93 protein-coding genes, 4 pseudogenes and 2 riboswitches are annotated in these 115,343 nt (G+C 59.7%); of the genes and pseudogenes, 63 read left to right on the top strand and 34 right to left on the bottom strand.

Annotation, left to right across the window (positions count from 1 at the left end; translation table 11 throughout):
• Positions 1-34: 34 nt before the first annotated feature.
• Positions 35-946, bottom strand: a complete 912-nt coding sequence (locus tag FVF58_RS30870) for a LysR family transcriptional regulator (RefSeq protein WP_149673558.1) — start codon at positions 944-946, stop codon at positions 35-37.
• A 135-nt stretch (positions 947-1,081) separates the two neighbouring features.
• On the opposite strand from FVF58_RS30870, the gene FVF58_RS30865 reads away from it, so the two are divergent.
• The 6 genes and pseudogenes from FVF58_RS30865 to FVF58_RS53145 form a co-directional block, all read left to right on the top strand.
• The gene (locus FVF58_RS30865; protein ID WP_149673557.1) at positions 1,082-2,023 is read left to right on the top strand and encodes a hydroxymethylglutaryl-CoA lyase; all 942 of its coding nucleotides are present in this window, start codon (positions 1,082-1,084) and stop codon (positions 2,021-2,023) included.
• Between the two features lie 10 nt (positions 2,024-2,033).
• On the top strand, positions 2,034-3,185 hold the full coding sequence (locus tag FVF58_RS30860) for a CaiB/BaiF CoA transferase family protein (protein ID WP_149673556.1): 1,152 nt from the start codon (positions 2,034-2,036) through the stop codon (positions 3,183-3,185).
• A 41-nt stretch (positions 3,186-3,226) separates the two neighbouring features.
• Positions 3,227-4,303 carry a 4-hydroxyphenylpyruvate dioxygenase gene (hppD, locus tag FVF58_RS30855; protein ID WP_149673555.1) on the top strand — a complete coding sequence of 359 codons (1,077 nt, stop codon included), beginning with the start codon at positions 3,227-3,229 and terminating at the stop codon, positions 4,301-4,303.
• An 84-nt stretch (positions 4,304-4,387) separates the two neighbouring features.
• On the top strand, positions 4,388-5,827 hold the full coding sequence (locus FVF58_RS30850; RefSeq protein ID WP_149673554.1) for an MFS transporter: 1,440 nt from the start codon (positions 4,388-4,390) through the stop codon (positions 5,825-5,827).
• A gap of 69 nt (positions 5,828-5,896) precedes the next feature.
• Positions 5,897-7,870, top strand: coding sequence for an aconitase family protein (locus tag FVF58_RS30845; protein ID WP_149673553.1), 1,974 nt, complete (start codon positions 5,897-5,899; stop codon positions 7,868-7,870).
• 953 nt (positions 7,871-8,823) lie between these two features.
• Positions 8,824-9,058, top strand: a pseudogene (locus FVF58_RS53145) (porin); the annotation flags it as partial.
• 301 nt (positions 9,059-9,359) lie between these two features.
• Here the strand turns inward: FVF58_RS53145 and FVF58_RS30830 are convergent.
• On the bottom strand, positions 9,360-10,652 hold the full coding sequence (locus tag FVF58_RS30830) for an MFS transporter (protein ID WP_149673552.1): 1,293 nt from the start codon (positions 10,650-10,652) through the stop codon (positions 9,360-9,362).
• A gap of 123 nt (positions 10,653-10,775) precedes the next feature.
• Positions 10,776-11,783 (bottom strand): GntR family transcriptional regulator, encoded by a 1,008-nt coding sequence (locus FVF58_RS30825; RefSeq protein WP_246217242.1) that lies wholly within the window; start codon positions 11,781-11,783, stop codon positions 10,776-10,778.
• A gap of 144 nt (positions 11,784-11,927) precedes the next feature.
• Between FVF58_RS30825 and acnA the strand changes: the two genes are divergently transcribed.
• The 5 genes from acnA (at position 11,928) to FVF58_RS30800 (ending at position 18,619) form a co-directional block, all read left to right on the top strand.
• Entirely contained in the window at positions 11,928-14,528 is a 2,601-nt protein-coding gene (gene acnA / locus FVF58_RS30820; protein WP_149673551.1) for an aconitate hydratase AcnA, read from the top strand.
• A gap of 13 nt (positions 14,529-14,541) precedes the next feature.
• On the top strand, positions 14,542-15,618 hold the full coding sequence (locus FVF58_RS30815) for a lactonase family protein (protein ID WP_149673550.1): 1,077 nt from the start codon (positions 14,542-14,544) through the stop codon (positions 15,616-15,618).
• 3 nt (positions 15,619-15,621) lie between these two features.
• Positions 15,622-16,797, top strand: coding sequence for a 2-methylaconitate cis-trans isomerase PrpF (gene prpF, locus FVF58_RS30810; protein WP_149673549.1), 1,176 nt, complete (start codon positions 15,622-15,624; stop codon positions 16,795-16,797).
• A 92-nt stretch (positions 16,798-16,889) separates the two neighbouring features.
• Positions 16,890-17,867 carry an ABC transporter substrate-binding protein gene (locus FVF58_RS30805; RefSeq protein ID WP_246217245.1) on the top strand — a complete coding sequence of 326 codons (978 nt, stop codon included), beginning with the start codon at positions 16,890-16,892 and terminating at the stop codon, positions 17,865-17,867.
• Positions 17,868-17,881: 14 nt separating this feature from the next.
• Complete coding sequence (locus tag FVF58_RS30800) at positions 17,882-18,619, top strand: transporter substrate-binding domain-containing protein (protein ID WP_149673547.1); 738 nt, start codon at positions 17,882-17,884, stop codon at positions 18,617-18,619.
• A gap of 702 nt (positions 18,620-19,321) precedes the next feature.
• Here the strand turns inward: FVF58_RS30800 and FVF58_RS30790 are convergent.
• From FVF58_RS30790 to FVF58_RS30775, 4 genes are all read right to left on the bottom strand, one after another.
• Positions 19,322-20,521, bottom strand: a complete 1,200-nt coding sequence (locus tag FVF58_RS30790; protein ID WP_246217241.1) for an alpha/beta fold hydrolase — start codon at positions 20,519-20,521, stop codon at positions 19,322-19,324.
• Entirely contained in the window at positions 20,518-21,636 is a 1,119-nt protein-coding gene (locus tag FVF58_RS30785; RefSeq protein ID WP_149673546.1) for an FAD-dependent monooxygenase, read from the bottom strand. Before FVF58_RS30785 ends, FVF58_RS30790 begins: the two co-directional genes overlap by 4 nt.
• Positions 21,637-21,825: 189 nt before the next feature.
• Positions 21,826-22,431, bottom strand: a complete 606-nt coding sequence (locus tag FVF58_RS30780) for an isochorismatase family protein (RefSeq protein WP_149673545.1) — start codon at positions 22,429-22,431, stop codon at positions 21,826-21,828.
• A 54-nt stretch (positions 22,432-22,485) separates the two neighbouring features.
• Complete coding sequence (locus FVF58_RS30775) at positions 22,486-23,313, bottom strand: pirin family protein (RefSeq protein WP_149673544.1); 828 nt, start codon at positions 23,311-23,313, stop codon at positions 22,486-22,488.
• Positions 23,314-23,417: 104 nt separating this feature from the next.
• Here FVF58_RS30775 and FVF58_RS30770 point away from each other — a divergent pair, with 104 nt between their 5' ends.
• Positions 23,418-24,296, top strand: a complete 879-nt coding sequence (locus tag FVF58_RS30770) for a LysR family transcriptional regulator (protein ID WP_149673543.1) — start codon at positions 23,418-23,420, stop codon at positions 24,294-24,296.
• 218 nt (positions 24,297-24,514) lie between these two features.
• The gene (locus tag FVF58_RS30765) at positions 24,515-25,231 is read left to right on the top strand and encodes an SDR family NAD(P)-dependent oxidoreductase (protein WP_149673542.1); all 717 of its coding nucleotides are present in this window, start codon (positions 24,515-24,517) and stop codon (positions 25,229-25,231) included.
• A gap of 171 nt (positions 25,232-25,402) precedes the next feature.
• Here the strand turns inward: FVF58_RS30765 and FVF58_RS30760 are convergent, their stop codons facing one another.
• The 3 genes from FVF58_RS30760 to FVF58_RS30750 form a co-directional block, all read right to left on the bottom strand.
• Positions 25,403-25,873 carry an SRPBCC family protein gene (locus FVF58_RS30760; RefSeq protein ID WP_149673541.1) on the bottom strand — a complete coding sequence of 157 codons (471 nt, stop codon included), beginning with the start codon at positions 25,871-25,873 and terminating at the stop codon, positions 25,403-25,405.
• Between the two features lie 110 nt (positions 25,874-25,983).
• Positions 25,984-26,349, bottom strand: a complete 366-nt coding sequence (locus FVF58_RS30755) for a BON domain-containing protein (protein ID WP_149673540.1) — start codon at positions 26,347-26,349, stop codon at positions 25,984-25,986.
• An 86-nt stretch (positions 26,350-26,435) separates the two neighbouring features.
• On the bottom strand, positions 26,436-27,515 hold the full coding sequence (locus tag FVF58_RS30750) for a porin (protein WP_149673539.1): 1,080 nt from the start codon (positions 27,513-27,515) through the stop codon (positions 26,436-26,438).
• Between the two features lie 1,391 nt (positions 27,516-28,906).
• Here FVF58_RS30750 and FVF58_RS30745 point away from each other — a divergent pair.
• The 3 genes from FVF58_RS30745 (at position 28,907) to FVF58_RS30735 (ending at position 31,537) form a co-directional block, all read left to right on the top strand.
• Complete coding sequence (locus FVF58_RS30745; RefSeq protein ID WP_149673538.1) at positions 28,907-29,293, top strand: nuclear transport factor 2 family protein; 387 nt, start codon at positions 28,907-28,909, stop codon at positions 29,291-29,293.
• A gap of 16 nt (positions 29,294-29,309) precedes the next feature.
• The gene (locus FVF58_RS30740) at positions 29,310-30,077 is read left to right on the top strand and encodes an SDR family NAD(P)-dependent oxidoreductase (protein WP_149673537.1); all 768 of its coding nucleotides are present in this window, start codon (positions 29,310-29,312) and stop codon (positions 30,075-30,077) included.
• Positions 30,078-30,556: 479 nt separating this feature from the next.
• Positions 30,557-31,537 (top strand): LysR family transcriptional regulator, encoded by a 981-nt coding sequence (locus FVF58_RS30735; protein WP_149673536.1) that lies wholly within the window; start codon positions 30,557-30,559, stop codon positions 31,535-31,537.
• 126 nt (positions 31,538-31,663) lie between these two features.
• Here FVF58_RS30735 and FVF58_RS30730 read toward each other — a convergent pair whose 3' ends face one another.
• From FVF58_RS30730 to FVF58_RS51645, 3 genes are all read right to left on the bottom strand, one after another.
• Complete coding sequence (locus FVF58_RS30730; RefSeq protein WP_149673535.1) at positions 31,664-31,978, bottom strand: NIPSNAP family protein; 315 nt, start codon at positions 31,976-31,978, stop codon at positions 31,664-31,666.
• Positions 31,979-32,035: 57 nt separating this feature from the next.
• Positions 32,036-32,803, bottom strand: coding sequence for an SDR family NAD(P)-dependent oxidoreductase (locus tag FVF58_RS30725; RefSeq protein ID WP_149673534.1), 768 nt, complete (start codon positions 32,801-32,803; stop codon positions 32,036-32,038).
• An 821-nt stretch (positions 32,804-33,624) separates the two neighbouring features.
• Positions 33,625-33,810: a hypothetical protein gene (locus FVF58_RS51645; RefSeq protein WP_188130969.1), complete on the bottom strand. Its 186-nt coding sequence runs from the start codon at positions 33,808-33,810 to the stop codon at positions 33,625-33,627.
• Positions 33,811-33,923: 113 nt separating this feature from the next.
• On the opposite strand from FVF58_RS51645, the gene FVF58_RS30715 reads away from it, so the two are divergent.
• From FVF58_RS30715 to FVF58_RS30695, 5 genes and pseudogenes are all read left to right on the top strand, one after another.
• Positions 33,924-34,388: an SRPBCC family protein gene (locus FVF58_RS30715; protein ID WP_149673533.1), complete on the top strand. Its 465-nt coding sequence runs from the start codon at positions 33,924-33,926 to the stop codon at positions 34,386-34,388.
• Between the two features lie 367 nt (positions 34,389-34,755).
• A complete protein-coding gene (locus FVF58_RS30710; RefSeq protein ID WP_149673581.1) occupies positions 34,756-35,250 on the top strand; it encodes a MarR family winged helix-turn-helix transcriptional regulator in 495 nt (164 codons plus the stop codon).
• Positions 35,231-36,747: pseudogene (locus FVF58_RS30705) on the top strand (efflux transporter outer membrane subunit). The gene FVF58_RS30710 and the pseudogene FVF58_RS30705 overlap by 20 nt, the downstream one beginning before the upstream one ends.
• A 44-nt stretch (positions 36,748-36,791) precedes the next feature.
• A complete protein-coding gene (locus FVF58_RS30700) occupies positions 36,792-38,045 on the top strand; it encodes an HlyD/EmrA/EmrK family protein (RefSeq protein ID WP_149673532.1) in 1,254 nt (417 codons plus the stop codon).
• 94 nt (positions 38,046-38,139) lie between these two features.
• Complete coding sequence (locus FVF58_RS30695) at positions 38,140-39,702, top strand: DHA2 family efflux MFS transporter permease subunit (protein WP_149673580.1); 1,563 nt, start codon at positions 38,140-38,142, stop codon at positions 39,700-39,702.
• 1,060 nt (positions 39,703-40,762) lie between these two features.
• On the opposite strand, the gene FVF58_RS30685 is transcribed toward FVF58_RS30695, so the two are convergent.
• From FVF58_RS30685 to FVF58_RS30675, 3 genes are all read right to left on the bottom strand, one after another.
• Positions 40,763-42,304 (bottom strand): methyl-accepting chemotaxis protein, encoded by a 1,542-nt coding sequence (locus FVF58_RS30685; RefSeq protein ID WP_149673531.1) that lies wholly within the window; start codon positions 42,302-42,304, stop codon positions 40,763-40,765.
• Positions 42,305-42,412: 108 nt separating this feature from the next.
• Positions 42,413-42,784, bottom strand: coding sequence for a YciI family protein (locus tag FVF58_RS30680; RefSeq protein WP_149673530.1), 372 nt, complete (start codon positions 42,782-42,784; stop codon positions 42,413-42,415).
• Between the two features lie 8 nt (positions 42,785-42,792).
• The gene (locus FVF58_RS30675; protein ID WP_188130968.1) at positions 42,793-43,716 is read right to left on the bottom strand and encodes a VOC family protein; all 924 of its coding nucleotides are present in this window, start codon (positions 43,714-43,716) and stop codon (positions 42,793-42,795) included.
• Positions 43,717-43,898: 182 nt separating this feature from the next.
• On the opposite strand from FVF58_RS30675, the gene FVF58_RS30670 reads away from it, so the two are divergent.
• Both FVF58_RS30670 and FVF58_RS30665 read left to right on the top strand, forming a co-directional pair.
• A complete protein-coding gene (locus tag FVF58_RS30670) occupies positions 43,899-44,522 on the top strand; it encodes a TetR/AcrR family transcriptional regulator (RefSeq protein ID WP_149673528.1) in 624 nt (207 codons plus the stop codon).
• Between the two features lie 195 nt (positions 44,523-44,717).
• On the top strand, positions 44,718-45,743 hold the full coding sequence (locus FVF58_RS30665; protein ID WP_149673527.1) for a SphA family protein: 1,026 nt from the start codon (positions 44,718-44,720) through the stop codon (positions 45,741-45,743).
• 335 nt (positions 45,744-46,078) lie between these two features.
• Here FVF58_RS30665 and FVF58_RS54860 read toward each other — a convergent pair whose 3' ends face one another.
• Positions 46,079-46,246, bottom strand: coding sequence for a class II glutamine amidotransferase (locus FVF58_RS54860; RefSeq protein ID WP_149673579.1), 168 nt, complete (start codon positions 46,244-46,246; stop codon positions 46,079-46,081).
• A 17-nt stretch (positions 46,247-46,263) separates the two neighbouring features.
• Here FVF58_RS54860 and FVF58_RS30655 point away from each other — a divergent pair, with 17 nt between their 5' ends.
• Both FVF58_RS30655 and FVF58_RS30650 read left to right on the top strand, forming a co-directional pair.
• Positions 46,264-46,650 (top strand): ABC transporter substrate-binding protein, encoded by a 387-nt coding sequence (locus FVF58_RS30655; protein WP_149673526.1) that lies wholly within the window; start codon positions 46,264-46,266, stop codon positions 46,648-46,650.
• An 87-nt stretch (positions 46,651-46,737) separates the two neighbouring features.
• On the top strand, positions 46,738-46,974 hold the full coding sequence (locus FVF58_RS30650; RefSeq protein ID WP_149673525.1) for a hypothetical protein: 237 nt from the start codon (positions 46,738-46,740) through the stop codon (positions 46,972-46,974).
• Positions 46,975-47,263: 289 nt separating this feature from the next.
• Here the strand turns inward: FVF58_RS30650 and FVF58_RS30645 are convergent, their stop codons facing one another.
• Together FVF58_RS30645 and FVF58_RS54475 are read right to left on the bottom strand one after the other, a co-directional pair.
• Positions 47,264-48,217 (bottom strand): fumarylacetoacetate hydrolase family protein, encoded by a 954-nt coding sequence (locus FVF58_RS30645; RefSeq protein WP_149673524.1) that lies wholly within the window; start codon positions 48,215-48,217, stop codon positions 47,264-47,266.
• 38 nt (positions 48,218-48,255) lie between these two features.
• Positions 48,256-49,146, bottom strand: a pseudogene (locus FVF58_RS54475) (NAD(P)-dependent oxidoreductase); the annotation flags it as partial.
• A 96-nt stretch (positions 49,147-49,242) separates the two neighbouring features.
• On the opposite strand from FVF58_RS54475, the gene FVF58_RS30635 reads away from it, so the two are divergent.
• The 24 genes and pseudogenes from FVF58_RS30635 to FVF58_RS30520 all read left to right on the top strand — a co-directional run bounded on the left by FVF58_RS30635 (position 49,243) and on the right by FVF58_RS30520 (position 73,240).
• Positions 49,243-50,136: a LysR family transcriptional regulator gene (locus FVF58_RS30635; protein WP_149673522.1), complete on the top strand. Its 894-nt coding sequence runs from the start codon at positions 49,243-49,245 to the stop codon at positions 50,134-50,136.
• Between the two features lie 56 nt (positions 50,137-50,192).
• Complete coding sequence (locus FVF58_RS30630; RefSeq protein ID WP_149673521.1) at positions 50,193-51,140, top strand: LysR family transcriptional regulator; 948 nt, start codon at positions 50,193-50,195, stop codon at positions 51,138-51,140.
• 144 nt (positions 51,141-51,284) lie between these two features.
• The gene (locus FVF58_RS30625) at positions 51,285-52,148 is read left to right on the top strand and encodes a VOC family protein (RefSeq protein ID WP_149673520.1); all 864 of its coding nucleotides are present in this window, start codon (positions 51,285-51,287) and stop codon (positions 52,146-52,148) included.
• 13 nt (positions 52,149-52,161) lie between these two features.
• Entirely contained in the window at positions 52,162-52,845 is a 684-nt protein-coding gene (locus FVF58_RS30620; protein ID WP_149673519.1) for a class II aldolase/adducin family protein, read from the top strand.
• 18 nt (positions 52,846-52,863) lie between these two features.
• Positions 52,864-54,333, top strand: coding sequence for a 2-hydroxymuconic semialdehyde dehydrogenase (locus FVF58_RS30615; protein WP_425468982.1), 1,470 nt, complete (start codon positions 52,864-52,866; stop codon positions 54,331-54,333).
• A gap of 7 nt (positions 54,334-54,340) precedes the next feature.
• Positions 54,341-55,126: a fumarylacetoacetate hydrolase family protein gene (locus tag FVF58_RS30610; protein ID WP_149673518.1), complete on the top strand. Its 786-nt coding sequence runs from the start codon at positions 54,341-54,343 to the stop codon at positions 55,124-55,126.
• A gap of 16 nt (positions 55,127-55,142) precedes the next feature.
• On the top strand, positions 55,143-55,931 hold the full coding sequence (gene dmpH, locus FVF58_RS30605; RefSeq protein WP_149673517.1) for a 2-oxo-3-hexenedioate decarboxylase: 789 nt from the start codon (positions 55,143-55,145) through the stop codon (positions 55,929-55,931).
• A 25-nt stretch (positions 55,932-55,956) separates the two neighbouring features.
• Positions 55,957-56,148 (top strand): 2-hydroxymuconate tautomerase, encoded by a 192-nt coding sequence (locus FVF58_RS30600; protein ID WP_149673516.1) that lies wholly within the window; start codon positions 55,957-55,959, stop codon positions 56,146-56,148.
• Positions 56,149-56,165: 17 nt separating this feature from the next.
• Positions 56,166-57,104 (top strand): acetaldehyde dehydrogenase (acetylating), encoded by a 939-nt coding sequence (locus FVF58_RS30595; protein ID WP_149673515.1) that lies wholly within the window; start codon positions 56,166-56,168, stop codon positions 57,102-57,104.
• A gap of 11 nt (positions 57,105-57,115) precedes the next feature.
• Positions 57,116-58,162, top strand: coding sequence for a 4-hydroxy-2-oxovalerate aldolase (dmpG, locus tag FVF58_RS30590; protein ID WP_149673514.1), 1,047 nt, complete (start codon positions 57,116-57,118; stop codon positions 58,160-58,162).
• Between the two features lie 71 nt (positions 58,163-58,233).
• Positions 58,234-58,856: pseudogene (locus tag FVF58_RS30585) on the top strand (MFS transporter); the annotation flags it as partial.
• Between the two features lie 114 nt (positions 58,857-58,970).
• Complete coding sequence (locus FVF58_RS30580; protein ID WP_425468984.1) at positions 58,971-59,603, top strand: MFS transporter; 633 nt, start codon at positions 58,971-58,973, stop codon at positions 59,601-59,603.
• Positions 59,604-59,642: 39 nt separating this feature from the next.
• Complete coding sequence (locus FVF58_RS30575; RefSeq protein ID WP_149673511.1) at positions 59,643-60,773, top strand: Re/Si-specific NAD(P)(+) transhydrogenase subunit alpha; 1,131 nt, start codon at positions 59,643-59,645, stop codon at positions 60,771-60,773.
• A gap of 9 nt (positions 60,774-60,782) precedes the next feature.
• Positions 60,783-61,106, top strand: a complete 324-nt coding sequence (locus FVF58_RS30570) for an NAD(P) transhydrogenase subunit alpha part 2 (RefSeq protein WP_149673510.1) — start codon at positions 60,783-60,785, stop codon at positions 61,104-61,106.
• The gene (locus FVF58_RS30565; protein WP_149673509.1) at positions 61,103-62,536 is read left to right on the top strand and encodes an NAD(P)(+) transhydrogenase (Re/Si-specific) subunit beta; all 1,434 of its coding nucleotides are present in this window, start codon (positions 61,103-61,105) and stop codon (positions 62,534-62,536) included. Before FVF58_RS30570 ends, FVF58_RS30565 begins: the two co-directional genes overlap by 4 nt.
• A 164-nt stretch (positions 62,537-62,700) precedes the next feature.
• Positions 62,701-63,720, top strand: a complete 1,020-nt coding sequence (locus FVF58_RS30560; protein ID WP_149673508.1) for a dihydrodipicolinate synthase family protein — start codon at positions 62,701-62,703, stop codon at positions 63,718-63,720.
• Positions 63,721-63,748: 28 nt separating this feature from the next.
• A complete protein-coding gene (locus FVF58_RS30555; RefSeq protein WP_188130967.1) occupies positions 63,749-65,182 on the top strand; it encodes an MFS transporter in 1,434 nt (477 codons plus the stop codon).
• A 196-nt stretch (positions 65,183-65,378) separates the two neighbouring features.
• A complete protein-coding gene (locus tag FVF58_RS30550) occupies positions 65,379-67,394 on the top strand; it encodes an FUSC family protein (RefSeq protein ID WP_149673506.1) in 2,016 nt (671 codons plus the stop codon).
• A complete protein-coding gene (locus FVF58_RS30545; protein ID WP_149673505.1) occupies positions 67,391-67,615 on the top strand; it encodes a DUF1656 domain-containing protein in 225 nt (74 codons plus the stop codon). The genes FVF58_RS30550 and FVF58_RS30545 overlap by 4 nt, the downstream gene beginning before the upstream one ends.
• Before the next feature lie 38 nt (positions 67,616-67,653).
• Positions 67,654-68,580, top strand: a complete 927-nt coding sequence (locus tag FVF58_RS30540) for an efflux RND transporter periplasmic adaptor subunit (RefSeq protein WP_149673504.1) — start codon at positions 67,654-67,656, stop codon at positions 68,578-68,580.
• The gene (locus tag FVF58_RS30535; RefSeq protein ID WP_149673503.1) at positions 68,577-70,061 is read left to right on the top strand and encodes an efflux transporter outer membrane subunit; all 1,485 of its coding nucleotides are present in this window, start codon (positions 68,577-68,579) and stop codon (positions 70,059-70,061) included. The genes FVF58_RS30540 and FVF58_RS30535 overlap by 4 nt, the downstream gene beginning before the upstream one ends.
• Positions 70,062-71,312: 1,251 nt before the next feature.
• Entirely contained in the window at positions 71,313-71,774 is a 462-nt protein-coding gene (locus FVF58_RS30530) for a hypothetical protein (RefSeq protein ID WP_149673502.1), read from the top strand.
• 10 nt (positions 71,775-71,784) lie between these two features.
• A complete protein-coding gene (locus FVF58_RS30525; protein WP_149673501.1) occupies positions 71,785-72,477 on the top strand; it encodes a nucleotide-binding protein in 693 nt (230 codons plus the stop codon).
• Positions 72,470-73,240: a hypothetical protein gene (locus FVF58_RS30520; RefSeq protein WP_149673500.1), complete on the top strand. Its 771-nt coding sequence runs from the start codon at positions 72,470-72,472 to the stop codon at positions 73,238-73,240. The genes FVF58_RS30525 and FVF58_RS30520 overlap by 8 nt, the downstream gene beginning before the upstream one ends.
• Here FVF58_RS30520 and FVF58_RS30515 read toward each other — a convergent pair.
• From FVF58_RS30515 to FVF58_RS30490, 6 genes are all read right to left on the bottom strand, one after another.
• The gene (locus FVF58_RS30515; RefSeq protein WP_149673499.1) at positions 73,235-75,412 is read right to left on the bottom strand and encodes a ParB/RepB/Spo0J family partition protein; all 2,178 of its coding nucleotides are present in this window, start codon (positions 75,410-75,412) and stop codon (positions 73,235-73,237) included. The genes FVF58_RS30520 and FVF58_RS30515 overlap by 6 nt on opposite strands.
• 124 nt (positions 75,413-75,536) lie before the next feature.
• Positions 75,537-76,370, bottom strand: coding sequence for a DUF932 domain-containing protein (locus tag FVF58_RS30510; protein WP_149673498.1), 834 nt, complete (start codon positions 76,368-76,370; stop codon positions 75,537-75,539).
• A gap of 521 nt (positions 76,371-76,891) precedes the next feature.
• Entirely contained in the window at positions 76,892-77,236 is a 345-nt protein-coding gene (locus FVF58_RS30505; protein WP_149673497.1) for a hypothetical protein, read from the bottom strand.
• 184 nt (positions 77,237-77,420) lie between these two features.
• Entirely contained in the window at positions 77,421-79,205 is a 1,785-nt protein-coding gene (locus tag FVF58_RS30500; RefSeq protein ID WP_246217240.1) for a reverse transcriptase domain-containing protein, read from the bottom strand.
• Positions 79,206-79,696: 491 nt separating this feature from the next.
• Complete coding sequence (locus FVF58_RS30495; RefSeq protein WP_149673495.1) at positions 79,697-81,223, bottom strand: hypothetical protein; 1,527 nt, start codon at positions 81,221-81,223, stop codon at positions 79,697-79,699.
• Positions 81,224-81,374: 151 nt separating this feature from the next.
• Positions 81,375-82,271 carry a hypothetical protein gene (locus tag FVF58_RS30490; protein ID WP_149673494.1) on the bottom strand — a complete coding sequence of 299 codons (897 nt, stop codon included), beginning with the start codon at positions 82,269-82,271 and terminating at the stop codon, positions 81,375-81,377.
• Between the two features lie 536 nt (positions 82,272-82,807).
• Between FVF58_RS30490 and FVF58_RS30485 the strand changes: the two genes are divergently transcribed.
• From FVF58_RS30485 to FVF58_RS30470, 4 genes are read left to right on the top strand one after another with little or no spacing between them, the layout of a single operon-like run.
• Complete coding sequence (locus tag FVF58_RS30485) at positions 82,808-84,535, top strand: SIR2 family protein (protein WP_149673493.1); 1,728 nt, start codon at positions 82,808-82,810, stop codon at positions 84,533-84,535.
• 2 nt (positions 84,536-84,537) lie between these two features.
• On the top strand, positions 84,538-85,983 hold the full coding sequence (locus FVF58_RS30480; protein ID WP_149673492.1) for an argonaute/piwi family protein: 1,446 nt from the start codon (positions 84,538-84,540) through the stop codon (positions 85,981-85,983).
• 3 nt (positions 85,984-85,986) lie between these two features.
• Positions 85,987-86,760, top strand: coding sequence for an abortive infection family protein (locus FVF58_RS30475; RefSeq protein ID WP_149673491.1), 774 nt, complete (start codon positions 85,987-85,989; stop codon positions 86,758-86,760).
• Positions 86,757-87,278, top strand: coding sequence for a hypothetical protein (locus tag FVF58_RS30470; protein ID WP_149673490.1), 522 nt, complete (start codon positions 86,757-86,759; stop codon positions 87,276-87,278). Before FVF58_RS30475 ends, FVF58_RS30470 begins: the two co-directional genes overlap by 4 nt.
• A 184-nt stretch (positions 87,279-87,462) precedes the next feature.
• Here FVF58_RS30470 and FVF58_RS30465 read toward each other — a convergent pair whose 3' ends face one another.
• Entirely contained in the window at positions 87,463-91,545 is a 4,083-nt protein-coding gene (locus FVF58_RS30465; RefSeq protein ID WP_149673489.1) for a restriction endonuclease, read from the bottom strand.
• Positions 91,546-92,838: 1,293 nt separating this feature from the next.
• Here FVF58_RS30465 and FVF58_RS30460 point away from each other — a divergent pair.
• The gene (locus FVF58_RS30460) at positions 92,839-93,084 is read left to right on the top strand and encodes a helix-turn-helix transcriptional regulator (protein ID WP_149673488.1); all 246 of its coding nucleotides are present in this window, start codon (positions 92,839-92,841) and stop codon (positions 93,082-93,084) included.
• On the opposite strand, the gene FVF58_RS30455 is transcribed toward FVF58_RS30460, so the two are convergent.
• Positions 93,041-94,342 carry a tyrosine-type recombinase/integrase gene (locus tag FVF58_RS30455; protein WP_149673487.1) on the bottom strand — a complete coding sequence of 434 codons (1,302 nt, stop codon included), beginning with the start codon at positions 94,340-94,342 and terminating at the stop codon, positions 93,041-93,043. The genes FVF58_RS30460 and FVF58_RS30455 overlap by 44 nt on opposite strands.
• 720 nt (positions 94,343-95,062) lie before the next feature.
• Here FVF58_RS30455 and FVF58_RS30450 point away from each other — a divergent pair.
• The 4 genes from FVF58_RS30450 to FVF58_RS30435 all read left to right on the top strand — a co-directional run bounded on the left by FVF58_RS30450 (position 95,063) and on the right by FVF58_RS30435 (position 100,448).
• A complete protein-coding gene (locus FVF58_RS30450) occupies positions 95,063-95,800 on the top strand; it encodes a response regulator transcription factor (RefSeq protein ID WP_149673486.1) in 738 nt (245 codons plus the stop codon).
• A gap of 68 nt (positions 95,801-95,868) precedes the next feature.
• The gene (locus FVF58_RS30445) at positions 95,869-97,251 is read left to right on the top strand and encodes a FecR family protein (protein ID WP_149673577.1); all 1,383 of its coding nucleotides are present in this window, start codon (positions 95,869-95,871) and stop codon (positions 97,249-97,251) included.
• Positions 97,252-97,305: 54 nt separating this feature from the next.
• Positions 97,306-99,813 carry a CHASE2 domain-containing protein gene (locus FVF58_RS30440; RefSeq protein WP_149673485.1) on the top strand — a complete coding sequence of 836 codons (2,508 nt, stop codon included), beginning with the start codon at positions 97,306-97,308 and terminating at the stop codon, positions 99,811-99,813.
• Positions 99,814-99,845: 32 nt separating this feature from the next.
• A complete protein-coding gene (locus FVF58_RS30435; RefSeq protein WP_149673484.1) occupies positions 99,846-100,448 on the top strand; it encodes a DUF4136 domain-containing protein in 603 nt (200 codons plus the stop codon).
• A gap of 11 nt (positions 100,449-100,459) precedes the next feature.
• On the opposite strand, the gene bluB is transcribed toward FVF58_RS30435, so the two are convergent.
• The 5 genes from bluB to cobA are packed head-to-tail and all read right to left on the bottom strand — an operon-like array spanning position 100,460 to position 104,346.
• Positions 100,460-101,119, bottom strand: a complete 660-nt coding sequence (bluB, locus tag FVF58_RS30430; protein WP_149673483.1) for a 5,6-dimethylbenzimidazole synthase — start codon at positions 101,117-101,119, stop codon at positions 100,460-100,462.
• The gene (locus FVF58_RS30425) at positions 101,103-102,428 is read right to left on the bottom strand and encodes a cobyrinic acid a,c-diamide synthase CobB (RefSeq protein WP_149673482.1); all 1,326 of its coding nucleotides are present in this window, start codon (positions 102,426-102,428) and stop codon (positions 101,103-101,105) included. The genes bluB and FVF58_RS30425 overlap by 17 nt, the downstream gene beginning before the upstream one ends.
• Before the next feature lie 3 nt (positions 102,429-102,431).
• Positions 102,432-103,034 (bottom strand): cob(I)yrinic acid a,c-diamide adenosyltransferase, encoded by a 603-nt coding sequence (gene cobO / locus FVF58_RS30420; protein ID WP_149673481.1) that lies wholly within the window; start codon positions 103,032-103,034, stop codon positions 102,432-102,434.
• Entirely contained in the window at positions 103,031-103,540 is a 510-nt protein-coding gene (locus FVF58_RS30415) for a cobalamin biosynthesis protein (protein WP_149673480.1), read from the bottom strand. Before FVF58_RS30415 ends, cobO begins: the two co-directional genes overlap by 4 nt.
• On the bottom strand, positions 103,537-104,346 hold the full coding sequence (gene cobA, locus FVF58_RS30410; RefSeq protein WP_149673576.1) for a uroporphyrinogen-III C-methyltransferase: 810 nt from the start codon (positions 104,344-104,346) through the stop codon (positions 103,537-103,539). Before cobA ends, FVF58_RS30415 begins: the two co-directional genes overlap by 4 nt.
• A gap of 224 nt (positions 104,347-104,570) precedes the next feature.
• Positions 104,571-104,809, bottom strand: a riboswitch (cobalamin riboswitch).
• 67 nt (positions 104,810-104,876) lie between these two features.
• Positions 104,877-105,156: riboswitch (cobalamin riboswitch) on the top strand.
• A gap of 231 nt (positions 105,157-105,387) precedes the next feature.
• Between cobA and cobW the strand changes: the two genes are divergently transcribed.
• The 5 genes from cobW (at position 105,388) to FVF58_RS30385 (ending at position 113,822) form a co-directional block, all read left to right on the top strand.
• Complete coding sequence (gene cobW, locus FVF58_RS30405; RefSeq protein WP_149673479.1) at positions 105,388-106,479, top strand: cobalamin biosynthesis protein CobW; 1,092 nt, start codon at positions 105,388-105,390, stop codon at positions 106,477-106,479.
• Between the two features lie 6 nt (positions 106,480-106,485).
• Positions 106,486-110,328, top strand: a complete 3,843-nt coding sequence (gene cobN / locus FVF58_RS30400; RefSeq protein ID WP_149673478.1) for a cobaltochelatase subunit CobN — start codon at positions 106,486-106,488, stop codon at positions 110,326-110,328.
• 298 nt (positions 110,329-110,626) lie between these two features.
• Complete coding sequence (gene iscB / locus FVF58_RS30395; RefSeq protein ID WP_149673477.1) at positions 110,627-112,033, top strand: RNA-guided endonuclease IscB; 1,407 nt, start codon at positions 110,627-110,629, stop codon at positions 112,031-112,033.
• Positions 112,030-113,139, top strand: a complete 1,110-nt coding sequence (locus FVF58_RS30390; protein WP_149673476.1) for a magnesium chelatase ATPase subunit I — start codon at positions 112,030-112,032, stop codon at positions 113,137-113,139. The genes iscB and FVF58_RS30390 overlap by 4 nt, the downstream gene beginning before the upstream one ends.
• A gap of 143 nt (positions 113,140-113,282) precedes the next feature.
• Positions 113,283-113,822 (top strand): vWA domain-containing protein, encoded by a 540-nt coding sequence (locus FVF58_RS30385; RefSeq protein ID WP_149673475.1) that lies wholly within the window; start codon positions 113,283-113,285, stop codon positions 113,820-113,822.
• Between the two features lie 40 nt (positions 113,823-113,862).
• Here FVF58_RS30385 and FVF58_RS30380 read toward each other — a convergent pair whose 3' ends face one another.
• On the bottom strand, positions 113,863-114,807 hold the full coding sequence (locus FVF58_RS30380) for a flagellar brake protein (protein WP_149673474.1): 945 nt from the start codon (positions 114,805-114,807) through the stop codon (positions 113,863-113,865).
• A 346-nt stretch (positions 114,808-115,153) separates the two neighbouring features.
• The coding region (locus tag FVF58_RS52305) for a hypothetical protein (protein WP_223191178.1) at positions 115,154-115,343 on the bottom strand (190 nt) is incomplete at its 5' end.

The following is a 115,343-nucleotide window of genomic DNA, read 5'->3' as shown; positions in this document are numbered from 1 at the left end:
ATCCTGAAGCGGAATCCGTGCGGCTCTCACGACTTCACGTCGAGGGACGTTTGACCCGACTTGCGAGATAGTCAACCATGCGCTGCGCGGCTGGCTGCAACGCATCGAAACTCTTGAAGCACACGACGAACCGGCGCTGTGCCCAGGCATCGGTGAGAGGAACGATCTTGATTCCGAGCACCGGCCGATACGTCTCAGCCACCTCCACCGGCACGACGCTGATCCCGAGCCCTGCCGCGACCACACGAAACGCCGCATCAAAGCTCGATACGATCACACGGTAGGAAACGGTTTTGCCTGCGCTCGCAGCCGCGCGCCGCAGCATTGTATGGACGGCCGTCGACGGCAGCAAGCCGACATGCTCGTGCTCTAACGTCTGATCAAAGCGCAGCGACGCCTCCCCCGCGAGCGGATGATCGCGATGGACTGCGAGCGCGAGCCGGTCCTGGCGGTACGGCCGGTGCTCAAGTCCTTGCAGGTCGACGTTATCCCAGCACACACCGACGCTCGCCGCACCTTCGCGTAACTGCCGTACGAGATCGAACGACAGCCGTTCCTCCACCTCGACCCTGATGTTCTGATTCGCAGGCTCGCGCATGAATGAAGCAATGTCGTCGAGCAGTGCTTCCGCGATCGCCGATGCCGACGCGCATACGCTCACGCGCCCCTTGAGCCCGCCGCCGAACGCGGCGACGTCGCTTGCGATGCGTTCCATCGTGAAGAGCACGTTGCGCGCGTGCTCGAGCAGAGCGATGCCCGCTGCCGTGGGCTGGACGCCGCGCCGGGAGCGTGATAGCAGGGGCACTCCGAGCTCGCTCTCTAGTTGCGCGATGCGCTTGCTGATCGCGGACGGCTCGATGTGCGCTTCCTCCGCCGCCCGAGCGATGTTGCGGTGATCGCACACAGCGACGAACAACCGCAGCGTTTTCAAGTCGATGTCGCGCATGTCCGTCTCCGGGTCTATGACATTCCAAACGGGAACCTTCACGCTTCCAAAATACCGCTTTAAGGTTTGGCTGGAACGTCTAAAGTTAGCACAACGCCGGCAACCTGACGACCGGTAGACATGGAGACAAGACACATGCCTTCGTTCCCTGCGAACGTCGCCATCCGCGAAGTCGGATTGCGCGACGGCCTGCAAAGTATTCCGAGCATTCTTCCGACCGAACGCAAGATCGAATGGATCAGCGATGCGTACGCCGCCGGCCAGCGCGAGATCGAAGTCGGTTCGTTCGTTCCGGCGCGCCTTCTGCCGCAACTGGCCGACACCGCCGAACTCGTCGCCTACGCGAAGACGCTGCCGGGCCTCGTCGTATCAGTGCTCGTGCCGAATCTCAAAGGCGCCGAGCGCGCCATCGAAACCAACGCCGACCTCCTGCTTGTGCCGCTCTCCGCGAGCCACGAACACAGCCTCGCGAACCTGCGCAAGACGCCTGACGAAGTCGTCGCCGAAGTGGCACGCATTCGTGCCGCACGCGACGCCGCCGGTTCGAAGACGCTGATCGAAGGCGGCATCGGCACGGCGTTCGGCTGCACGATCCAGGGCCGAGTCGAACAGAGCGAGGTTCTGCGCTGCATGCAGGCGCTGCTCGATGCGGGCGCGGATCGCGTCAGCATCGCCGATACGGTCGGGTATGCCGGTCCCAGCGCTGTGCGCGAGCTGTTTGAAAAGGCGCGCAAGATCGCGGGCGAGCGCTTCTGGTGCGGCCACTTCCACGACACGCGCGGCCTTGCGCTCGCCAACGTCTACGCGGCGCTCGAAACCGGCGTCGCGCGCTACGACGCGACGCTCGCCGGCGTCGGCGGCTGTCCGCATGCGCCGGGCGCGAGCGGCAACGCGTCGAGCGAAGACCTGGCGTTCATGCTCGCCGACATGGGCATCGAAACTGGGATCGACATTCCCGCCTTGCTGGCGCTGCGCGCGAAGGTCGCGGGCTGGCTCGAAGGCGAATCGCTGCACGGCGCGCTGTGGCTCGCGGGTCTCCCAAAAACCTTCGCTGCTCCGGCCGCGCTCAACGCTTGAGGTCATCATCATGAGCACCCCCGCAAGACTTCCCCTCGACGGCGTGCGCGTCATCGAATTCACGCACATGGTCATGGGGCCGACGTGCGGCATGATCCTCGCCGACCTCGGTGCCGAAGTGATCAAGATCGAGCCGCCCGGCGGCGACAACACGCGCAAGCTGCCGGGCCTCGGCATCGGCTTCTTTCGCTCGTTCAATCGCAACAAGAAGAGCGTCGTGCTCGACATCAATACGCCCGAGGGCAAGGAAGCCGCGATCGAACTGATCGGCACCTGCGATGCCATGCTCGAAAACTTCCGCCCGGGCCTGATGACGAAGCTCGGCCTCGACTACGACACGCTCTCGAAGCGCTATCCCGGCCTGATCTATGTGTCGCACAAGGGCTTCCTGCCGGGGCCTTACGAAAAGCGCCTCGCACTCGATGAAGTTGTGCAGATGATGGGCGGCCTCTCGTATATGACGGGTCCGGTTGGCCGGCCGCTGCGCGCGGGAACGTCGGTCAACGACATCATGGGCGGCATGTTCGGTGCGATCGGCGTGCTCGCCGCGCTGCGCGAACGCGAGCACACCGGACGCGGCCAGGAAGTGCAAAGCGCGCTCTTCGAGAACTGCGTGTTCCTCTCCGCGCAGCACATGCAGCAATACGCGATGACACGCGAAGCGCCGCCGCCGATGCCCTCGCGCGTCTCGGCGTGGAGCGTCTACGACGTCTTCACGCTCGCCGATGGCGAGCAGCTTTTCATCGGCGCAGTCAGCGACAAGCAGTTCATCACGCTGTGCAATGTGCTGAATCGCCCGGATCTGCCGGCCGAGCCGCGCTTCGAGACGAACGCGTTGCGCGTCGCGATCCGCCCCGCGCTGCTCGAAGTGCTCGGCGCGATCCTGAAGGAGCATCGCATCGAAGAGCTTTCGCCGAAGCTCGAAGCTGCGGGCATTCCGTACGCGCCGATCGTGCGTCCCGAGCAACTGCTCGACGACCCGCATCTGAGGGCGAGCGGCGGCCTCGTGCCGATGGAAACCGACGACGGCAGCATGACCGAAGTCGTGCTCCTGCCGCTGACGATGGGCGGCCGCCGCCCCGGCGTGCGCCAGGCGCTGGCGCGGGTCGGCGAGCATACGCAAGAAGTGCTGGGGCGACTGAAGCGCCGGGTGGTCGCATGAGTCTGTCCGCTGAAAGCGCATCAGATCACGGAGCAATTCAAATGGCAGATCTCTTCGACAACCCGATGGGCCTGATGGGATTCGAATTCGTCGAATTCGCGTCGCCGACGCCCGATACGCTGGAGCCGGTGTTCGAGAAGCTCGGCTTCACGCTCGTCGCGCATCATCGATCGAAGGACGTCGTGCTGTACCGGCAGGGCGGCATCAACTTCATCGTGAATCGCGAGCCGAAGAGTCCAGCCGCGTACTTTGCGGCGGAGCACGGACCGTCGGCGTGCGGACTCGCGTTTCGCGTGAAGGATGCACACGCGGCATATGCACGCGCCATCGAACTGGGCGCGCAGCCGCTCGACATGCCCACCGGCCCAATGGAACTGCGCCTGCCCGCGATCAAGGGCATCGGTGGCGCACCGCTCTATCTGATCGACCGCTTTGAAGACGGCGAGTCGATTTACGACATCGACTTCAGGTTCGTCGAAGGTGTCGACCGGCGTCCGGAGGGCTATGGACTGAAGCTCGTCGATCACCTGACGCACAACGTCTACCGTGGACGCATGGCGTTCTGGGCCGGCTACTACGAGAAGCTCTTCAACTTCCGAAAAATCCGCTACTTCGACATCTCGGGCGAATACACGGGCCTGACTTCGAAAGCGATGACCGCGCCCGACGGCAAGGTTCGCATTCCGCTCAATGAGGAGTCGTCGAAGGGCGCGGGGCAGATCGAAGAGTTCCTGATGAAGTTCAACGGTGAGGGCATCCAGCACGTGGCTTTGCTCAGCGACGACCTGCCCGCCACCATCGACAAGCTTGCGATGGCGGGCGTCCCGCTGATGACTGCGCCGAGCGAGACGTACTACGAGATGTTCGAGGAGCGCCTGCCGGGCCATGGACAGCCGGTTTCCGAGTTGCGCACGCGCGGCATTCTGCTCGACGGTAATACGAGCGGGGGCAATCCTCGGCTGTTGTTGCAGATCTTCTCCCAGACGCTGCTCGGCCCCGTGTTCTTCGAATTCATTCAGCGCAAGGGCGACGACGGTTTCGGCGAAGGCAACTTCAAGGCGCTCTTCCAGTCGATCGAGCGCGATCAGATTCGACGGGGTGTCGTCGGGCAGCAATAGGTTTCGTAGGCGGATCATCACTTTCATGCCGGCAGACGTTCAAACATAAGAAACGCGGCCCGTTCAAAGAACAGGAGACAAGACATGCAGCAAACCGTCACCGCGGGCAGTCCCCCGCTCGTCACGCCGAACGTTCGCGTCGGCGTCAACCCGGGCGCGGAAATCTCCGCGCGCATGGACCGCTTGCCGATCACGCGGCATCTCTGGATGCTCGTGTTCCTCATCTCGCTCGGCGGCTTCTTCGAAGTCTACGACCTGATCTTCACCGGCTACATCGCGCCGGGCATGGCAAAGAGCGGCCTCCTTCAGACCACCACGCATTCGTTCTTCGGCTTGAACGGCATTGCGGGCTTCATCGCGGCGACGTTCGCCGGCCTCTTCGTCGGCACGTTCGGCTTCGGCTGGATGCCGGACCGCTACGGGCGCCGCACGGTCTTTACGTTCTCGCTGCTGTGGTACTCGGTCGGCTCGGCGATCATGGCCTTCCAGACGACGCCCGAAGGCGTGATCCTGTGGCGCTTCATCACGGGCATCGGCGTGGGCATCGAGATCATCACGATCGACAGCTACGTCACCGAACTCGTGCCGCAACACATGCGCGGCCGTGCGATGGCGTTCAACCAGGTGGTGATGTTCGCCGCCGCCCCGGTCGCCGCGATCCTCTCGTACTGGCTCGTGCCGACGACGCTGTTCGGCATCGACGGATGGCGCATCGTGGTGCTCGCCGGATCGGTCGGCGCGGTGTTCGTGTGGTTCATCCGCCGCGCGGTGCCGGAAAGCCCGCGCTGGCTCGCGACGCATGGCCACGTGGAGAAGGGCGAGCGGGTCGTGGCGAAGATCGAGGAAATCGTCACGCGTCAGACCGGCAAGCCGCTGCCGCCGCCGCTCCCGGTGATCGAGCAGCCGCCGCATCGCCGCGCATCGTTTGCGGAGCTGCTGCAGCCGCCGTACCGCTCGCGCCTCATCATGCTGATCATCTTCAACTTCTGCCAGGCGATCGGCTATTACGGCTTCGCCAACTGGGTACCGACGCTCCTGATTGGCCAAGGCATCACCGTGACGAAGAGCCTGCTGTATTCGTTCATCATCGCTTTCGCGATGCCGGCCGGCCCGATGCTCGCGATGCTCTACGCCGACAAGATCCAACGCAAATGGCTGATTGTCGGCGGAGCGCTTGCGGTGGTCGTTTGCGGGTTGGCATTCGGGCAAATGAAGGCCGTCGTGCCGCTCATCATGCTAGGTGTGTTGATCAGTCTGGCTGGGCAGACAATCTCCGTTGCCTTCCACGCTTACCAGGCGGAACTCTTTCCAACGGCGGTGCGCTGCCGTGCAAGCGGTATCGTCTATTCAGTCAGCCGCATCGGCGCGATGTTGTCTGGGTTCTTCATTGCATTCCTGTTAAGGGACTTCGGCGTCGCCGGTGTGTTCACTGGCATCACCGGGTGCATGCTGGTAGTTGCTGTGGCGATCGGGGTGTTTGGACCCAAGACCAACGGTGTGCGACTCGAGGAGCTGAACCGGTGAGTTCTGTAACGCCTACATTTCCGCTTTCGTGCCCGCGCTTCAGATGCAGTTTTCATACCGGAGACAACCGTGTATCAGTCACTTTCCCAGCCGTCTGATCCGTCGAGAACGGTGCGCTTTGACGGTCGAATCTTGTTCCTGTCGCAGAACGCGAGCGTAATCGAGCGCCAACTGCTCGGCGAGGACGTCACACTTGAAGAAGCGGTGCCGCTCCGCACGGATATCTCCACGGACGAAATCACGCCCGCCTACATCTGCTATTACTACGACGAGAAACTCGGCGAGTATCCCTACCTCGGCCTCGATTGCGCCGGGACTCGTCCGGTCAAGCAAGGTAGCGTGAAGGCGGCCCGGTTTGCCGTTACCGTGGCGGGTCGCCGATACGGGAAGGGATCGTCGCGGGAAGCCAGCCCGTTCGCTGAGTGGTGTGCGGGTATTCGTCTGGTGATCGCCGAGAGCTTCGAGCGCATCTACCGGCAGAACTGCCACAACCTAGGTATCTTCACATCGACCGACTTCGGCTTGATCGCGCGCATACGTCGAGGCGAGAATATTCCAGTGGAGGAATTCACGCGCGGCGAAGATGAGCTCACCGCCGAGTTGATTCGCAGGGGAGGACTCTTCCGGTTGACCGAGGCGAGGCGTGCTGGCTGGCAGCCCTCTGTACCACCTGCTAGGTCGCGCCCCATGACCTACGCGGAAAAAATTGTCGCCAGAGCGAGCGGCTGCGGGAGCGTCACACCCGGTCAAAGTGTGTTCGCTAAAACCGATTGGCGTTACGCGCACGAATACGTGTCCCCGATGTCGATAAGTTTTCTGCGCCGGGAGTGCGGTGACAGAATTGAACTGCATGACCCCGACAGCATCGTCTGTTTTTCGGATCATCTGACGTTCATCCACCGCAGCATGCCAGCCGAACGTCGCGCGCTCGGACTGCTTGACGTGGCCCAAGCCATGGGGAAGGTACAGCAGCGGTTCTGTGAGGAATACGGGCTGCGCCATCATGGGCTGTTGACCGACCGGGAAGGCTCCGAAGGGATCAGCCACTCGATCATGGCCGAGCGCTACGTAAAGCCGGCCCAACTCGTTGTTGGCACGGACTCTCATACCCCTCACTGCGGGGCGCTGGGCGCACTCGCGTTCGGGATCGGTGCGACGGAGATGGCTAACGCATGGCTCACCGGCGACGTGCGAGTGAAAGTGCCCCCGACCTGCCGGGTGAATCTCATAGGTCGTCTCCCGGCAGGCGTAGAGGCGAAGGACATTGTGTTGCATCTACTGCGTCTCCCGTATGTGCGCGAGGGCAGAGCAATCGGACAGGTATTTGAATATGGCGGTGAAGCCCTGGCGTTGTTATCGACTGACGAACGGGCGACGCTGACGAACATGGTTGCGGAAATCGGTGGCTTCAGCGGCATCATCGCTCCGGATGAGGAAACGCAGCGCTTCCTGCGCGAGCGCAGGGGTATCGAATTCGAGGTCGAGCCATGGATGCGCAGCGACGACGATGCCGAGGTGGCACACACAATCGACGTGGATTGCGCGCAGCTTGAGCCCATGCTCGCGCGCCCGGGCGATCCTGGTCAAGGCGTGGGCTTGTCCGAACTTCTCGATTCAGTACCAGTCGATATCGCTTACGGCGGCTCTTGCACGGGCGGCAAACGTGAAGATCTGCGGCGCTGCTACGAGGTCTTGGAATGGGCTCTGAGGAACGGCCTAAAAGTCGCCGAGACGACTCGCTTCTTCCTGCAGTTCGGCAGTCAGGACGTACGTGACTACTGCGTGCGCGAAGGGATGCTGGAGGTTTTCGAGCGCGCAGGGGTCGAACTCATCGAACCGGGGTGCGGTGCATGTGTCAACGCTGGGCCTGGTGTTTCGGAGCGTCCCGATCAGGTGACGGTCAGTGCCATCAATCGTAACTTTCCTGGGCGTTCTGGCCCCGGCAAGGTATGGCTCGCGAGCCCTTCTACCGTCGCGGCAAGTGCTGTCGCTGGCCGAATCGTGAGCTTCGAGAAATTGCGAGCATCTACGAACGACAACTGAATGGGGCGTCAGGTCCAACGGTCGCGTCGTCGTTCCAGGCCGCTGGTTTTTATCGAGCTTTTCATAAGTGCCGATAAGCTGCGATTGCTGTGAAGCTTAAATGGCCGCTGGACTTTCGGAAGCGGGACATCGAGGTCGCCCCAGTCTGAACGGCAAAGATGGGTCATCAAGGAGCCATCTGGATCGTGCGTTCGCGTTGCGCGATCGGCAGCACACGACTCACCGTGCAAATCCGTGTCAATCGCAAACATGCAACTAACCGTCTGGCACGTGTGCATCCCCGTCAACCGCAAACCCCGTCTCCACCAGGGCGGGCAGTATCTACGCCGCGAGTTGTCCAGCCGGGGTTCACAGTTAGCAGCTGAATTCACGTAGACCCGGCCGACATCGAGAATCACCCGCAAAATCAGAGAGTTACGACAAAAGTCACTAAGCGCGATGCGAAGTGACAAAATTAATACGGACTTATGCGAAGTGACAGCCTTATTTCGTTCCAACTGCAAGCAACAGTGTCACTTCAGTGGCGCGGCGGCCCGATGCTTCAAGGTCTGGTCGGTGACACTTTTAATTCGGTCTACGTCGCCGCGCCGGAGTTTTTTCCGACCTCGTTTCGGGCCACGGGGCATGCAATCTCCTACCAGCTCAGTGTCGCTGTGTTTGGAGGAACGACGCCTTTCATTGGGACTCTTCTGGTCCAGGTATCCGGGTCTCCGCTTGCTCCCGCTTATTACGTTGCATTCGTCGCGGTTGCATGTCTCATCTTGACCCAGTTCGTGCCGGGCACGTCGGCCGATTCCTCGTTCAGTGAAGGCTCACACGGCGTGGTTCATGACCTGAGGTGAGTTTCGGCATGAGCGAAGCGAGCAGAGGTGACCTAGACCTCGTCACAAAAGCGATAGTACTGCGCCGACAGACGATGCAAAGCATTTCAATAACATTCAAGACGCAAGAGGATTTTCACAGATGCCGGCTTCGGTTATCAGTCGAGTTCGACGTCGCCAGCGTTGACGTCGGGCGGCCACGGCTTTCAAAGTGATCAACGGCGTGTGGGCCGGCAGCCGATTCGGCCTGAGGGGCACGGAAGACCTGGGCGGAGGCACGAAGGCGATCTCTACGCTGGAAGAGGGCTTCAACAGCGCGACAGGCGCGATGGCGACGAACAACCTGATGTTCAGCTTTGTCGCATACGCCTGTGCTCCCACCCGATGCTCTGCCTGACAAGGTCCGCGACAGGTGTTTGCTGACTCGACACGAGGTCGCCGCCGCAGGAGAGCGCTGCAATGGAAAGCGGCCCGCTATCACGGCGCGAGTCCGGAATCGCGCCACGTCGAGGTGTCATTGCTACGGCGCCGTCAGACCGGGTTCGGCCAGGGAGAGACGGCTGTCGGCACGTTTCGAACGGCCGCAACGTGCGCCGGAACAGACAATGGAGCAAATTGCCTGCACCAAAGGGCAAGCCCGTCGCCGCCGACATGACAACATTCAAACGTTACACGGCGACCCGCGTAATCGAAGCACTGCGATTGACCGTCATTGGCGAGCGCGTCATGGTGAGCACGACCGTTGCGCCGACGAGCAGAAGGATGCCAGCGATGCCGAATGCCCAGTCGTAGCTGCCCGTCGCGTTGATCACATATCCCGTTGCGATGGGGGCAATCATGCCGAAGATGTTGCCGCCGACGACAACGAAGGCCATCGCCTTGGCCACATCGCGCGAGTTCGGAAGAAGATCGTTCAGCAACGCGAAGTTTAATGACGTGGTGGACGCGATTCCGGTCAGCGTGATCGAAAAAACCAGCAGGAGCGCAATCAGATTCGACGTAAATGGCACCACGAGGATAGCTGCGCCCGTCAGCATGGCGAGTGCGACAGCATTACGGCGGCGACCTGTTCCCACGCCGCTCTTCTTGAGGTATTGATCGCTCAGGCGGCCGACCAGAATGCAAAGCACAACGGCTGCGGCATACGGCACAGCGGAGAAAAGTCCCGTGTGGGTGATGCTCAGGTGCCGACTGGTCTGCAGATAGCTCGGCAGCCAGGTCAAAAACAGATACTGCGTATAGACGTTACAGCCTTGGGTGATCGCGAGGCCCCACAGGGTCGGTGTGCGCAGCAACGAAACCAGCCCCGAGGACTCCGGCACAGCGTAGGCGGTCGAGGCGGGTTTCGAATCCCGCTCGCGCACAATCCTGTCGCGTTCGTCGCTTTTCAACCAACGCACCTGTTCGGGCGCGTCGAAGAACATCAGCCATGCCGCGAGCCAGACAAAGCCGGTTGCGCCTGCGACGACAAACGATATGCGCCATCCGAACAGTGCTATGAGCGAGCCGAGCATGACGGAGCAGATCGCGGGTCCCGCATAGGAGCCGCTGTTGAACATCGAGGTGACCATTCCCCGTTCGTTCGCGGGGATCCATTGGCGGATGACCTTCGCACCCACCGGATTGCTCGTCGATTCACCTGCTCCCATTACCAGACGAGCCACCATCAGACCGAAGAAGCTGGAAGCGACACCCGTCAATGCCGTTGCCGCGGACCATACGAAGATGCCGACGCCGGCCATGCGTTTGGTGCCGAGACGGTCGATGAGAACGCCCATCGGCAACAGGAAGAGCGCGTAACTCCAGATGAACGAAGAAAACAGATACCCCATGCCGACCGCGGTCAGCTTGAATTCGCTCGCGATCGGCTTGGCCGCGATCGACAGGGCGATGCGGTCCATATAGTTGATCATCGAAAGTGAAAAGAGAAAGAGGGCGATCCAGCCTCGGCGATACGACATGGTTGTCTCCGAATATTCATGAAAATTTCGCGCCTCTAACGGAAGGCGCCTAAAAGCGTTTTGTGACGATAAAATGCAATAAGGGTCAAAGAAAAGCGGCCGGACGGCCGCGGGCCAGGCAAATCAGACGTGCGGCGTGAAAATCTCCTGCGCATGCACCTTGGCGCGCCGCGCACCTTCAATGTGATCCCGTAACAGAGCGGCCGCGCGCAGCAGGTCGTGCTGTGCAATCGCGTCGAGAATGGCGAGGTGTTCCAATGCCTGCTCCTGACGAGGTTTGCGTGCTCTTGCCTGACGGTATTCGACGAGCCGCCGCAAGCGGTCCATGCGCCGCACCGACTGGGCGATGAAACGGTTGCCGGACCATTTCGCGATCGTTTCGTGAAACTCGCTGTTCGCCTCGAACAACTCGACCGAGTTCATCGACAGATAGCCGCTTTCGGCAATAAAGCGCTGTCGGCGCCGCAATTCCTCCAGTTCGACGCGATTCGCGCTGAAGGTCGGCGACATGACACCAGTTGGCTCGATGGCCGCCCGGAAAAGATAGCTTTCCTCGTAGGCGTCGACCGAATCGATCATTGGCATGAATTGCCAGCCATGGCCCACCTGGCGCTCGAGCCAGCCTTCTTCCTGCATGCGCGAGAGCACGCGCCGCAATTCGCTGCGCGAGACTTCGTATTGCCGCATCAGATCGGCTTCGGATATGACGTCGGCGAGGCGATGCGCGAGACGGTCCTCAGCGATCTTCAGGTATAGCGGATCGTCGGGTTCTTCAAAGAACGGCGCCGCCACGTCCGTCACATCGCGAGCAGGCTTGGCCATAAAGAAGCCGCGATTGGCGTCGTAGTAGACCACCCCCAGCGTCACGAGATGATGCAGGGCCACGTTCACCGGTGTGCGCGACGTGCCGATTTTCTCCGCAAGGATCGATTCAGCAAGGCGGTCGCCGACGCCGAGATCTTCACGCCTTGCCAGCGCAAGTATCTCCCGCGTGACGCGGGTTTGTAGCGGGGTCAGGGCCGCAGCAGTGGTGTCGTCGGAGGAGCGCATGTGGATCGCAGGCAAAGGACGGCCGTTCACGACCGCCCGGTGAGGCGATGCATCTGAAAGACCGATCTGCGATTGTGCCATTGCCTGCTTCTCCATTGACTGCTGGTTTCGAACCGGACCAGGGTAACCACCGAGCCTGCGTCTGTTTGCTTATTGCGTTTTATGATCATAGAATGCACTGCATTGAAACGCAAGCAGCCTTGTATTGCCTTGGAGAAAACCCCGATGTCTCGCACCCTTCCCAATCAGACCGTGGAATTTGTCAGCGTCGCCGACGCGATGCAGTCTCTCAGAGCGGCGCAGTTCGCCCGCATGCCGTATTGCGTGCGGGTGTTCGCAGAAAACGTCGTGCGCAGGCAGTCGGCCGTCGACGCTGCGCGCTATCTGCCGGTGCTGGCCGCGCGCCGTCATGACGTCGACTTCCCGTACTATCCGGCGCGTGTCGTATTGCAGGACCTCCTTGGCACGCCTGCGCTGGTGGACCTCGCGGGTATGCGCGACGCGGTTGCGGAAGCGGGCGGTGACGCCACGACGATCAACCCCGTCGTGCCCACGCATCTTGTGGTCGACCACTCGCTGAATGTCGAAGTTGCCGGGAGCGATCCGGAGGCGATGTCGAAGAACATGGCGATCGAGCAGAGCAAGAACGCCGAACGCTTTGAATTCCTGGCGTGGTGTAAGCAGGCGTTTTCGAATCTTGACGTACTGATGCCCGGCAATGGCATCCTGCATCAGGTGAACATCGAACATCTGTCGCCCGTCATCCAGGTGAGAGACGGCGTGGCCTACCCCGATACGCTCGTCGGCACGGATAGCCACACGACGATGATCAACGCGCTTGGCGTACTGGGTTGGGGCGTGGGTGGCATCGAGGCGGAATCGGTGATGCTGGGGCGCGCCGTGTGGTTGCGCTTGCCGACCATCGTCGGCGTGGAGCTCAAAGGCTTCCGGCAGCCAGGCGTGACGGCGACCGACCTCGTGCTGGCGATCACAGAGTTTCTGCGCAGGCAGAAGGTGGTCGGCACCATCATCGAGTTCTACGGCGAGGGCGCGCGCGCGATGACGCTGAGCGACCGCGCGACGATTTCCAACATGGCGCCTGAATTCGGCGCCACCGCAGCGCTCTTTGCAATCGACGAAAAGACACTCGACTTCATGCGTATGACTGGCCGCTCGGATGCGCAGATCGCGCTGACGGAAAGCTACGCGAGGGCGCAGGGTCTATGGGCGGACGATCTTGCCGAAGCCGAATATGACCGGACCCTGTCGTTCGATCTATCGGGCGTGGGCCGGGCGCTCGCAGGGCCGTCCAACCCGCACGACCGTGTGCCGCTGTCAGCGCTCGTCAGCCGGGGTATCGCTCGACCGGTTACGCAAAGCGCCACGGCGAAGGAAGAGCCGTCCGAAGTCAGACTCGACGACGGCGCCATCGTCATCGCGGCGATTACGAGCTGCACAAACACTTCGAACCCACGCAACATGATCGCAGCGGGCCTGGTCGCCCGTAAGGCGGTCGCACTCGGGCTGCAACGCAAACCCTGGGTGAAAACATCGCTCGCTCCCGGATCGAAACCGGTGGAAAGCTACCTACGTGAGGCAGGTCTGATGGCGCCGCTCGAGGCGCTTGGTTTCGGCATTATCGGCTTCGGCTGCACGTCGTGCAACGGTATGTCGGGACCGCTACCAAAGGAGATCGAAGCGGACATCGTCAAGCGGGATGTTCATGCCGTCGCCGTCCTTTCAGGGAACCGCAATTTTAACGGCCGCATTCATCCGCGGGTGAAGGAAGCGTTTCTCGCGTCACCGCCACTGGTGGTCGCCTATGCGATTGCCGGCACGATCAATATCGACATCGAGAACGGTGTGGTCGCCACAAGCAAGGACGGCAACCCCGTATATCTAAAGGACCTATGGCCGACGGATGAAGAGATCGACGCGCTACTCAAGGCGAGTGTCCACGGCGACCAGTATCTGCGCATTTACACCGAGATGTTCCGCAAAGCTGGACAACTGGAAGGTGCAGAGGCAGTGCCGGCACGCTTTCCGTGGCGCGAAGACAGCAACTATATTCGACGTCCGCCCTATTGGCAGGCGAGCCTCACGCAGCCCGCGCGATTCCAGCAGATGCGCGCCATTGGCGTGTTCGGCGATAACGTCACGACCGATGACCTGTCGCCGTCCGGCGCGATTCTTCCGGAAAGCGCGGCAGGCGAGTATCTGATCGCGAAGGGCGTCAATGCGGGGGAGTTCAACTCGTATGGCACGCGGCGAGGCGATCATAAGGTGGCCATTCGAGCGACGTTTGCGAACAACCGCTTGCACAATGAAATGGCTGGTGGGAAGGAAGGCTCTCTGACCCGGATGGAGCCGGAAGGCACCACGATGCGGCTCTTCGATGCAGCAGAACGCTATATGGAGCGTGGGCAAGAACTCATTGTCGTGGCGGGGAAGAACTACGGCGCGGGCTCGTCCCGGGACTGGGCGGCAAAAGGCGTTCGCCTCATCGGAGTGCGCGCTGTCGTCTGTGAAAACTTCGAGCGCATTCACCGCTCGAACCTGGTCGGCATGGGCGTGCTGCCGCTCGAATTCACTGAGAGCGTGACGCGGCGCACACTGGCGCTCGATGGATCGGAAACGTATTCCATCGAAGGTCTCGATGGTGCGATCGAGCCCGGTGGCCTTCTGATGCTGAGTATCAGTCGTCGCAACGGCGAAACGCTCAGCACACCCGTCAAGTGCAGGATCGACACGCTCGAAGAGGCGCAGATTTTCGAGGCTGGCGGTCTGCTGCCACGTATCGCGGGCGAATATATCGCCGCGCCCTGAGGTAACGAAAGCAATGAAACCGATCCATGCATACGTCGGCTGTCGCACGACGCGCGAAAGAAATGCGCGCGGCCGCGGCATCAGCGTCTATACCGTCGATCCGGTAAGGCAGCTATGGGAGCTGACGGACATCTGTCAGGCGCCTGAAAATCCCTCTTTTCTGGCATTGAACGCGAGACAGGACGTCCTCTATGCGGTTCACGGGGACGGCAACGACCTTAGCAGCTATCACGTTGATCATTCGAGCGGACGTTTGAGCCTTTTGAACCGGCAATCATGCGAAGGCAGAAATCCCGTACACCTTGGTTTCTCGCGCGATGGCGCCTCGCTCATCGTCGCCAATTACGCAACAGGGACGGTGGCCCGCTTGTCCGTCGGTGCGGAAGGCGAACTGGCACCGGTGTCCTCGCTGGTTACGCTGCCGGGCGCGCCGGGTCCCCACCGGAGCGAGCAAGCCGGGTCTCATCCGCACCAGGTTTCCCGCTACGCCACGAGGCGATACAACACCAACTGGCACATCGTCCCGGATAAGGGACTCGATACGGTGTTCGCGATTCAATGGCTCGAGACCGGCGAACCGCGCGTCGTCGGACACCGATGCAGGTCCGGCGCTGGTCCCCGGCATGCGGCGTTTCATCCGACGTTGCCGCTCGTCTACGTGGCAAACGAACTGGATTCGACCATCACGGTATGGAGCTTTGATGTCTTCACCGGCGCGCTGGAACCGCTGCATACCGTTTCGGTGATCCCCAGCAGCGCTCACGGCGACACGAGCGTCGCCGGCGTTGCGATCGATCCTGCGGGACGCTCGCTCTACGTGTCCAACCGCGGTCATGACTCCGTTGCCACGTTGCCGCTCGACGGCACAAGTGGAATACCGGGTCAGCCGCGATGGACCGACGCCCACGGCAATTTCCCGAGGTTCATCAGTCTCGACCCTTCCGGAACTTATCTGTACGTCGCCAACGAGCGATCCGACAACATCGTCCAGTACGCGCTTGACAAGACAAGCGGCATGCCCTCGCCAACGGGGCAGACGGTGCACACCGGCAGTCCCGTATGCATCGTATTCAAAACCATTCAGGAGTGACACGTGGCTCAAACCAGAATTCCAGCCGTCTATATGCGCGGTGGTACCAGCAAGGGGGTATTTTTTCGGGCCGATAGTTTGCCGTCGGACCCAGCAGAGCGAGACCGGATTCTGCTGCGCGTCATCGGCAGTCCCGATCCCTATGAGAAGCAGACGGATGGCATGGGTGGAGCGACCTCCAGCACGAGCAAGGTGGTGCTCGTGGGACCTTCCTCGCGCCCGGACTGCGACGTCGACTATCTGTTCGGTGCCGTATCGATCGACAAACCTGTGATCGACTGGTCCGGCAACTGCGGGAATCTGACCTCGGCCGTCGGTCCGTTTGCTATTGCACAGGGTCTGGTCGACACACCTGCGGATGGCATCGCGACAGTGCGAATCTGGCAAGCGAACATCAACGCAAGGATCATCGCGCACGTGCCCGTGAAAAATGGTGAGGTCGAGGAGGAAGGCGACTTCGAGCTCGACGGCGTAACGTTCCCAGCTGCCGAAATCCGCATCGAATTCCTCGATCCCGGGGGCAGCGATGAGGGTGGCGAACTTTCGGGCGGCATGTTCCCCACGGGCAATGTCGTCGACGCCATCGACGTTCCAGGCTACGGGACTTACCGGCTCACGCTGATCAATGCAGGCAACCCCGCTATTTTCATCAACGCGGAAGATCTCCGGCTGAAGGGCAGCGAGATGCAGCGCGATATCAACGACGATGCCACGCTACTTGAGAGATGCGAGGCCATCCGTGCACATGCCGCCGTGAAAATGGGGCTGGCGGTGACTCCGCAGGAGGTGACTGACTTGCGTCCACATACGCCGAAATTGGCGTTCGTTGCATTGCCGCGCGCCTACACCGCGTCTAGTGGCAAGCGGGTCGAAGCGGCGATGGTGGATATCAACGTACGAATCTTGTCGATGGGAAAACTGCATCACGCAATGACCGGCACTGGCGCGGTGGCCATTGCCGTTGCTGCGGTGATACCGGGCACGGTCGTGAATGCGCTGATGGCTGGCAACCCGGCAGAGCAGATCCGGTTCGGCCATCCGTCGGGTGTGATGGCGGTAGGCGCCGAAGCGGAGCAACGCAACGGCACCTGGGTGGTCAGCAAGGCGATCATGAGCCGGAGCGCCAGACGCCTGATGGAAGGCCATGTGCTGGTGCCGTCCCGCGCGGTTCACGACTGATGCATCTGATGGAGGCGGAACGCTTAACAGCTGACCGTCGAAACCAATATAACAGGGAGACTTTCATGACCTTTGCCCTTCGCCGTCTTACGATGTTCGCCGCGATCTCAAGTGCCGTGTGCGCATCCACCGTTCATGCGGATGAAAAGATAACCATCATCGTCGGCGGTATCAACAAGCTGATCTATCTACCGCCGAAGCTTGCGGAAAGCCTGGGTTATTTCAAGGATGAGGGACTGGATGTCGAACTTCAGTCCCAGCAGGCGGGTGTCGATGCTGAAAACGAACTGCTCGCTGGGGCCGCTCAGGCAGTCGTCGGCTTCTATGATCATTCGATCGACTTGCAGGCGAAGGGCAAAGACGTAGAAAGTATCGTTCTGTTCGGGCTTGTGCCCGGCAGCATGGAAATGGTTCGCGCCGACGCTGCGAGTCAGATCCGGAACATGGGCGATATCAAGGGGAAAACGCTCGGGGTCACGGGGCTGGGTTCCTCATCCACGTTCCTTGGCCAATACCTCGCTTCGCGATATGGACTGAAAACGAGCGATTACTCGATGCTGCCGGTCGGCGCTGCAAACAGCCTGATAGCGGCCTTCAGACAGAAGCGCATCGATGTGGCATGGACGACGGAACCCACGACATCATTGTTGCGTGCAAGTGGAGATGCGAAGGTTCTCGTTGACCTGAACAGCGTCGAAGGAACCCGGGCCGCGCTAGGCGGCCTATATCCCGCGTCCAGTCTTTATGTGCAGCGTACCTGGGCGCAATCACACAAAAAAGAAGCCGGCAAACTCGCCGAGGCCTTTGTCAGGACGTTGCGGTTCATTCAGACGCACCCGGCAGAAGAAATCGCAGCGAAGATGCCGACGGACTACTACGGCGGCAACAAGGTCCTTTACGTGCAGGCGTTGAAGGCTTCTCTGCCCATGTATTCGCCGGATGGCAAGATGCCGCCGGGAGGGCCAGAAACGGTCCTGAAAGTTATGAGCGAATTCAACCCCAATATCAAAGGGAAGCATATTGACCTGTCGAGCACCTACACGAACGAGTTCGTGGATCAGGTCAGATAGGGGAGTCGTCGTCCATGGAACTGAATGATGCAATCGTCTCGGCACTTGTGCCCACTGGTACGCTGCGCGTAACGATCAATCTGGGTAATCCCATTCTCGCGAACGCCGATCAAGCCACGGGAAAACCATTCGGAGTTTCAGTCGATCTCGCGACTGAACTGGCTGAGTTCCTGAGAGTGCCTGTTGAGTTTCTTGTAGTCGATGCGGCGGCTAAAGCCGTCGATGCAGTGACAAATGGCCGAGCAGACCTCGGCTTCTTCGCGATCGATCCTGTCCGTGGCGAAGGCATCGCATTTACTTCGCCGTATCTATTGATCGAAGGTTGTTACCTGGTCCGGCAGGAGTCACCGATTACTGACAATAGCCAGGTAGATGAATCGCACAATCGCGTGGCGGTTGGCGGCGGGAGCGCGTACGACCTTTTTTTGAGCCGGGAGCTTACGCGGGCCGAAATCGTTCGTGTAGCGACATCGCCGGCCGTGGTTGATACGTTTGTCGAGGAGGGCCTCGAGGTTGGTGCCGGGGTGAAACAGCAACTGCTCTCTGATGCCAGGCGACATACAGGGCTGCGCCTTCTAGAAGACCCGTTTATGGTGATTCAGCAGGCTATGGGTGTCGCGAAAGTGCGGGGCGATGCCGCGACGCAACTGCTGGAAGCGTTCGTCGAGGAACTGAAAACATCAGGTCACATTTCCGGGCTATTGGCGCGGCACCACGTACACGGTGCTACGGTGGCGCCCCCTGCGCAGTAAGGCTGGACTTACCGATACGCGAAGAAATGCGGAAAGGGCGTGCGTCTGCGATGAGGCGACAATCAGCCATTCCCGGACCGTAGTCGAATGACTGTGAGGGGGCGCTGTATCAGATGACCGCAACTTCGCATGACACTGTGAAGTTCATCTCCCGTAAAGACTCACCTCGGAAATCGATTTCGAGTAAAACATGCAACTAACCGTCCGGCACATCTGCGTGCCAGTTACGCGCCAATCTTCTTGTCGGCGCTCTGCAACAGGCATGTCGCGCTTTGGTTAGCGAACCTGAGCGTTACAGCGTTGATCTCGTGGTACGTGTGATCACCGAGATCTGGGCGGACAATCTCGGCATCTAAATTACAGATGCTCATATTGCCTTTCGAGAGTCGGCCTGAACACGGGTTAACAATGCAGTTGCGCTTTTCATTCCGTCATTTCGATGAAAAAAGCGACTCAACCACTGCCGCTAACAGTACTGGCTCTTCGTCTGCCTGGAAATGTCCCGCATCCGCGAACACTTCCAGGCGTGCACATGGACAATGTCTCGTCCACGTGGACGAGCAAGTCTCGACACCTAACGCCGGATCGTACGCATCAGCAACAAGCAGAACACGAACCTGATTGCCTTGAGTACGGTCGGCGAAGGCTGATGTTAGTTTCATTGTCCCGTTGTGGGTTACCTCCGGACGCCGTCGGCTGCGATCAGGCAGCGCGTTCTGCGTACGGCGCGAAGAACTCCTGGAGTGCTTCGAGTGTGGCCTCAGGCTTTTCTTCCGCCGGATAATGGCCGCTACCCGCGATAATTACGGACTGCACGTTATCCGCCACCGTTCTCAGTTCGGCTGCAACGCTGCCACCGCAGGCCAGTTCGCCAGCAAACGCCAACACCGGTAGTTCGAGCTTCGCACTCCGCGCGCGTTCACGATTCTGAGGGATCGATTCGTCTATCGCCCGGTAGTAGTCAAAGCTCGCACGCAGCGCGTTGGGGTCGCGCCTGAGTTGCTCGATATAGAACGCCTGCGCGTAGGCAGGAACAGCGTCTGGGGAGCCTGCCTTCGTCGCAAACTGGTGGCCGAAATAGATGGCCTCGCGTCCTTCGACGAGGCGCTCATTGACCTCGCGGGCACGATTGAAGTTGAAGTGCCAAAGGAAGTCGCTCAGCCAACGGTCGTCAGGGAGCAGGGGCGGTGAGTCCGATACACCGGGAATGAGCGCCTCGCCCAACGCGATGCGTTCTATCCGGCCAGGTTGGTCGTGCGCCATCGCGAAGCCTGTCCACATCCCGATGTCGTGACCAGCCATTGCGAAACGCTCAAAGCCGAGCGTGTCGATCAGCGCAAACATATCGGCCGCGAGCGTCCTTGAGTCGTAACCGTTGGTCGGCTTGTCCGAGAGCCCTACGCCACGTGGATCGACGGCGATTACCGTAAAGGATCGCGCCAATGGCAGCATCAGGTATCGCCATGCAAACCAGTTCTGCGGCCACCCGCCGAGCAGCAGCAGCGGCGCGCCTCGGCCGCCGACGACGGCATGCAGCGTAATGCCGCCAGCCGGCACCAGATAGCTTTCGAAGACGTCCGTAAAGCCGTCGGCCAGTTGGGGAACATCGTGTACGGAGCCATAACCGGCTGTGCGAGTAAAGGATTGAGTCAGAGGGTTATTCATCAAGTTTCCTTTGTGTGATGGGCGTCGCTCACGTCTGCACCGGTGGGCACTATTGCCCAAATGCTCGCGCAAGAATTCAATGAAGCGCTGTGTCTTCGTCGGCAACAGTTGCGCCATCGGTGATGGCAGACCGGGACTGACGGCGCCTGCAGCTCTGGCATCAGCAAGCTCCAGCGTGCAGGTCAGTGCAGACCCGGCGGACACCTTATGGGCCGAACTATCACGAAATCTGATCAAATGGCTGCTGCATAACGAAGATAGTCGGCGCTGATCCGCCTTGAGTGAGTGACCAGCGCGCGGATGTAGGGCAATCGCGCTGCCTCATAGTGGGCAAGAGTGGTGGAGACGGGTTCGTTCGTGCGCCGGTCTGCCAGCATTTTCGCCAACATCGCCGCATCCTCCACCCCGGTCGCGAAGCCTTGTCCTGTCATCGGTGAAACTACGTGAGCAGCGTCACCGATGATCGCCAACGCGCCACGCGCCAGGCGCTCCGGTTTGTATTCGGCGATTGGGGAGCCACTTAGTGCGTCCGCCGAGCGAACCCCGACAGTCACTGCCTCCGCCCATGTCTCCGGCCAGAGCTGCGGAACGAGCGCAAGTAATTCTGCACGCACATCTGCGTCAATCTGGCCGCGTCCGAGTGTTCCCGTTACGTGGCCGTCTGCCGTCAGGCGGTTGGTGCGACGGAGTAGCTCTTCCCGGTGCACGTCGAACCAGGCGAATGTGACCTGGCGCCGTCCGACTTCCGTCGACCCGTCGCGACCGGGAAGCACTGCGGCCACCAGGCGATACCCGTCAACAAACTCTATCCACAATCCACCGTTTGACGGCCAGAGGACAGGGCGCTCCAGCGTTTGTTCGTTGATCAGGCCGCGCCACACGAGATAACCCGCATAGCGGGCAAGCGGAGCGTCCGGCGCAATCGCCCGGCGAACAGTGCTGTGATATCCGTCTGCGCCGATTACCGCATCGGCAAACCTCTCCGATCCGTCCGAAAATGAGAGATGCGCCCGGTTGCCAAGATCCTTGACCGATGTGACGGTCTTGCCTTCGTCGAGGATGATGCCGGGTGTCGCAGCAGCACGCTCATGCAACCAAGAGTACAGCGCTGGCCACGTTGTCAAATCACGATAAGCGGGGACGACAGGCAGTATCGGATGCGCACGCGGATCACGACCAACAGTCGCTGCAAGCGTCGCGAGATCGATGCTCAGGCTGTCGCCACCATGCACGCGCCCGGCAGAGCGCTCAATGACTCGAACAGGCACGTCTCTCGTTGCACAAGCCAGCGCCAGCGTAAGCCCGGCCAGAGAACCTCCGACTACAACGATCTGCGGGTGGGTAGTACTCATCGAGTAGGAATGCTTATGGAAAGTCGTGACCCGCGAAGTGCATGACCCGAGATGCGTGAGCGAACGGGGCGTCGACCAGCGTATGTCTCAGCCCCGGAATGGCGACCCGATCGCTCCGCGGTGGGCCAACAAGAGTTGATCTGTGACCGAAGCACCACGTGCGTCAGTCAACAGGATGTGACTTCGTAATTAAGCGATCCCGGCGCCGAGTGCCGGGAAGACATCGGTGAACAGCAAGGTGATCAGCTGTTGTCCGGCCGGGGTGGACCAGTCCTGCGCGATTTCCGCCATCAGCGTGTTCGTAGCGGTGAGCACCACGCCTGCATCGTGCATGCGTTGACGCGAAAACTCTTCGGAAAGATCGCTGGGCGACCCTGAAGCATCCATCACTGCCTGCACGGCGAAGCCTTCGAGCGCAGCATCAATGGCCGGAAAAATGAGGCAAACGTCAGTGGTGACGCCTGCCATGATCAGGTTCTTGCGCCCAGTGGCGAGCACCGCATTGCGGAAGTCGGGATAGGCCCAGGCGTTGACGACGCCGGGACGCTTGACGCGTGCGGCATGAGCTTCGGGCAGGATCGTGGCGATCTCCGGAAGAATCGGACCCTGGGCGTGATCTTCTTGACTGGACGTGATCACGACCGGCAGATTGAGGATCTTTGCCATCTTGGCCAGCGCAATCGACTGTTTGGCTGCGAGTTGCTGGTCGATATTCTTGATAAGTTGCATTGTGCCGACCTGATGGTCAATCAGCAGCAGGGCGGTGTTGTCGGCAGTGAAACGTTCAACCTTCATGATCTAGCTCCTAAGTCGTGATGGGGCGCACGCCCCGGGGTGCGTGGCGGCCTGTTACAGCCTTCCCATATCGCCACGGTGGTAAGCGGCGGTTGCCGCGATCAGGCTTTCCTGGCTCGCAAAAGCCATGGGTCCGTTTGAAAACACGGGTTGGCGCAGCGGTTCGCCGATAAACACAGCGACCTTGGCGCCGCCTGCTCTGGCAGCGAGCCTGTGCGTCGTCGGTTCGGTCGCGGTCGGCAGGATCGGGGCACCGAGGTCGTCGAGGCCGAAGCCTTCGCCATCGAGCTCCGCGCTGCCGAAAATCGGCATGAAGAACGCGCGCTGACCCGCAGCCACCGGAAGCGCCAATTCAGCGCCGGTGTCCAGCGTGACGTCCAGCAAGGTGACGTCGGTCGGCGGTGTCAGCGGGGAGCGCACACCGTCAAGGCTACCCAGGGGCACGCGGACACGGACACCGGGGCGCTGCACCACCGGCACGTCCTGCGGGGCGAGGCTCAGCGCGAATGGCGCGGCATTCTGCTTTTCCCGGGGGAGATTGACAAAGATCTGTAGCAGGTGAGTGGTACGTCCCGGCACTGCGGGATTCTCTTCGTGTACCACCCCCCTGCCTCCAGCAGTCCAATGCAGGCCACCCGGCTCGATCAGCGTGCTGTTGCCCTGCGAATCGCGGTTGGCAATGCCCGTCTCCGAGTCGAGGAACAGATAGGTCACGGCGGAGAAGCCGGCGTGCGGATGCGGCGGGAAGGTGGGTGCGCTCATCCAGGCATGGTCGATACCCATGAAGGGATCGAGCTGCGCTGGATCAGCGCCATGCAGTCGGTACGCGCGGAAATCGCTTCCACGGTTGGCGCGCTGCATGCGGGCGATAGCGGTTGACATGGCTCAGTCCTTAGGCGTTATCAGATGCGAGTATCATCCGGTAAATCGTGAGCGGGATAAAGATGGCAAAATGGAAAACATTGAGCCATTCATGGAGCAGTGATATGGAGTTTCTGAACGACATGGCGTTGTTCGTCGAGGTGGTCAAGGCGAAAAGCTTTCGCGGCGCGGCCGAGGCGACCGGGGTGCCGAATTCGACGCTATCGCGCCGGATCAGCGCGCTGGAAAAGGCAATCGGGTTACGTCTTCTCCATCGCACCACGCGCAAGATCGAGTTGACCGAAGCCGGTCAGCTCTATTTCGAGCGCTCGAGGCGCATCGTGGACGAGGCGCGACTTGCGCACGAGCAACTCGGCGAAATGCTGGCCCAGCCAGTTGGCGTTTTACATGCGTCGTTGCCGGTGGATTTTGCGAATATCTTCCTCGCGCCCTTGCTCGCGGAATTCGCCCGACGCTATCCCGGCATCAGCTTCGAGTTTGACCTGACACCTCGCCTCGTCGATCTGGTCACCGAGCACGTTGATATCGCAATCCGCATGGGTGAACCACAGAGTTCGAACCTGATCGCACGACAGCTTGCCCAACTACCGCGCTATCTCTATGCGTCGCCGGGGTATATCGAACACCATGGCGAGCCGGGCGAGCCAGCCGACCTTCTGCAACACGAGTGCGTGCGCCTCAGTCCGGAGGAAGTCAATGGATGGATCCTTCACAAAGAACAGGAAACGGTTGAGATCGCTGTAGGCGGCCGGTTTCTCCTGAACAGCGTCGGCATGATCCGGCGGCTGGCGACCCTGGATCTGGGTATAGCTGTGCTGGCGGAAGAAATTGCCGCCGAAGATGTCGCTAGCGGGCTGTTGCGCAGGGTGATGCCAGCATGGCAGGCCTCACCCGTTCCCGTGTACGCCATCACCGAAACGCGGTTGCTACCAGCGAAGACGCAACGCTTCATTGAATTCTTGCGAGAGCACTTGGGGGAGTAGCGCCTACCACCACCCTAGAATAGCTGACGACATCGCATTGCGTCGGGTCCAAGAGATCGATCGAAATGTCTCTGTGCAGATACCCTGACACTATCTTCGAGCAATTTGCCGACGAGATACACCCGCTGTGATGGAAAACATTGATCCATTGATGAGGCAATTCAGGCTGAGCTTTTGGGATAAGAATTGTGTGTTTCTCGCGTCCGGAGAATATGCGTATGGCTAAGATCTTGAGTACCCGTCCCGTAGCAGTGGTTGCAGGCGCCGGACCCGGCAATGGTCTCGCACTCGCGCAAACTTTTGCCACCGCTGGCTATGCTGTCGCCCTCCTAGGGCGCGACGCACTCAAGGTTGAAGCGCTCGCGGCGCAGGTCCCCTTTTCTCGAGCCTATGCTTGCGATGTCAGCGACGCCGCATCGGTGGCAGCCGTGTTCGCCGGTGTTCGTTCCGAGCTTGGGGAGATCGACGCCCTTCTGTTTAACGCTGGTTCTGGCGTATTTGCTGACATTGAGGCAGTTACGGCTGGGCAGTTTGAGGCCGCTTGGCGAGTGAACGCGCTGGGCGCGTTCCTATGTTCGAAAGAAGTGATCCCCTCAATGATCGAGCGTGGGCGGGGCAGTATCGTTTTCATTGGGGCGACAGCTTCACGACGTGGCAGCATCCAAACTGCGGCTTTCGCTCCCGCCAAAGCTGCGCAGCGAAGCCTGGCGGAATCGATGGCGCGGAAGCTTTGGCCAAAGGGTATTCACGTCGCTCTCGTCATCGTTGATGGTATCGTTGACCTCCCAGATTCACGCAAGCAGATGCCCGACAGACCAGTGGATGCTTTCGTTTCGCCTGCAGCGCTGGCTGAGGCGGTGTATGGCCTCACCACACAGGATCGTCGCGGTTGGAGCTTCGAGATTGAAGTGCGTCCCTTTTTGGAGCCGTGGTAGTCCGGGGTTGTTTCCCATCCATCCAAGGTTTGACACCACCGTGAGAATGGCAGCTTTGCAAACTGCCATTCTCGACGGTCCGGTGGTTCGAAAAGGCTTGTATCGGCGGCTATAGCCTCCATCGCATTATTTGCGAAAGAGGAGTCCGTCTTGCCCGGCGCCCCTGAAGACTCATGAAGCCTTTGCTACCGCTTCTTCGCGAATCCTATGTAACGTCGTGTTCACGGCATCCAGATAAGCGGCTTCCATGTTGTTGGCAAACTCGATCTCTTCTGCGTTGCCGCTTTCCACTCCATCAAGCGCTAGATCGAAAGTAAAACGCAGGTACAGTTTTCCGGCACCATCCTCTTCAAGAATGTTTTTGATTTGTCCTTTCGCTTTCCCAGACAGACGGATGAATTCGACTCGCTCTTCAGGGAAGAACAGAATCATCTCGCGCATCGTCTCTCCATGCAGAACAATCTCGCGGATCAAGCGATCTGGATGCTGCTCAACGATTGAACAATGTGTGATCGCCGCGACAAAAGGAACGGCATTTTTTGCTTTGCCAACCAGTCCTTCCCATACCTGTTGACGGTTGAGATGTACGGGTTCCGAGTCATCGTTGGGATTGACTTCAAGTTTGCGGCTGACGCTAATCACATCTGTCTCCTGTTGGATAGATTTACTGGTCCGCGGTTCCACCTGGTACGTCGACGACCTCAGTTGCGCGGACGGTTGCAATGGCACAGAGCGACGGAGGCAACCTACGGTTAACGTCCGTTCGTCTGTAGCGTGAGGCTGTTTCGAACTTCGGTGACGCCATGGACTTCTTGGGCAATTTGACCAGCAAGTTCGATTTGACGAGTATCTGGTACGACTCCAAGTAGGGTAACCACACCTGCCTTTGCGACCACATTAATGCCTCCGACGGTGATCCCGGGTGTCCTGGAGAGTTGGCGAATGACCGCTTTTCTCAGGGCCTTGTTGGCTGCCTTCGCGGCCTTGGCATCGCTCGCCGTGGTCGTTGGCGCTGATGCCTCAGTACCGGAGGTGCTGGGTTGAGCGAGAACATTCACTGTGGTGGACATCGCGATGCAAAGCACAACGGAACAGACGGCTGCCTGGATTGCCTTCAATTTGAATCTCCTTGTTGAATACGGTTGCTCGGCCTGCGGCCAAGGCTGCGGCGTAGGAGTGCGGTCACAGCGCACCCTTTGGTCGGCTAGAACGAGTGGCGAATGCCGAGCGTTGCCCCGACGGTCGTGCCCACGGGGCTGAATAGCGCGCCGTTGACGGACAAACCTGTGTTCATTGCCCCGTGATTGTTCACGGTGGCGAACTGAGCGTAAAGCGTGGTGCGCTTCGACAGGTAGTAGCTTGCGCCAAGCGCTGCCAGAAGCGAATGGTTCGCTGTGCGGTTTCGGTCGCTTGTCACCCAGATGCCGCCGTCGAGGTCGAGGGTCGGCAGGACGTACCAGGAAAGGCCACCGCCATATACGTTGTTGTTGAACGAACCCGCGACTTTGTAGTTGACGAACGACGCCTTAGCAGTTAGTGCGCCGAATTTGAACGCTGCGCCCAATGTTCGTCCCTCGGCGGCGAGGGTGGTCGGCGTAGGTGTCTGATTCGCTCCACCACTATTTCCATCGAAAATGGCGGCATTAATCATAAAGCCGCCGTATTCGTACCTGAGACTCGCAGCATATTGACGACCTGCCTGAAAGTCGCCCGCTTGACCGCCGAACGTGTAGAGCATGGTTGCCTGAAGTCCGAAAAGATTCGGTGTCTTATAGGACACCGAACTCGCACTAAAGATACCTGTGCCGAAAAGGTTGTTTACAAGGTTGACACCTCCGCTGCCGAAGAACGACATGCCGCGAGGATCGGACTCGTATAGCGCGAGAAAAAATGGTGAGAATTGAAGACCACCCTTCAATTCGCCGTAGCGGCTGTCAAGCGAAACCCATGCTTCACATCCGAATAAATTGCCGTTACAGTGCGCAATCGCCCCGTTGGCAATGCTGAAAGCACTTTCTAGTTTGAATTTCGCAGTCAGTCCGCCACCGAGATCTTCCGAGCCCAGTAGTCCAAATTGCGAATACGACGAACCTCCGTCGATTACAGAAAGCTGCTTGCCCGCGTTCGCGCCAGTCTGGGCGTTTAGCGTCTTGTTTGTGTAAAGCAAGCCGCCATCGATGACGCCAAAGAGGGTGACGCTGCTCTGCGCGTGAGCGAAGATGCCAAGCAACAGACTCGCAGTAAAGACGATCGCTTGCGATGCAAGTCTTAACTTTCGAAACATTAACAGTCTCCTTGTTGGATTTAAAGTATGTTTTGAATTACAGATGAGTCAATTAGGAAATTTAGAGCAATCTATATTTATCTGTAGTACGAAGTGTTGTACTGTGGGGTTAAGTTTTTTTATGATTTTTACGAGAAGAAAGGTTTCTCGCTGATGGCGTGCGCGGTGGGGGCGGAGGCTTGCTACATCTTCGCCGATGCACCGAACGACCCACGGGCACGTGTTGCATACGCTCTACAATCAAGATATTCGATTGTCGAAATGTTCCGCGCGTAGGCCACCACGTTGCTACGGGAGTCCCAGGTCGAACGGAAGGCGGAGGAGTGCTTCAGTGGCGTTCTTCATTGAGAATGTCTCCATAGTGTATTTTCTTGTCAGATACAACAGGCATGTAACTCATCCTGTATTGCGACAGTACACGTGCAGACGTTCAACAACTACAAACGGCGCTTGATAGTTCTCTATCAGGCGTGTTTATGGGTCCAGTTGAGGACACTACGACCTTGGCTAAAGAACGGATTTCGTGGTGCCGCCCTGAAGGACTGATGAGGAAGAAACCGACGTGACCGGTTGGTTCGACCTCGCCCGAGAACACGCCGATGGTTAAGTTCTTACGAGTAGAACGGCCGCCGGCTAGCAATGTTGTCCACCGCAATTCTTTTGATGGATTCCCGATAGTGGTTCGAGGGGACGGTATGGATCCCCGGATGAGGGGCGCATGGACCTTGCTGCTTGCACACCTGAACTAGCCCTCAGCACGCGCGTCCCTGTGCTCTTATTTGGTTAGGTCGTTTCAAGCTTGAAAGGCGGACCTGTGATTGCGGTTTGAGACGAGATGTCGTGAGGTGCCGAGGAGCGAGGAGTGATGAAGAGCCATGGAGCATCTACGGAATCGGTGCCAATACCGGGCGAGTCGTCTCCAAGTGGTGGCGTTCTAGCACGTTACGCCATTGAAACCTCCGCCCCTTCGAACCGTTCCCCGGACAGGAGTTTTCATTCAAACCGTCCAGACGCGTGCCCCTGTTTCGACAACAGTTTTGCCACCATAACTGGAAGAACTGAAGGATTGTTGTCGCCTAGATGGATGCTCCAACCGGATGCTAGGTAAGTGAGGCCATTCTTGCTGACTGTCCCGTATGTATTATGTAAATAATTGGAAATCCAAGGCGCGGGAATAAATTTGACTTATAGGAAGGCATAACCCTGACTGCATCGACAGAGGAGGGGCAGGGATACAGAATGCACTTGCGGTCGGTCAATTGACGACCGATGACGGAATCCGAGCCGGCGAAATAGGCGCTAGGCCCAAGCCTCGGCGAGCAGTCTAAGTGATCAAAGCTTGGTTTCGGTTCAACTGAGTTCCCTCATTTCTTAATAATACGGAGACAGAGATGCGCAATCTCGAGCAGATGTTTGCGGCGGTCGACAGGAAGGACGCGAACGGATTCGTCGCACACCTTTCGGAAAACGTAGTCTTTCAATTTGGTAACCAGCCCGAATTGAAAGGTCGCGAAGCCGTCGCAGCGGGTGTGACGGACTTCTTTAACGTTATCGCGGGATTGCGCCACGCCCCGACAGGTGGCTGGGATGTCGGCGACTATTCCATTCGGTGCTTCATGGCCATTTACCGACGTCTGGACGGGATCGAAGTATCTGTCCCCTGTGCATGTTTCTTACGCCACGAGGCGACGGGCCTGATTGACGACTACCGCATTTACATTGATCTGGCGCCCGTATTTGCCAATGTGGTAGCAGTTCCCGCGACTGCCGTGGCATAAGGACGGGGAGCCCATCATGGAACGGTTGTTGGACGGAAAGGTCATTATCGTGACAGGCGCCGCGCGAGGAATTGGGCGCGCCGCGGCCTTGCAAGTGGCGAAGGCGGGAGCATCGGTGGTGCTGACCGATCGAGATGAAGCTGCCGTACTCGAAGTAGCGGCCGAAGTCGAGAGTCTTGGGGGGCGCGCGATCGCCATTCCGGGCGATGTGGCGCGCGAGTCGGATGTTGCGCGAGTCGTAGGAACCACCGTCGAGCGGTATGGCCGGCTTGACGGCGCGTTTAACAATGCTGGTGTAGAGCAACGAAATACGCCACTGCACGAGCTTTCGGAAGAACAGTGGGATTTCGTGCTCAACATCAACCTGAAAGGCGTGTTCCTCTGCATGAAACACCAGATCGCGGCCATGTTGCAGAGTGGGGGCGGCTCGATCGTCAACGCGTCATCTTCTTTGGGGCGTGTCGGTATTCCAAACGCGTCCGAGTACTGCGCTTCAAAGGGGGGCGTGCTCGGTCTGACCAAAGGCGCCGCGCTCGACTACGGTGTCAAAAAAATCAGGGTGAATGCAGTCCTGCCTGGGGTGATCAGAACGCCGATGATTGAGTCACTTATCGCGCAGCCACAATTTTCAGCATTGCTACCAGCATTGGAAGCAAGACATCCGATCGGACGACTCGGCATGCCGGTTGAAGTGGCGGATGCGGTGGTCTGGCTGCTTTCCGACAGCTCCTCATTTGTTCACGGTGCCGAAATCGCAGTCGATGGCGGTTATTTGGCCATCTAAAGCGTGTACTCGCTCCGGTGTTGGCTTGATGCACTGCATCGAACGATGCTGCGTCAAGCTGACCCGTCGCCCTGAGGCCTTCGTGGCTACGGTATAAATAAAAATATAAAACGAAGCCCACGACGCCCGCCCGAAACGAACGACAGAACTTCGAATCCCATCTGCGCCAGTCGAGATCCAGTGATTCGTCATGGTGCACCTGTCGAACACAATGCGCAGGTCGTTTGATTCGTGGGTGTTACTCGGCACTACGCGGCAAATCAACGTGGCTGACCTCGGTACGCAAGACCGAGGTCAGCCATGCTTCCATGGAGAATCGGGATTCGACGTGGATTGCCGGTGATTCGGTAGCGTTAACTCCAAGTGTCGGTTCGAACCAATACAAGTATAAATTCTGGTTATGCAGTTGACTGTGCACGTTGGAGGTTCCTCGTTTGCGGGCCGGCGCGCAAGTCCGGGAAGCCAGTCGAGGAGACAGCATGAAAGACCTGAACCTGCTATATGTTTTCGAAGCACTTTGGCGGGATAGATCAGTTACGGCAGCCGCTGAGAATCTGGGTTTGACTCAAGCCGCGGTCAGCAGCGCGTTGAAAAGGCTGCGCGATGCCTATGGTGACAAGCTATTCATGCTGGTTGGGCGACGAATGGAGCCGACTCCACTTGCCACCAATATTGCGACGGCACTCATCGAGTCGTTGAATCTTGTGCGAGGCACCACTGGCACTCCCCCCCCTTTTTCTCCAGCTCGAGCGCGACGGACCTTTACGATTCGGACGCGCGATATTGGCGAGGTGACCTTCCTGCCGACGCTACATCGCGAATTGCAGAGACTGGCGCCAAATACGTCCTTGCATACTGTATTTGAGCCAATCGAAGCAACCGTGGCCGGTCTTGCTAGCGGACGGATTGACGTTGCCCTAGGTTTCCTTCCAGCACTTGAGCAGGATATTCATCGTAAGGTGCTGTTCACTCAACGCTATGTATGCGTGATGCGAAAGGGTCACCCGCTTGACGGTCGAAATATCGACAAAAAAACGTTCCTCGAGCATGACCACCTGTTAGTCGAAAATAGTGGAAGCGGCCATCGGATATTGGAGCGCGCGCTTCTTGACGCTGGCGCTCGCGAGAAGATCAAAATCAGGGTGCCGCAGTATCTCGCGGCGCCTCACTGTCTGCTAAATTCAGACCTGATCTGGACAGTACCCGAAATGTTGGCGGTGCTGCTCAGTCGCTATTATCCACTAACGTTCCAGCCTGAGCCGCTGCAAATCGAACCGTTCGAAATTGCGCTCTATTGGCATGACCGGTACCACAAGGAACCCAGCAGCATGTGGTTTCGCAGGCTCATAAACGAACTATTTCTGAACGCAACAAGCGAAACGATCCTCGACAGAAGGCTAGCCGACCACGAAGAAGCGAAACTTGAGAGGGATCATTCCGACTGCTCGTTGATCCAGTAACACAGACGTTGAGCTAACGGACGTAAGCGCCGGCAGGCAGCGTGATGAAACGCCTCAAAGCGGACTGCCGCCCCTGCCCGTGTACGGCGCTTGCTCACGCTGACTCAAAAGAGACATCACCAAATTTCACTTGATCGGCGAAAAGGAAGTGGGAGTCAAAATCTCGTTGTGCTGGCTAACAAGCAATGGCCCGATTTTCGACAACAACGCTCTCCATTCCGGCATCGAAGCCAGGCGAGTGCGCCTCTGCTGGCGATCTTCGAAAGATTCAAATTTCCAGAGCTGAACGATGCGGTTGAGTTCGCCTACCTCCGAAATAAAATATCCGACGAGTTCGCCGAATGCTGCGGTTTGAATTTCCAGGCCTTCTGCCTCGTAGGTTTTGATGAATTCGTGCAAAGAGCCAGGTTTGAGTTGATAAGTGCGTTGTTCGATGATCATCGTGAGGTCTGTTTCATGAGTGTTAAACGCTACGGTTCGTAATGGTGCGCGCCGGTCTTACCACGCAGTTGTACCGCCATCAATTCTGATGTCGGTCCCGGTAATAAAGGAGCTTTCGTCAGATGCGAGGAATACCGCGGCCGCCGCGACTTCATGGGGTTGGCCCAACCGTCCGAGCATGATTTTTCCAAGCATCGCTTCCGACCATGCTGGATCAGCGAGCAAGGGGCGTGTCTGATTTGTCTCAATCAGTCCGGGCGAAATCGTGTTTGCCCTGAGCCCGTGACTACGTCCCTCCAGCGCAAGTTGACGCGTCATCGATACGATCGCACCTTTGGCCGCCGAATGCGCGATACCTGGCAAGACCCTATATGTCGACCAGGCGGAAACCGACGCGGTATTGATGATTGAGCCAGCCTGCTTGATTAGCTCCGGCCATGCTGCCCTTGTCATCTGAAAGACGAGATGCAGCTCGTAATTGATGGTCTTATACCAGTCATCGTCGCTAATCTCGTCAACCCAACCGAAATAGGCCATCGCCGCGTTGTTGAACAGCACGTCCACTCTTCCGAATGTTTCGATCGCAAGTTGAACTAGATCGTGACAATGTTCCTTGCGAGTAAGGTCGCAGGGGTGCAGAGATACCATCTCACCCCCGATGTCGTGAACGGCACTGACGGTTTCCTGCGCGGCTTCCGAATTTGTGTCGCAGCCCACAATCTTTGCGCCTTCGCTCGCAAATGCCAAGGCCGAAGCACGTCCCATGCTTCCACCCGTTCCGGTGATGATGCAAACTTTTCCCTCAAGACGGCCACCACGACTCATGTCAATCCTCCATTGTTAATATATTGCGGAATCGTCGAAATCAAAATTCGTCAACAGCGACCCGCAGGCGCTAGGACCTACAGATTGTTTAACGAATGAGAGAAAGACTCCATGCGTGTGGATTGATAGAAAGGTATTCCTGATATTTATGAGACTTCAGCCCCTCCACGCACCGATTGTTGCGAGTCGGCGAAGTCGTCGCCACTCAGAATCAACGATATCTAACGCCTTCAATTGGGTGAAGTCATAAATTCGGACTGGAAATATGCCGTGACGTCGCTCGCGACGCCGAGCATCCAGCCAATCGCGTCGACGAGTTGTTGCCATGTGTCGTCGCCGATCAGCTTCACGCTGAAGCCCCCTAAACCGACTGTCGATCACGGCCAGCGTTTCGATCTCTGCGCGCGGCCAAGTACCGTCACGATCGGAAGCTGCCCCCTTCAACGCGGTCGAGAGACAAACAGAATGGAGGCACGGAGATGATTTAATGCTTGCCGGAACTGGTGCTTTCCATTGCGCCAATGGGACTGATTGGGACACCGCTATATACAGGACCCTTTAACAAGCCGTCGCCGCACGGCTCAGCAGTCGCGAGACCGGTTTTTGAACGCGGAGGCCAGTAGAGATTTAGGGGCGTACCCATGTGGCGCGTCGGCACACGTCCTGTTGGCCGGCGCACCCGGCAAAGTCCTCCGCAACGACGATGCTAGCCCGATCGCTGTCCCCAAAGTGCTGATTCGCGAAGAGAAAGTCGAGTTCGGTACGCCTATCGCTTCGGTTGTACGACGAAAGCTCGTGACCTCGACGCCTAGGTTCGGTCGTCAGGCAATCCGTGCCGATTGCTGCATTAATGAATCAATCATTTCCATCTTACCGGATTTATCCCGCATCCATTTTGCCGGATCATACACGGCATCGCCACTGGGGAAGAACGGCATGAGGGAACGTTTCATCCCAGTCCCTATCGGCCGCCATTCCCTGTCGAACCGCCTGATCATGGCGCCCATGACCCGTTCGCGTGCCGATGACGTAGGAATGCCGGGCGAATAGGTTGCGACCTACTACGGGCAATGCGCGTGCGGAAGTACGCGATCGTAAAGTTATTTCGGAGGGTAAATAGATGATTTCGGTATCTAAAGAACTAAAGGCTAATCCTGACAATTCCGGCCTCACTCCGCTGTCCCGGAGCGACTTGTGGAAGGGCCTCAAGATGAAAGCTGAGAACGCATTGCCATTTGTTCAGGGCATGAGCAAATGCGATGTGGTTGAGAAGACTGAAAACGGTCTGATTCGAGACATCGAATTTCAAGGCAAACCGGCCCGCGAGCGCATCGCTTTCTATCCTGAGAAAAAGGTTGTGTTTCTGCGGCTATCTGGCGATGCAGACGGCATCATTGTGAATGAGATATTGGGCGCAGATGACGACTTGCGCGTCAGGTTCAGTTTTGCATTTCAGCTGACAGAGGCGGAATCCGGAAGTCCGGAAGAGGACGAACTTCGAAAGGCGATGGAGACGGCATATGTTGCGGCTGTCGAAGCTACGCTGAATGGCATAAGAAATGCGAAAGCCAAAGGTGCGCTGTAGCCAGCTAAAGTCATAAAGGGGGCACGTGTCTCTGCGGCGTGCCTCGGAATCTGTCTACATTTGGTAGATATGAATACATTCTGCCTCTTGGGCGAGCGAGGCAGAATGATTCGGGCGCTGTTGAGCAATGAGGTACTGAGCAAGGCCGGTGCGATTTGGCTCAGCGAGGAAGGCGGCTCTGGTCGAGCGGCTGCCGAAATTGACGCGCAGAAGGCTGCATGAACAAGCTTGGTGCATCGACGTGCACTCGGTGCCGGGGCTGGATTCGGTGCAGCTCACGAAGTGACCTTAATGGATGCTCCGATATCTTCCATGGCTGTATCTGATTTATTGGATGTTGTTCGATCTGTCGGTTACGGAGCAGAAGATGGAGCACTATACGAAGGACAACTTCCTGGCGGCTCAGAGCATTGGCTTCTCTATCAACAAGGCCCGCAACATTATGGCGGCGGAGATGGACAATGCCATGAAGGACTTGGCGATCACCAGCCAGCAGATGGGCATCCTACTCTCGATTGATCGCGAAATCGCCTCCACGCCGTTTGAGTTGTCGAAGTTGCTGGGTATCGATACGGGTCTGATGACCCGTCTGCTCGACAAACTGGAACGCAAGGGCTTGCTCGATCGCTCGCGTAGCATGGAAGATCTCCGGGTGGTCAACCTGACGCTGACGGAGAATGGCAAAGAGGTCGCCAAGCAAATCCCGGAGATCGCACCGGCTGTCTTGAATGGCCGTCTGAAGTGCTTCACCAAGCAAGAGTTTAACGAACTGGACCGCTGCTTAACAAATTTCTTGGTGATTGAGCGGCATTTTTTTATCCATTTATCAGACAGGTCAGAAAATGAAGGCGCAGTTAATTAGGACGGCAGTCAGCAGGCGTGTGGCGAAGGCTAGCATTACGCTGATGTTCTCCGCTGTGATGTCTGCGTGCGTGAACTACGCGGGCATTACGAGCGGCAAGCAAATGACGCAGCCGCAAACGCTCGCTACGCAGCAAAGCATTCCATCTGACGGTGGTCATTGGCCCTCCGCCGACTGGGCCGACCAGTTCGGCGACGCGCAGTTAAAAGCATTGTTGGCGGAAGCATTGAAAGACAGTCCGTCGCTCGCTCAGGCGCGTGCCCGTATCGCTGCTGCCGCGGCCTATACCGAAACGGCCAAATCGAACACGCTGCCGAAGGTAGGCGCGACCTATTCATTCACGCGCGAGCAATTCTCCAGTAACGCGTTGACCCCGCCACCGTATGCCGGCACGTGGCAATCGCAAAACGAGGGGCTGCTGTCGGCCTCGTATGACCTTGATCTGTGGGGTAAGAACCGTGAGGCGCTGAAGTCATCGATGTCGCAATTGAAGGCAAGCGAGGCCGACGCCGAAGTGGTTAAGCTGACGCTGACCTCGGCCATCACACGCGACTACAACCAGCTCGCCCGCCTCTTTGCGTTGCGTGATATCGCGCAGCAGGAAGTTGCGCAGCGCGAGCAGATCGACCGTATCACAGCCAGTCGGATTGCCAATGGACTAGACACCGAAGTAGAACGCAAGACCGCTGAGGCGAACCTCGCCAGCAGCCGTTCCGCGTTGGCGTCACTCGACGGCAGTATCGTAACCACGCGCTATCAACTGGCCGCGTTACTGGGTGCCGGTCCGGATCGCGGCTTGTCGATCACCAGACCCACGCTCGGCATCGGCGACGAAGTGCGCTTGCCGGACAACCTCCCGGCCGATCTCGTGAGTCGGCGCCCGGATCTCGTCGCGGCCCGCTGGCGCGTCGATGCGCTAACGCACGATGTGAAGGAAGCTAAGGCCGAGTTCTATCCGGACATCAACCTGAGCGCTGCGATCGGGCTGGATGCTTTCGGCTTCGGTCGCTTTTTGACGGCGGCAAGCCGCACCGCCAACGTGGGGCCAGCGATCCATCTACCGATTTTCGACGGCGGTGAGCTGCGTGCGCAATTGAAAGGGCGCTACGCGGATTTCGACAACGCCGTCGCTGGCTACAACCAGACGCTTGTCACGGCGCTATCGGAAGTCGCGAGCCAGCTCGCGCAAATTCGTTCGACCGACGCACAACTCGGCGAGGCCGAGGCCGCTCAGGATGCCGCGCGCAGCGCCGACCAGTTGGCGCTCACGCAATAAAGGCAGGTCTCGCGAACCAACTCACGGTGTTGAACGCCGATACCACCGCGCTTGCCGCCGCGGAGACAGTGGCCAACCTGAAGTTGAACCGTCGCGATCAGCAGATCGCGTTGGCTGCGGCACTCGGTGGCGGGTATACCGACACCGATGCTGCCGCAGCAAGCAACTCAACCTCAAACACAACTGCAATTCAAATCAACCCAGTCGTCGCCGCGCGCTAATGCGGCTGTCGCGACACCTCCATATATTGCCAGGAGTCATTGAGATGAGCGATACGAGCACCAACAAGCGCACTAAGGCGCAAGTAGAACCAGCCGAGTTGGAGAGTCCCCGTAAGCGCAAGCTGATGCTGGCGCTGCTGGCGGCCGCCATCGTCGCGTCAGGTGTTGGCTTTGGCGTTTACTACTTCACGGTGGGGCGCTTCTACCAATCCACCGACGACGCATATGTCGGCGGCAACCTCGTACAATTGACGCCGCAGGTCAGCGGCACGGTGGTCGCAGTCAATACGGACGACACGCAGGTCGTCAGACAGGGCGATCCTGTAGTGATGCTGGACGCTGCGGATGCAAAGATCGCGCTGTCAAACGCAGAGGCGACGCTCAGTCAGACGGTCCGGCAGGTCAGCGGCCTGTACGTGAACAACGATTTCTACGCGGCGAACATCGCCCAGCGCGAGGCCGATCTGGCCCGCGCCAACGACGACCTGAAGCGCCGTCAGGCGATCGCCGAAACCGGCGCAGTGTCAGGCGAAGACATCGCCCATGCCCGCGACGCCGTCAGCTCTGCACAAGCCGCTCTGGATGCGGCCCGCCAACAGGCCGAAGCGAACCACGCGCTGACAGACCGCACCACTATCGAAGAGCATCCAAACGTGCAGGCTGCGGCATCGAAGGTACGCGATGCTTACCTGAACTATGCGCGCAACACCTTGCCCGCGCCGGTCACCGGTTATGTCGCGCGGCGTTCGGTGCAGGTGGGCCAGCGGGTCGCGCCCGGCACGCCGCTGATGGCCATCGTGCCGCTCGATGGAGTCTGGGTGGACGCGAACTTCAAGGAAGGCCAGCTCTCGCACATGCGAATCGGCCAGTTGGTCACGCTCACGGCGGATGTCTACGGCTCCAGTGTCAAGTATCACGGCAGGATAGAGGGCTTCTCGGCCGGCACGGGCGCAGCCTTCTCGGTGCTGCCGGCGCAGAATGCCACCGGCAACTGGATCAAGGTGGTCCAGCGCCTGCCGGTGCGCGTGCGTCTCGATCAGCGCGAGCTCAACGAGCATCCGTTGCGGATTGGTCTGTCGATGCAGGTCGAGGTGGACACACATGACGAGTCGGGCGCCCAACTGGCGGCTGCCTCGAACACGACATATCGCACCGATGTGTTCGCACAGTACGGTGCGGCGGCTGATGCGGAGATCGCTCAGATCATCGCGCAGAACATGCCGGCCTCGCGCGCCTCTGCATCAGCCGCGCCGCAAAAAGCCGCCCCGCGCCGCGACGCCTCACGTCGTGCCGGTTGAATGTAGGAAAGAGTTCAAATTTTTTATTGAATTGGCTGACGGGTCAGATATTTGTTGGCTACGCGGACCTTTGCTTCTCAAGATGGATGATGAAATGAATGAATCAACCAATCCCGCTGCACTCGCGCCGCTGAGCGGCGGCAAACTAGCGCTGGCGACCCTCGCGGTGGCGTTGGCCACGTTCATGAACGTGCTGGACTCGTCGATCGCCAATGTCGCGATTCCGACCATCGCCGGCAACCTTGGTGTCTCGGTGGACGAGGGCACGTGGGTGATTACGCTTTTTGCCGCCGCTAATGCGATTTCAATTCCGCTTACCGGCTGGCTCACCCAGCGCGTCGGGCAGATCAAGCTGTTTGTCTGGGCGATCCTCTTGTTCGTCCTGTCGTCCTGGTTGTGCGGCATTGCGCCGAACCTGCTGGTGCTGCTCGCCGCGCGGATCGTTCAGGGCGCGGTGGCAGGTCCGCTGATTCCACTGTCGCAGGCAATTCTGCTCGGTTCGTATCCGAAGGAAAAAAGCTCAACCGCGCTCGCGTTGTGGGCCATGACGGCCACCGTCGGCCCGATTGCCGGACCGGCGCTGGGCGGCTGGATCACTGATAGTTACTCCTGGTCGTGGATCTTCTACATCAATATCCCGGTCGGTCTGTTCGCAGCCGGCGTGACGTGGGTGATCTACCGCGACCGTGAAACGCCAACGAAGCGTCTGCCGATCGATAAAGTCGGTCTGCTGTCGCTGATTGCCTGGGTCGGTTCGTTGCAGGTGATGCTTGACAAAGGCAAGGACCTCGACTGGTTCAACTCACCGGTAATCATCGCATTGACCGTGTTCTCGTTAATCAGTTTCGTGTTCTTTCTGATATGGGAATTAACCGAGAAGGATCCAATCGTCAATTTGAGGCTCTTTGCCGGGCGTAATTTCCTGGGCGGCACGGTGGCGATCTCGGTCGCATATGCGGTGTTCTTCTCGAACCTGGTATTGCTGCCGCAGTGGATGCAGGGATATCTCAACTACCGCTCGGTAGATGCGGGGCTGGTCACCGCGCCGCTCGGTGTCTTCGCAGTGCTGCTCGCACCGGTGATGGCTAAGATAATGCCGAGGACTGACGCCCGCGTATTGGCCACGCTCGCGTTTCTGGGTTTCGCGGGAGTGTTCTTCATGCGTTCGCACTATACGACCGGTGTGGATACATACACGCTCGTGATTCCGACGCTGCTGCAAGGCATCCCCACCGCGCTATTTTTCGTGCCGCTGACCGCGATCATTCTGTCCGGTCTACCTGGAGACAAAATTCCTGCGGCTGCGGGTTTGTCAAATTTCGCGCGGGTTTTTGCAGGTGCGGTGGGCACGTCGTTGTTTAGCACTGGCTGGAACGATCGCACGATTCTGCACCATGCGCGCCTCGCCGAGCAGACCAGCGTCAACAATCCGACCTTCGTTGCGGGGTTCGACTCGCTGCACGACGCGCTAGGTGGCGGCACGCAGCAAGCGCTGGCGGCGTTTGAGAACTCGCTTAACGTGCAGGCGGCGATGCTTGGTCTCAATGACATCTTCTGGCTGTCGGCCGTGATCTTCATTGCGATTATTCCGCTGATCTGGGTGACGAAGCCTGGCAAGGGTGGCGGCGCCAGTGCCGCGGCCGCTGGTGCCCACTGAACCGGACCCGTCGTCCAATCTACAGCTGCGAATTTCATCAGATGATATCCACTCGATACGTTGAAATGCAGGCGTTTCTCCCAACCAGCTTCGCGAGGTCTTTTCAGGCGTTTCGCTTTGCTGTCTGGTCAGCCGCCTTCCTGGTGCTGGCGGGCTGCGCTTCAGCGAACGACGTCACGGCGACGGACAGTCCTGATACCTATGAGGTGTCTGCGTATGCGGCAGGGGGAAGTCTGGCGTGGGCGCGTGCGCATGACAGGGCGGTTAGCCAGGCACAGCGCTATTGTGAGCGGCGTGATATGCAAGCAAGCGTCAAGCTTGAAACGATAGATGGCGTTGAAGCGCTGCGGCAGCACAAATCAGCAGTCAGGTTCGAATGCCATCCATCGTTCCAACGCAGCCTCTGTCGACCCGATCCAGCGCATCAGGAGGGTTTTTGTTCAAACGGACGGAGGCGCCGCTTGATGTTGTATTTACTGCGCACATAGCTGGTATGTCTGCCATCAATTCGACATCCATACCTATGGTCGGTAGATTCGGAATGCTCGCCTAATTGGCGAGTTCGGCAATGAGGGCCATTTCAACAGACAAGGAGGAGATGTATGAAGAAATATGCGTGGACAGCATCATTGATGTTATGTTGTATCGAAGCAGTTGTAGCTAATGCAGCGTACGGACAAGCGGCGTCCGCAACTCCCGCAAGCGCTCCAAAGGTGGTCGAAAATGTTTTGGGCTCTTCTGTTTACGTGCCGCCACGGCACGCCAGGAAGAAAGCGAAAAAACAGTTAGGGGGAAGTGCCGCTTCTGCCGCGCGCGACAGTACGGTCCCGGCATCGCAGTAACTGCCTGCCGTTGCCGAACTGCTTATACAGTGGCGATATAGCGAGGGCAGGTCGTCTCATGTGGTGACGATCAGGAGCAAGTAGGTCTCGTTACCGAAAGGGGAGAAGGGCGCCCCGCGCGCCCTTTTTTGCATGAGATGATCTCGTTGCTGTTGAAGTGGCGTAAAAGATTTGGCAGCAATTTAGTTTCTGGGCAGATTGGCGGAAAGAGCCGATTGTCAAATCCGAAAGATGGCTATAGCCGTATGCAAAAGACTTGCTCGTTCGGTAAGTGATGAGGCATCCTGCGCAGTAGCTTCGACCAGACTGGAATTCTGCTGAGTCGCTGCTTCCAGTTGTATGACGCTGGCGTTGATCTGTTCGATGCCGATTTTCTGTTCATTGGTCGCTCCTGCAATCTCTCCCATGAGAGCAGCGACCCGATCGACAGATGCGAAGACTTCGTTCAGCGTGTTCTGTGATTCCGCGACTGCTCGTCCGCCGTTCTGCACCTTGGTTAAAGATTCGCGCACGAGACGCTCGATATCGTCGGCAGACGAAGCCGTGCGTTGCGATAGCGACCGAACTTCACTGGCAACGACAGCGAAACCTTTACCCGACGCACCGGCGCGTGCGGCTTCAACGGCTGCATTAAGCGCGAGGATATTGGTCTGCGCAGCTATACCCTGTATTACATTCACTATCTCTTTAACTTCCGACGCATGGGCCTGGATGTCAGCCATCCGGGTGACCACGTCTGTCATGATTTGTTGACCTCGTATTCCGTTGCCTTTGGCGACCTCAGCAACGTGAGTGGCCTGCGTGGCATTCTCGGCGGTCCTCGATATGGCGGATGTCATTTGTTCTAGAGTAGCAGCGGTCTGTTCCAGAGACGCTGCCTGACTTTCGGTCCGGGATGCCAGTCCGTTGCCACGCTCAGCGAGTCCCGTGCTGGTCTCAGCCACGGCATCTATTGCTTCGCGAACGTCTTCAACAATGCTGACCAGGCTTTTTCGCATGGTATCGACCGCCTTCATCATTACGCCGACCTCGTCGACTGCGCTGTGCCGACGTGCAAAGGACAGATCGCCCGACGCGAGACGGTAGATGAGGTCGCCAACGGCGTTCAGTTCCTTGCGGATCTTGGATCTCGTCACATAAGCGAAAAGCGTTGCGGATATAGCGCCGGTAACGAGGGCTATTGCCAAGGTCACTTGACGGGAAGATCCGTAAATATCGGCATAGGGGAGTAACTCGGCCGCGCCTATTCCAATGGACAGTGGCGCCAGATGCGTAATCAGCAGGCGCGGTCCCAATGAGGTTGGCGATAAGAAACCTTTCAACCGCTTCTTGCGGAGCAGCCATTTGTTTGCAGGTCTCCTTCGGAGTACCTCGAATACGGCGATGCTTTCGCTTATCTGCTGCTCGGTCGGCTTCGTGCGTATCGTCGTGTACCCAACGGTCCTTGCCCCAACGACAGATGGCGTGATGACGCTGAATGACCAGAAAGCGCTGCCATCCTTGCAACGGTGTTTCAATGTACCTTCCCAGCGTCGCCCCGCGCGCAAGCTCTGCAAAATCGACGCAGTGAATGCCGAAGGAGTGTCCTGATGTATCAGGCGTGCGTATGGCATTCCGATGAGTTCCACCGGATCGTATCCGGATGCCCTTGCGAACGACTCGTTGACGTAAACAAGCCTGTTCTCCAGGTCGGTTCGAGAAATGAGGTAGTCACTCTCTGACAGCACATTTTCGTTCTTTGCGATAGTAGGCGCGAGCATTCTACTGATATCAATGATGACGGAAGGGTTTTATGTCGCAGTGGTTGCCGTTCCAATCTGGAATTCGGTGTAAAAATAAAAAGCCGAGGCAATGCCTCGGCTTTCTGATCAGACCACCTTTACTGACTGATCCGAAAAATTGATCGTCAATGTGAGGCTGCCTTCGCTCAGCGTCCAGGATCGCACTTCAAAGCTCCGGAGGCCGTTTTTTACGAACGGGTCCTGTTCTGCGAGTCGACGGGCATCTTCAAATGTCGGAGCACGTACGATGGTAAGTCCGCCGCCCGTGAGGTGACCTCCGGAGTTCTTGAACGGCCCGGAACCAAACAGAAGTCCGCGTTTCTCCAGTCCGATCATGTAGTCGAGATGGTCATTCAGGTGTGGCCCGAGGACCTGCGGATCCTCCACATCGCTACTCAAGATCGCGAAAAGTGGAAGTCCGAGAAGGCCGGCCACCCGTTCCCTGACATTGCTCACCATACTTCACCTCAATCAAAGAAGTCTTGAGGGACTTCGGGCCCCCACTGGTGAACAGCGTCAGGGGAGGTAAGGTTGGTTCGATGTGGTTGCGGAGCAGACGTCAGCATGTCGCCGTCACAGAAATGTTCGACCCGGAAACCGTCGGGATCACGCCAATAGTCAAAAACCTGGCTGCCGATAACGTGTCGTCCGATGCCGAATTGATGTTTCCAGCCCTTCTTGTCCAATGCATAGTGCCCCGTCTGGACCGCATCAAAGTCCTGAACTTCGAACGATGCGTGGTGGATGCCTTTCTTTCCGATTCCAAAGAGCCCGAGGCTGTGGTGGTCGACCGGGGTCTCACCTCGATTCAGGCGACAGAATGCGCCGAAGGGTCGATCGTGAATATCATCGTAAATTTCATCGGATACCAGAAGACCGAGCTTTTCCTGATACCAAGGCAAGCTCTTGGTGATATCCGTGACATTCAGCACGAGATGGCCGAGTCGAAGAATCTCAGACGGCTCAACGCGAAGACGTTGATAGGCATCGATTCGATTCTTTGTGACGCCGTAGTTAATCGTCATCGGATCACGAGCAGCCGGGACTGCAGCTGTCGGCTTACCACCGGCCAGTATCTCGATCTCCCAGCCGTCCGGGTCGACAAGGCGAATTGATTTGTGACCGCCGGGTGCATTGCTGTCGACCAACGGCACGCCCTCTCTTTCGCTCAACGCCTTCAGTGCTTCAACGCTTTCAGCGCGAAATCCGATGCCGACGAACGAGGGTTCGCCCTCTTCGGCGACATAACAGAAAGGGTACGAACCGCGTCCTTTCCAATAATGGCGGTTACCAACGACACCCGCTTCAAGCAGGCCAAAATCGCGGAGAAATTCCGCTGTCTTTTGCAGTGTCGATACGCGGTAGTGCACGTATGCAATGTCTTCAATCATTTCAGTCTCCATGTGTACTGTAACGAGCAGTACAGTTACTATAGGGCGTGGTGCTGTTGGGTACAAGCGCGCGGTACCTAACGTTTACCCAGGTATTACTATGGAGCTGGCGTGAGGGGCCATCGATGTTTTGCCCACCATCCGTCACTTATTGCGAACCTTGAGTTTGAGAGATAGATGCTATGTCGGACACTGAACTAAGCCGCCGAGCCGAGGCGAAGCGGGCTGCCATTCTCGATGCGGCAGTGACCCTGTTCCTCGAATCAGGCTTCGACGCTGTCACTCTCGATCATGTCGTAGCCCGAGCTGGTGGGTCGAAAGCGACCGTCTACAGTTACTTCGGTGCCAAGGACAACCTGTTCCATTCGTGCGTCGAACACCTATGCGAGAAGATCCTGCAGTCGGTCTCATTGTTCGACGTCGACGACCTTCCCATAGAAGAAGCGCTTCGTCAGATCGGCGTCTCGTTCCTCAACGCCGTCTTAAGCGAAGAAGCGCTCGCTTTGCATCGACTGGTAGTCGCAGAAGGGAAGCGTTTTCCAGAAATCGCAAACCGCTTTTACAGTGCCGGACCTGGTCGGGTGTATAGCGATGTCGCGAGAATCCTCCGACAACACGAAGGAGTAGCGAGCAAGGCTGTCGAATTGAGCGAGCTCTCCGTTCTGTTCGTCGACATGCTGACCGCGGAGTTCCAGCTACAGATGTTGCTTGGAATTCGCGATCGGCCGTCCAAGAAAGAAATCGCTCGTCGGGTCGACCATGCTGTTCGAGTCATGATGACCGGGGCCTGCTTGCGTCGTAGCTAGGACGATCGAGCTGAATTCACGCCGTAAATCAGGTGCATTTAGACAATTTGTTGGTTGAATAGGTTTTGTTTGTTTAACGTCCCCTTCGAAGCGGCTCCGTCTGCCATCGCATGAACAACGGCTCTCTCCGGAGATGTCGTTGGCGATCGCTGATGCAGTAAAAGATCAGCCGCACTCTACATAAGAGGAGACGACATGAAGCAGACGAAACTTGGGGTGCTGGCTGAGTGTAAACAACACGCGGCATGTGAATGTGTCGGCCCGCGAATCAGAACGCAGCGGTTTGCGGGAGCGATGAGACGAATGCTTGGCGTTGGACTGCTTGCATGTGGACTATGCGGCGCCACGTCAGCCGTGGCTACTGAAGGTGGTGGGACTTCTTATCCCCTTGGCGTCAATACTGTGCTTTCCGGGTTTATGCCGCCGCCAGGCCTATATGGATATGCATATCTTTCTAACTACGACGCAGCACACACGCTCGACAATAACGGGAACGACAAGGCCGGGTTATCGAATTTTGACCTGCATGTTCAGGCAGCTTCGTTGCGCGTTGACTACGTGTACTCGGGAATAAAGATTCTTGGCGCGGATGTTGAGAGTCGCTTTGCTCTACCGTATATCAATGGGAGCGTTGAATTCAATGTGGCAACTCCGAAGGGCAGTGTGCACAAGGCCGACCATGAGTCGGGTTTTGGCGACCTGACACTGTCGCCATTCCTGCTTGGCTGGCATGGCACACGTCTGAACCAGATTGCCGGCTTCGACGTTTTTGTCCCGACAGGAGACTATAATAAGACGAACCTGTTCAATCCCGGACGTAATTATTGGGCCTTTGGTCCGTGGTACGCATTTACTCTGTTTCTCGGTGGAAACTGGGAGATGAACGGCAAGGCTATCTACATCTTTAACGGCCGCAATCACGCTACAGACTACACGTCCGGTCAGGAGTTTAACCTTGACTATGACATCGCATACAACATCACGCCTGCATGGCAGGTCGGTGTGAACGGATACGCCTATAAGCAGACTACCGACGACAAGCAGGGTGGAAATACGGTCGCTGTCGATGGCAATAAAGGACAGGTTGTCGCAATCGGGCCGTTCTTCAAATTTCAGCCTAACAAGACGTGGGGTGTCGTCGTCAAGTGGCAGCATGAAACTCTTGTGCGAAATCGCGCCCGCGGCGATCGCATCTGGCTGCAGGCCGCGGTGAAGTTCTAACGGAACAATGTGGTTTCGCGGAATCCGCTCATGTGTGGCGCATGCGAACAGTTACGCATCTCCTTGGATGAGCAGAAACGGATAGTCTGTTATCGATGACATGATTATCGCGCAGGGCACGTGATCGTGAGTCACCAGCAGCGACAAAAGTGGCGCTTTGGCTCAGCCAGGGCACCGCTGCACTCTTCGGCAACTACCGAGATGCAAGATGGCTATTCATTCCATCGAGACAACGGGTGCGCGCCCGATGTCTCGGACGGCGCATATCGCGCGGTAGCGAGTACCTCAGGCGGCACCGGGACGTGTGCGCGTGTGGCCAGTGCAGCCGCGAAACATCAGCAGATCGCCCGGCTGCATGTGGACCATGCTTCATCGGTGAGTGGTGTCGTAGCGATCACTGCTGTGCAGACTTCCGAGCTTGCATAAGCAGAGAAGTCGACCGACATATCGGCGCAGACGAGTCTCGCGCTTGAGAACGGCCAGCGACGTATTACGTAGGCCAGTCGCGTGGTGAGGCTTCATGACGGCGTTCGTCGCGGTCAATACGCGGCGGCACGGTCTCGGCAGTCGGGTGGTACGCCCCGCGATCAATCTGGCCTCCGATCGCGATACGTACATGAAGGCGTTGTTTGGCACCACCGCGATCCGAGCGACGAAGCCATATTTCAGGGGCATGAAGGCCAACACCAGCTATGCGTATGATCCCGCACTCGCGAAAAGGCTGCTGGCGCGGGCGAGGATGGCGAATGGACTGAGCCTGACGAACCGGACCCTCTCGACTGGCAGCACGCTCAATCCGAATCCGAAGGTGGGCGCCAAACTGCTTCAGACCGACCTCACCAAGGTATGCATCGACGCGCGGATCAAGACCCTGGAGTGGGGCGTGCTGCTGCATGGAATCAGGTAGGCGCAATACGACCTGCTGTTCATGGGGTGTGCCGGCGACCACGGCGATCCGGACAACTTCTTTTAGCCGCTGTTCTCGTGCGACGCGGTGAATTGCAGCACCAACTTTCAGCGAAACAGCGATGCGTCGCGGGACACGTCGATCGCGAGCGGCAAAGCGACCAGCACCGCGTGGGCTCGCACGCAGGATCGCGATCGTGCCGTGAAGATCGCGCATGATCAGGCGCTCGGGATTCCACTTGCGCATCCGCTGGTGGCCGCGATCAGGCATCCGAATGTCGATGGCTATCGCATCATTCCGTTTGGCCGTGTGAACTTCGGATGAGTGTCGATCTGGTGACCACAACTGACAGACCGTCGTGTGTCACTCTTTCACCGGATGATGGGCGAGCAGATGCACGACCGTCAGTGGAGACGCGCACGTTTTTCTAAACTTTCCGCTTCGGTCGGCATAAGGTTGATTCGTTAGAAACGGTCGATCATTCCGTGCTCGAACAGCAGTTCTGCTAGGTCACGAAGGCCGAGCCGGAATGGAATTGGCGGCGCACCGCGTAACTGATGACTGCCGCCGGAAAGCAATAATCGTGATAGGCAAATGACGATTATCAAAAACGTTAGACGACCATGTTCCGCAACTCCCCAATACCTTCAATCCAGACGCGAATCGTGTCTCCGCGTTTGAGAAACGTACCAGACTCCATGCCAACACCGGCCGGCGTGCCAGTCAGGATGACGTCGCCGGGATACAGTTCCACTCGTTCGCTCAAGTAGGCGATCTGTTCTGCCACGCCGTAAAGATGATTCGATGTGTTCGAATCCTGTCTCAGTTCATCGTTGACCCAGCATTTGATGTCGAGATCTTCGGGCGTGGCGATAAACTCTGCCGGCGTGAAGAATGGGCCTAAAGGGCATGAACCGGGAAAGGACTTGTGACCGATCCAGTCAAAACGGAAAGGCGACGACGGATCGACATTTTCCCGCCGCAAATTGTCTCGGGCGGAGAGGTCATTGGCGCAGGTATACCCGGCGACGTACTGCAACGCGTTATCCACGTCAACAAAGCGTGCCATCCTGCCAATGACGACCGCGAGTTCTGCTTCGTAGTCGAGCTTCTCGGTGTGAGCAGGATACGTTACCGACTGACCATGAGCGGCGAGGGTGCTTCGCCCAGCCTTCTGGAAATGCCAGGGATCTATGCCGGCCGCCTTGGGATCGGTCTCCAGATTCATATTGAAGGCTTTGGACATTGCTTCAACGTGGTCTTTGTAGTTCGCTCCCGCGCCGTAGATGATTCCGGGCGTCTCGAACGGGGGGAGAAAGCTTATCGCGGCGATATCAAGCGATTTGATCTGCTCAGCCTTGCCTTGGTACAGATCGTTCGCCAACTGCGCAAGTTTCGGTCCGAAGATACTCCAACCTGCAATGAGCTGATCAAAGGTCTGGTCGCCCACAACGGCTATGTCGCAGGCGACGGCGCAAGACTTCAGGCTGTACAGATCAGAGCCGAAGGTAATGCCAGTTTGCCGCTCGAATCCATCGAGCGAATATGAGAAAAGTTGATACTTCATCTGGGGTAGTTCCGCGTTGTTTCAGGAGGGGTGGGGTATCAGTCGCGTGTTGATTCCGCCTCGATGAGCTTGATGACAGCAGAGATGTCTTCACCGCCCATACCATCGTCCAAAGCCTTTTCGAAATAGCGCTTCGCGGTGGAAAAAAGGGGCGTAGCGCATCCAAGGTCGGACGCAAGCTGGCCGGCCATCTCCAGATATTTTTCCAGCGTACTGAAAGGGCCGGGAGCCGGTGAGAACGTGCGCGAGGCCATCATCGGGCCTCGAATGGAAAACATTGCAGAGTTGCCCACGCTTTGCTTGATTATTTCGACCACGCGATGAGGATTGAATCCTGCACGTGCGCCCATGTTGATGGCCTCTGCCGCGGCCAGCGTATGGATTGTCAGGAGGTAGTTGGCGATCAGCTTCATATTGACCGCTGATCCGAGTTCACCAATGTGAAAATGGACCGATGAAATCGCGTTCAGAACCGTTTCTACAGATGTAAGGACGTCTTCGTCGCCGCCAATGAAGAGCGCGGCTTTTCGCTGCTCAACAATGCTGGGGGAACCGCTGACTTCTACCTCGAGCACTTTTGCGCCCGTTTGCTGGATGCGCTCAGCTTGGGCGATCTTGAATTCGCGACTGTATGTTCCTAGTTCAATGACAGTTTGGCTGGGGGAGAGGGATGCGAGGACTCCACGCGGCCCCTCTAAAACTTCAAGCTGGGCCTGCTGACCTGGCAGGCACAGAAGCAGCACGTCACATGCTTTCACCACGTCCGCTGGCTCGTCCATTGCGACTCCGCCTCTGGCGACGAACTCGGCCCGGTCTGTTCGCCGGAAGCCGACAACCGAGAATCCGGCTGCCATAAGGTTGGTTGCGATTGGCAGCCCAAGTTGCCCGATCCCGATCATGCCAATACGTGCTGCGCTCACAGATGTCTCCTGTAGATGTTTTTCCTAGTCTTGCCCAAGTTTGTCCAAGAAGCCATACTGATTTCGTAATGGGTAACTATTAGCAGAATAGATAGGAGGGGGCGTGTGAAGGATTTGAACCTGCTTTATGCTTTCGAAGCGATTTGGCGGGAAAGGTCGGTGTCAGCCGCCGCCGAAGTGCTTGGTGTCACTCAGTCAGCTACGAGCGGCTCGTTGAAGAAGCTGCGGGGGGAATACGACGACAAGCTGTTTGTGCAGGTCGGGCGGCGCATGGAGCCAACCCCCCTGGCCAACGAGTTGGCACCTATGCTGCTGGATGCATTGGCGATGATCCGCAGAACGCGTAAGGAGCCTGCAAATTTTGAACCGCTCCAGTCGAAACGGGTATTCACCATCAGGACGCGCGACATCGGGGAAGTCGCCTGTTTCCCGCGACTTGTTCAACGGCTTCGGGACGTTGCCCCGAACGTCAGAATTCGGAGCATATGGAAACCGATAGACGAGACGCTGGCGGGACTTGCAAGCGGACAGATCGATCTTGCGGTTGGGTATCTTCCTGCCCTCGAGGCAGGAATACACGGCAAGTCCCTTTTCTCGCAGAAGTACGTGACGGTATTACGGAAAGGGCATCCGCTGGAAGGGGCTGTTTTGACGCTGGACCGTTTTCTAACTCAAGAACATCTACTCGTCGAGTACTCGGGAAGTGGTCACGTATTGCTAGAAAAGGCATTGATTGAGGCGGGTGCGAAGGACCGTATCAGGCTTCGGCTACCCCAGTATCTGTCCGCCCCGCATATCGTCACCAGCACGGATCTGATATGGGTTGTGCCCGAGCTGCTCGCAAGCGAACTGACGAAGCATTTTGAGCTTGTAGTGAAACCACTACCTTTATCGGTTCCCGAATTCGACGTAGCCATGTACTGGCATGACCGATACCATCGCGATCCTGCCAGCCGGTGGCTCCGGGAGCAGTTCGATACGCTCTTTCGAACGGTGTGAGAACCGATGCAGCGATAAGAGGCGCAACGTCAATAGCGCCGCCCAAGGAGACGCAGATGAATCTTTTAACGCTGGATCTAAACCTCCTGCTTGTGTTCGACTCCATTCTGAGAACAAGGAGCACGACCTTGGCAGCGGAAGAATTGAGCTTGACACAGTCGGCCGTCAGTAACGCCTTGAAGCGTTTGCGAATATCCTTCGACGATCCATTGTTCGTCAAGACAAAGGATGGAATGCTGCCTACCTCTTTGGCGGAGGGCCTGGCTGATCATGTCAGTGCAGGCCTGGCATCGTTCCGGCAAGCCGTGGAAACCAAAAGCAATTTCGACCCTCAGACGTCCGACCGGTCTTTTACGATTTACATGAGCGACCTCGGGCAAATGGTGTTCATGCCGAAGCTTATCTCTCACTTGGCATCGGCCGCGCCCAACATTCGAATCGTCACCGTCGATGCCATGCCTAAAGATGCGCAAAACGCAATGTCGACCGGGGAAATCGATCTGGCAATAGGCTTGTTTATGAGCTTTGATCCGGGGTTTCATCAACAACGGCTTTTCCGTGAATACTACGTCGCGATAGTGCGTGAGGGGCACCCCACCATATCGACTGCGCTGTCGCTCAGGAGATTTCTTGATGCGCGGCATGCTGTGTACAAGCCTACGGCCGGCAGCCACGCCCTGTTCGAAGAGGCCGTTGAGGGTGTATTTGAGAAAAACGGACGTGCCAGGCAGGTTGCTGTCCGACTCGCCCATTCGCTTGGGCTATCACAAATGATCACGGCCAGTGACTTGCTCGTTTGTGTTCCCAGCCGTTTGGCGAACGCCTTCAATGGCTACGCAAGCGTCAGAGTCTTTCCGTTACCGTTTGAGGCACCCACCTTCGATATTTCACAGCTCTGGCATGACAGATGTCATCGTGATGCGGGGCACCGCTGGCTCCGAAGCACCGTTGCATCACTGTTCGTGAGTCTGTCTGGACACCAGGCTGCCGGGCAAAATTTATGATGTAAATTCCGTGGATTTACACAATTTGTTGGTGCAATAACGGTGGTCAGCCTATCTTGAACGAATCAACGCGATAGCAGCTGCAGTCTTCCAGATCACAATCTCGGCTCGGCTGCTGCAATCAAGAAAAGCTGGAGACAGGCTGTGATTAATCTACACGACATTCGATACGTCCGCCTAGCTACGGATGACCTTCAGTCCACTGTCAAGTACGCGCAGGAGATACTTGGGCTGCAGCAGGTTCGTCGAGAGGGTCCCTTCGTCTATTTTCGCAGCGACAATCGCGACCATTCTGTTTGTTACTACGAAGGCAACCCCGCCGAACATGTAGTCGCCTTCGAGGTGACCACGGCCGAAGAGCTGGACGGTGCCGCCGCGCAGCTTGAGGCAATGCGGACGCCGGTCAAGCGCGGAAGTCGGGATGAAAGCGAAATGCGGCGCGTCGAAGATTTCATTACATTCGCCGACCCGACTGGCAACAAGATCGACCTGGTGCTGCGTCCCCATGAGAGCAGCCGCAGATACCATGCGTCGCGCGACGCGGGCATCGAGTCATTCAGCCACGTCGGGCTTCGCACGACAAATGCCGCTCGCGACGAGGAATTCTGGACGACAGTTTGCAACGCGCGCGTATCTGACCGAATCGGCGACGCGCCGCTACTGCGCATCGATGAAGTGCACCACAAGATCGCGCTCTTTCCCTCGGACCACGCAGGTGTGCAGCACGTCAACTTTCAGGTCAACAGTATCGATGACCTGATGCGGTCGTATTACTTCCTGGTTGAGCGTGGCGTACCTATCCGCTTCGGTCCCGGTCGACACCCTACGTCGGGTGCTGCCTTCCTGTATTTCGCCGGCCCTGATGGGATGATTTACGAGTACTCGACCGGCGTGCGCCTCATCACAGCCGACGAAGAACGGGACTATAAGCCGCGTCAGTTTCCATTCGGTCCGACTGGCTTCTGCATGTGGGGGGCAAAGCCCAACATTGAAGAGTTTTCAGTCTGACGTGGAGAGGACGATGTTTGACAACGTTCGTTCCGATGCCGACCGGAAGCTCAGAGTCGCGGCACGCTCACTTGGCAGGGCTGGACTTGCACACGCATACGGGCACTACAGCGTGCGCCTTGACGCTAACCATTTCCTCGTCTGCGCCCCAAAACCAATGGCGCTACTCGACAGTTCCGACGAGGGAACGGTCGTCCCGGTGAAAGGCGCGCTGCCCGACGGCGTCCTTGGTGAGGTCCGTATCCACCAGCAGATTTATTCACAACGCCCAAGCATCCAGTCGGTCGCCAGAAGCATGCCGCCCAAGGTGATGTCGCTTTCCACCTTGTCGCGCACACCGTCGCCGCGGCACGGTTTCGGCAGCTACTTCTCACCATCCGTTCCTCTTTGGGATGACCCTCTTCTTATCCGCTCGGATGCGCAGGCTAGCGCGTTGGCTGACGTAATGGGTGAAAGCAGGGCGGTAGTAATGCGAGGCAATGGCGCAGTCGTCGCAGGAGGCTCGCCTGAAGAAGTGCTTGTGTTGACCTGGTATCTGGAGGACGCGGCACGTGTGGAGCTCGATGTTCTGGCTTGTGGAGCCGGCCTGTTGGGAAAGACGCTGACCGAGACGCAATGTGAAACCCGCGCAACATTTTCCGGAAGGATTCTGGAGCGGATGTGGGACTACCTCTCTGCGGGCGACTGCGAACTCTGAATTACATGGAAGATTGAAATGCAAATGCGAGAAAACTCTACGTTCCAGAATTTTATCAATGGCGAATGGGTATCGACAGAGCGTCATTTCCGGAACGTCAATCCTGTGGACGGTAGTCTCATCGGACTTGTGCATGAGGCCGGATCATCCGAGGTCGACGCCGCGGTAAAGGCTGCACGCGCAGCGCTTTCCGGACCATGGGGCCGCTTCAGTGTTCAGGAGCGCGTCGAGCTGCTCTACGCAATCGCCGACGGAATTAACCGGCGGTTTGATGACTTCCTTGCTGCGGAAATCGCCGACACGGGCAAACCGCAATCGCTGGCTAGCCATCTTGATATTCCGCGTGGCGCAGCGAATTTCAAGATCTTCGCCGACGTCATCAAGAATGCGCCGACGGAGTCGTTCGAGATGGCCACACCGAACGGTGGCAAGGCTCTCAATTACGCGATCAGGGTGCCCAAGGGCGTGGTGGGCGTGATCTGTCCGTGGAATCTGCCGCTGCTGCTGATGACATGGAAAGTTGGGCCAGCACTTGCGTGCGGCAACGCGGTCATCGTGAAGCCCTCCGAGGAAACGCCTGGTACGGCCACTTTGCTTGGCGAAGTGATGAACGAGGTTGGGGTGCCCCCCGGTGTGTACAACGTCGTCCATGGGTTCGGACCTGGATCGGCCGGGGAGTATCTCACCACGCACAGGGAGGTGAACGCCATTACCTTTACTGGCGAAACACGCACCGGTGAAGCCATTATGAAGGCGGCTGCTAACGGCACGCGCCCGGTCTCATTCGAACTGGGCGGCAAGAACGCGGCAATCGTGTTCGCTGACTGCGACTTCGATAAGGCGATCGAGGGAGTGACCCGTTCGGCATTCGCGAACAGCGGGCAGGTATGTCTCGGGACGGAGCGTGTATACGTCCAACGTCCGATCTTCGACAAGTTCGTGACAGCGCTTAAGGTCAAAGCAGAATCGATGAAGCCCGGAAATCCCTACGATAAGGAAGTGAATTTCGGCCCGCTGATATCGCAGGAGCATCAGCAGAAAGTACTCTCTTATTACGCACGTGCGCAGGCCGACGGAGCGACGGTCATCGCAGGTGGTGGTGTACCACAGTTCGACGGGAAACTGGCGGAAGGGTCGTGGGTCCAGCCGACAATCTGGACAGGATTACCTGAAACCTCCGCGGTGATTCAGGAAGAGATTTTTGGTCCGTGCTGCCATATCGCTCCGTTCGACACCGAGGAAGAAGTCGTTGGTCTCGCCAACGCGAGTGAATATGGGCTGTGCACCTCAGTATGGACTAGCAACATAGGAACCGCTCACCGTCTTGCAGCTTCCATCGAAGTCGGCCTTTGCTGGATCAACTCTTGGTTCCTGCGCGACCTGCGCACACCCTTCGGTGGCTCAAAGGCGTCTGGCATTGGACGGGAGGGGGGTGTCCATTCGCTCGAGTTCTATACGGAACTTCGCAACATTTGTATTCAGCTTTGAGGCAAGCATGGAGATCTCCGACATCAAGCGCTACGGCGCGGAGCTTTATCAGTCACTGGTCACCCGGGAGCCGGTTTTACCGCTTTCTTCGCGAGTGCCGGGTATGACCATCGACGATGCCTATTGCGTTCAGCTTGAGATGATGAACTTGCGCGTTGCCGCGCGCAACGAGCGGGTGGTCGGCAAGAAGGTCGGTGTGACAAGCAAGGTCGTCATGGATCTGCTTAAGGTCAACCAGCCCGACTTCGGCGTGCTGACATCCGGAATGGCCTATCAGGATGGCGCCACGGTTCCATTGGAACAGTTCATCGCACCCAAGGCCGAAGGGGAAATTGCTTTCGTATTGAAGCATGACCTTTCTGGCCCCGGCGTCACGGTTGCAGACGTCCTTCACGCGACTGAGTTCGTCATGCCTTGCTTCGAGCTCGTTGACTCGCGTATTAAGGACTGGAAGATCACGATCATGGATACCGTCGCCGACAACGCGTCGTCGGGCGCTTTCGTGCTTGGCGATAACGCGATCGATCCCTCGAAGATCGACTTGTCCACCGTGGGCATGACGCTGGAAAAGAATGGAGAGATTGTGGCAACGGGCGCAGGTGCTGCAGCGCTTGGGCACCCCGCGAACGCAGTTGCATGGCTGGCAAATACGCTAGGCCGTCACGGTCTGGGACTACGTGCAGGAGAGGTCATTTTGTCGGGGTCGCTTGCCACGATGGTTCCTGTGAATGTCGGTGACAACCTCCAGGTTCGACTGGGTGGTATCGGCACTGCGTCGGTGCGGTTTAGCTAAAGAATGTGAGGAAGGAATGAATCTCGACAAGAACACCATTGCTTATCTCGCGGAAAAGCTCGAGTCCGCTGAGATCGAACGGCGCGAAGTCACGAAGATTACGCAGGAATTCCCTGAGCTTGACTGGGATGATGCGTATGCGATTCAGGATGAGATCCGCCGGCGCAAAGAAGCGCGGGGCGTCCGCATCGTCGGTTACAAGATGGGTCTGACGTCGCACGCGAAAATGCGTCAGATGGGCGTGGCAGAACCCGTGCGCGGCTTTCTCACCGACTATGGGTACTGCTTCGACGGTTCGAGCATTTCAACGAAGGACCTTATCCACCCGAAGGTGGAGGCGGAAATTGCCTTTGTGCTCAAGCGTCCGTTGAAGGGGCCGGGCTGCACGATCGCCGACGTACTTGCAGCAACGGACTTTGTTATACCCGCCGTCGAGGTCATCGACTCGCGGTATCTGGATTTCAAGTTCGATGTGAAGAGCGTTATCGCCGATAACACTTCTGCTGCGAAGTTTGTCGTGGGGGGCGCCCACAAGTCGGTGGATGGCCTTGATTTGAAGACTTTGGGCGTAGTCCTTGAGAAGAACGGTGAAGTCGTTGCGACCGCGGCTGGCGCGGCTGTGCTCGGCCATCCGGCACATAGCGTCGCCATGCTGGCGAATATGCTTGCGCAAAGCGGAGAAGAGTTGCCGGCAGGTGCATTCATTATGACCGGCGGCGTCACCGAAGCGATTCCCGTCGAAGCCGGCGACAGTATCGCCGTTCGATATCAAAGCCTCGGATCACTTTCCATGCGATTTGTTTGATACGCGCAGGCACTGAGGAAAAACCATGCCGATTATTCAGGTTTACATGATGGAAGGTCGCAGCGACGAGCAGAAAGCGAAACTCATTGAGGCGCTGACGTCCGCGACCGTTGAACAAGTGGGTGCTCCGCGAGAATCAGTTCGGGTCCTGATCAGCGAAATGCCCAAGACGCACTGGGGCATTGGCGGAAAAACGGCCAAGGAACTCGGGCGATAACCTGTCAGGAGCGGGATATGAGTGATACAGGACGGTCAAAAGTAGCGATTATCGGATCGGGAAACATTGGAACCGATCTGATGATGAAGGTGATGCGCTACGGTAAGAATCTTGAAGTAGCTGCTTTGGTGGGCATTGACGCGAAGTCGGACGGTCTCGCACGAGCCGAGCGGCTGGGCGTCGCGGCAATCTCCGACGGCATCGAGGGTCTTCTCGCCTGGCCAGGCATCGAGCAGATCAAGATTGTGTTTGATGCGACTTCGGCGGGCGCGCATGCCCGGCACAGTGAGCTGCTGGTCGCGCGAGGCATTAAGGTCATTGATCTTACGCCGGCCGCGATTGGGCCTTACGTCGTTCCAGTAGTTAATCTGGACGCGGAACTGGATGCACCGAACATCAACATGGTGACGTGCGGCGGCCAGGCAACGATCCCGATCGTTGCTGCGGTTTCGCAGGTGGCGAAGGTCAAATACGCCGAGATCATTGCTTCTATTGCAAGCAAGTCTGCAGGACCTGGGACCCGGGCAAACATTGACGAATTCACTGAGACGACCACTCGTGCAATCGAGAAGGTCGGTGGTGCGGAAAAAGGTAAGGCGATCATCGTCCTGAATCCGGCCGAGCCGCCTCTGATGATGCGGGATACGGTCTACACCCTTTCTGAGCCAGTGGATACCGCGCTGATTGAGCGGAGTGTCGCTGACATGGTCGCCAGGGTACAGGCGTATGTCCCCGGCTATCGGCTGAAGCAAAGCGTTCAGTTCGATCTTTATGACGACGCAAACCCTCTCAACGTTCCAGGGCTTGGAAAGGTCTCAGGTCTCAAGACGACGGTTCTTCTTGAAGTGGAAGGTGCGGCCCACTACCTGCCCGCGTACGCCGGTAACCTCGACATTATGACGAGCGCCGCCTTGATGTGCGCTGAACGTTTCGCAGAGTCGGCATTTGTCGTGTGAAGGAGAGGGTAATGAACCCGGTGGAAAAGAAACTGTACATCTCTGATGTGACCCTGCGAGACGGAAGTCATGCTGTGCGTCACCAATACAGCATCGAGAACGTCAAGGCGATCGCTGGTGCGCTGGATGTTGCGGGCGTGGATAGCATTGAGGTTGCGCACGGCGACGGTCTCGCTGGCTCCTCCTTCAACTATGGCTTCGGTGCTCACACTGATTCCGAATGGATTGCCGCAGTCGCGGAGGTTGTACGGCGCGCAAAGGTCGCTACGCTACTGCTGCCTGGTGTCGGTACCGTTCATCAACTGCGCGAAGCGTACGACGCCGGCGCGCGTGTAGTGCGCGTCGCGACGCACTGCACCGAAGCGGATATTTCGAAGCAGCATATTGAATATGCAGCCGAACTCGGCATGGACGCTGTCGGATTTCTGATGATGAGTCACATGGCTGAGCCCGCGAAGCTCGCTGAGCAAGCCAAGCTCATGGAATCCTACGGTGCAAGCTGCGTGTATGTCGTGGACTCGGGCGGTGCGCTGGATATGAATGCCATTCGCGAGCGGTTTCGGGCATTCAAGGACGTTCTGAAACCCGAAACGCAAACGGGAATTCACGCACATCACAACCTGAGTTTGGGTGTAGCCAACTCCATTGTCGCGGTGGAGGAGGGATGCGACCGCGTTGACGCGAGCCTGGCTGGCATGGGGGCCGGTGCTGGAAATGCGCCGCTCGAAGTTTTCATTGCCGCTGCGAGCCGTCTCAACTGGAACCACGGCTGTGACCTCTACCGACTGATGGACGCAGCGGACGACATCGTGAGGCCACTCCAGGATCGTCCGGTGCGGGTTGACCGCGAAACGTTGGCACTCGGCTATGCAGGTGTCTATTCAAGCTTCCTCAGGCATGCAGAGGTTGCAGCCAAGAAGTACGGGCTTTCGACGGTAGACATTCTTGTCGAACTGGGGCGCCGGCGGATGGTTGGTGGTCAGGAAGACATGATCGTCGACGTCGCGCTGGATCTGAAAAAGCGCGAGAGCCAAGTTCAGGCGGAAAAAGTGGCCTGAGGCAGGTCGAAGAACTTCTCCAAAACTATACGAGAGATGCTGACGGACTTAAGGTCCGTCAGCCAAGGAGCATGCGTTTCAACGACGCAGGAGGAGACATGAGAGCGGCGGATTTAATGAATGGCAATGGCATTTCGCGACTGCAGGTCGCGGTGCTCGTTTATTGCCTCCTTATTGTCACGATCGACGGATTCGATACAGCATCGGTTGGCTACCTAGCTTCCTCGCTGCGCGGGCAATGGTCCATGCAGACGGCGAGTATGGGAAAGATCTTCGGCGCCGGGATGCTGGGTTTGATGATTGGATGCTTCCTGTTTGGACCGGTAGCGGATCGCATCGGCCGCAAAAAGGTGCTGATTGCTTCTGTTGTTTTCTTCGGATGTGGCAGCGTAGCCTCGGGGTTCGCACAGTCACCTGAACAGATGGCCCTGCTGCGGTTGTTGACTGGACTCGGTCTCGGGGGGGCAATGCCAAACGTGATTACGCTGAGCTCGAATATAGCCCGGCCCGTTTTCGCTCCCTTCTTGTTACAGCCACTTTCTGCGGATTTACGCTGGGGTTCGCGGTTGGCGGCTGGATTGTGGCGTGGCTCCTTCCTCTCGCAGGCTGGCGAGGCATACTGGTTGCTGGCGGTCTGGCTCCACTAATACTTGTGCCATTCCTGGTCGTATACCTCCCAGAATCGCTCGACTATCTCCTCGCCAATGGGCGACGTGGCAGCGAAGTCCTGCGGATTGCAGAGAAACTCAATCCAGACATTACGGCCATCTACATCGAGGACAGCGCCGAACCTCGCTCATTGATTCCCGTGCGAGGCCTGCTTGCGCGCGACGTCAGGTCAGGAACAATTCTGCTGTGGCTAACCTACTTCTGTACATTGTCCGCGTTCTACCTTTTGTCAAGCTGGCTGCCCTTGGCACTAAAGGATTCCGGGTACTCTATTTCTGAAGCTGCCCGCCTTGGGGCAATGCTCCCACTTGGCGGAACAGTTGGCGCTGTTGTTATCGGCTATTTGATGGATAGACGCGATCCTTACATTGTGCTGGCTTGTTCATACGCCATTGCCGCCATTTCCCTTCTGCTTCTCGGTGGGAGCGTTCACCATTCCGCTCTTCTGCAATTTTCGGTCTTTGGCGCCGGTGTTGGCGTGGCCGGCTCCCAGACGGGAGCAAATGCGTTGACGGCGCGCTTCTATCGTAGCGAAGTACGTGCCACTGGTGTGAGTTGGGCGCTAGGAATGGGCCGCGTCGGTTCGATATGCGGGTCAATGGCAGGCGGCGTGATGTTGGTCGCTTTGGGAGACATGTCGACGGTGTTTGGAATGGTTGCAATTCCAGTTTCCATGGCGGCGGCGTTGATGCTCTTGATGAAAAGCGTTCAATCCCGTCGACTATCCGTCGCGGTACCGCCGTTGAAGCTAGAGATGACCGACCGTCCATGAGTTGGCCAGTGATTTTAGAAACGAAGAAGGTGCATTGCTATGAAAATAGGGATTCCTAAAGAAAGTAGGCAAGGTGAAGCACGCGTGGCAGCAACACCAGAGACTGTTAGAAAGATGAAGTTGCTCGGCTACGAAATTCTGGTCCAGCACGGAGCCGGAGATCGTTCGCATTTTCCTGACGCGGCTTACATGGACGCGGGTGCAGCGCTTGTAGACAGGGAGTCGACATTCGGCGCCGATCTTGTCTTGAAACTCTGGGCGCCGGACGACGAGGAACTTGGACTGCTTAAGGGCGGCACGGTGCTGATAGGCATGCTCGAGCCGTTCAACGCTGATCTGCGTCATAAGCTCGGCAGCGCTGGTTTGACGGCGTTTGCCCTCGAGTTGGTGCCGAGAACAACGAGAGCGCAAGCAATGGACGTTCTGTCGTCGCAAGCGAATATTGCTGGCTATCGTGCGATCACACTTGCCACCGGTTTGTATCAACGGTTCATGCCCATGCTTATGACGGCCGCAGGTACCGTCAAGGCTGCGCGCGTGCTGATCCTGGGCGCGGGTGTTGCTGGCCTTCAGGCGGTTGCGACGGCCAAACGCCTTGGCGCGGTCATCGAGGCATCCGACGTTCGGCCGGCGGCGCGCGAGCAGATTGAATCGCTTGGAGCCAAGTTTGTAGACGTGCCATTCGAGACCGACGAAGAGAGGCAAGCAGCAGAGGGCAAGGGCGGCTATGCGCAGCCCATGCCGGCGAGTTGGCTCGAGCGCCAGGCCCAGAAAGTCCGCGAGCGTGCGACCGCTGCCGATATTGTGATCTGCACTGCTTTCATACCCGGCAAACCGGCACCACTTCTTCTTGCAGAGAACGTTGTTTCCGAAATGAGGCCAGGGTCAGTAATCGTCGATCTCGCTGCCGGGCGAGGGCAGGCGGGTGGCGGCAACTGCGCGTTGAGCGTGGCTGACGAGACGGTGATCTGCCACGGTGTGAAGATCGCTGGACCGACGAATCTAGCTGCGTCAGTGGCCACCGACGCGTCGGCGCTTTACGCCAGAAACATGCTCGAGTTTGTCAGGAACCTGACAGCGAAAGACGGGAGTTTCGCGTTGAACATGGACGACGAAATCGTCGCGGCATCGCTAATCTGTCATCAAGGTGCGACGCCTCTTGCGGCGTAAGGAGAAGTCATGGAAGTCGTGAACCATACCATTACAAATTTGATTACGTTTGTTCTTGCGATCTACGTCGGGTATCACGTCGTGTGGACCGTCACCCCAGCACTACACACGCCTTTGATGGCTGTAACGAATGCCATCTCGGCAATCGTTGTCGTGGGCGCCATGCTGGCTGCCGGACTTACTGTTGGCATCGGTGCGAAAGCCTTTGGCGTGATTGCGGTCGCGCTTGCGTCGGTGAACGTCGCCGGAGGATTTCTCGTCACAAGACGGATGCTCGAGATGTTCAGGAAGAAAGAGGCCAAGGCTAGTGGTAAAGGGAGCAGAGCGGAATGAGCGCAAACGTATCAACACTTCTCTACCTGGTGGCGTCTGTCTGTTTCATCCAGGCATTAAAAGGTCTGTCTCATCCGAAAACTGCACGTCTCGGAAACATGTTTGGAATGACCGGCATGGCGATCGCTATCCTGACGACGGGGATTCTGATCGTACAGAGCGGTAGCAGCGCGATAGGCCTTGGCTTCCCGCTTGTCATTGTCGGTTTGCTCGCGGGAGGGGCAGTTGGCGCTCTGGTTGCGGCTCGTGTCGAAATGACCAAGATGCCGGAACTCGTCGCGGCAATGCACTCGCTTATCGGGCTCGCGGCAGTCTGTATCGCGTTTGCGATCGTGTCCGATCCCTCAGCATTCGGTATCTTGACCGTTGATAGAGAAATTCCGTACGGCAATCGCGTCGAACTCGCACTCGGATCGCTGGTGGGAGCGGTTACCTTCTCTGGCTCTGTTATCGCCTTTGGCAAGCTGTCGGGGCGTTACAAGTTTCGGCTATTTCAGGGCGCACCTATTCAGTACAAGGGCCAGCATTGGCTTAACCTGCTGTTGTTGCTTGCCATTTTGGCCTGCGGAGCTACGTTTGTGTGGACGCAGCACTGGTCGACCTTCCTTGTATTGTCATTGGCTGCTTTCGTACTCGGCGTGCTCATCATCATTCCGATCGGTGGCGCCGATATGCCAGTTGTGGTTTCGATGCTGAATTCGTACTCCGGCTGGGCTGCTGCTGGTATCGGATTCTCATTGAACAACCCCATGCTGATCGTGGCCGGCTCGCTGGTTGGTTCCTCGGGTGCAATCCTCTCGTACATCATGTGCCGGGCGATGAACCGGTCGTTCTTCAATGTGCTGCTCGGTGGTTTGGGTGGGGCGAGTGCCGTAACCGCAGGCTCTAGCCAGGGAGCGAACCGTTCGGTAAAGCAGGGGTCAGCGGACGACGCGGCTTTCATGTTGCAAAACGCTGAGTCCGTAATCATTGTTCCGGGCTACGGACTTGCAGTCGCCCGGGCGCAGCATGCACTCAAGGAGCTTACGGAAAAACTAGCTGGAAAGGGAATTGCGGTGAAGTACGCAATTCATCCTGTCGCTGGTCGCATGCCTGGCCATATGAACGTGTTGCTGGCCGAGGCAGAGGTTCCATATGAGCAGGTCCATGAGATGGAGGACATCAACCCCGACTTCGGTCAGACAGACGTGGTTCTGGTTCTTGGGGCAAACGACGTTGTTAACCCCGCAGCCAAGACGGATCCAGGTTCTCCAATCGCAGGTATGCCGATTCTGGATGCCTACAAATCACGATCAATCATTGTTAACAAGCGTTCGATGGCGGCTGGTTACGCGGGACTCGACAACGAACTGTTCTATTTGGATAAGACGATGATGGTTTTCGGAGACGCAAAGAAGGTGATCGAGGAACTCGTGAAGGCGGTCGACTAACACGAGTGGTGCGACCGGACGTCCAGAAAGGCTCGACAAGTGGCAGCGACTTGATGGAAGCGCGCACCAAGCGTCAGTGTGGCTAGTGCGAGCGAAAGCCTGTTGTTGACGATACCCTCGTAGGGAGCTTTGCTGTAGAACCCGTTACCAATATGGAGGTGCGAATGGCACACGATTACGCCAAGCGGTTTTTTGTGGCGATGTTGCTCCCCACGAAAGTGGATTTTTCGCTCGACGAGGATGGTATCCGGCGCTTTACTCGATATTTCCTGAACTCGCCCTTCGCAAGTCGAGGCGGATTGATCGTTAATCCCGAGGCGGGCGAAGTGTTCTACATGAGTGGGGAGGAAAAGCAACGCGCCATTGAGATTGTTCTGGAGGAAGTCGACCGAAAGCTTCCGGTATTCGCAGGCGTATATGCTCCCACCACTAGTGAACTTGTCGAGACAACGCGCGACGCAAAGGACCTAGGCGTCGATGGGATTTTCGTGATTCCGCCCGGTGGCGCGATGGACATCACCTATAACTGGGACCCGCTTCGCTATCCCGATGTATGGCTAGACCAGATCAAGGCTCAGGACCGGTCTGTCAATCTTCCCATTCTTACCCACCCGATTGGGCCGCCCTCTCCGAAGTACGGCATTGGTCTGCCAGCGGAAACGGCGGTGCATATCTGCAACGCGATACCGAATATCATCGGCTGGAAAATGACGTACTCGTATGACGGCTATCGGCGAATTGCCCGTGCCCTTCGAGACAGTCGTCCCGAGGTTGGGCTCATGGGAGCGGCAGCACATTTCTTTCATGAGAATCTTGCTTCTTCGCAGATGGACGGAACGGTGTGTGGTGCATGGTGTTACGCGCTGGAACCGATGCTCGCTCATATCGAAGCGTGGGAATCTGGAGACCTGCAAAAGGCTAACGCGATATGGGAAGGAGGGCTGCGACAGCTGCAGGAGTGGGTTTACGACGAATGGGGCCGACTGCATATCCGCTACCGTCTCGCAAGCTGGTTGCGAGGGTTGGTTGACAACCCATCAATGCGGCCTCCGCTTCCTTCGCCGACTCTGCTGGAGGTCACGACGTGCCTGGAATTGCTTCGTCGTGCTGGCTTGAATGTTCGCGACGACCTTGATATGCAACTCGTCCGGTTTGGATGGACAGTCGCTGCGTCAGGTCAGTGACGTAGACCTTCACACCGAGGAGACGCGCATGAGCAATATTCCCCTCGAGGAGCGCAGGGAAGCGATCCTGATGAAGCTGGAGTCGTCGGACACGGTGCGGTTCTATAGAAAAGCTCGATTGATGATGGGCGCCGCAACGTTCTTTGACGCGTTCGATATGTTGTCGATTGCGTATGCCATCCCCGTGCTCATGGAGGCCTGGCGCCTGTCACCACCCGAGGTCGGTGTACTCATCACCGCCGGCTTTGTCGGCCAGATTATCGGCGCGATCATGTTCGGCGCTGCCGCGGAACGGTTTGGACGAGTCAAAACCGCTAGCATAGCAATCGCCATTATGGCGATAGTCGGCATTGGCTGTGGATTTGCACAGTCTTACGTGGTTCTCTGCACTCTGCGATTCATTCAGGGAATTGCAATCGGCGGGCAGATACCTGTTGCGGCCACGTACATTAATGAAATCGCGGTAGGAAAAAAACGAGGCAAGACATTTCTATTGTATGAACTCAGCTTCGTGATCGGCCTGCTCGTGACCGCTTCTCTCGCTAGTTGGCTGGTCCCGCGCTTCGGTTGGCGACCACTCTTTTTCATTGGAGGCGTGCCGCTCATTTTATCCGTCGCGATGTGGCGCATTCTACCGGAAAGTCCCAGATGGCTTGTTTCCCGGGGGCAATATAAGGCGGCAGAGAATGCGATGCGAGTGATGACGGGCGCGAAGGGTTACTCTCACCGGGAGCGCCAGCCACGAGAGGAATTCTTTTGCACGCGAAACTCAAAGTCCGGCATAGGTTTGCTTGTGTCGCGCGTCTATCGCGGCAGGACAATTGTGGTTTGGGTAATCTGGGCCGTGACTGGCCTTGTCAACTATGGCGTAGTTAGCTGGCTCCCGACGCTCTACAGAAAGTACTACCATCTAAGCCTGTCTGATTCATTGTACGCTTCGCTTATTGCCAGCTTTTTTGGATTAGTCGCGTGCCTGCTTTGCGCCCTCTCTGTCGACGTTGTCGGTCGTCGGAACTGCTTTGTCGTTGCTTTTATGACGGCCGCGGCGGCTCTCGGATCGCTGTGGTGGCACGAGTCTACAAATATTGTGTTTGTTGTCGTCTGCGCGACAGTCGCATACGCAGCGCTGAATACCAACGCGTTGCTCGTCTATCTGTACACGCCGGAAATTTATCCCACTGAGGTGCGTGCGCTTGGAACGGGGGTCGCCAGTTCGATACTGCGAATCTGCGCAGCGCTAGGGCCAGTGATAATCGGAAACGTGTTACCGCACTTCGGTGTGTCGGCAGTGTTTTGCGCATTTTCCATAGTCGCGGTCTGCGGAGCGGTCGCTTCGGTATTCGCACTCGAGACAAAAGGGCAACGACTCGAAGACGTCGAAAGCCTTGGAGTATTCCAAACGAATAGTCTTGCTTTATCAGAAGAAAAGGATAGTTTTCGAAGCCAGCAGGCAAAGTATTGATTTACTGCGATGGACCGAGCGCCCCTTGCACTGAACCCAGCGCGGCGATCAATCTACGTTGGCTACTTCCTTGCGGGTTGCACGCCGTCAATGCGCAAGACAGGTTCATCGCATGCCACTAGTGGCGGTTGCTGATGCGCACCGGTCTTCTATAACTCGTTGCGATCAATTCTTACCACCTGGATCTGGTTGACTCATGTTCACACTACTGCGAGAAAAGGCATTCTACTCGTTAAGGTTGTACATCTCAGCCATCATGGCATTGGGCATAGCGTTCTGGCAGGATTTCGGATACCCCTATTGGTCGATGACTATCGTGTACGTGCTGATCCAGCCCTCCGGCGGACAAACGCGGCTGAAAGCTGGCCATCTGCTGATCGGTGCGCTTGCGGGTGCGGTAGTAGGCGTCATCTCTGCGGCAGTGTTTTCCACCTCCCAGGCCGCCCAATTGGTCGCGATGACGCTGTTTGTGATGGCAACCTCTTTGGGTTCGTTTAGAGAACGGAGACCACGCTACTACGCATACATGCTAAGCGGCGTCACTTGCCTTCTGGTAGCAATGCCTGGAATCGCTACACCCGATGTAGCATTCGATCGGGCGGTTGGGCGTGTTCAAGATGCGCTGCTAGCCGTATTTGCCTACTTGATCGTCGACGCGATGCTTTTCCCGCGCGGACAATCATCCAATGTGATGGCTGTGGCCGAACAATGGCTCACGGATTTGCGCGCAGCGACCGTGGGTGCGCTACGCGCGAAATCGGACGATCCGCGCATTCGTTCCGGCATCGTGCAGCGGGCAATCCAGCTTGTGCCGCTGACAGACGGCGCGTCGCAAGAAGGTCTCACAAATGCGTGGCGTTATCGTGTGCTTGTTGCCGTCCTCGAACGAGGAATGCGCATTTTGCCAGTGCTCTCTACGTTTGCAGATCTGGAGCGCGCGATAGGCGCATCTGCGAGGTTCCCCAAAAATCTCGCGCTACGAGAAGATCTTGCGCGCTGGATTGAAGCGGACTGTCCCGACGATACGCGTTCCGATGAATTGCAGCGACGCCTGCGGATTCGACCGGCATGGTCCGCGCCCTACGATATCGATGCGGCCTTCGAGTTGTGTTATCTGCGCTATCTGCGAGCGATCTATACAGGGTGGCGACGCATTCAACACGACTACCAGTTGAAGGAAAGTGACTCCGAAGCGATCCGGCGATTGCGGCATGAGGGACGCCCGATGCCCGCGACGATCGGTCAAGTCGATATCAATTTCGCGATACGGGGAGTGCTTTCGATCGGCCTATATGCGTTCCTGATGGGCATTCTTTGGAATGCCACGGGTTGGAATGCGTCGACGATGGCATTGTCGATGCTGATGGGTATCGCTTTCTGTGTGACGTCCGGAATGGCTGATGATCCCGTAATGGCGCTCGTTAACCCAGCGAAGATTTCCGGCATTGCGATGATAACGGTTGGTTTCTATATCCAGATCGTATTTCCATTGATCAACGATTTTTGGGAGTTGGCGCTTGCACTCTTCCCGGCGCTGTTCATGCTCGGTCTCGTCGTGCAGCAGCAAGGAGGGGTGTTGTTCGCGATCCTACCTATGGCGCTGCTTCGTATTGGCAATGGGCAAGCGGGTATCTCTATCGATGGTTTGCTGAACTCCATCATCGGACTTTATATTGGTATTGGCGTCGCGGTCATTGCTAAAACGTTGATCCAGCGTCCCGCCTTCGTCGATGTTGTACGCGGTCTGTTATGTCGCAATCGAAACCAATTGCGGGATATCGTCGACATACCCTTGGCAGGCGATATCAAACGTTTCTCGCTGGATGTCCTCGACAGATTCGCTTTTCTCGAGAGTCGAGCGACAAAGTTGGTGACGGCTATGCCGACTGTCCAAGCCAGTGCGCAGATGTTGCGTGAATTGCAAATTGGCAGGAGTGTTCATGTGCTGCACCGATGGGCAGGAGCGTCGTCCAACCGGAGTTCTGTGTTCGAACCCATCAGGTGCATGCTCGCGAATTCGCTGACATCCAAGATGGATCCGCTACGTCCATGGGTTACCAATTCGTTGAGCAGTCTGGTAGACGCAACGCTGCACACGTTGCTCGGAAGTAACACCTGCGACGCTGCTACGGCGCGCGCTCTAATTGAATTGCGCGTGGCGCTTGAAGAAATCAAGCAGCCGCGCGTCACTGCGAATCCGGTGCATCCATGAGTTCAGATCTCGATTTCTTCGGTGTTTTCCTTCCGCCGATGGTTCTGGTGGCGGCGGCTTCGTTTGTCATTTTACAAATCATGAAGCGACTCATGGTGGATTTTCACCTATATGGTTTCATCTCGCACCGGAACGTATTCGATATAGCGCTTTACTTCATCATCGTGGCCGGAATTTTGTTCACGCTTGGAGGTAAGACGATCCTCCCTCTATTCTTTTAGATTTGCTATACAAATAGCATTTTCAGTAGCCTGCACATATGAAGTCGATCCGACGCATCGCCAGTGCAAGCATCACGATCATCGCCATTGTCGTTGGGCTTTGTGCACTATGGTATATCTGGACATACTACGAACGCGATCCACGAACGCGCAATGGTCATGTCCGAGCGGACATTGTCGGGGTGACCACAGACGTGAGCGGATTAGTCACGGCAGTCAGTGTTGTCAGTGATCAAAAGGTTAAGAAAGGCGACCTGCTGTTCCAGGTCGACTCCGAACGTTTTATGATCGCGGTTCAGCGTGCGCAAGCGAATCTCGAAAGTGCACAAGCGACTCTCATCTATGCACGTCAGCAAGCAAACCGGAATCATCAACTGCGGGACCTTGTCTCCAGACAGAATATTGAACAGGCAGACAGTGCGCTGCGCACCGCGCGTGCGGAAGTCGACCAGGACCAGGCAGCGCTCGCATCCGCAGAACTGGATCTGCGTCGTTCTAGCGTCCGTGCACCAGTCAATGGGATTGTGACATACGTCGATTTGCGGCCGGGTGCCTATGCCACAGCCGGCAAAGGGCTGCTTGCTCTCGTCGACACAGATTCGTTGCGCATAGAGGGTTACTTTCAGGAAACGCAGTTGGAATATATCCACACAGGTGATCGTGCGGAAATTGCCGTCATGGGTTCGAATAAATCGCTATATGGTACAGTGACAAGCGTTACTAGCGCGGTCAATGATTCTGATACAAGTATTGGGAGCAATTTGCTTCCAAGCATCGCTCCAAATTTCGCTTGGGTGAGGCTCGCCCAGCGTATTCCAGTTCGGATCAGAATCGATTCAGATGCGGATACCAGAGGCCTGATTCCGGGGCGTTCAGCTAGCGTCGCGATCTTGAACAAGACTGATCGGCAGCGGTCGGTTGGTGCTGCCGCGTCGAAAGCGTTACCGGCGAGTGGACGATCATGATCCGTCCGGTTATCGTCCAGACGCATATCGTCGCGGTGGTGATTTGCGCATTACTTGCCGGTGGGTGTTCGCTATTTCACCCGATGGGCCCGGACTATACACGTCCCGCTCTGCAGGCGACATTCGACGCTTCTCGCAGTTCAGCGTTTTCGTTGGAATCGCCTCCCGATCGATGGTGGGAACTCTATCAGGACGCTTCGTTAAACGACTATATCGCGATTGCGCTACGCGAAAATCGTGATTTGCGTGCTGCCGCGTCGCGATTGTCGATCGCCCAATCGCTGCTTGACCAGGTCGCAGCTCAACAATTGCCGTCGACAGCGGTATCTGCGAGCCTCGAGCGCACTCGTAGCACGATTCCCGGTGAACTCGGTCTGCACGTTTACAACAGTGTCGCGGTCACACTTGGCGCATCGTATGAAATCGATCTGTTCGGGCGCATTCGACGATCCGTCGAAGCATCGCAGGCAAACGTCGAAGAACAGCAATACACGTTTGCGGCTACCCAGATCCAGATCGTTGCAAATACGCTAACGGCCTATCTTAACGTCTGCAACGCAAATGCCGCGTTGGTTGCAACGAAACGCACGATCAAGGTCGATAGAGACACGTACACTGCGACAAGGAGACTCGCAGATGGTGGCGAAACCAGTCAGCTTGATGTCACGCGGGCCCGCGCACAGCTTGAGTCCGACCAGGCGACTGTCCCCCCTCTTGAAGCACAACGCACCGCAGCGCTGTATGCGCTGGCGACGCTTCTGGGTCGACAACCTGACCAATATCCGCAGGAAGCATCGCAATGCACAAAGCCTCCAACACTTGAGCGGCCTATCCCCGCGGGAGATGGCCTTGCGCTGCTGCGGCGTCGGCCGGACGTTTTGGAGGCCGAACGAGCCTTGGCCTCGGCTACCGCAAATATTGGTGTCGCGGAGGCGAGCCTCTATCCGCAGATTACCGTCGGTCTGTCGATTGGAGGCGCCGCTTCTACTGTCCCGGATGCGCTACGCGCAGCATCCCGCACGTGGAGTGTTGGGCCACTTTTACAATGGACCTTTCCCAATCAGGTGATCGTTCGCGCACAACTGCGCGAAGCAGGCGCGAATGCCGATCTTGCAATGACCACGTATGAAAACGCGGTACTCACTGCGCTGAAAGAGGCGGAAACCACCTTGGACAGCTATGCGAGGGAACTCGACCACCTCGCTTTATTGCAACGCACGCGCGACAGCAATCAAACCGCATTTGATCAGGCAAACAACCTGTATCGGCGCGGTGCGACATCGTTCCTGGATCTTCTCTCCGCTCAGAAATCGTTGGCGCTGAGTGAACAGCAGCTTGTGGCGTCGGCTGGTTCCGTGGCTACAGATCAAGTGACTGTTTTTCTCGCGCTTGGCGGAGGATGGAATGATTACGCGCAGCGCGCAGCGGAACAAGCAAAAGCGGCTTTTGAACGCCGAACCAGCCAGTCCACATTGCAATAAACAGTCGGTTTTCGTCAGCAAACTTTTGAGGCATTGCCACAAAATTTGACATAATTAACATGATCACTTTTCGTGATGTAGGAGCAAAGTAGTGTCGTACTTAGGCAAGTTCAAATGTCCTCTTTTCCGTAAGCGGCCACCTGATGACGAGCTAACAATGATCGCACTAGCCGACACCGCGGGCCGCGACGACTCCTCTAAAGCGCGCTGTTCTTTGCAAGCAGTCCCGGTCGACATCGTGCCCGGCCGGCTGACGTAGCGCACGTTCAGTCTCTTAACGCCGCCGCAGACGGCGAGCTATTCGGCGGTCACGAATACAGTTCTCGATGTTCGCGTGGATCTGATCGATCACACTACCGGTATGCGCAACAGGATCCCGGTCGACGCGAGAGCGCTCGTTGAAAAGCGCAAGGTTACTGAGTCCGCGACCATGTTTATCTGGTAGAAGTGCATTGCGCATGGCGCCCAAAACCGGCGGTAGCCTATCCTGCCATCCCTTGTTCTCCGTGCATTTTTTGTGGCACAGAGTAAACGCCGTGCGCAGAGGTTGTCACCCTCGCGTAAACGCATGATCAGGCTTTGAAGAATGGCGTGCGTTGTTCTTGCGCAGACGATATGGCGTGAGGTTGCCGCCAGAGTCAAAGTGTTACACAAAACGATGAGTTAAAAATGTCTAAGCACTGCGCCATGAACTGCTGATCAGTGTCGAACCCGATGCGTCGAATGTGCGCGCTGCAGCGCGGTTGGCGCTCGTAAAAAGTGCGAATGGTTTGTCGGATAGATGCGCTGATCGATGCGTTTCTCGGGCCGTATAAAAAACCAAGTCGAGTGCCCAGGCTGTCAACGTTTTGCGCAGAGCAGACGAAGACTTGCGTGCGTTGAGATTCAGACGATGCACTGTCGCGTGAGCGTGGATCTCGTGGTTCAGTGCGGAGCACTGTGAGCGATTCCGGCGTCGAGGACTGGAATCCGCACGCGTACACGTGCGGCGACCGAAGCCAGAATCCCGCGTTAAGGCGATGGCGCCCGGCGCCAACGGCAAGCGCTAACCCGGTGTGCCTTGGTGCGTTGGAGAACGCGTGTCGCGTGTGCGCAACATGCGCAAAAAAATGCGTTGTTCTCCCACTTTCCTTTCACTTCCAGCTTGTTCCTGCGCTGGCAAGCCGTGCGCAAAAACCGTGTTGACGCATGCACAGGACGTGCGCACGATAGTGTCACGGCAATGCGCAGTGGATGCGCAGGAGGGTAACGATGCCTGTTGCGAAGGTCTATACGAAGTCGCAATGGGAGGCGTTTGCCCGCGCACTCGATGCGCTGCCAGAGAAGCCGGATACGGAACGTGGCGTGACGGTGCGCGATGCGATGAAGGACATGCGTGTGCGCGTGCGGACTGCGCAGTCGAAGGGCTATACGCTGGAACAGATCGCAGAGCAGGCTCGACAGCAGGGTCTTGACATCACGGCCGGGACGATTCGCTACGCACTGCGCTCGACCGGAAAGGGCAGTGGTGCAGGCAGTGTTGTACGACCCACACCAGGCGCACGTGCGACTGGTGCCGGGAAGGCGTCTACCGTGCAAACACGCGTGCAGGATGCTACGTCTCAGATGAAGCATGTTCGCAAGGATGGGGGAAAGACGGAGGCCAGACTGCAATCCGGGCCGGTGCAGGGCGCACTCGGATTCGCGATCCGGCCCGACACTGACGATCTATAGAGGAGTCGCGATGGATACGGCAGTCAATCCCATCTATCTTGTGGGCGGTGGCAAGGGCGGTGTTGGCAAGAGCCTTGTCGCGCTCGCTCTGGTCGATCATCTGCAACGGCGTGGCGTCAAACCCGTGCTGGTTGAGAACGACACGTCGAATCCTGACGTGATGAAAGCCGTGCAGGGCGAGATTGATTGCGCCGCGTTCGATCTGGACGAAGCGGACGGCTGGATCAATTTCGTGAACTACTGCGATGAACATCGCGACGCAGTCGTGGTGGTCAACACGGCGGCCCGGAACCAGGATGGCATCGCCCGCTACGGCGCGACGCTCGCCAGCACGCTTGGCGAACTCGGCAGGCGACTGGTCGTGTTCTGGGTGATCAACCGGCAGCGCGACAGTCTGGAACTGCTGCGCCAGTTCGGTGAAACCTTCCCGGACGCGGTGACACATGTCGTGCGCAATGGTCACTACGGTACGCCGGACAGGTTCGTGCTGTATCAGGACTCGAAAATCCGCAAGAGTGTCGAGGCGAGGGGCAAGTCGCTCGACTTTCCCGAACTCGCGGATCGCGTGGCGGACGATCTGCGCAGTCAGCGCCTGTCGGTGCGCAAGGCGGCGGAGTCGCTGCCCATCGGGCAACGCGCGGAACTGCTGCGCTGGCGGGCGCTCTATGACGCGATGTTTGCCGGGGTGACGGGCAATGCCTGAGCGGCGGGCGCGGCGCGGACGCCCTGTCGATCCGCTCGCCCGGCTCTTTTACGACGTGGCCGGGGAGAAGCCGGACGACGCGAGCCTGCTGCGCATGCGTCGGGTGTCGGTGGCCCTGAACCTGCGCGACAACGATGCGCTGTGGTCGGTGCTGGCGGTGCTCGAATACTATGCGCGGCTTTATGAGGCGATGCCGGAACGCATCCGGGAGGCAGGCAAGGGCAATCTGGATGCAGTGCAGGAGGAGGCGCGTGAGGCAACGGACGCGTTGATGGCGCAGCACCGTGACGCGCTCGCGCGGTGCAAGGCGACCATCGAACTCGCGGAACGCATGGCCGTTGAACACGAGACGAGGTATCGCGCGACGCTCGCGGCACTGAATGAACAGGCGTTGGTTGCACAGGTGGGGCGCGCTGCTGACCGGATTGCGCGCATCGCGGGAAACCGGGTTGTGGGCGCGGTAGCCGTTGCGGCGCGCGAGCACCGGCAGCAGCTCGCCGCAGCGGTAGCTCTGTTTGAACGGGAGATGAGCGAGGCGGCGGCGCGCGCCGCGAAGATCGACCAGATGGCAGCGCGACGGATAGCGAAGGCGTTCCGCGCACTGGTGGTCGGAGCGCTGATCGTGATTCTGCTCGCGGCGGCAGCGGGTGGGCTGGCGGGGCGCTACTCCGGTAGTCATACGATGCGGGCAGACGGTTCGCCGTCTGCCCGCACGGGTCATGCGTCGTCGGTGTCGCCTTTCATGAATGCGAGGGCATCATGAAGCGTGCGCGAGGTCGGCAGCGGTTGGGAAGGGCCACGGCGGCTGCGTGCCGGCTGGGGCAGGAGACTCGGTCACATCGCAAGCCGTGTTGTTGATGCCACTGTGATCGCTCCCGGGCTCGGCGGCACCGTCGTCGTCGTCCCCGGCGTTCCCGTCCTCGTCGTCGTCGGCTTCCCATGACGGTGTGACCGGGATTTCCGTATCGGTGAGGATTTCCGGGAGCCATGCGACCTTGGCCAGCCGCAATTCAGCGGCGGCAGCGGCATCGGCCTTCTTCATCTTTCCGAGGTCGGCGGCAACCTTTGGTGACACGGCGGCAGACACGACTTCCCCGATGCGCGCCTTGCTGACATGATCGAAATACGTGACGCGCGTTGGCATCCAGTACCGGGTCATATCCAGATTAAGCGCACCCGCGAGCGCGCTGATCGCCTGCGGCTTTTCCTCGCCCACGATGCCGTCGATCAGGGTACCGGTGCAGAAGGCGAGCAGGTCGAGCAGCGTCGTTCCCGGATCCTGTTTCACGAGCCACGGCAGCAGGTCGGCGCGTTTCGCGGGCAACTCGGCGGCCCACCGGGCGCGCTGTGCCTCAATCGTGTTCCATGCGGCGCTGGTGGGCAAGTCGTCCGCCGCGCGCAGCAGGCTGTCGTGATTGTTGTGGCCGGATAATGCCAGATAGTCAGGCGCGGACGTGTAACCGTAGTGCTCGGGCAGCGCTTGCGGAACGAGATGCCGCAACAGGGCTGCGAGCGCGACGGAGGGCTGCGCGACCATTTCGGCGTGGATGGCGACGGAGCGGTGGGCAGTGAGCCGCTGGCAGAGTTTCGCGCTGTGGACCGGTTTGATCCTCGGTACTGGAGTATCGCCGTGGTCCGCAGCTTCGGCCTGTGGCGTGCCGGTGACAGTCGCACCCGCCGCGTCCAGTGCCGCACTGTTCTCGCGCCGCACGAGACCGCGCTCGATGAGCAGCTTTCCCTGTGGATCGATGATCACGAACGCGCCCGCCTCGGCCATCTGCTGTGTATCCCAAACCAGGGCGCGGCTTTCGAGTGCGACGATCGTGGCGTTGACCCGTCCGATTTCGGCATCAAGGCGCTCAGCTTCCTCATAGGCATTTTCATCATCCTCGGAGAGCGCTTCCAGCTTCCCGGCCAGGTCGTCCTGTTGTGCGGTGAGCGTGTTCATCTCGCGCTGCTCGTCGTCCGTAAAGGGGCGCTGGATGGGGCGCAGCTTGCCGTAGCGGTTAAGCTCCAGCACGTCACGCTCGACGCGGGTTTCTGTCCAGCCCCAACCCTCGGCGCGCACTTCTTCTGCGGCTGCGTCGAGCTTCTGCGCGACGAGACGTTGCAGCAGTTCTGCATCGGCAATGTAGCCCGCATTTCCGTCGTCACTGAAGAGGTCACGGCGTACGTACCCGCCTGCCGTTTCGTAGGTGTCGAGGCCAATGAAGCGCACAAGGCGGCTGCGGCTCGCGTCGATTTCGGCTCGCGTGATCGCCTGTCGCAGATAGTTTGGCTGGCGCTGCCACTCATTCGCATCGAACCAGATGTGTTCCTGCGTTTCGTGGTTGTCCGCGAGGGCGAGTGCGGCAAGCTGGTCGAGCGTGATCGCGTCCTCCCGCAGCAGGGTCAACAGTTTTGGGGATACGTTGGCGAGCTTCATGCGCCGTTTGACCGTGAGCGGCGAGGCGGAAAAGAGCGCGGCGATGTAATCGACGCTTCGCCCTTCCTCGGCCAGCATCCGGTATGCGCGCAGCACGTCGAACGGATCGAGCCCTTCGCGCTCGGTATTTTCGATCAGGGAAATGGCGAGGGCTTCGCCTTCACTGACGATGCGCACGGGGACCGGGTAGTCGGCGGCGATGTCTTTCTGTTCGAACAGGAGGTCGAGGGCGGCCTCGCGGCGCTGACCGGCGCAGACGCCGTATTTGCGCTGCCTGCCGCGCGATCCCTTTATTTCGTGGACGACGAGATTTTGCAGCAGACCCTTTGCCCGAATATTGGCGGCGAGGCCGGGAATGCCCGACAGAGGTTTCGTGCGCGCATTGAGTGGCGAAGGCCGCAGGGTGGAATATGGCACGGTCACGATGGGCTGTTCGTTGCCGAAGTGGGTTTCGAGCGCGGCAGCCGGTTCGGCAGTGTCTTCCGTGGTGGTTTCGAATTGGGCTTGCATGACTGACTCCAGAAAGAAGAAAAGGAAGTTCCGGGTCGGGCACTACGGGATTCCGTCAGGACTCGACCCGGATAGGAGTCCTGAAAGAATATGAGAAAGGGTGAATTTCTCGCCCTTGTCGTGGCTACGCCTTCATCTGGCGCATTGCGTCCGCGAGCATCCAGAGGGCGCGGTTGAGCTTCACGTTCTGGTCGATGCCGGTGATTGGACGGGTGGACATCGAGCGACCCGTGCGCGAGCGTCCATGCAGGCCGCCTTTGGTGAGGTTTTCCTGGACGCGGTTAAAGACAGTCCAGAGGTCGTCGCGGCGATCCTCGAAGCGGCGCGGGGCGAGCAACTGGCTGTCGGTGACAGGGGCAGGTGCTTCGGCCTCGGTCGGGTCGTAGCGCAGCGCGAGGGCGGAGCGGGCGAATGCGTGCTGTTCGTCGCGGTCGAGTGTGACGGCACGCATGCCTTCCTTCTGCTCGCGGATCAGGTCGAAGCCGTCGAGCACGTCGAATGCACCGTTGATCACGTTCTGGACGATGTTGCCCTTGTGCGGGACGCGGATATCGGCGACGTTGTCACCTGCGACCATGCCGTTCTGGCAGACGAAGCGCAGCATGCCTGCGAGCATCTGGTAACTGCTGGTGCCATCGTGTGAGTTCAGCAGCACGATTTCGTTGGCTTCCTCGCCCGTAATCTGGTCGGCGTGACGAAGCCGAAGCATGTGTTTCGTGTACTCGCGACGGTCGTCGCGCCGCACGCGCGTCTGGCAGACCATAAAGGGTTGGAACCCCTCATTACGCAGGCCGCGCAGTACGTCGATGGTCGGAATGTAGGTGTAGCGTTCGGAGCGGCTTTCATGCTTGCCGTCCGCGAAGATGGACGGGGCAACGCGGCGAATCTGATCGTCTGAGAGGGGCGAGTCGGCGCGCAGCATTGGGGAGCCGTAACGGAAAGAAGAAGTGAGTTGCATGGCAATCTCCACAGTCAAGGTTGAGGACCTGAACCGGGCGACGGGATGTGACTTGCCGTTGCGGCTGGACACCTCCCGGTGGAACTCGGGGTTGGCTTTGCTGCCGCCAGGCTCCCGGGTTCACGCCCGTGCGACTTGAGGAGCCGATAGCGGGCAGGCGTCAAGGAAAAAGGCGAGGGAGGGGTGCGGGCAACACGGTCCCTCGCCCCTTGATGCCTGCCCGCTATCGGCTACGGTCGCGGGTCAAGGGCGGGGAGCTGGGAGTAGGGTGCATGCCATGCCTCGGGTTGACCGGGCAGGGGCATGGCTGGAAGACTGGAAGATGAGCGGGGTTGACTGCTGCGCCAAGGATTGATCCCCGACAGCGGTAAGACGCCGGACGTGTTCCGACGCGAAGCGCGAGAGCCCGGTCCCGGCAAGGGGCCTCGAGCGGGCGACGGCCAAACGCCTAGTGCCGCAACAGGGCGGCGGGCGGGACGCTATCAGCCCATAAATAACAACGGGGCCGTGTGGCCCCGTTGTTATTGCGTCGGCAGCAGGCCGTCCGGTGCCCCGGCCCCGGATGGCGGTGTCGAGCCTTCAGCCAGTTCTATCAACCCGCTCGTCTCGGATCTCGTTATCGCCGGACGAGTGCGGTTTGCGTCGAAAAACTTGGCAACGGATTGAACGTCGCCGACGGTAAAGGTCTCCGAGTTACTCGGATTGTTTCGCTGAGAGTTTTCGGTCAACTGCGCGGCGATGGCCGAGTCCGCGACGCCCTTTTTGCGCGCAGCTACGACGCGCGCCGCAGAATGCCCAGCGCGGTCAATCTGATCGCTCGTCAGCGTTTCCCAAATGTCGACGGCCTTATTGAGTTTCTTGCCCATGGAAAACCCCTTTCACGTGTGCTCGGCGTTCGAGCTTGCAGGCAAAGCCAATCAGCTAGGCGGTAACGTGCCGCTGTAGCCAGGCCCGACGATTTTACGCCTGCTAGCGACGCCGTGTCTTCAACCAAAATCGTTGATGGTGCGTGGTTGCTGTCGCCAGCGTGATGGCTTTCTGTGCGACTGGTCAAGGCACCGCGGGCGGCGCAGCCGCGGCGCTTTTAGCCTTCCATTCGCCGATGAACTTGTCCATCACCTCGAAGCACAGGCATTCATCGTGTCCGACTCCCATATATGCGCCACGCTGGGCCATCCCGGCGACGCGTAGACGGTCGTCCGTGAACGGTCCGCCGCTGTTGCCGGGGCGGATGCTGCCCGTGTTTGCAATGGTGAAACTGACCATGCCGGCGTTCGGCAAGGTGCGGTTGAGCACTTTCTGCGGGTTGATATCCGGCAGGTTCCAGTTCTGGTATGCGGGAAAACCTATCAGAACACCGTCAGCATGGGGTGCAATCGGCGTGTCCATGGCTGAGAAAAAACGATGGTGAGGTGGCTGCTCTTCAAACTGAAGGATCGCAAAATCGAACTGCTTGTTGCGATAGACGACACGAGCGGCCCACGACTCCTGGGTTTCGGGGCGCACAACCGTCAGCATTTTGTTCACGACCTCGGGCGCGTCGAAATCTGCAGGGACTTCCATGCCTGCAAACTCGGCTTTTCCCACGAGCACGTGGTCGCACGTGACGAGCAAGTTGAGTTCTCGATACGCAAAGGCGGTCCCTTGGGCTTCGATCGGGCACTCGTGATGACCAGGTGAACTGTGATAGTCCGCCAACCACTCAACGACGAACACAGCCTCACGCGCGGTCTTATAGTCGCGGACGACCGGCTGTACCGGTAGTTTTGGCGCTGAGAACGGGCCTGCGGCCATCTCTTTGAGAATGGCCGCGTTGTAACGCTCTGCCAACCTGGTGTAAATCAGATCGTCGTTTCCCCGAATCATCTTCAAGTACAACAGCTTGCCCCACAGGACGTTTTTGAGCTTTGGAGCAGCGCCACCGCGCGTTTGGCGCTTCCACGGCTTTTTCTCGTACGGGCCGGTGGCTGCTTTCCCGATGCGCTCCTCCCATCCCTTTTCGGCCGCGTCGTACCCGTTGCGCTCCCAGGCGTTCAACGCGCCGCGGATACGGTCGATGAAAATCCGGGGCACGTTCGGAAACTTGTTGATCGTGAGTCCAGTGACTTCCATGCGGCGCCCGCGATCGCTCAACCGCGTTTTAGCAGGATTGATCGCGAAATGATGCTTGTTGGTGATCAGATCATGCAGTTCGGCCCCAAGCGTGATCCCACCGTCCTCGTCCACAACGCACACGGCGGCCGGCAGGTTCGACGTTTTTTTCAGCGGGAATGAGAACGTCAAGTCGTCGGCATAGCGCGTGTAACGTGCGAGATTGCGACGGGCGAGATCAGTCAGATCGCGATCCATCGACCGGCACACAAGATTGGAAAGGAACGGTGATGTTGGTGCGCCTTGCGGCAGCGTGCCATCCAGTGTGCAGATGTGCGCGATGACCGTTGCGACGTGATGGGACAGGTTAAACGGGTGTTTGCGCAATACCCCACGCACCCGATAGAACGTGATGCTCGGGAAGAAATCTTGCAGATCCAGGTTCAGGATGTGGTGGTTCTTTGGCGAACAGTGCACCCGTGCGTTGGTGAGAATGCTTCGCTTCGGAACGAAGCCGTGGACGGCAGGTTTCAGCGGACCCGATCGGGGTTCGAGAAAGGCCAGGACGCGCTCCTGGATGATTTTCAGGCGCTTGCGCGGTTCCGAGATGACCCGAGGGCTGCCGTTGCGCTTCGTGATCGTGAAGTGCTTATACTTTGGTCGCGGGTAAATCATCCGCTTCAGTTTTTCGTAATCGACGCCCAGCGCATTGCGGGAGAACCATGTCACGTGGTTGCGCAGCATGGCTTCTGCGAGTTCGTCGGCACTCGGTATGGCAACCATATTTCCCCGTTAATGAGTGCCGCCCCTTATCCGTCTTTCTCCTGTAAACATCGCGGCAAATCGGACAAGCGATCATGTACGGACCGCGCGGGGATACCTCGTGGAAAGTCTGCGTTAAACGCGGACCTGGTTAAGCTCCGTTCAGGGGCGGCGGTTGATTGTAAGCCGTTGTTTCAAGTCTGAGCAATCGGACCACCTCACGAGACAAACATAGGGAAGGGCATTGCGCCGATTTCAGCCGCAGCCGTCTGGACGCTGGGGCACGATTATGTATCCGTCGGATGGGCTGTTGTGCTGGTCGGCATGGTGTCAGCCGTTGTTTTTAATATGGCGCTCGGGGATGCGTCGCGAGCGGCAAGAGTCACGCTGGGCGTCGGCCGTGGACTCTGATGGGAGGTTGCCGAGCGCCCTGAGGGTGCGGCACCGGAAGGGAGCCCGTGCCCCCTTTCTGTCTACGCCGATTGGTCTGGGCGATCAGCCGCGTGCTCTGCCAGGAACGTGGCGATCGCATGACTGCGCGGGCACGCTCCCTTGACGGCTTCATGGGTGACGGCGCCGGCGTCGAGCAGGCGAGTTAGCTCGTCCTCCCAACGCAGCAGGCGGTGCGCAGTCAGGAAATCGTCGACCTCTTTGTACCGTTTTATCGCTCCGACGTCTTGGCCGGCGGTAATGTACAGGTCGGCTACCGACGCGATGCCGCTGCCGTCCGCCGTCGGAATGTCGACGGTGGACACCATCGCGATGATGCGGCTCAGCAGGCTCTCCTCTTCTTGGGTGCTTCCATCGCGAGTGGAGGCCATGAAGACCTGCGCGAGGTCGCTGCCGTACGCGCCGCCGATGAGCAGCGCATCGTTGCTCACATCCAGCAGGTTGTCAGCGCGGGTGTAACTGGGGGTGTAGACGATCCGCCGGTACCCTTGGGCGTAAGCGCTTTCGATCGACGGAAGGTAGGGCAACGCCCGGATGGCTTCCGGCACATCCCAGTCTTTCGACGGCGTGGACCGGTGCCGAGGCATGACACGAGCGGCAGGGCCCGCATGTTCGGTTAGGGCGAGCGATGCCGCCACTAGGTGAACGGCCGCATGGTCTTCGATGGCACCGGAGCCGAACAGCACGAGCCCGTTGATCATGCCCGCCAAGGCTTCGCGCAGTGGACCAACCACCGAGGACGGTAGGGCGTCCGTCGTGGCTACCGTGGGAACCAGTTCAACGCGCGGCCAAGGGCGAGCAAACGGCGTGCGCGCTTCCAGTTCGCCATGATTGGTCACGGCACCGATCAACGCCGTATCGTGGTCCGTGTGATCGGGCCGTGATGTGACGAGCAACTGTACGTCCTCGTGGGCGCTCCCTGGTGTCGGGGTGTCGAGCAGAACGGCGATGCGATGCCCGGCGTTCAGCGCGTGGTTGCACGCCATTTCCAGACGCTCGCCCGCGTCGTTCCATGATTGCTGGTCGAGTTTAAGCGGCCCGACGATGAGCAGGGTCCCGCTGGGCAGACGATCAATGCCCGACGACCACAAACCGTACTCGCCTAGGTCGATACTGCCTTCCCACTGGTTGCCGGCGCGTTCGGCGTAGACCAGCGCGCCGTCGGTCGCGTTCTCGTAGACCTCCAGCAGAGCGTCGATCGCATCCTGGGAGGTCGTGACGTAGACGCCCGGAACCGGCCCCGCTGGCCAGATGTGCGGCGCGCCACGTGGGACGACCGCACCAGGAGGCGAGAGGGCTTCGAGCAGATCCTGCGACGATATGTCGATCGCGAAGCGCTTTTTCAGGCGGAAGGCCAGGCGGCCTGTCGAGGTGGTGTCCAGTTCGGTAGCGGCGACACGGTCCTGGAACGCCATCACCTCAGGCCAATTACGAAGCCCGGGGAGCGCGGCGATCAGATCGAGCGACTGGCCGTGGCCAAGGGAAGGATGCGTGGGCTGCAAAAGGCCGCGGACGAGCCCGGCCAGCAGCTTCAACTGCTGAGTGTCCATTGTCTTCTCCAGGGCGGCAAATCCGGTGCACGCTTTGCGGACCGCCCATCGAAAACAATGACCATGGAATGGGGTGGGTGCGGTGAGACATCGTCTTCGTCATGCCCTTGGGGGCGCGTGCGGCAGGCGACGACAGCCTGCCATCACTATATCAGCAATAGAGCGTTGTTCGGCACAGGGTGAAATAATCCTCATATGCCCGCGCGAACGCGGCGGCGAGTCGGTTCAGCGCCTTCGCGTCCGCGCGATCGTTGACGTCCGGCTGGCGGCGGTTTTGCTCGGGAACCACCCAGATTCGGTCGGCCGCCTTGCCGTAGAACGACGCGCGATCGCCCAGCTCTTCGGATAATTTATTGCACGCGCTATACAGCCCAGAGAAAGCCTCGCGCAGGGACTCGTCGTAGAACGCTGTTGCGATCGTTCGCCAACCATGCAGGAACTTGTGCAGGGTAGTCACCGGCTTATAGGGGAAAGGGTGGCGGAAGTCGTGCTCGGCAAACTCCAATACCGTCGTGTGGGGCAACGCCGCCTGCAGTTCGTCAAAGCGGTTTCGATCCTTCACTAGGCGAGCATCAGGGCCGGCCAGACCTTGGACGCCGTGAATACCGAAGTGCTTGCGCACCGCGTCCTCGTCGTCGCACAGAAGGTCGTGGAGGCCCTCCCAGAACACCACCTGGACTGTAAATAGGCCCCGGGCCTTACGCCAACCGGAGAGGAGGCGGACCTCTTCCTGAATCGTTTCGTCTGTGTCGGCCGACGTCCCGATCCAGTAGTGGTTAAGGGGCGGGCGAAATGTTTCCGCTTTGCGGATCTCGGTGCGGATCATGGCCATCGTGATCCTCTTAGGCGTGTTTTTCGCCTGCACGCCGATGAGCCGGCCCTTCTCGTCGTCGCCATAGACGTCGACGCCTTTTTGCCGCTGTCCCTGGCGTCCGTTGAATACAAAATCCTTAGTGCCCCAACGAAGTTTCGCGCACGTGCGAACAATGCTTTCAAACTGGCCAGGCCCTTTGGGCGGGCGAAGGTAGAGATCAACGGGTTGTGTCATGACTGTCGCAAGCGGTGGGCAACGAATCAGTTTAACGGACCCAAACTGTGGTTGCTCACCTTGCGGTGGGCAACTCCTCCTACTCGATGGTGGAGTTGGGCGTCATCACGTCTTGGCTGATGTGCCAAGCCTGGTGCCCCTCGACGGTGGGCAGAGCGGCCGGGCACTCGGCGAGGGGAATGGAGTGGTCTATCTTTCCAAGAAGTACTGTGTGGATATACAGTTCATCGGGAGAAATTGTGTCTGGAGACAAGGGCTCGATCGCAAACCCCTGTGGCGGCACGGGTTTTGATTACAATCGTCGGATGAAGGGATGCCCAGCTACCTAGCGTCCCGAAGTGTGTGCGGAGGCGAGAGGGCGGGAGAATCCCGTACGCCGCGCGCGCCCAAAACGACAATAGACGGGAGCGGTTTTGAGCATTCAAACGGTTTCGGGGTCGCAGTTTGCCAGAATGTTTTGCCTTCGGCCGACGCAATACGCGTGGTTTCTGGGAGCAGGCGCATCAGCCGCCGCAGGGATACCCACCGGCTACGCCATGATTACCGACTTCAAAAAGCGGATCTTTTGCGAGCTGTCTGGGGCCAAGCTCAAAGAGGTCGATGCCGACGATCCGCTTTGGATTCAGCGTATCGACGCGTTCCTCGCGTCCCGCTCGGCCCTTCCAGCACCAGGCGACCCTACGGAGTACGCAGCAGCCTTCGAGTGGGTTTATCCCACACCTGAGGATCGACGGAACTACATTTCCGATGCGGTTCAAAAGGGCACGCCGTCCTACGCGCACAGAGTCCTTGCGGCGCTCATCACAACACTCCGGGTCTCGTGCCTTTTCAGCACCAACTTCGACAACCTAGTGGAAACCGCAGCGACCGTGACAGACCAGCTCGTGGCGCCGGCTGATCGCGCCAACCTGTCGGTCGCAGGCATCGACAACGCGGACCGGGCGATGCTGGCTCTGGGCGAAAGCCGACCACTCCTCGCGAAGATCCACGGCGACTACCAGTCAGTGAGCTTGAAAAACACGAACGAGGAACTCCGCGAACAGGACAGAAAGATGCGTACCGTCTTGACCAGTGCTTGCGGACGGTACGGTCTAATCGTGGTCGGATACAGCGGACGTGACGCATCGGTGATGGAAGCGTTGAACGACGGCTTGAACCAAGCAACGCCGTTTCCTGCTGGACTCCATTGGATCGCGCGCTCCGCGAGCGGTTTGTTGCCAGATGTACGGGCCTTACTCGAAGCCGCGGCAGCCAAAGGCGTCCGAGTCAACATTGTCGAGTGCCAGACGTTCGACGAGTTGGCCGCAGACATTGTCGATGGATCGACGTGGCCACAGCAGCTCGATACGCACATCGGGTCTTACACGGCGCCGAGCGCGCTGAGGCCCGTGCCACTGCCAACGGCGGAGCACAGCGCTTTTCCCGTGCTTCGATGTTCAGCGCTTCCTATCCTGGAAATGCCGAAGGTGGCGAGGCGCATCACGCTCGAGCGGAGCCTGACCACGCCCGAGGCTCGACAGATGCTGCGAGACTCGGACGTCTGGGCGATCGTCGCGAGCCGGGGAAAAGAGATTGCTGCTTTCGGGAACGATGAAGAGTTGGCCCGGGCCTTTGAAAAAGCAGGTGGCCGGCTTGACGGCACAGTGAGCCTGGCGCCTGCCGTAGACAGTTGGGCGCTCGGCCTGTTATACGACGCTCTGACGCGCGCCGTCTGTCGACACCGGCCACTGAGGGCTCGTTGGCGACGGAGTGGGCATGCGGTCATGGTCCATGGTGATTCCGAGAAGGAAACGCCACAAGCCCGAGAGACACGACGGTCAAAGCTGGCGAAGCTTCAGAATGCCTATTCCGCAGCGCTATACGGTAGCACGCCGCAGGGGTATCCGTTCTATGAGGGCGTTGAACTTCATCTGGAGGAGGCCGCTGATCGGTGGTGGCTAACATTCGAGCCCGCTACCTTCGTGGACGTCCCGTATCCCAAGCGGGTCGAGGAGAGGTCGGACGCCGAGGCGACCCTCGAACGTCCACGCTTTGTGGATCCGACCATCGATTGGCGGCGGGAGCGTTGGGCGAAGCGCTATAACCATGTTTGGGCAGCCATCATTGACGCCTGGGCCGACATGCTTGCGGGCGACGGCAGTCGCGTCCTGCTGACGACGGGCGTTCCGCAGGACGAAGGGATTGACGCGGTCTTCAAGCTGTCACCGGTTACCGCGTGGAGTCGTCCGAGCCATGACCACGCATACTTCCACAGGAACGGGTAACGATGGACTACAACCTCTCGAAGGCCCCGTCGTTTTCCCTGCTTGATGAACCTGAGCTGACCTTCAACAGCGACGACACCAACTTGGACGAAAATCCGCTGCGTGGGCTTTTGCGGTTCGGCGCATACAACGGCAAGACGTTTGCGGGCTACACGCCGAAGCTTCGCGTCGCGACGATTGCGCCGGCGTCGGGCTGGCCGAAACTCAAAAGCTTGGTTGACACCATCCGGACAGGGCATGAGGCGAGCGACCGCTTTGCGTACTTGCCGGCGTTCCCCGGTTTCGAATCGCTGTTTCGGGTTCCGCTTGTCGCTGGACCCAAAGAGGTTCACATCAAATGGCCTGACGATCTCATGGCCTTGGCTCCGTCGGGAGCGCCGCACGAGCGCCTGTTTGCAGCGATGTCACAAGCCATGGTGCACCTCGAGGCGCTGCATGACCAGTTTGATGTCGTCCTGGTACACCTCCCTGACGCGTGGCAACAAGCGTTCACCGCAAACGGATTCGACGCGCATGATGCGCTGAAAGCCCTCGGTGCTCGGTACGCCATCCCGACCCAGGTGGTCAACGATCGGGCTTTCACCTTTCGGTTAAAGGCGTCATTGGCTTGGCGCCTTTCTATTGCGCTGTTCACCAAAGCGGGCGGGATTCCCTGGAAGCTCGCGCCGATGAAAGGCGTGCCCGACGGGACGGCGTACATCGGTCTAGCCTACGCGTTGCGCGGCGATCCCCGGTCAGCGCAGTTCGTCACGTGCTGCTCGCAGGTCTTCGACGCTGATGGCGGCGGCATGCAGTTCGTGGCGTTCGAGGCCAAAGATCAGGTGGCGGACCCCCGTGAAGCCCGTCGCAATCCGTTCCTCAGCCGCAGCGATATGCGGGCTGTGATGGCGCGCAGCTTAAGCCTCTATCTGCAACGAAACGGCGGGCGGCTACCGCAACGTCTCGTCGTCCATAAGACGACCTCATTCAAAGACGAGGAGTTGGAAGGCGTTTTCGACGGCCTGTCGACCGTTCCCGAGGTGGAGTGCATCGAGATAGGAAGCAGCGCCACATGGCGAGGCGTATGGCTGAAACCAGGCAAGCATGGCGGACCTCGGAGCGTTCCCGACCGCGCGCCTGTTCCGCGGGGAACCGTCCTGATTCGGACGGGCAACTCGGCACTGCTGTGGGCGTCGGGCAACGCTCCATCGGCAGCGTTAAGTGGGGAACTTTATTTTCAGGGGAGCAAGAGCATTCCCCGACCGATCAACATCATTCGCCACGCGGGACATGGGCCACTCGAAGTTGCCGCGCTCGAAACGCTTGCGCTGACCAAGATGGACTGGAACAACGACGCGCTGTACGACCCGGTGCCAGTGACCATCCGCTATTCGCAAAAACTCGCCCGGACGATCGCAAATGTTCCCGACCTGCCTGGGCATGCGTATCCCTATCGTTTGTTCATGTGATCTATGTCGAGCCTGACGTCACGCGACCGTCGCTGCCTTGAACCGTTTCTCAACATGGGCGGCGGTTACGTGCTCAATTTTTCCGACCGCACCATGGGTGAGTTTTTCCAGGAGCAGCTTGGCCTCAACATCGACGAGGATAAGTATCGGTTCAAGGGCACATCTAAAGCCAATCGGATGCGCGCATTCTGGGAGCTGGAATCCGACCACATGGTGGCTCGGTCGCTTGACGCACTTATTGAGTGGGGTGAGGAGCTCCGATGTTTGCCGGACGACCCACAACAGCGAGCCGCCGTCGAAGCGATCGTCGCGCGGCTGAAACTCACCAGTCCGGTGCCCGAAATCGACGCCTTTACGGCAAGTGTCAACGCCTTGGACTTTACTGCTGCTGCGAAGCACATCCGGGCCGCGATCGAGGCGGACGAGCCTGCTACGGCTCTGGACCGCGTGCACGTTTTCATGATGAAGTTCTTGCGCACACTCTGCGAGCGGCGGGGCATTGCCGTCACGCGCGAGAAACCGTTGCACAGCTTGATGGGCGAGTATGTCAAACATCTGCGCGGCGCTGACCATATCGAAAGCGAAATGACCGAACGGATCCTGAAGACCAGCATATCCAATCTGGACGCTATGAACGCTGTGCGCAACGACCAAAGTCTGGCGCACGACAACCCCATGCTCAATCACGACGAGGCCGTGCTGATCGTCAGTCACATCGGTGGCCTAGTCCGTTTTCTCAAGACCATCGAAGCGAAGACTCAAAATAGCAAGTCATGACCACCCAGAAAACATCCAAACGCGGCGAGTTCAACCCCGATTGGCCATTGCCTAATGAATACCTGCTCGAACTCGGGCGCATGGTGAGCGTGTGGGGCTCGCTAGAATCGACGACGGCGCTCGCAATCTCAAAACTGGCTGGCTATGACTCGCCGACTGACATCCGTGCGCTGGCGATGGTTGCGCACAGCAACTTCCAGCAGCGAGTGGATATCGTAAGTTCCCTATGCGGACAACTCGTCGATCAGTTCCCTCACTTAAAGGAGTACGAGAGCGTCATCAAGAAAGTCCGGGCAGCCCAGTCGGGGCGCAACAAGTACGCACATAACGCGCTCTCTTTGGACGAGGATGACGAGGTGCACATCGCATACATGTCGGCGCGTGGCAGCTTCAAGACCAACGTTGAGATCGTGCGGGTCGCCGACATTAAGGAGGTCACCTCCAAGATTCACGAAGCGGCAGTGGCATTACATGGATTGATCACCAATACCGCAGCCAAACCCATGTGGGAGCGCTGACGGTCGGAGTGGTTGCGGTCGATGAGCCTCCGCGACGTACGTTAAAGGTGCTCTCGGCCGTCTGTCGATACGCCTTCGCCCCAATCGAGCATTTCAGCGACCTGTACGTTTCAGGTTGCGCACGGTAGTCAGTCGTCTGTATCGACGGGGGCAATTGTCAGGCAGCAGTGCTAAACCGGTTCTCTTAACGTCGCCATAGAAACTGTCGATAGTCTTGAATGATGCGCTTGAGTCGTGGATGGACTTCGACATCATCAAGAATCGAGTTGAGAAAGTCGTCGATGTCGTGTCGCTCGCTTTTGCAAAGGGACACCACGACAAGACGCCCAAGGTGTTCGTCAAGCTGCTTCAATGAAACGCAATGACGCCACAACTCCGTCACCGTGAGTCGACGGTAAAGCGATAGGAACGGTTTATCGAGGTGATGACCAAGTGACCGCTTTTGTGTAGCGCTGAGATTTTGTGCAGTCTCACTCTGCAGCAAAAGAAGTGCGGCATCTTGCGCCGCGTCGAGATCGTCAACGCCAATGCTGAGGTCAATCACTCGTCCCACGATACTCACTTGTGGTTCCGTGGCGTTGTTGCGCAATGCGAAGGTGAGGATGGCTTTTTGCAGCGAACGGGAGAGCCGAATCGCAGGAATGGTCAGCACTTCGCGTAGCTGTTCGACGACACCATTTGAAGAAGATGGCTTTCCGTAGTTTGCGCTACGAAGCAAAGCTGCCACAGTTGAGTCCACAGTCGATGTGTCGGTCGCCGTGACCAACAAGGGTAAGGCGGCTGCGCGTACTTCAGGTTGTTGCTCGTCATTCAGCCAGCGTAAAACGGTGCTATGGGACGGGGCCGACATCGCCTTGCGGCGTGCAAGAAACGCGAGTAACTGGAAGGCGGACATTCGCACCGACCCGACCCGCGAGGTCAAGGCTCCACGGATGATCTGGTCAACAGTCGAGAGTTCTTGCGTTACCAAAGTAAGCAGATCAGGCCACGCTCCGGATGACTCTACCTTCTGAAAATATGTCATCAACAGCCGGGAATCAGTTGTCGCCGCGGCGAGCTTGAGGACGACTCCAAAACGTCGCGCCGTCACGGAGAAGCTAGGGAGCGCACCTTTGAGGATTGAAGCATGTCGCCTGTACGTATGCGGGTCGCCGCACACAAGGTCAAGTGCCAGCAGCGCAGCTGGTGCCCCATCTGCCACAGCAACCGGGAACAAGGGGAGATAGTTAACGGCCTGGAGCCAGTCGTCCGCCGAGATTTGTCTTATGATCTCCCAGAGGCCGGGTGCGTCGATGTCGCGCACGTATAGGTCTTTGATGGCGTTCGAAACTACGCGCGCGCAGGGTCCGGCGGCGTCAGGCGCGATCAGAGCGCTACGCAGCAGTCGCTCGCATGCTCTAGTCATACTCTTCCAGACAGCTTCGCCCACAGCGGGACCCTCTGCCATCGACGGTGCTATAAATTCGTACATCAATATGTAGAGTCGACTGGCGTCGCTTTCTCGTTCGGCGCGATTTATCAGGACGAGCTTTAGAGACTGGGTAGTCGGGGTTTGCGTTATGGCGAGCGCACGGAGCATAAGCCGGGCTTCAGCGGCGTCGTGCTGTAGTAAGGCGTTTTCGTCGGTCGGCGCTATCTCCGGATGGGCGCGCCAGATTTCTGACAGGCAGCGGCTTTGGACGTCAGGGACTGGACCGTGGCGAGAGTTGGGGGCCTGTCTGGCCCTATCAATTACTATGCGCTGAATTTCCTTTGCAACCTGGCGAGGCAGTCGATGCACCTCGGCACTTACGAACTCAAGCACGAGGCGAGCATGGCGCCCGTTCCGTACGCATCGGAGCATCTGGTTGCAGGACCACTCAGCGTCGTCCGGCACGCCATGGCGATACACCGACACTACCAAACGTTCAACGTCAACATAGTCATTGGGCGTGCAGTCATGCAGCGCTTTCACAAAGTCATGTTTCTCAAGCTGATTCTTGCATACCGGCCAGTCAGACTGGGCGAGCCAAACCAGCATACGTGCTACCAACTCCATCGAACGCCAGTGTTGACTGTCCCAGGCCGTCTCGATGAGAGCGACCACCTCTGATACGCGCTGCCGTTGAAGGTTGTAAATGAGTTGGCAAAAGCGGGTAAGAAGGTAGACGGTTTTCTCGCGTGCTGCCTTTGCCATGAACAGACGCCCGACTTCGTACCCGTTTGTAGCAAGCATGTGCGCGTGTAGTCCGATGCCTTGGAGCCCAGGATGCGATTCGTTCAGCAATGCATCTATCTGCTGTTCGATTGTCGGCGTGTTGCCGGCTCGGCCGGCGAGAAGCAGGAGGAGCTGCTCATAGACCGGTAGGCGAAAGGCGTCGTTAGCGACTTCGCGGACTTGCATAACGAAATGGTGCAGCGGAACATACCCGATGTCATCAAGGTGGCGCGCGGCAGCATGCTCAAAGAATGTTTGGTGAAAAAACTCCAGGCTGCCCGTACCGGAGCGGATCAGCAGGTTGCGGTTCAGTAGCTCGGCGACGTCGTGTTCGAGGAGACGCCCGGTGGCGAGTTCGTCAGCTAGTTGATCAGCTGAAAGGAGGGGGGTCCCATGATCGAGCATCTTCGCGGCGATCCGCAGGACCGAGGCCGAAACGTCAGCGTTCGGCGCGGCGAGCGGGCCAGCCATTCGACGATCGCCACGTACTCGTGCTGTCCAATATTCTGAATACAGACGGAGAGAATTGATACCTTCTGGCACCTGATTAGGTGCGTAGAGTTCGAACAGCATTCGCAGCGTCAGAGGGTTGAGGCAGACTTCCTTCACCGGCCGCCCGAGCGCCACGAGATTTTGAATACGCTGAATTTGCTGCTCGACTTGAGTCGAGGTCATGTCCGTATGCCGATAGAAAGCGCGGCAGTGGCCGGAAATCGCCAATGCGAACTCTTCCTCGTCATACTCGCTCAGATACAGGCGTACAGCGATCGCCGCGAGCTGCTCCACGGGAACCCGCGAAACCTCTTCAGGGCGGGATGACATCACTACACTCGCGCCCGCTGCGATCAGCTCGCTCACGAGTCGCAGGCCTGCCAGTTGAAGATCCTCTCGATGCGCGAGCACGTCGAATGTATCGAGGCACACGGCTACCCTTGCTCCTTCCGCGGTGCGAGCGGAAACATGCTCGACAAGTGCGGTAAGATCCTCGTCGAAATCGCCTCGGTCGACCTTTGTCTCGATCATCGACGCACTGAACAGGAGCGCATGCCCGCCAGGCATCGCGTTGTGTTTGCGATGGTAGTGCCATAGCAGGCTGGTTTTTCCGTAACCGCCGGGGGCTATGATCACCACCATGACTCCCTCAGCGCTCGCGCCGGCTTTTCCTAGCCACTCTTCGACGACACCTTCCAGCTTGCGGGGCACGTAAACGTCGTCGAGCAGGATCGGTGGGCCACCGGAATTGCCAGGTGCACGCGCTACCACGGAGAACGATGCGGTAGCCGAGGCGTGATACCAGCCGCCCAAACTCGAGCCCTTCCGTGCAGCAGAGCCACGGCGAAACTCACTCGCCAGCGCAGCGAATTGCCGCTCCGCCCAAAGCGTTTCGACGACTGTACGTACGGCGAAGAACTTCGCATACACACTCGGCTGTTCCTTTAACCATGCATCAAGGTCCTCTGATGCAAGATAGTGGAGCGAAGCGCTACGCAGCGCAGCCACGACGCCGTCGGCTGCGGCAGTCTCATCCAATCCGTGAAGGCTTGTATATTTCTTCCGGGTTTGCAGCGCGCACTCACAGATGAGCGACTCCTCTTCCTTTACGATTCGCCCTGTTTCGTGAAATAGCGCTTGGGCGGGCTCCGAAAGGCCACCTGACGCAGCTAATATGTAAGTGAGCCCTGATTGCAGTGGCACAACTGCCGGGTCCACCATGGCCGCCAGAATCAGACGCGAAACCTCGCGCAATGTCTCTGGCAACGCCAAAGCGCTCCCATGCTTTTTGCACTGGACGACTGCGACCGGGCGCTGATCCGCGAGCAAGACTACGTCACGTCCGCGATCCGTACCTCGAGGAAGAAGTTGGACGCTGTCATACTGCAGCTTGGCTGCGAACGAACCTCCCGCTTTGTAGAGAGAGTAAAGCAGCAACTCAAACGAACGGTCCGTGAGTTTGTCAAAGCTGACATCGAAAGGCAGCACATCGACCGATGGCGCAGGCTTTAGTTCGTGTAGCTCGGCGCCGATCTCTACATCCTGAAGGAACGCTCGGCCGGAAGCCCCCGTGGGCATAGGCGCTAATCCATTTAGTTACGTTCGGGCGATTTTAAATGACTTTGCCACGGTCGGGATGACGTTCATCTATGCCTGGTGGGGACGCTCGGAACACGGGGGTGTTCAAAGCGGGGCCAATTGAGCGACTTGCGCTAGTTGAAGCCCCCTTTATGCCCTCCGACGATTTCCTGATGAAAGCCGAACGTACGCCCTCTGGGCCGGGAGTTCAAGTCGAAGGCGCTTTAAGTGCCCTCTGCCTAATCTGCAAATACATGCAATCCGCCGCGGCTGGTGGCAGTCACCATACGTTGAACGTCGTCTTCCCCGAGAATCCTGAATTCGTGCGTCCCGGCGTACGGCTGTCGGGCTCGCGGGTTGCGCGCCGGGCCTTGTGGCCGGTTGTCGGTCCAGCCATCTTTCCTGCCTTCATCGCATCGTCCGCAAATGTAGCCCGCGGCCTTGAGCCGTCAAGGCGCGCTGGGTCGTGTCCTCGACGGTCTTCTTCTCGATGGTAGGCATTCCAAGCCCGATTTGCTACTGTCCGCATCTGAAGCTTGAACATGGGCCGCATCAATGTTCTACTCCTTTCAAACGGGCTCTTGGCGCGCACTATGGTCGTAACGCTATAGAGGGCCGACGGTATTAGCGACGGTATCGCACCTAGAAATCGCGTCGAGACGGTGAGTGTCCGCGAATTTTCAAACAAAGCGGCGTTGAGCCGCCGTTGCGTTCCCGTAACAGCCGTGAACTGCCGGGCATAATTTCCGGTATCGCCGACGGTATCGTAGTCGCCAGAGCAGGCGGGTATCCCGTCACTACACGGCTCCGGCCACCGTATTGACAATCGAGTGGGGATGCTGACTCTATCCGGCTGAAATGAGAAGCCAATCGGGCAACCTGAGGACCCGCAGATATCCGTCGGTGCATGCAACGTAAAGCGTGCTAAGTGAGGCCGGGACTTCATGCCCCCGATGCGCTGCGCGTGCTAGACATTCATCGAACCTGAAATGAAAAGAATCAAGCCCGCGGGAGCAGGGATGGCGATGATTTTCGGCTCAGCCTCATTTGGCAATGGACTACCGCGGAACTCCGAGGATAGCCAACGTCCGATCGATACGCCACTAAACGCAATTTCCTTCTTATGGCCGCATTTGCAGCGTTCGATGTTACCCATTAGATTTAGACGTGCGCTCTTCCGTTCGGGCACGTATGAGGTGTTAGTGATGCCTCATCAATTCCCCGGTTGTTCATCATCTAAACGGCCCAACGCATATAGGGAATCACGGGCAACGCGCGAGAGGTGAAGTCGCAATGAAAATCTGTTTCTCTCTGAAAGAAGTGGCAGAGGCACTCTCGTTATCGCCGACGACCGTACAGAAACTGGTACGCGAGAAGGCGTTTCCTGAACCGCGTCTACTGTCGGGCCGGAGGGTAGGGTGGCTCGCACACGAGGTTCAGGAATGGGCTGACACTCGTCCGATTGCCGACCTCCTGCCGCCGGAGAATACAGGCGTTAGGAAGCGGCCAGCTCCTCGAGCCGAGCGGCCACCTTCGTGAGCCACTCTCGCTTTTCCACATCGTAGCTGTAAAGGTTGTAGACCCCGACGATACCCGGCTTGATGTGACCAATTATTTCTTCGGCTACCTCGTTCGCGCATCCCAGCGCGCCGAGCATCGTACGCGCAGTGCGGCGAAGATCGTGCGGCGTCCATCCCGTTACGGGGATTGGACGATCAGTCACTAGCCTGTTGTTTCCCTTCCAATAGGGTTGGCAGCGGGCAATGATCTGCCCGACACTCGCTTGGGTAATGCATTTGCGTGACTTAGCTGCACGGCGTCCTGCTTTCGGCGTAGTGTAAGGAAATAGATAGCTGGCGCCGTAAATCCCCCATCGTTTTCGGACGATCGCCTCAGCTCGACCGACGAGCGGTACGCGATGCGCAGTCGCACGTTCTATGCGCTTGTTTTTCGTCTTTGTCTTCGGAATAGTCCACCAGAGACCATCAACCTCTTCGCTCAACTCGACGCCCTGCATGGCGACAATCTCGTTGCCGCGTTGTCCTGTCCATAGATAGAGCTGAGCTACATCCGCTACATCCTCCCCAAGCACCTGCACCCACGGAACGAGAGCAGTGATCTCGGGGCCCGTCAGTACACGCTTGTCTGTGACACGCGCACCGTTGCGACTGCGGCCCTTACTGCGCAGCCGTCCGCGCATGATCTGGCGCCACCAGTTCGGCGTATTTTCGGGAAGCCGACCGGCATCGAGCGCGTAGTCCCACGCCGCGCTAAGTTCCATCTTGATGCGGTTCGCATAGGTAGGGCGATCTCGTAACCTTTCCAGCAGATCGAAGGCTATCTTGCGAGTGATGGTTTCAGGAAGCTTGTCCAAGATCGGTTCGATGGGGCTGCCGAGTGCATATCGAGTATTTGCTTGCACTGCGGGGCTGGCGTTATGCTCGACGTGACCGGCCAAATAATCGGCGACGAGGCGCCGGACGGTATATGCACCGGGACCATGTTTGGCGTCCGGTGCGGCCACGTGCGCTCTGGCCCGACGTCGCGCGAGGGCGGGATCGTCGCCAGTGTCACGGATGCCTCGTTTTGCCTCCCACTCAACGACCGCCGCGGCCAGAGGCATCGCTGGCCAATCCCCGAGCTTGATTTGTCGCATGTTACCGTCGAGAGGCGATCGGTATCGGTACGTCCAAGTGCGTCGCGTCGCCGTGGCTTCGAGTCGTAAGCCGGGGAAATCGTCGAACGCAATATGTTCTTTCGGCTGGAGCAACTTGGCCCGTCTGGCGTCGAACTTCATTTTCGGTCTGGTGGGGGTTTCTCGGACTGCCTTCGGTGGCAAAAAAACCTACGCAAAATGTTACGCCAACCTCGGAGTTTTGCAACGCGATAACGCGCGTCGCTACCACGTTGATTGATCTGATTGTTGTTTCAAGTCATTGTTTTTTAAGTTTCTTTTGTGGTGTCCGTGTGCTTCGGTGTATATCTGCGTTCGCAGTATCAAATCGATTTGACAATGTTTAAACGATTTATCTTGGGACTATTCTTATACTGACTTGAAAATTGTTAAATCATCGTCCCGCAAATGCGGAGCGTTCTGAATTGAGACAGGCAGTCGGGTAAATTACCGTGCGAGCGAGGCCAGCCGACCTGAGCGACGATTTTGCAGGCCGGAATCAAGCCCCTACGGACCCAGGAAGATCACAAGGAAAATTCCCGGAAACGGCTCCCCGCCGGGCGCGCCGACGACAAGGCGCTGACCGGCGTCCGGAAAAATGGCGGGCGATTTCGATTAAGATGGACTGCCCGGAATAATTGATGTGACAAAGCCAATATAGGCGCTGATTTCGAGATGATGCGAAAGCAGTGCTAAACGGGGGCGAGGAAAGGGCCACTAGTCAAAAGACGAGCAGCCGGAGTTTGAATCGAAGCTGATCGACGGTGTCAGCGCCGCCATCCCGGTCATTTGCCGGCTCGCCGGTCACCAGTCACGAAGTACGATGTCGCGTTGCGGGGTTTTATGAGAATTGCTGTTCTGGATGACGATTCGGCTCAGGCCGATCTGGTTTGCCAAACGCTGTCCGCAGCGGGGCATGTCTGTCACGCATACGACGCGGGGCGCGAACTGGTGCGGCAATTGCGGCGCCAGACTTTCGATCTGCTGGTGCTCGACTGGAACGTCCCCGACATGTCGGGCGAAGAGGTGCTGCACTGGGTACGCGAAAGCCTCTCCGAGCGCCTGCCGGTTCTCTTCATGACGAGCCGTGGCCGCGAAACCGACATCACGTCGATCCTGAACACCGGCGCGGATGACTATCTGGTCAAGCCGGTGTCGGCGGCGGTGCTGCTGGCGCGCGTCGGCTCGCTGCTGCGCCGCGCCTATTCCCTCAAGCCGCCGGCTGCCAAAGAAGTGTTCGGCGAATTCGAATTCGATCTCGGCGCCAAGCACGTGGTGGTGCGGGGCAACACGGTCGCGCTCACGCAAAAGGAGTTCGAGCTCGCACTGTTGCTGTTCCAGCATCTGAGCCGGCCGCTATCGCGCGCGCACATTCTCGACGTGATCTGGAAGCAGGCGACCGACATCCCGTCGCGCACCATGGACACCCACGTCTCGATGCTGCGCAGCAAGCTCGGGCTGCGCCCGGAGCACGGCTATCGACTGACCCCGATGTACGGTTATGGCTACCGGCTCGAGCGGATCAACGCCGATGAGCCGCCGGCAGCGACCAATGACGCCCCGGAAGCGGGGGAAGCGTGACGCGTCCCCGGAAGTGTCAGTGCGCGGCGCCGTCGTGCCGGGCTTGGCGCGCGGCGGGCTGGCTGGCGATGGCCGGCCTCATCGCCATGAACTGGTGCGGTGCGGCACTGGCCGAGCCGCCGGCATCGCGCGTGTTCAAGCCGCGCGTGAAAGCCACCGCGCCGGCTTACGTCTCCTACACGACGCGCGAAGGCGACTCGCTGTATGACATCGCCAGCCGTTATCCCAGCGATCCGGCCGATTGGGCGTTGTTGAGCCGTCTGAACCACGTGTCCGCGCCGCGCCGCATGCCGGCCGGCATCGTGTTGCGTCTGCCGGCCGGCAAGCTCAGGCAGGACCCAGAAGCGGCCCGCGTGGTCGCGACCAGCGGTCCGGCCGAGCACGCGTTCGGCAAGAATCCCTACGTGCCGGTGACGGCGTCCACGACGCTCGTCGAAGGCGACCACATCCGCACCGGGCCGAACGGCTTCGTCACGCTGGAGCTGCCGGACGGCTCATACGTGACGGTCGCGCAGGACGGCGAGCTGGACATCGGTAAACTGCGGCGCACCACGCTGACCGGCGCGGGCGACAGCATCTTCGAACTGCGCCGGGGCGAAGTCGAAAGCCAGGTCACGCATGCGACGAAGCGCGACGACCGCTTCCAGATCCGTTCGCCGTCGGTGGTGGCGGGCGTGCGCGGCACGCGTTTCAAGGTCACCTATAGCGGCGCCGCACAGACCACCGCGGTGGCGGTGCTCGATGGCGCGGTCGGCGTGGACCCGCTCGGGTCGCGCGGCCGGGACACGGCGCCGCTGCCCGGTGTGCCGCTGCAAGCATCCAGGCAACTCGTCGAGGCGAGCTTCGGCAGTGTCACGCGTTCGGACGGCGCGATCGGCGATCCGGTCGAGCTGCTCGCCGCGCCCGCGTTGTCAAAGCCGGCCAGGGTGCAGGACGGCAAGACGGTCGCGTTCGATCTCGTGCCGGCCGAACACGCGGTCGGCTACCGTGTGCAGATCTCGCGCGACGCCGATCAGCTCGACCTGATCCGCGACCAGCGGGTCGCCGCGCCGCATGCGGATTTCGGCGATCTGCCCGACGGCACGTACTTCGTGCGGATCGCCGCAACCGCCGCAAACGGGCTCGACGGTCTGCCGCAGGTGTACGCGTTCGAGAGGCGCCAACTCGGACTGGAGGCGTCGGCCGCGCCGCGCGCCGGCGGCCGCGACTACGAATTCCGCTGGTTCGTCAGCAGCCGCCCGAACGTCGAGACGCGTTTTCGTTTCGTGCTGGCCACGGACGCCGATCTGGGACATCCGATCGTCGACAGCACCGATCTCTCGGCCGGCCAGCTGGTCGTCAGCGACCTGCCGGCGGGCGTCTACTACTGGACGATCGTCGCCGAGCAGTTCGAAAACGGCCGCTTCTACGAGAAGAACAGCGCGGTCCGCTCGTTTCAGCTGGCGCGCTGACGCTGGTAGATTCACGGGGCCGGCCCGCTCCCTAGCTCTGAACCACGCCTTCTCTTGCCGACCACACCTACGCGCCTGAGTCTCGATCCGCGAGCCCGTCTCGGCCGACGCGCCGGCCGGCGCTTTCTGATCGAATGGGTGAGCATCGGCTGCCTCGGCGTCGTGGTGATTCTGCTCGCGTCGCTGGGTCGCCTGAGCGCGAGCGTCGATCAACTGGTGTACGACCGCTTTCTGAGTCTGCGCGCGCCAGCCTTGCTACCCGATATCGTGGTGGTCGAAATCGACAACGCGAGCGTCGCCGAGCTCGGGCGCTGGCCGTGGCCGCGTAGCGTCCATGCGAAGCTGCTCGAACAGATCGCGAAGGCGAAGCCCGCCGCCGTGATCTACGACGTGCTGTTCACCGAGCCCAATTCCGACGACGCCCAACTCGCGCACGCGATCGCGCTCAGCCCAACCTACCTGCCCGTACTGCTCACCGCGCCCGACCACAACGGCCGGCGCGTCGCGGTCGAACCGGTGGCGCCGCTCGCACACGCGGCGGCCGGGCTCGGCCACATCAATTTCGAGGTGGACAGCGACGGCATCGTGCGTAGCGTCGCGCAGTTCCAGGGCGACGCCGGCTCGCGCTGGCCGCAGTTGATGGTGCCGGTCGCCGATGCCGTCGAGCATGGCACGCTGCGTCTGAATGCGCCGCCGCAGTGGCAGGCCCCGGCCGAGGCGGCGGCGCGCCGCACCATTCGAGATGAAGGCGGCGAAGACCGCTTCCTGATCCCGTTCGGGCCGAACGCGCAGACCTACCCGAGGCTGAGCTTCGCGCGCGTGCTCGCCGGCGACGTGCCAGCCGGGCAGTTGCACGGACGCATCGTCGTGATCGGCGTGACCGCGTCCGGCTTGTACGACCGGTTTGCGACGCCGGTGTCCGGCGAGCTGGGCCCGTTGCCCGGCGTGTATATCCACGCGAACGTGCTCGACGCGCTCGTCACCGGCCGCGAGATCGAGCCGGCCGCACGCTGGCTGGTGTTCGCGGCGTCGCTGGCGCCGCTCGCCGCGCTGCTGGCCGGATTCCTGGTGTTGTCGCCGCGCCGTTCGCTGCTGCTGACGGGCACGCTGGCGCTGCTCGCGGCGGCCGGCAGTGCCGCGGCGCTCTATGGCGCGCGGCTCTGGGCGTCGCCGGTGCCGGCGATCGCCGGGCTGGTGGTCGTGTATCCGATCTGGAACTGGCGGCGCCTCGAAATGACGATGGCCTATCTGCGCGAAGAGCTGCAACGTCTCGCCGACGAACCCCATCTGCTGCCGGAAACCCCGCAGCGCCGCCGCGAGTTCGGCGGCGACGTGCTGGAGCAGCATATGGCGCTGATGGCGCAAGCCGCGCAGCGCGTGCAGGACATGAAGCGCTTCGTGTGGGACCGCCTCGACAGCGTGCCCGAGCCGATCCTCGTGAGCGACGTGCAAGGTGTCGTGCTGATCGCCAACCATGCGGCCAAGGCGCATTTCGCGCGCTTGCGCGCGCCGTCGCCGCAAGGGCGGCCGATGCAGACGGTGTTGGGCGGTCTGACGCTCGTCAAGGCGATCGACCGGGTCGCGAATGACCGGAGCGCAGCGGCGGATGCCGAACGCAATCTCTACGCGCATGCGCACTGGCCCGCGCCGCTCGATCCGGCGCGCGGCGAATTTGCCGCGCTGATGGCACAGGGCGTCGAGGTACGCGACGCAGACGAGCGCGACCATCTGCTGCGCTACGCGACCTGCACCAACGCGCAAGGCGAGACGACCGGCTGGATCGCGGGCCTCGTCGACGTGTCGGCGTTGCATGCGGCCGAGCGTCAGCGGGAAGACGCGTTGCGGCTGCTGTCGCACGACATGCGTTCGCCGCAGGCGTCGATTCTGGCGTTGGTCGAGATCGAACGCGGCCGCACCGAGCCCGCGCTGGCGCGCGATCTGCTGGGCCGCATCGAACGCTATGCGCAACGCGCGCTGACGCTCGCCGACGACTCCGTGCAACTGGCGCGCGCCGAATCGCAAGCCTATGTGCTCGAACCGGCGAGTCTGACCGAGCTGGTGATCGACGCCAGCGACGAAGTCTGGCCGCAAGCGCACGCGAGGCGCATCTCGCTGCAAACGGATACGGGCGGCGATGCCGACGACGGCCACTGGATCTGCGTCGACCGCTCGCTGATGACGCGCGCGCTGGTCAACATTCTGAACAACGCGGTCAAGTACAGCCCGCCGGATACGCGCATCGTGTGCAGCGTCGGTAGCGTGGGTCCGGCCGCCATGCCCGGCGCCGCGCGGCGCGTGTCGTGCACGATCCGCGACCAGGGTTACGGTATTCCGAAGGATCAGCAGGCGGGGCTGTTCGAGCGCTTCCGCCGCTTTCATGCGACGCAGCGGCCCGAGGTGGGCGGCGCGGGGCTGGGCATGGCGTTCGTCAAGACCGTGGTGACGCGCCACGGTGGCGACGTCGACGTGGTCAGCGCGCCCGGCGAGGGCACCGCCTTCACGATCTGGCTGCCGGCGCTGGAGGACGCGCAGTCCGACGCATCCCGCACGCTATGTTCATGACGTATCGACACGTACCTTATCGAAGCGAGAAGATGGCAAAAGTCACCCTGATGTGTGCCGCGCTGGCTGCGGCGAGTCTCACCGGCTGCGCGGGTTTGAACGCGGACGTGCACACTGCGAATCCGCCGGCCGCGCTGCAAGGCGAGCCGACCTACCCGATCGCGCGCTTGCCGTCGCAGGACGCGAGCGCAGATCATCCGCAATTCGAGGCTTTGCTGCGCGAGGAACTGGCCAGGCGCGGCTTCGTCGAGGCGGCGGGCAAGCCCGCGCACTATCTGTTGTCGATCGCTTACGACACGCGGCCACGTGCGATTGGTATCGGCGTCGGCGCGGGCGATTGCGCGCCGAGCGACTGTCCGAAGCCCGCTGTGCTGTTCTCGCTGTTCGGCGGGCGCGCGTACCAGCATTCGTTGACGCTGCGGTTTTTCGAGCGCACGAGCGGCGACGAGCGCTACAAGGTCAGCGCGGTCATCGCCGATCGCGACGCCGACCCGACACATGCGATGCCGGTTCTTGTGAAAAGCGCGCTCGCCAAGTTTCCGTTCGACGCGCCGCCGGACTGGCGTGTGAAACTCCAGCAGGACAAGGCGAGCAGCGTGCCGACGGTGATCTCGGTGAAGCCGCAGCAACCGTAAAGGCGCGGGCGCTATTCCGGCGTCGCGTCGGCTTGCGGCCAGCGGTTTTCGAACACACAATCGGCGAGCGGCAGGCGGCTCGCCCAGCGCTCGGTTTCCAGCATCGGCGCACTGTAAAACTGGTCGACGTGGCCGAGGCACAAAATCGCCACCGGCCGCGCGCCCTCGGGCATCTGCAGCAGCGCGCGCACCGCGTCGACGTCGAACAGCGACACCCAGCCCATGCCTAGGCCTTCGGCGCGCGCGGCCAGCCACATGTTCTGGATCGCGCACGCCACCGACGCGAGATCCATCTCCGGCAAGGTGCGGCGCCCGAAGATATGCCGCTCGCGCCCGTCCATCAGCGCGATCACCAGCAGTTCGCCGCACTCCAGCATGCCTTCCACTTTCAGCTTCATGAACTCGTCGCGGCGTTTGCCGAGCGCGTCGGCGGTGGCGAGCCGCTCGTTTTCGACCGTCGCGTGCAAGGCCGTGCGCAGCGCCGGGTCCGTGATGCGCGTGATCCGCCACGGCTGCATGAAGCCGACGCTCGGCGCGTGATGCGCCGCGTCGAGCAGCCGCCGCAGCACGGCGGGATCGACCGGGTCGGGCACGAAGTGGCGCATGTCGCGGCGCTCGTAGATGGCGCGATAGACTGCATCGCGCTCGGAGTCGTTAAAAGGCTTCGCCATGGAACAGGGCGGCCGTGAAGGCCGGGTTGGAGGGCCAATAAGCATGCATGTAAGTCGCCACGATCGAGCCCGTGCGATATACGGCCTCGCCGGGCGCATCGCTGTGCGCCCGGGTGGCCGAACGCAGCGGTGCGAGCGGGGTGTTCAGCGTCGAGTAATGAAATGTGTGCCCGGTCAGCGGGCCGTGCAGGCTGTCGATCTGCTGCATGCCGAGCGCGGTGAAGCGTGTTTGCATCGTCGCATGGCCGGGCAGCAGGCCGAGCATCGGCGTGCTGGCGCCCTGCTTGTCGGTCAGTTGGTCGAGCAGGTAGAGCATGCCGCCGCATTCGGCGACGAGCGGTTTGCCGGCGGCCGCATGCGCGCGGATCGACGCCGCGCTGCGTGTGTTGGCGGCGAGCGTGCTCGCGTGAAGTTCGGGGTAGCCGCCGGGCAGGTAGAGCGCTTGCGCATCGGCGGGCAACGCTTCGTCGGCGAGCGGCGAGAAGTAGTCGATTTGCGCGCCGAGCGCTTCCAGCAGCGCGACGTTCGCCGGATAGATGAACGAGAACGCGGCATCGCGGGCGATCGCGATCCGCTTGCCTTCCAGCAGACGCGGCAGCGCTGTCGGCACGGGCGTGCCGAATTCGACCGGCGGCGGCAACGCGGCCAGCGCGGTCGGTTCGAGCGTATCGGCCGCGCGCTCCAAGCGCGCGTCCAGATCGTCGATCTCGGCCGCCTGGTGCAAGCCGAGGTGACGATCGGGCAAAGCGATTTCATCGCTCGCCGTGATGTGTCCGCACCAGCGCAGCTCGGGCGGTAATGCTTCCTGGAGCATTTGCGCATGGCGCGCGGAGCCGACGCGATTCGCGAGCACGCCGTAAAACGGCACCTGCGGCCTGAAGTGCGCGAGGCCGAACGCCACCGCGCCGAAGGTCTGTGCCATCGCCTTGGCGGAGATCACTGCCAGCACCGGCACGCCGAAGACCGTGGCGAGATCGGCGCTGCTCGGCGTGCCGTCGAACAGGCCCATCACGCCTTCGATCAGAATCAGATCGGCTTCGGCCGCCGCCTGCGCGAGCAGATTGCGGCACGCGGCTTCGCCGACCATCCACAGATCCAGCGACCACACCGGCGCGCCGCTCGCGCGCTCGAGGATCATCGGGTCGAGAAAGTCCGGCCCGGTCTTGAAGACCCGCACGCGCCGCCCCAGCCGCCGGTGATAGCGCGCGAGACCGGCGGTGATCGTGGTCTTGCCTTGCCCCGAAGCGGGGGCGCTGATGAACAGGGCGGGGCACTCCCCGGAGGAAGTCCCCTTGGGGCGCGCGGACATCGCTCAGAACTCCACGCCGCGCTGCGCTTTCACGCCTTGCTCGCGATACGGATGCTTGACGATGCGCATTTCGGTGACGAGGTCCGCGGCTTCGATCAAAGCGTCCGGCGCATGGCGGCCGGTCACCACCACGTGCAGCATCGGCGGGCGCGCGTTCAGCACCGACAGCACTTCGTCGAGCGGCAGGTATTCGTACTTCAGCACCGTGTTCAGCTCGTCGAGAATGACCATCTGGTACTCGCCGCTTTCGATCATCCGGCGCGCTTCGTTCCAGCCTTTGCGCGCGGTGGCCATGTCGGCGTCGCGGTTCTGGGTGTTCCAGGTGTAGCCGTCGCCCATCGTGACGAAATCGCAGTTGGCGATCGCGCCGAGGAAGTCGCGCTCCGACGTATGCAACGCTCCTTTGATGAACTGCACGACGCCCAGGCGCATGCCGTGGCCGAGCACGCGCACAGCCATGCCGAACGCGGCGGTTGTTTTGCCTTTGCCTGTGCCGGTGTTGACAATCAGCAGGCCTTTTTCGACGGTGGCGCTGGCCTGCTTCTTCTCATGGCCTTCGCGCCGGCGCTCGGTCATGCGTTGATGCGATTCGGGATCGGTCTTCATCGAAGGTCCTGTTGGTGAGTGTCGTTGTGGTCTGGCGATGGGTGAGCTGCACGGGCAGCGGTCGCGGCGATCGCCACCGTGACGCCGGCGTGCAGCGTTTTGGGCACCAGCAGGCGAGCGCGGGGGGAGATAGGCGCGTCCGTTGCGGTAAGCGGAGTTCGCGCGTCGGGTGCGGCAGGCGTGGCATACGCGGCGCCCGGTTCGGCCGACGCGGCGAGCAGCGCGCACGGTTCGCAGACCCCATCCACGCCGAGATGCTCGCGCACCACCGCCGACGGGTTCGCTACTGCGATCGCCGCGATCCGCTCACGGCTGAACAATTGCAGAGTCAGTGAATGACGCGCGCAGAACGCGAGTAGACCTGCTTCGTCGGCTTTGGTATCGACCGAGGCGACTATGCGGATCTGATCGAATGCACGTGTGCCGAGCGCGGCGCGCACCGCCGCTTCGATCTGCTCCGCCGAACTGTGCAAGCGGCAACCGATGCCGACGCTCAGCGTTTTCATTGGCTATCCGCTCCGTGCGTCCGGTCAGGGTCCACCGCATCAGCGGCATGAACCTCGACGGCATCCGCCTCTTCGGCGTGCGCCGCTGCCCGCGCCAGCGCGAGCGACGCGACGCCGCCGATCACCACGATCGCCGGCGAGCCGAGTCCGGCACGCGCGACGGTGGCGGCAAATTCGCCGAGCGGCGCGAGCACGTGACGTTGCCCGGGACGCGTCGCCGACTCGATCGCCGCGCACGGCGTATCGCCGCTCATGCCGGCCGCGAGCAACGCGCCGACGATCCCGGCGAGCCGCCGCATGCCCATGTAAATCACCAGGGTCATACGCGTGGCGGCGAGCGCGGCCCAATCCGGCTCGCCGTTGCCCGCACCGTGTCCGGTGACGAACACCACGCCCTGCGCGTAGTCACGGTGCGTAACCGGAATGCCGATCGCCGCGGGCGCTGCGATCCCTGCCGTGACGCCGTTGATGACTTCCACCTCGATGCCCGCCGCGTGCAGCGCTTGCTGTTCCTCGCCGCCCCGGCCGAACACGAACGGATCGCCGCCTTTCAGCCGCGCGATACTGCGCCCGGCGCGCGCATGCTCGAGCATCTGCGCGACGATGCCGGCCTGCGGCGTCGACGGATGCCCGCCGCGTTTGCCGACGTAGACGACCAGCGCATCGGCGCGCGCGAATTGCAGCACGTCGGGATTCACCAGATCGTCGACCAGCACCACGTCGGCTTGGGCGAGCGCGCGGGTCGCCTTCAGCGTCATCAGTTCGACGTCGCCGGGGCCCGCGCCGATCAGCCACGCGCGCGTCATCGCCGCATGCATGGCGCGCGCCATGGCGTGACTGACGGGAAGAGGCAAAGTGCGAAGAAGCGCCGGACGGCGGATATCGAGGTCATACGGTGCTACGGATTCGGGCTCGACGAACACGCGGCGTGCCATGCTTTCCACCGGAAAACACCCGCCCACGCGCGACGTCGTGCTTCAGCGCCTTCACATCCGTCCCTCGCGGATTCCGGCGGCCGGCGGCGTGACGTGCGCCACCTCCGCGTCTGGCCGGTATCCGGGCTGGCGGCCTCATGCGCTTTGCCTTCCCGTCCGGTTCGTTGGACAGTGGCATTGAAAACGCATGCGCGGCGCAACAGAAATGAATCTGGCGTCGCAGGTCGCTTACCGTTGCGGGGACAGCACAGGTTGAGCGCATCACGCGCGGCCTGTTTCCCGTTTAACTGCACACGCGAATGCATGTGCGGGCACCAAACGCGCGCCTACGATAGCACACGGCGCTCCGCGCGATAAGCGTCCCGGGCCGGCGTTTTCTTGACGGCGCAAGGCCGCGGGCCTACACTCGCACGCACTTTGGTGCTCGTGTGCGCGCTCGTGCGCATGCAGTTAAACGGGAAACAGGGTGCCCGCCTGCTTTGGACCGGGTCAACCTGTGCTGCCCCCGCAACGGTAAGCGAAAAGCAGCGCCGGCTTCATCGCCAGGCGCCGCGGAGCCGGCTTCGATGTCCACGCGCAAGGCCGCGTCGGCATATCACCACTGGGCGAGAAATCACTCGCCCGGGAAGGGGAAGCGGCGCTTTCGCCAGCCCGGATACCGGCCAGATACGCAGGACGCTCGTCGCGGGGATGCGACGGCACGTTCATGACCTCATTCCCGCTTTCTGCGCGTGGTTACCGCGCTGTTACGCTTTTTTAGTTGTGGCGGCAACGCCGTCGTTCGTCCCCGTATGTCGTGATGGTTCCGGCTTGCAGAGCGTGCGCCCCGCGCAGCTTCGCCGCGCCGGCTCCTGCGGACACACGGGCCCACACGCCGGCACGCTCGCGCAACGCCTACGGATGGACCTCACGATGCAAACTCAAATGCGCAAGATCCCGGTCACCGTCGTCACGGGCTTTCTCGGCAGCGGCAAGACCACGCTGCTGCGGCACATTCTTCAGCATGCGGGCGGCAAGCGCATCGCGGTGATCGTCAACGAGTTCGGCGAACTCGGCATCGACGGGGAAATCCTCAAGGGTTGCGGGATCGGTTGCGACGAGAACGGCGTCGAGACCGAAGGCCAACTGTATGAACTCGCGAACGGCTGCCTGTGCTGCACCGTGCAGGAAGAGTTTTTCCCGGTGATGGAAAGACTCGTGGAACGCCGCGAGCAGATCGATCACGTGCTGATCGAAACTTCCGGGCTCGCGTTGCCCAAGCCGCTCGTGCAGGCGTTCAACTGGCCGCAGATCAAGAACAGCTTCACCGTCGATGCGGTCGTGACGGTGGTCGACGGCCCGGCTGCCGCAAGTGGTCAGTTCGCCGACAACCCCGTTGCGGTGGATGCGCAGCGCAAGGCCGATCCGAATCTCGATCACGAGTCGCCCTTGCACGAGTTGTTCGAAGATCAGTTGTCCGCGGCCGATCTGGTGATTCTGAACAAGACCGATCTGCTCGACGACGCTCAGCAAAGCGCGGTCGAAGCTGTGATTCGCGAAGAGATTCCGCCGCAGGTGAAGATCGTGCGCGCGCATAGGGGCCAGCTCGATCTGCACACGCTGCTGGGTCTCGAAGCGGCGTCGGAAGAAACGATCCACCTGCGCCACGATCACCACGGCTCCGCCGACGACGCCGATCACCACCACGACGAATTCGATTCGGTGGTCGTGCATGCGAACGCGCCGTCGCGCGAAGCGGTGATCGCCGCGCTGCAAGGACTGGTCGAAATGAACACGATCTACCGCGTCAAAGGCTTCGCGGCATTGCCGGGCGCGGCGATGAGGCTTGTGATCCAGGGCGTGGGACGGCGCTTCGACAGTTACTTCGACCGGCGCTGGCAGGCCGGCGAAGGCACGCAAAGCCGTTTCGTGCTGATCGGCGAAGACCTCGATCAGGCCGCGTTGCAACGCGCGTTCGACGCGGCGCTCGGTATGCCGTCGCACGCCGAAGCACGCGAGGCGTAAGCGCTCATGCATCTGCTGCGCACGACGCCGGGCGGCTTCGTCGACGATACGCAAGGCGTGATCCGTATCGATCAGCAGCCCGCCGATATCGTGGTGCTGAGTTCCGCCGACACCACGCTGTCCTTGCTCGCTAGCGTGTTCCCGCGGCTGGGCGAGGGGTTCCCCAGCGTGCGGCTCGCGAACGTCACGTATCTGCGGCAACCGGCCTCGGTCGACTTCTATATCGAGGACGTGTTGCAGCACGCGCGCGTGGTGGTGGTCGATCACCTCGGCGGCGAGGCGTACTGGCCGTATGGCATCGAACAGGTGGTCGCGCTCGCGCAGCGCAAGCAGCAGACGCTCGCGATGTTTTCCGGCGACTTGCAGGAAGATCCGAACCTGCTCGCGCGCAGCACGGCCGACGCCGCGTTGTGTCATCAACTGTGGCGCTATCTGCGCGAAGGCGGCCCGCAGAATGCCGAAGCGTTTCTGCGCTGCATCGCGCACCGCGTATTCGGCTGGGGGCGCGAGCCGGCGCCGCCGCGCGCGTTGCCGGCCGCGTCGCTCTATCATCCCGGGCAAGACACGCCTACCATCGCCGACTGGCAGGCGCGCTGGAAACCGGGTGCGCCGGTCGCGGCGATCCTGTTCTACAAGGCGCATCTGCAGGCGGCCAATACAGCGGTGTTCGACGCGCTGATCGACGCGCTTGCCGCCCAAGACCTGAATCCGCTGCCGATCGCGATCACGTCGCTGAAAGACGCGATGAGCCGTGAAATCGTGCAGACGTTGTGCGCGCAACACGAGGTCGCGCTGGTGCTGAACACGACCGCCTTCGCCGCGTCCGCGATCGACGACCCCGAGCCGCTCGCGCTCGCCGGCGACGCGCCGGTGTTCCAGGTGATCCTGAGCGGCGGCAATCGCGATGACTGGCTCAAGGACAACCACGGCCTCAACTCGCGCGATATCGCGATGCACATCGCGCTGCCGGAAGTGGATGGCCGCATCATCACGCGCGCGATCAGCTTCAAAGGGCTCGCGTATCGCTGCCCGCATACCCAGGTCGACGTGGTCCGCTATCAGCCGGACCTCGAACGCGTGAGCTTTCTCGCCGAACTGAGCCGCCGCTGGTGCCGTCTGCGTTCGCTCGATAACGCGGACAAGAAGCTCGCGTTGATTCTCGCCAACTATCCGATGAGCGAAGGACGCATCGGCAATGGCGTGGGGCTCGATACGCCGGCGTCGGTGGTGGGCATCCTGGCGATGCTGCGCGACGAGGGCTATCGTCTCGCGCAATTGCCCGCGGACGGCGACGCGCTGTTGCAGAAACTCACCGAGGGCGTGACCAACGATCCAGTGGTCCGCGATCTGCGCCCCGCGTTGCAAAGCCTCGCGCTCGACGACTATCTGACGCACTTCAACGCCTTGCCTGACGCCGCGCGGCACGCATTGAACGCGCGCTGGGGCGCGCCCGAGCAGGACCCGACGTTGCGGCGCGGCCGTTTCATGATCGCGGGCTGGCGTTGCGGGCAGGTATTCGTCGGCATCCAGCCGTCGCGCTCGCGCGAGCAGGGCGACTATGCGAGCTATCACGATGCGGAGCTCGTGCCGCCCCATGCTTACCTCGCGTTCTATTTCTGGCTGCGTCACCAGTTCGGCATCGACACGGTCGTGCATGTCGGCAAGCACGGCAATCTCGAATGGCTGCCCGGCAAGAGCGTCGCGTTGAGCGATGCGTGCTGGCCCGATCTGATTCTCGGGCCGATGCCGCATCTTTATCCGTTCATCGTCAACGATCCGGGCGAGGGCAGCCAGGCCAAACGCCGCGCACAGGCCGTCATCGTCGATCATCTGATGCCGCCGCTCACGCGCGCGGAAAGCTATGGGCCGTTGCAGGACCTCGAGCGCCAGGTCGACGAATACTATGAAGCGCTGATGGTCGATCCGCGCCGCTCGAAGCTGTTGCGGCGCACGATTCTGGCGACCATCGTCGAGCACAAGCTGCACGAGGAGCTGAGTCTCGCCGCGCCGAACGGGCAAGACGACGAGGACACGCTGCTCACGCGTGTCGATGCGTGGCTGTGCGAGTTGAAGGAAGCGCAGATTCGCGATGGTTTGCACACGTTCGGGCAGTCGCCCGGCGGTGTGCAGCGGCGCGATACGCTGCTGGCGCTGGCGCGCTTTCCGGTCGGCGATGGGCAAGGCGGTAAGGCCGGCTTGATCGACGCGCTGGCGCGCGATCTGCGCATGGACCATCTGTTCGATCCGTTGTCGGTGGATTGGTCGGCAGTGTGGGTTGGCCCGCGTCCCGATGTATTGCGGCAGGTGAGCGATGCGCCGTGGCGGCATTGCGGCGATACGCGCGAGCGGCTGGAATTGCTGGCTGCACAGATGTTGAGCAGCGTGTGCCGTGATCGGCCCGATGCGGACGGCACGCCGTGCCCGACACCTCTCGTGACACCGCTGGCCGGCACGTTGCCGCAAGCCGGGCAGGTCATCGCGCGTTTGCGCGACGATGTGCTGCCACGGCTCGACGCATGCGGTCCGCAGGAAATGCTGCAACTCAAGCGCGGCCTCGAAGGACGCTTCGTGCCGCCGGGGCCGAGCGGTTCGCCATCGCGTGGACGGCCCGACGTGCTGCCCACCGGCCGCAATTTCTATTCGGTCGACACGCGCGCGGTCCCCACGCAAGCCGCGTGGTCGCTTGGACTGAAATCCGCGCAGCAGTTGATCGAGCGGCATCTGCAGGAACACGGCGATTATCCGCGCGCGATCGGACTCTCGGTGTGGGGCACCGCGACGATGCGCACCGGCGGCGACGACGTCGCTCAGGCGCTCGCGCTGCTGGGCGTGCGGCCAAAATGGGCGCCAGGCAGCCATCGCGTGACCGACTTCGAGATCATGCCGATCGAGGCGTTCGATCGCCCGCGTATCGACGTCACGTTGCGTGTGTCGGGGTTCTTCCGCGACGCGTTTGCGAACGTGATGCACCTGTTCGACGCCGCCGTTCAGGCGGTCGCGGAACTCGACGAACCCGAGGCGCTGAACCCGATTCGGGCGCGCGTGCAGCGCGAACGCGATGCGCTCGTCGCGCGCGGCATGGACCCCGCCGAGGCCCGCAAGCGCGCCGGCTGGCGCGTGTTCAGCGCAAGGCCCGGCGCTTATGGCGCGGGTCTGCAGGAGATGATCGACACGCGGCAATGGCAAACCGATGCCGACCTGGCCAACGCGTACCAGGCGTGGGGTGGTTACGCGTACACGCAAAAGAGCGCCGGCGAAGAGGCGCGCCATGCGTTCGGCGCGCGCCTCGCCGCGCTGGACGTGGTGCTGCAGAATCAGGACAACCGCGAACACGACCTGCTCGATTCGAACGACTATTACCAGTTCCAGGGCGGCATGGTCGCGGCCGTGCGGCATCTGGCCGGCAGTCAGCCGAGCGTGTATCACGCGGATCACAGCAATCCGGCCGCGCCGCGCGTGCGCACGCTGCATGAGGAGATCGCGCGGGTGATCCGCTCGCGCGTGGTCAACCCGAAATGGCTCGATGGCGTGAAGCGGCACGGCTACAAGGGCGCGGCCGAAATCGCCGCGACCGTCGACTATCTATATGGTTACGACGCGACCGCGCGCGTGATCGCGGATCATCAATATGCGCTCGTCACGGATGCTTACCTGAACGACGCCGATACCCGCGAATTCTTGCAGCGGCACAACCCGCATGCGTTACATTCGATCTGCGAGCGCCTGCTCGAAGCGATGCAGCGCGGTTTGTGGCAGGCGCCGGGCGACTACCGCTCGCAAGTCGAACAGCATCTGCTCGCGAGCGAGCAGCAGATCGAAGGAAGGCAAACGTCAATCACCCCGGCATAAAGGCCGAGGCTCGTGGGGTAGCAATCCGCAAGTCTGAGGTTGACCAGACCATCCGTCGCAAGACGCACCGTTGTGCAGGAGACAGCAGACCCACCGCCAGATGCTTCCTGAGTCTGGCGCTCTGGAAGTCGCAGCAGCAGACAAGCCCCGGGTAGGCACGAAACGGGCTGCGACCGGCAGGTTTTCTCGCCCCCTGCTGCACAACATGGTCGAGGGGAGCGGCGCCCCAAGGCGCCCGTCACCAGGCCCGTAAGGGCAACGCGCCGGACGTTTTCCGGTTGAACACCAGGAGCTGGAGTTGGCGGTATTCGTTCTGGACAGGTCGGGAAAGCCACTGATGCCGTGCAGCGAGAAGCGCGCGAGGTTGTTGCTCGCACGCGGGCGTGCGCGCATTCATCGCCTCATGCCCTTCGCTATCCGGCTCGTCGACCGCGAGCTTCACAGTAGTGCTGCGCAACCCTTGCGCATCAAGCTGGACCCGGGCAGCAAGGCCACCGGACTGGCGCTGGTCCGCGACACTGAACATGTCGACGCCTCGACGGGAGAAATCCGTCGCGGCGCCGTGGCGCTCAACCTGTTCGAGCTGGTCCATCGCGGCCGGCAAATCAGCGAGGCGCTTACCGCGCGGCGCGCCATGCGTCGCCGTCGACGCGGCACCCTGCGCTACCGCGCACCGCGCTTTCTGAACCGTACCCGGCCTGCAGGATGGCTCGCGCCATCTTTGCAACATCGAGTGGATACGACGCTCGCCTGGGTCAAGCGGCTCCAGCGTTGGGCCCCGATAACGGCGGCGAGCACTGAATTCGTGCGCTTCGACATGCAGGCGCTCGATAATCCAGAAGTCAGCGGCATCGAGTACCAGCACGGAACCCTGTTCGGGTATGAACTGCGTGAGTACCTGCTGGAGAAGTGGAAGCGCAAGTGCTGCTACTGTGACGTGCACAACGTGCCGCTCAACATCGAACACCTGGTGCCGCGTGCGCGCGGCGGTTCGAACCGGGTTTCGAACCTGGCAATTGCCTGCGTACCCTGCAACATCCGCAAGGCCGCGCAGCCGCTCAACGTCTTCGTGAAGGACAAGGCGCGTCTCGGGCGCATCACGGCGCAGGTCCGGCGCCCGCTCAAGGATGCCTCGGCCGTCAATGCGACCCGCTGGGCGCTGGTCAATGCCTTGCGGGCTACCGGCCTTCCGGTCGAAACCGCCTCCGGCGGACGAACGAAATACAACCGTAGCAAGCTCTGCATCCCGAAGACGCATGCGCTGGATGCGGTGTGCGTGGGTGAGGTTTCGGCCGTCGTGGCGTGGCGCAAGCCGACCGTGCAGGTGAAGTGCACTGGGCGCGGCAGCTATCAGCGCACACGACAGGACAGGTACGGTTTTCCGCGAGGCTATCTGATGCGCGCGAAGCGCGTGCACGGGTTCGGAACGGGAGACCATGTGCAGGCCGACGTGCCCTGGGGCAGAAAAGCAGGCACGCACAATGGCCGTGTGGCCGTGCGTGCCACCGGCAGTTTCAACATTCAAACCCATGGTCAGGTCGTACAGGGCGTTGCGCACCGCTATTGCCGGGTGCTGCAGCGCGCGGACGGCTACGGCTACTCAAGGATGGCAACTGACAAAGGAGAAGCGGGAGTAGGGGCTGCTACGCAGCCCGGGCTATCCCTCCCCGGCCCGAAGGCCGAGGTTTCCCGCGCAGAAGGATGAATGCAGCAGAGCCGGCAACAACCCAGCAGGTACCCGCGCGGCCCATCCAGCGGTCCACGTTTCCGTTTGCCGCGCTGATCGGCCAGGTGCCGTTGCAGCAGGCGTTGCTGCTGGCTGCGATCGACCCCGGGCTCGGCGGCGTGCTGGTCAGCGGGCCGCGGGGCACGGCCAAGTCGACCGCGGCGCGCGCGCTCGCGGAGTTGTTGCCGCAAGGGCAACTGGTGAACTTGCCGCTTGGCGCAAGCGAGGATCGGCTGATCGGCACGCTCGATATCGAAACCGTGCTGCGCGATGGGTCGGTGCGTTTTTCGCCGGGCCTGCTCGCGAAAGCGCACCACGGCGTGCTGTATGTCGATGAAGTTAACCTGCTGCCCGACGCGCTTGTCGATGCGTTGCTCGACGCGGCGGCGAGCGGCGTGAATACCGTCGAACGCGATGGCGTGTCGCACAGCCACGACGCGAGCTTTGTGCTGATAGGCACGATGAATCCCGAGGAAGGCGAGTTGCGGCCGCAATTGATCGACCGCTTCGGCTTGATGGTCGAGTTGCAGAATTGCTTCGAGCCGCGGGTGCGTCAGGCGATCGTGAAAGCGCGGCTCGCGTTCGATCTCGATCCGCAACGGTTTCGCGCGGGCTATGCGGAGCACCAGGCGGAGTACGTCGAGCGGATTCGGGCGGCGCGCGAAGCGCTGCCGCAGCTCGCATTCGGCGACGCCGTGCATGCGCATGTCAGCGCGTTGTGTATCGATGCGGCCGTGGATGGCCTGCGTGCCGATCTCGTGATGCTGCGCGCAGCACGCGCGCTGGCCGCACTGGAGCAGGCGGGGGCGGTGACGGTGGAGCATGTTGACTGCGTCGCTGAAGCGGTGTTGATTCATCGGCGTCGGCATCGTCGTCAGCATGACGGGCAAGCGGACGGCGACACGCGTAACGGCGAAGCGCAGCCGCAAACGGCTGCCGGCTCTGACCGTGCGCCCGCATCCGCGCTGGACGCCGCGCCGTCGCCCGCCGTTGCGGGCGAGACCGATTGGGGCTACCTGCCGCCCGAGCCCGCCGCGACCACGCACGTCAAACGGGTGTTGCCGCTTGACGCAAAAAAACGCTGAGCCATCGGAAGGGCGCCGCCGCTGACTCGCGCAGCGGTTTTCGATGGCGGCAACGCGCAGGCGCGAACTCGCGCGGCCATTTGCGGGTAAGTTCGCGCAGCCAGCCGGGCAACCGCATCGCATGGCCACCGACGCTCGCCGCGATGCGCCAGGACGCGCTGCGTGCGGAGCATTTGCGTTTCGTGCGCGAAGCGCCGCGCGGCGGCGTGCTGCATTGCTTCGTGCTCGATTGCTCCGGCTCCATGCTGGCCGGGCAGCGCCTCGCGCTCGCGAAGGGTCTTCTGATCGCGCTGTTCGACCGCGCGAGCGCCGCGCGCGACGAGGCTGCGCTGATCTGTTTCGGCGGTGCCGGCGCGGACGTGCGCTTCGGCCCGGCTGTGCCGCGCTGGTGGAACGAGCGGTGGCTCAGGCCGGTTGGCGGTGGTGGCGGCACGCCGCTGGGTGCCGGCATCCGCCGGGCAGCGCAGCTGCTGGAACGTAGAGCGCGGCTCAGGCCGGCCCAGCAGCGCTGGTTATGGGTTCTGACCGACGGCCGCACACGCGACGAGCCCGCTCGCCCGCTCGTGGCGGACGAGGTCGTATTCGTCGATTTCGAGCGCGAGGCGATCCGGCTGGGCCGCTGTGAGGCGCTTGCGCAGGCGTGGGGCGCGCAATGCTTCATGCCGGAGGAGCTGATTGGGTGACCGGCGCGTGCACTGCGCCGCCCGCCTGTTGCCGCGCCGCTTATTTCAAGCCGTTCGACCAGTAGAGCACGTCGTCCTGCCGGTCGAATACATAGACTTTCATCGCCATCTGCTGAGCCGCGTCGAGTCGATCGAATTCGAGCCCGTGATGCGTAGGCTCGCTGGGACCGCTGCCTTTGTGCACATTGCGGATGATGGCGCTGGTCTCGATCTCCGTATCGAGGTCCACCGACTTCAGGCGGAAAGCGACCCGCAGCCGCTCACCGACCGCGCCGAGGGTCCACGAGGCGGTCAACGACATGCCGAGTGCGCTGATGCCTTTCGCGCAGCCGAGCCCTTCATACGACTCTTCTGTTTCGCCAAGGCCGAAGCGCACCGCCAGGTGTGCACGGACGCGGATCGACTTGCGCTCGCGCAGACGGCGGACCACGCCGGGCCTGGACAGCACGATGTAATCGAACGGCGCGCGGCAGATTGCTTCGACCGTGCAGACGAAACGGAACACGGCGTGGCTCGCGATCGCGACGATCTCGATGTTCTCGCCGAGCCCTGGCGGCAGCATGCGGCCCTGGTGCATCGGCGGCGTGACAAAGAGCGCGTGATTCGGCGCGAAGCCGATGATGCGGCACGGCTGCATCGGCGCGCCGCTGCCGAGTTCCGAACGCATGCCGATCAATGCGCCTATTTCCAGATGCATGTCCCTGAGCGTCAGCGGACTGCCTGAGTCACCCGGCAGGGCGGTTTCGGACGGCGGTTGGCCGGCGGTGTCCAGCAGATCGCCGCGCTGCGGATGAAAGTTGCCGAACAGGAAATCGCGCTCGTTCGTGGTCGCGAGGATGGTCCCGCTGGCGAAAAGCAGTGTGCCATCGCTGTCGACAATTGGCCAGTCGAGGGGTGTGCCCACTGGCACCGCTAGCGGACTGAGCGCCGGCGATAGCGCGGCGGGCGAATTTTCGTCGACGTGTTCCTCGACAGGATTGTCCATGGTCGGAAATTGTTTAAGTGGCGCGATAACCTGGTTGACGGCCGTGGGGACGCAAACTTTAATTGGGCTGTCGCAGTGGCCGGTCATTTGGTTGTTTATTGTTCCAGACGGGGATCGAGATTCAATCGGATGACTAACTAATTTCGCTGTTGCCAACCCGGCGCCACACTATTGCCATGCGGGCCCCTCGATCCGTCTAAAAGAAAATTCACCGAAGGGGGTTGACGGGTCGCTGACCGTTCTCCATAATCTCGTTTCTCTGCTGCTGATGCAGCGACGCAGAACGGAAGCGGTGCCGGGTAGGTGAACGGACGCCGCGAACGTGAAGCGGATCGATCTTTAAAAACTAACAGCCGATAAGTGTGGGCGCTTGATGCGAGATGCGGGGCGGGTTCTTAGGAATCTGCCATAAGGCAAAAGTATCAAGTCTCACACAGTAATGAAAGGAAGGTTTGGCCGTTGAAAGATGGTTGAACACTTCGTCAGTACGTTGAGTGAGCGACCGGTTGGTAAAACAACCGAAAACAGTAACAGGT

The organism is Paraburkholderia panacisoli, from assembly GCF_008369935.1.
Lineage (GTDB): Bacteria > Pseudomonadota > Gammaproteobacteria > Burkholderiales > Burkholderiaceae > Paraburkholderia > Paraburkholderia panacisoli.
This window is presented reverse-complemented; position numbering and strand designations above follow the sequence as displayed.

Coding starts and splice junctions, on each gene's coding strand:
- FVF58_RS30870 (WP_149673558.1), bottom strand. CDS start 946: ATGCGCGACATCGACTTGAAAACGCTGCGGTTGTTCGTCGCTGTGTGC.
- FVF58_RS30865 (WP_149673557.1), top strand. CDS start 1,082: ATGCCTTCGTTCCCTGCGAACGTCGCCATCCGCGAAGTCGGATTGCGC.
- FVF58_RS30860 (WP_149673556.1), top strand. CDS start 2,034: ATGAGCACCCCCGCAAGACTTCCCCTCGACGGCGTGCGCGTCATCGAA.
- hppD (WP_149673555.1), top strand. CDS start 3,227: ATGGCAGATCTCTTCGACAACCCGATGGGCCTGATGGGATTCGAATTC.
- FVF58_RS30850 (WP_149673554.1), top strand. CDS start 4,388: ATGCAGCAAACCGTCACCGCGGGCAGTCCCCCGCTCGTCACGCCGAAC.
- FVF58_RS30830 (WP_149673552.1), bottom strand. CDS start 10,652: ATGTCGTATCGCCGAGGCTGGATCGCCCTCTTTCTCTTTTCACTTTCG.
- FVF58_RS30825 (WP_246217242.1), bottom strand. CDS start 11,783: ATGGCACAATCGCAGATCGGTCTTTCAGATGCATCGCCTCACCGGGCG.
- acnA (WP_149673551.1), top strand. CDS start 11,928: ATGTCTCGCACCCTTCCCAATCAGACCGTGGAATTTGTCAGCGTCGCC.
- FVF58_RS30815 (WP_149673550.1), top strand. CDS start 14,542: ATGAAACCGATCCATGCATACGTCGGCTGTCGCACGACGCGCGAAAGA.
- FVF58_RS30805 (WP_246217245.1), top strand. CDS start 16,890: ATGTTCGCCGCGATCTCAAGTGCCGTGTGCGCATCCACCGTTCATGCG.
- FVF58_RS30800 (WP_149673547.1), top strand. CDS start 17,882: ATGGAACTGAATGATGCAATCGTCTCGGCACTTGTGCCCACTGGTACG.
- FVF58_RS30785 (WP_149673546.1), bottom strand. CDS start 21,636: ATGAGTACTACCCACCCGCAGATCGTTGTAGTCGGAGGTTCTCTGGCC.
- FVF58_RS30780 (WP_149673545.1), bottom strand. CDS start 22,431: ATGAAGGTTGAACGTTTCACTGCCGACAACACCGCCCTGCTGCTGATT.
- FVF58_RS30775 (WP_149673544.1), bottom strand. CDS start 23,313: ATGTCAACCGCTATCGCCCGCATGCAGCGCGCCAACCGTGGAAGCGAT.
- FVF58_RS30770 (WP_149673543.1), top strand. CDS start 23,418: ATGGAGTTTCTGAACGACATGGCGTTGTTCGTCGAGGTGGTCAAGGCG.
- FVF58_RS30765 (WP_149673542.1), top strand. CDS start 24,515: ATGGCTAAGATCTTGAGTACCCGTCCCGTAGCAGTGGTTGCAGGCGCC.
- FVF58_RS30750 (WP_149673539.1), bottom strand. CDS start 27,515: ATGTTTCGAAAGTTAAGACTTGCATCGCAAGCGATCGTCTTTACTGCG.
- FVF58_RS30745 (WP_149673538.1), top strand. CDS start 28,907: ATGCGCAATCTCGAGCAGATGTTTGCGGCGGTCGACAGGAAGGACGCG.
- FVF58_RS30740 (WP_149673537.1), top strand. CDS start 29,310: ATGGAACGGTTGTTGGACGGAAAGGTCATTATCGTGACAGGCGCCGCG.
- FVF58_RS30735 (WP_149673536.1), top strand. CDS start 30,557: ATGAAAGACCTGAACCTGCTATATGTTTTCGAAGCACTTTGGCGGGAT.
- FVF58_RS30730 (WP_149673535.1), bottom strand. CDS start 31,978: ATGATCATCGAACAACGCACTTATCAACTCAAACCTGGCTCTTTGCAC.
- FVF58_RS30725 (WP_149673534.1), bottom strand. CDS start 32,803: ATGAGTCGTGGTGGCCGTCTTGAGGGAAAAGTTTGCATCATCACCGGA.
- FVF58_RS51645 (WP_188130969.1), bottom strand. CDS start 33,810: ATGGGCGCCATGATCAGGCGGTTCGACAGGGAATGGCGGCCGATAGGG.
- FVF58_RS30715 (WP_149673533.1), top strand. CDS start 33,924: ATGATTTCGGTATCTAAAGAACTAAAGGCTAATCCTGACAATTCCGGC.
- FVF58_RS30710 (WP_149673581.1), top strand. CDS start 34,756: ATGGAGCACTATACGAAGGACAACTTCCTGGCGGCTCAGAGCATTGGC.
- FVF58_RS30700 (WP_149673532.1), top strand. CDS start 36,792: ATGAGCGATACGAGCACCAACAAGCGCACTAAGGCGCAAGTAGAACCA.
- FVF58_RS30695 (WP_149673580.1), top strand. CDS start 38,140: ATGAATGAATCAACCAATCCCGCTGCACTCGCGCCGCTGAGCGGCGGC.
- FVF58_RS30685 (WP_149673531.1), bottom strand. CDS start 42,304: ATGCTCGCGCCTACTATCGCAAAGAACGAAAATGTGCTGTCAGAGAGT.
- FVF58_RS30680 (WP_149673530.1), bottom strand. CDS start 42,784: ATGGTGAGCAATGTCAGGGAACGGGTGGCCGGCCTTCTCGGACTTCCA.
- FVF58_RS30675 (WP_188130968.1), bottom strand. CDS start 43,716: ATGATTGAAGACATTGCATACGTGCACTACCGCGTATCGACACTGCAA.
- FVF58_RS30670 (WP_149673528.1), top strand. CDS start 43,899: ATGTCGGACACTGAACTAAGCCGCCGAGCCGAGGCGAAGCGGGCTGCC.
- FVF58_RS30665 (WP_149673527.1), top strand. CDS start 44,718: ATGAAGCAGACGAAACTTGGGGTGCTGGCTGAGTGTAAACAACACGCG.
- FVF58_RS30655 (WP_149673526.1), top strand. CDS start 46,264: ATGACGGCGTTCGTCGCGGTCAATACGCGGCGGCACGGTCTCGGCAGT.
- FVF58_RS30645 (WP_149673524.1), bottom strand. CDS start 48,217: ATGAAGTATCAACTTTTCTCATATTCGCTCGATGGATTCGAGCGGCAA.
- FVF58_RS30630 (WP_149673521.1), top strand. CDS start 50,193: ATGAATCTTTTAACGCTGGATCTAAACCTCCTGCTTGTGTTCGACTCC.
- FVF58_RS30620 (WP_149673519.1), top strand. CDS start 52,162: ATGTTTGACAACGTTCGTTCCGATGCCGACCGGAAGCTCAGAGTCGCG.
- FVF58_RS30615 (WP_425468982.1), top strand. CDS start 52,864: ATGCAAATGCGAGAAAACTCTACGTTCCAGAATTTTATCAATGGCGAA.
- FVF58_RS30610 (WP_149673518.1), top strand. CDS start 54,341: ATGGAGATCTCCGACATCAAGCGCTACGGCGCGGAGCTTTATCAGTCA.
- dmpH (WP_149673517.1), top strand. CDS start 55,143: ATGAATCTCGACAAGAACACCATTGCTTATCTCGCGGAAAAGCTCGAG.
- FVF58_RS30600 (WP_149673516.1), top strand. CDS start 55,957: ATGCCGATTATTCAGGTTTACATGATGGAAGGTCGCAGCGACGAGCAG.
- FVF58_RS30595 (WP_149673515.1), top strand. CDS start 56,166: ATGAGTGATACAGGACGGTCAAAAGTAGCGATTATCGGATCGGGAAAC.
- dmpG (WP_149673514.1), top strand. CDS start 57,116: ATGAACCCGGTGGAAAAGAAACTGTACATCTCTGATGTGACCCTGCGA.
- FVF58_RS30575 (WP_149673511.1), top strand. CDS start 59,643: ATGAAAATAGGGATTCCTAAAGAAAGTAGGCAAGGTGAAGCACGCGTG.
- FVF58_RS30570 (WP_149673510.1), top strand. CDS start 60,783: ATGGAAGTCGTGAACCATACCATTACAAATTTGATTACGTTTGTTCTT.
- FVF58_RS30565 (WP_149673509.1), top strand. CDS start 61,103: ATGAGCGCAAACGTATCAACACTTCTCTACCTGGTGGCGTCTGTCTGT.
- FVF58_RS30560 (WP_149673508.1), top strand. CDS start 62,701: ATGGCACACGATTACGCCAAGCGGTTTTTTGTGGCGATGTTGCTCCCC.
- FVF58_RS30555 (WP_188130967.1), top strand. CDS start 63,749: ATGAGCAATATTCCCCTCGAGGAGCGCAGGGAAGCGATCCTGATGAAG.
- FVF58_RS30550 (WP_149673506.1), top strand. CDS start 65,379: ATGTTCACACTACTGCGAGAAAAGGCATTCTACTCGTTAAGGTTGTAC.
- FVF58_RS30545 (WP_149673505.1), top strand. CDS start 67,391: ATGAGTTCAGATCTCGATTTCTTCGGTGTTTTCCTTCCGCCGATGGTT.
- FVF58_RS30540 (WP_149673504.1), top strand. CDS start 67,654: ATGAAGTCGATCCGACGCATCGCCAGTGCAAGCATCACGATCATCGCC.
- FVF58_RS30535 (WP_149673503.1), top strand. CDS start 68,577: ATGATCCGTCCGGTTATCGTCCAGACGCATATCGTCGCGGTGGTGATT.
- FVF58_RS30530 (WP_149673502.1), top strand. CDS start 71,313: ATGCCTGTTGCGAAGGTCTATACGAAGTCGCAATGGGAGGCGTTTGCC.
- FVF58_RS30525 (WP_149673501.1), top strand. CDS start 71,785: ATGGATACGGCAGTCAATCCCATCTATCTTGTGGGCGGTGGCAAGGGC.
- FVF58_RS30520 (WP_149673500.1), top strand. CDS start 72,470: ATGCCTGAGCGGCGGGCGCGGCGCGGACGCCCTGTCGATCCGCTCGCC.
- FVF58_RS30515 (WP_149673499.1), bottom strand. CDS start 75,412: ATGCAAGCCCAATTCGAAACCACCACGGAAGACACTGCCGAACCGGCT.
- FVF58_RS30510 (WP_149673498.1), bottom strand. CDS start 76,370: ATGCAACTCACTTCTTCTTTCCGTTACGGCTCCCCAATGCTGCGCGCC.
- FVF58_RS30505 (WP_149673497.1), bottom strand. CDS start 77,236: ATGGGCAAGAAACTCAATAAGGCCGTCGACATTTGGGAAACGCTGACG.
- FVF58_RS30500 (WP_246217240.1), bottom strand. CDS start 79,205: ATGCTGCGCAACCACGTGACATGGTTCTCCCGCAATGCGCTGGGCGTC.
- FVF58_RS30495 (WP_149673495.1), bottom strand. CDS start 81,223: ATGGACACTCAGCAGTTGAAGCTGCTGGCCGGGCTCGTCCGCGGCCTT.
- FVF58_RS30490 (WP_149673494.1), bottom strand. CDS start 82,271: ATGACACAACCCGTTGATCTCTACCTTCGCCCGCCCAAAGGGCCTGGC.
- FVF58_RS30485 (WP_149673493.1), top strand. CDS start 82,808: ATGATTACCGACTTCAAAAAGCGGATCTTTTGCGAGCTGTCTGGGGCC.
- FVF58_RS30480 (WP_149673492.1), top strand. CDS start 84,538: ATGGACTACAACCTCTCGAAGGCCCCGTCGTTTTCCCTGCTTGATGAA.
- FVF58_RS30475 (WP_149673491.1), top strand. CDS start 85,987: ATGTCGAGCCTGACGTCACGCGACCGTCGCTGCCTTGAACCGTTTCTC.
- FVF58_RS30470 (WP_149673490.1), top strand. CDS start 86,757: ATGACCACCCAGAAAACATCCAAACGCGGCGAGTTCAACCCCGATTGG.
- FVF58_RS30465 (WP_149673489.1), bottom strand. CDS start 91,545: ATGCCCACGGGGGCTTCCGGCCGAGCGTTCCTTCAGGATGTAGAGATC.
- FVF58_RS30460 (WP_149673488.1), top strand. CDS start 92,839: ATGAAAATCTGTTTCTCTCTGAAAGAAGTGGCAGAGGCACTCTCGTTA.
- FVF58_RS30455 (WP_149673487.1), bottom strand. CDS start 94,342: ATGAAGTTCGACGCCAGACGGGCCAAGTTGCTCCAGCCGAAAGAACAT.
- FVF58_RS30450 (WP_149673486.1), top strand. CDS start 95,063: ATGAGAATTGCTGTTCTGGATGACGATTCGGCTCAGGCCGATCTGGTT.
- FVF58_RS30445 (WP_149673577.1), top strand. CDS start 95,869: ATGGCCGGCCTCATCGCCATGAACTGGTGCGGTGCGGCACTGGCCGAG.
- FVF58_RS30435 (WP_149673484.1), top strand. CDS start 99,846: ATGGCAAAAGTCACCCTGATGTGTGCCGCGCTGGCTGCGGCGAGTCTC.
- bluB (WP_149673483.1), bottom strand. CDS start 101,119: ATGGCGAAGCCTTTTAACGACTCCGAGCGCGATGCAGTCTATCGCGCC.
- FVF58_RS30425 (WP_149673482.1), bottom strand. CDS start 102,428: ATGTCCGCGCGCCCCAAGGGGACTTCCTCCGGGGAGTGCCCCGCCCTG.
- cobO (WP_149673481.1), bottom strand. CDS start 103,034: ATGAAGACCGATCCCGAATCGCATCAACGCATGACCGAGCGCCGGCGC.
- FVF58_RS30415 (WP_149673480.1), bottom strand. CDS start 103,540: ATGAAAACGCTGAGCGTCGGCATCGGTTGCCGCTTGCACAGTTCGGCG.
- cobA (WP_149673576.1), bottom strand. CDS start 104,346: ATGACGCGCGCGTGGCTGATCGGCGCGGGCCCCGGCGACGTCGAACTG.
- cobW (WP_149673479.1), top strand. CDS start 105,388: ATGCAAACTCAAATGCGCAAGATCCCGGTCACCGTCGTCACGGGCTTT.
- cobN (WP_149673478.1), top strand. CDS start 106,486: ATGCATCTGCTGCGCACGACGCCGGGCGGCTTCGTCGACGATACGCAA.
- FVF58_RS30390 (WP_149673476.1), top strand. CDS start 112,030: ATGAATGCAGCAGAGCCGGCAACAACCCAGCAGGTACCCGCGCGGCCC.
- FVF58_RS30385 (WP_149673475.1), top strand. CDS start 113,283: ATGCGCCAGGACGCGCTGCGTGCGGAGCATTTGCGTTTCGTGCGCGAA.
- FVF58_RS30380 (WP_149673474.1), bottom strand. CDS start 114,807: ATGGACAATCCTGTCGAGGAACACGTCGACGAAAATTCGCCCGCCGCG.